This is a genomic window from Streptomyces sp. NPDC002838 (genome assembly GCF_040295365.1).
GTDB lineage: Bacteria > Actinomycetota > Actinomycetes > Streptomycetales > Streptomycetaceae > Streptomyces.
This window is the reverse complement of the sequence record NZ_JBEOVF010000013.1, coordinates 57,672-173,014: the sequence shown is the minus strand read 5'-3', so window position 1 is coordinate 173,014 and position 115,343 is coordinate 57,672. Positions and strand designations below refer to the sequence as shown.

Genomic DNA, 115,343 nt, shown 5'->3' with positions numbered 1-115,343 from the left:
CCGCGGCCTGGACCGCGACAAGCGGCTGCGCCGCCTCGCGGGGATGCTCGCTCGCAAGGGCTATCCCGAGGGCATGGCTCTGCGGGTGGTCCGGCAGGCGCTGGAGGAGGAGGGCGAGGACACGGAGTTCCTCGGGGACGAGGGGTTCTGACGGAGTACTTCGGGGGCGGAGGCGCTCTGCACAACGCTTCGGGGACGAGAGCTCGGCACGACGAGATGACCACGTGGCTCGGCGGCCCGGACACGGTGGACGCGCGGGGGCGCCCATCGCGTTCGGGAGCCGGGCCACGCTGCGGGGCACGTCCGCTCGTCCGCCCGTACCCCGCCGGTCGCCCAGCGCCATGGTGGGGCTAACCCCCTGCTGAAGATGCCGGGGCACCGCAATGCACGGAGACCTGTGCACAGACGACTGTGTACGCATGCCACAGGAACCCGGTGCACAGGCTCCCGCCGAGGCAGGGCGCTCCTCGGCCGCGCGCGCCGCCGCGACAGAGCACCCCGTCTCCACCCACACCTCCTCCCAACAACCGCCCACCTCCGCCCAGGAGCCGCACGCTCCTGTCGAGCTCTCCGACCTGGCCACGCTGAAGGCGCTCGCGCATCCGCGCAGGCAGCGCATGTTCCAGCACCTGACGCTGAACGGGCCCGCGACCTCCGCCACGCTCGCCCGTGCGCTGGGTCTGAACACCGGCTCCACCAGCTACCACCTGCGGGAACTCGCACGGCACGGCTTCGTGGAGGAGATCGGCGAAGTGTCCGGGCACGGCCGGGAGCGCTGGTGGCGGGCCATCCCCGGTGACCGGCGCTTTCCGCCGCGCAGCCGCCAGAGCGCCGAGCTGCGGCAGGTCATGGACGAGGTCAACCACCACGCGTACGCCGCCGACCTGGAGCTCTTCGAGCAGCTGCAACGCGCTACGACGGAGACCGGGCCCTGGGCGGACGCCTTCGCCTACTCGCGTGGCACTCTCCGGCTGACGCTGCCCGAACTCCGGGTGTTCTTCGAGGAGTACGTGGCGCTGCTCAACCGCTACAAGCGCCCCGAAGCCGAAACCCCGCCCGGCGCACGCACCGTACTCACCCGCCTGCTCGCCTTCCCGGCCCCCGCACACAACGGAAGAGAGACCGAGACCTCATGATGCTGCGCTATGCCTTCCGGGCGGTCCGGGCCCGCAAGGCCGGTTTTCTCGGCGCTTTTCTCGCTCTGATGTGCGCGGCTGCCCTCGTCACCGCCTGCGGCACCCTGCTCGAGACGGGTCTGCGCGGCACGATCAGTACCGAGCGCTATGCCGCCACGCCCGTCGTGGTCTCCGCCGACCAGAACGTTCACCAGACCACCGTCAAGCACAAGAAGGGCAAGACCAAGGTCAAGCACAAGGCCAAACCGATCGCCGAACGTGCCTGGCTTCCGCAGAGCCTGGGCCAGAGGATCGCCGACGTTCCCAGTGTCGCTCGCGTGATCCCCGAACTCACCTTTCCCCGTCCAGCCGTTGACGCCCGCGGGAACGGACGGCCGGACCGCGTACGGTCACGCCTTGCCGGCCGGCCTCGCCCGGACCTGGGACCCGGACGTGACCGCGGGCTCCCTCGACAGGCTCACCGAGCGCACCCTGGCCGTCAGCGAACTGGCCGCCGATCAGCACCACTTGAGACCCGGCAGCACCCTGAAGCTCACGCTCGGCGACGGCACGCCCGCCACGCTCACCGTCGCCGCCGTCTACGCCAAGGGCCTCGGCTTCGGAGACCTCACCTTCGCGCACGACCTCGTCGCACGCCACGTCGACAATCCGCTCGCCTCCTCCGTCCTCGTCAGCACGCACCGCACACAGACACAACTCGCGACTACGCTCCGTGAGTTCCCGGGCGTCCGGATTCTCGATCCGGCCGCGGCCGACTCACTCCAGGCCGACCGCCAGCAGGCGAATGCCGAGGTCAACTACCTGGCCATGGGACTCGTCCTGGCCTTCACCGCCATCGCCGTCGTCAACACCCTCGCCATGTCGGTCTCCGAGCGTGTCCGGGAGTTCGCGCTGCTCCGCCTCGCGGGGGCGACCCGCCGCCAGGTGCTGCGGATGCTGCGCACCGAGGCGTTGTCGGTGCTGCTCCTCGGCACAGCCCTCGGCAGCGCCATCGCCCTCGCCGTCCTCACCGCGTTCAGCGTCGGCATGACGGGCCGCGCCGCACCGGCGGTCACGCCCCTGGTGTACGTCGGTGTCGTCGCCGGCGCGGCTCTGCTCGCCCTCGCCGCCACCGCCGTACCCGGTCGCACCGCACTCAGGACCCGGCCGGTGACGGCGGCCACGGCCAAGGAGTAGGCCGGCCGGGGGAGGGCGGCAGGGGTGCCTACGACGTCACCGGAAGCCCTGCCGCCCTCCACGCCTGGAACCCGCCGACCAGATCGGTGGCCCGGCGCAGCCCCAACCGGTGCAGGGACTCGACCGCCAGGCTGGAGGCGTAGCCCTCGTTGCAGATCACCACGACCCGCAGGTCATGGCCGGTGGCCTCGGGGGCGCGGTGGCTGCCCTGCGGATCGAGGCGCCACTCCAGCTCATTGCGTTCCACGACGAGGGCGCCGGGGATCAGGCCGTCCCGCTCGCGCAGGGCCGCGTAGCGGATGTCCACCAGCAGGGCGTCCCCGGCCCGGGCGGCGTCGTACGCCTCCCGTGGCTCGATCCGCTCGTATCCCTCGCGAACCCGCTCCAGCAGCTCGTCGATACCGACCGGCCGTTCGTCCGAGCCGCTCATCGCCGTCCCTCCGTTTCTCCCGTCCCGCTCACTGCCAGTCCTCCGGACGCTCCACCTGCTCCAGGTGCAGGATCTGACCGGTGCGGCTGTAGCGGCGGATCCGTGGCAGCGGCGGGTGGTAGGCGTGGACGGAGACCGCGTGCCGCTCGGTGGACTCGTTGAGGACCTCGTGGACGTGGTGGCGGCCGAAGGCGCGGCCCTGTCCGGCCGGCAGTCGGCGCTCCCGGTCCACGCCGTCGGTCAGTTCCAGCGTCTTCCAGCCGTCGGTGGGCAGCCGGGCGGCGAGCGAGTTCTCCTTGAGCTCGCCGGAGGCGGTGAGGAAAGCGCCGACCGAGTCGGCGTGGTCGTGCCAGCCGGTGCCGCTGCCGGGCGGCCAGCCGATCAGCCAGGCCTCGCTGCCGCCGGGGCCCTCGAGCCGCACCCAGGTGCGGCCCTCCGGGTCGAGCGGGAGCGAGGCGATCAACTCGGCGTCCGCGGCCGTACGACGTACGAAGTCGAGCAGGTCCGCTTGCGTCGGGGCGGCAGCTTTAGGGGACGCGACAGGGGATACGGCGGGAGAGACAGACACGGGCACCGTCCTGATGAACGTTCGCGAGGAGCGCGCGACAACGCGGGAGCGGCGCGCGCTTGAGAGGAGACGAGGAATGCGAATTCAGCAGGACGGGCGACACACGCAGCCCGCATAGCGGACGAGGTCCATGTGGACCCTCCGCCACAGGCGCACACAGGTGTCGGTCACGATCCGGAGTACACCACGACGGTGCGGACCGGTCAACTCACCGTCACGATGTGGACGCACAGTGACAGTGAGCCGTAACACGGACGGCAGGCACGGAATGTCAGCGCGAACCGGCCCCCGCACCCGCACCCGCCTCCGCCTTGGCCGGCCCGCCCAGCGCCGCCTCGGCCGCCGTGTACAGGTCGGCCGGCCGCACTCCGGTCAGCGCCGTGACCAGGTGACCGTCGGGCCGTACGAGAAGGACGGTGTGGGGAGCGGCGCCCGGGTACTCCTCGGCGACCAGGAGCTCGGCGGGGTGCGGCAACGCGGTCACCGCCGCCGCCAGCCGGGGCATGATCCCGGCGGTCACCCAGTGCTTGCGCTCCCACACGCCCGTGCCCGGCGCGATCAGTACGACGAGCAGCGCGCCGCGACCGAGGCGGTCGCGCAGCCGTACGAAGGAGCCGTCCTCCGCGGTGACCCGAACATCCGTGACCTGCGCCCCGGGCGGAGTGCCGACGGGGGTCTCGCCTTCGAGGCCCGGGGGTGCGAGCGGCGAGTCGGCGTACGCCCCCGGCGCACCGAGGATGCCGCGCCCCAAGTGACCGTCCGTGAGCAGCGCGTCGTGGCCGCGGGCCGAGCCGGGGACGTAGGCACGCAGGCCTCCGCCACCGCGCAGCAGCGGCAGCGCCTGGTCGGCGGCGCGCAGCCGCGCGGCGACGATGGCGCGCCGCTCGGTCTGGTAACTGTCGAGCAGCGCCTCGTGCGGCCCGTGGTGCCAGGCCAGCGCCAGCTTCCAGGCGAGGTTGTCGGCGTCCCGGAGGCCCTCGTCGAGCCCTTGTGTGCCGAGCGCGCCGAGCAGATGCGCCGCGTCCCCGGCGAGGAAGACCCGGCCCACGCGCCAACGACGGGCCACCCGGTGGTGGACCGTGTGCACGCCGGTGTCGAGGAGTTCGTACGGCGGTGTCGAGCCACCGGTCCAGCCGGCCAGGGTCTCCCGGACGCGGGCCACCAGCAGCTCGGGCGTGACCAGGTCCTTGCCCGGCGGCAGCAACCAGTCCAGCCGCCACACCCCGTCCGGCAGGGGGCGTGCGGTGATCTCGCCGGCCGACGGGCCGGAGGTCCGCCATGGCGGCATCCGGTGCAGCAACGCTTCGCCGGGCCAGGGGAGTTCCACGCGCAGGGCGGCCACGGCGTGACGCTCCACCGCCGTACGGCCCGGGAAGCGGATGTCCTGGAGCTTGCGCACCGTCGAGCGGGTGCCGTCGCAGCCGACCAGGTAACTGCCGCGCCACCAGGTGCCCTTGGGTCCGCGGGTGTGGGCCGTGACGCCTGAAGGTTCCTGCTCGATGGAGTCGAGGCGGCTTTCCACGGCGATCTTGACGTGGGGCTGGCCGGCGAGGGCGGCGCGCAGGGCGTCGGTGAGCAGGTGCTGGGCGAGGTGGAGCGGGGCGGGGCCGGCACTGAGGACGTCGCCGTCGCCGTCGGCGCCAGTGTCGTCCGTGCTCCCGAACGTGACCTTGCGCATCACCTGCTTGCGCCGCATCGACCGCCATCCGGCCCAATGGACTCCGGCCTCGGCGAGCGGCACGCCGGTCAGCCGCTCCATCAGGGCGGTGGTGTCCTCGCGCAGCACCACCGTGCGCGCGAGACGCGGTTCGTCCTTGCCCGGCCCCTCGTCGAGGACGACGGACGGCACCTCCTGACGGGCCAGCGCCAGGGCGAGCGTGAGCCCGACGGGCCCCGCTCCGACGATGATCACCGGATCCACGGCGCGGCGCCCCCTGCCCGCAGCGGTGTCCCGAGGGACGTGAGTGAACAGGAAGGTGGAGCAGGGTGCACGATCACAGAACGTATGCAACAGACTGGGCGCCAGCCGGTCAAGCTGGACGCCCTTCCGGTGTCCTGTCACGTCGGGTGCCGCCGACGATGATGCCAAGCGTCGGAGGCAGTGGCGCTCTCACCACTGCCTCCGTGCCGTTCGGTTCATGCCACTTGACTGGCCGTCAAATGGTGCCTCCGGCGCCGGTCCCGTAGCTGCCGCGCACCTCGGCGGCATTGAGCTCCTCGACGTCCTCCTTGCCGAGGACCGTTCCGGTGCCCCTCTTGCTGCGCCGCAGCCTGCCCTCCAGCCAGCTCGCGAAGGTGGTGAGGATGAAGTTGAGCACGATGTAGATGACCGCCACCACGACGAAGCTCTGGACGACGTTGCCGTAGTTGGCCGCGAGTGTGCCGCGCGTGTTGAGCAGCTCGGTGAACCCGATCATCACGCCGCCCAGCGCGGTGTCCTTCACGATGACCACGAGCTGGCTGACGATGGCCGGCAGCATCGCGGTGACGGCCTGCGGCAGCAGGACGTTGGTCATCGTCTGGCCCTTGCGCAGGCCGACCGCCATCGCGGCCTCCGACTGGCCCTTGGGCAGGGAGAGGATGCCGGCCCGTACGATCTCGGCGAGGACGGACGCGTTGTAGAGCACCAGGCCGGTGACGACGGCGTAGAGCGGCCGCTGTTCGCTGGTGACGTTCGTGTAGCGGTCGTAGAACTCGTTGGCGAACAGCATCAGCAGCAGGACCGGGATCGCCCGGAAGAACTCGACCACCACGCCGGCCGGACCCCGCACCCACTTGTGGTCGGAGAGGCGCGAGATACCGAAGACCGCGCCCAGCGGAAGGGCGATCACCATGGCCAATGCCGCGGCCTTCAGTGTGTCGCCGAGGCCCGGCAGCAGATACGTCGTCCAGGCCTGGGACTCGGTGAACGGCTTCCACAGGGCCCACCTCAGCTGGCCCCTGTCGTCCATGGTCTGCCAGACCCACCACAGGAGCAGGGCGAGCAGGACGAAGAAGACCACCGAGAGGAGCACGTTGCGCCGCTTGGCGCGGGGCCCCGGAGTGTCGTAGAGAACGGAGCTCATCGCTTCACCGCCAGTCGCTTGCTCAGCCAGCCCAGGATGAGGCCGGTCGGGAGGGTCAGTACCACGAACCCGAATGCGAAGACGGCGCCGATGAGCAGCGTCTGGGCCTCGTTCTCGATCATTTCCTTCATCAGGAGGGCCGCCTCGGCCACGCCGATCGCGGCCGCCACGGTCGTGTTCTTGGTCAGGGCGATCAGCACGTTGGCCAGCGGGCCGATCACCGAACGGAAGGCCTGCGGCAGGACGATGAGCCGGAGGGTCTGACTGAAGTTCAGCCCGATGGCACGGGCCGCCTCGGCCTGTCCGAGCGGCACCGTGTTGATGCCGGAACGAATCGCCTCGCAGACGAAGGCCGCGGTGTAGGCGACGAGACCGAGGATCGCCAGGCGGAAGGCCCGGACCTCGAAGTCGGACGCCCCCATCGTCACTCGGAAGATGTCGGAAAGGCCGAGCGAGGTGAAGACGATGATGACGGTCAGGGGGATGTTCCGGACGATGTTGACGTAGGCGGTGCCGAACCCGCGCATGAGCGGTACCGGGCTGACCCGCATCGCGGCCAAGAGGGTGCCCCAGACCAGGGAGCCGACGCCGGAGAAGACGGTGAGCTGTACCGTCGTCCAGAAGGCGCCCAACAGGCTCGGGTCGTCATAGTCTGAAAGAAAGTCGAACACGATTTCCCGCGCTTCCGGGTGTGTGGCGTACGTGGACAGCGCGGCGTGCCGCCGCCTTGATCGCAGTCGGCGACGGCACGCCCGTGAACCTCCGCGCTACTTGACGATGTTGCCGATCTTCGGCGCGGGCTCGTTCTTGTAGTTGGCCGGACCGAAGTTGTCCTGGACCGCCTTATCCCAGGACTTGTCGCTGACCATCTTCTCCAGTGCGGCGTTGATCTTGTTGAGGGTCTCGGTGTCGCCCTTCTTCACGCCGATGCCGTAGTTCTCGTTGCTCAGCTTGAGTCCGGCGAGCTTGAACTGACCCTTGTACTGCTCCTGCGCGGCGAAGCCGGCGAGGATCGAGTCGTCCGTGGTCAACGCGTCCACGGCGCCGCTCTGCAGAGCTGCGATGCACTCCGAGTAGCCGCCCCTCTCGGTGAGGTTGGCCTTCGGTGCGAAGTCGTTCTTGACGTTCTGCGCCGAGGTGGAGCCCGTCACCGAGCACAGGTTCTTGTCGTTGAGGTCCGTGGCCTCGGTGATGTCCGAGTCGGCCTTGACCAGCAGGTCCTGGTGGGCCAGCAGGTACGGACCGGCGAAGTCGACCTTCTTCTGGCGCTCCTCGTTGATCGAGTAGGTGGCCGCGATGAACTTCACGTCGCCGCGGGCGAGCGCGTTCTCGCGGTCGGCGCTCTTGGTCTCGACCCACTCGATCTGGTTGGGCTCGTAGCCGAGCTCCTTGGCCACGTACGTCGCCACGTCCACGTCGAAGCCGGAGAAGGATCCGTCCGGCTCCTTCAGGCCGAGGCCCGGCTGGTCGTACTTGATGCCGATCTTGATCTTGTCGCCACCGCCGGAGGAGCCGGAGTCGCCGTCGTTGCCGTTGTCGCCACCGCATGCCGTGGCGCTGAGGGCGAGTGCGAGGACGGCGGCCGAGGCGGCGGTGACCTTGCGGAGCTTCATGGTGAACATCCTTTGAGTGGTGAAGATGCGTGCCGTCAGAGGCGGGCGACGCAGGCCGACAGGCGGGCGCGGGTGCGCTGTCAGTGGTGCAGGATCTTGGAAAGGAAGTCCTTGGCCCGATCGCTGCGCGGGTTGCTGAAGAACTGGTCCGGCACAGCCTCTTCGACGATCTTGCCGTCGGCCATGAAGACCACCCGGTTGGCGGCCGAACGGGCGAAGCCCATCTCGTGGGTGACGACGACCATGGTCATGCCGTCACGGGCGAGCTGCCGCATGACCTCAAGGACCTCATTGATCATCTCGGGGTCGAGCGCCGACGTGGGCTCGTCGAAGAGCATCACCTTGGGGTCCATGGCCAGGGCGCGCGCGATGGCGACACGCTGCTGCTGGCCGCCGGAGAGCTGTGCGGGATACTTGTCCGCCTGGTTGGCGACACCGACCCGGTCGAGCAGCTGGCGGGCCTTCTCCTCGGCCTTCTTCTTGTCGGCCTTGCGGACCTTGATCTGGCCCAGCATGACGTTCTCGAGCACGGTCTTGTGCGCGAACAGGTTGAAGGACTGGAAGACCATCCCCACGTCGGCGCGCAGTCGGGCCAGCTCCTTGCCCTCCTGGGGCAGTGGCTTGCCGTCGATGGCGATCGTGCCGGAGTCGATCGTCTCCAGGCGGTTGATGGCGCGGCACAGGGTGGACTTTCCGGACCCGGAGGGCCCGATGACCACGACAACCTCGCCGCGGCCAATCGTCAGGTCGATGTCCTGGAGCACGTGCAACGCGCCGAAGTGCTTGTTGACGCTCTTCAGGACGACCAGTTCTCCGGTCGCGGCCACATCTTCCTTGGCCACCGATACTTCGGTCATCGCTCTCTGGCTCCGTCCTCCTCGGTTTCGGAGGACCTTAGTAACCCACGCGACCAGCGTCATTACATCTGAGGGGAATCTGAGGATCACGATCCGATAGCAATCGGACACCTGTCGTAGCACTTGTGAGCTGGGCGCGTATCGGGCGGGTAACGGAAGCGGCGCGCAACCGGAACCCTCTTGACGCCGTCCTCATTCATCAGCGTCACTGCCATGTGCACGCGCGCGTGCACGCTTTTTTCTATCAGGTCCAGATCATACGTCCGATGAACCGAAGGGGGCACGGATGAGACTGCTCCTCGTCGAGGACGACAACCATGTCGCAGCCGCCCTGTCCGCGGTACTGGCGCGGCACGGTTTCGACGTCACGCACGCCCGCAGCGGCGAGGAGGCCCTTCAGGCCCTCGTCCCGGAAGGCGTCGGCTTCGGAGTCATCCTCCTCGACCTGGGCCTGCCCGATCAGGACGGTTACGAGGTGTGCGGCAAGATCCGCAAGCGCACCAGCACGCCGGTGATCATGGTCACCGCACGCTCCGACGTCCGCTCCCGCATCCACGGCCTCAACCTCGGTGCCGACGACTACGTGGTCAAGCCGTACGACACCGGAGAACTGCTCGCCCGGATCCACGCCGTCAGCCGGCGCACCGCCCACGAGGACGCCCCGGACGGCGCCGAGACCGCGCTGCGCCTCGGTCCGGTGCACATCGAGTTGCCCACCCGCCAGGTCAGCGTGGACGGTTCGATCGTCCAACTGACCCGCAAGGAGTTCGACCTCCTCGCCCTGCTGGCCCAGCGGCCCGGCGTGGTTTTCCGGCGGGAGCAGATCATCAGCGAGGTGTGGCGCACCAGCTGGGAGGGGACCGGACGCACCCTGGAGGTGCATGTCGCCTCCCTGCGCGCCAAGCTGCGCATGCCGGCCCTGATCGAGACCGTACGCGGCGTGGGCTACCGGCTCGTCGCCCCGGGCTCGTAGCGGGGCAGGGTGCGCACACGTCTCCTCCCGCTGCTCATCGTCCTGATGGCGGCCGTGCTGCTCGCCCTGGGCATCCCGCTGGCCGGCAGCGTGGCCGCGGCCCAGCAGCAGACGGTGGTCGTCGACCGGATCGACGACACGGCGCGTTTCGCGGCGCTCGCCCAGTTCGTCACCGACACGCCCGGCGAGGCGAACGGGCGCAAGGAGACGCTGGCCAGCGAACTCGCCAGCTACCACGATGTCTACGGCATCCGGGCCGGTGTCTTCTACCGCAACCGCATCTCCATGGCGAAGGCGCCGTCGAGCTTCGTCCTCCCCGAAGCGGGTGAGGTGCGCGACGCCTTCGACGAGGCGCTGCTCAGCCGGCGCAGCCACGACCCCAAGCAGGTGTGGCCCTGGCAGCGCAACCGCCTGGTCGTCGCCTCGCCGGTGATCCGGGACGGTGACGTCGTGGCGGTCGTCGTCACCGACTCGCCCACAGGGCAGATGCGGTCGCGCATCCTGCACGGCTGGCTCGTCATAGGCACCGGCGAGACCGCCGCGATGCTGCTTGCCGTCGGTGCCGCCCTGCGGCTGACGGGCTGGGTGCTCAGGCCCGTACGCGTCCTCGACGCCACCACCCACGACATCGCCACGGGCCGCCTGAAGTCCCGGGTGGCGGCCGCCGGCGGTCCGCCGGAGCTTCGCAGGCTGGCCCGGTCGTTCAATGAGATGGCGGACAATGTCGAGGACGTCCTGGAGCAGCAGCGCGCCTTCGTCGCCGACGCGTCGCACCAGCTGCGCAACCCGCTCGCGGCGCTGCTGCTGCGCATCGAACTGCTCGCTTTCGAACTCCCGGAGGGCAACCAGGAGATCGCCTCGGTCCAGGCCGAGGGCAAGCGCCTGGCCCAGGTCCTCGACGACCTGCTCGACCTGGCCCTGGCCGAGCACACCGATGCGGACCTGAGGGTCACCGACATCGGCGCGCTGACCGCCGAGCGCGTCGCGGCCTGGACGCCGACCGCGGAGGCCAAGGGCGTACGGCTGGTGGGCGACTGCCCGCCCACCACCGCCTGGGCCGACCCGGTCGCCCTCTCCAGCGCGCTGGACGCGGTGATCGACAACGCGGTGAAGTTCACGCCGAAGGACGAGATCGTCGAGGTCACGGTCGCCTCCGACGGCGACACCTCCACGGTGGTGGTCACCGACAACGGCCCGGGCCTGACCGACGAGGAGCTCGCCCGCATCGGCGACCGCTTCTGGCGCAGCGGTCGCCACCAGAACGTCAAGGGCTCCGGCCTCGGCCTGTCCATCTCCCGGGCCCTGCTCGCCGCGGGCGGCGGCTCGATCGCGTACGACCACCACGAACCGCACGGGCTGACGGTGACGGTGAAGGCACCCCGGTCGGGGCCGGTGGCGTGAGACCGGGCGCGCGGAACTCCGTACGGCGAACTGCGGCGCGCTCCTGAGGGTTCGCTACGTCGTGCGCGCATGGCTCGTACGGCGTGCGGCCGGGGTGGTGTACGACGGCTCTCCAGACGCCGTACGACGTTCGCGTGAGGCTTCCTACGGCTTGACGGAGCGGTAGTAGCGCCGGGCGCCGTCATGCAGGGCCAGCGGGTCGGTGTAGATCGCCGTGCGCACGTCGACCAGCTGGGCGGAGTGGACCGTCGCGCCGATGTTGTCCCGGCTGTTGATCACGGTCCGGGTGAGCCACTCGGTGAGCCGGGGGTCCATGTCCTTGCGCGTCACCAGCAGGTTGGACACCGCCAGCGTCGGCACGGGTTCACCGTTCTGGATGTTGGGGTACGCCGACACCGGCATGACGGTGGTGCGGTAGTAGCGCGCGGCACCGCCCTGTTTGTGCAGCCTGGCGACGAAGGCGGCATCGATGGGCACGAACCGGAAGGCTGAGCGTTCGGCGAGCCGTGCCAGCCCGCCCGTGGGCAGTCCGCCCGACCAGAAGAACGCGTCGAGGCCGTGCCCCAGCCGCTTGGGGCCGGTGTCGATGCCGTCGGACGAGGGCGTGATGTCCTCCTCCGGGTCGATGCCGGCCGCCCTGAGCACCGCGTTGGCGATCAGCCGTACACCCGAGTCGGGCAGCCCTATGGCCACCCGCTTGCCCCGCAGGTCCGCGACGGAACGAATGTCCGAGTCCGGCGGGACGACGAGCTGGATGTAGTCGTCGTAGAGGCGGGCGACACCGCGCAGCCGGTCGGCGCCGGTACCATCGCCGATCTTGTACGTCTCCACCGCGTCGGCCGCGGCGATCGCGAAGTCGGCCTGCCCGGTCGCCACGCGCGCGACGTTCTCCTGCGACCCGGGGCTGGTCTGCAACCGCACCTTCAGGTTCGGCATGTCCTTGTGGAGCGCGGTGCGCAGGAGGTCGCCGTACGCGTAGTAGACCCCCGCGCGGGTGCCGGTGCTGAACGTGACCGTCCCGCCCGGCGGCTCCTCACCCCAGGGCCGCAGCCACCACAGCAGCAGCCCGAGGACCACGAGACCGGCCGCCGAGCCCTGCAGGGCCCGACGCCTGCCGATACGGGGCAACACCTTGGACATGTGCGTGATCCTGCCAGCCCGTATGCCCCGCTGACCAGCACGGGGATCACAAGGCGGGCTGCCGGGGGCGGCGCGGCCACGGGGGAGGGGACTGTCAGAGGCGGCCGCTACAGTCGCCGCATGAGCTCTTCGCCCGCCGACCTCGTCCGTGAATTCCACCTCGCCTTCGGTCTGGACGCCCGCGACATACCGACCGAGATCTCGCCCGAACTCGCCGCCCACCGCGGTGAACTGCTCGCCGAGGAGGCGGCGGAGGTCGCCGAGGTGTCGGTGAAGGGCCCGCTCGACCTGCTCGCCCACGAACTGGCCGACGTCGTCTATGTCGCGTACGGCACGGCTCTCGTGCACGGCATCGACCTGGACGCGGTGATCGCCGAGATCCACCGCTCCAACATGACCAAGCTGGGCCCCGACGGCCAGGTCGCCCGCCGTGCCGACGGCAAGGTCCTCAAGGGCGACCACTACGAGGCGCCGGACGTGCCGGCGGTGCTGCGCCGCCAGGGATGGGAATCCGGCGGCGTGTGACGGTCCCCACCCGGGAGGTGTCAGTCGCGGCCCACCGACGCTGGCGCCTCCGCCGAGCGCGACGAGCCCTCACGGGCCTCCTGGCGTTCGCCGGCGCGGCGGGTCCACCAGGACGCCAGCGGTTCCGTGTAGCGGGCCGTGAGCGGGCCGAGCACGACCAGGATGAGGACGTACGCCGTGGCCAGCGGACCGAGGGACGGTTCGATGCCCGCGCTCACCGCCAGCCCGGCGATCACGATCGAGAACTCGCCGCGCGCCACGAGGGCGCCGCACGCGCGCCAGCGGCCCTTGACGGAGATGCCCGCCCGCCGTGCCGCCCAGTAGCCGGTGGCGATCTTCGTCGCGGCGGTGACGACCGCCAGCGCGAGGGCGGGCAGCAGCACGGGCGGGATGCTGGCCGGGTCGGTGTGCAGCCCGAAGAAGACGAAGAACACGGCGGCGAACAGGTCCCGCAAGGGGCTCAGCAGGGTGTGCGCGCCTTCGGCGACATCCCCGGACAACACGATGCTCGACCGGCTGGAGGCCGAACGCGCCGCCGGTGCGGCCCGCGCGCTCTCCGCCCAGGAGCGCGAACGCCACCGCGTCGCTCGCGAACTCCACGACGAGGTCGGCCAGCCCCTGACCGCCGTCCTCCTCCAGCTCAAGCGCGCCGCCGACCGGGCGCCCGAGGAACTGCGCGAGGAGGTGAGGCAGGCGCAGGAGGCCACCCGCGCGGGACTCGACGAGATCCGCCGTATCGCGCGCCGTCTGCGCCCCGGCGTACTGGAAGAACTCGGCCTGGCCAGCGCCCTGCGCTCCCTCGCCGCCGAGTTCACCACCGACGGACTGACCGTCCGCCATCACGTCTCCGGCGACCTGCCCCGCCTGACCGAGGAGTCCGAACTCGTGCTCTACCGAGTGGCCCAGGAGGGGCTCACCAACACCGCACGGCACGCCGCCGCCGACCGCGCGGAGGTCCGGCTCCGGCCGGTCGCCGAGGGCGTCGAACTCCTCGTACGCGACAACGGCAGGGGACTCGGCGGGGCACCGGAGGGCTCCGGCATCAGCGGCATGCGCGAACGCGTCCTGCTGATAGGCGCCGCGCTCTCCCTCGCACCCGCCCCCGACCGGGGCACGGACATACGCCTGCGCGTCCCCGCCGCGACCGGGGGCAGCCGCTGATGACGAGCCGGCAGCCGATCACGACACAGCCGGTGACGAATCAGCCGCTGACGACGCCCCCCATCCGCGTCCTGCTCGCCGACGATCACACCCTCGTACGCCGAGGAGTGCGGCTCATCCTGGAGGGCGAGCCGGACCTCACGGTCGTGGCCGAGGCCGGCGACGGGGCGGAAGCGGTCGACCTGGCACGCGCGCGTGCCGTCGATCTGGCGGTCCTGGACATCGCCATGCCCCGGATGACCGGCCTTCAGGCGGCCCGCGAACTCTCCCGCCGGCTGCCCGGCCTGCACCTGCTGATCCTCACGATGTACGACAACGAGCAGTACTTCTTCGAGGCCCTCAAGGCCGGCGCGAGCGGCTACGTCCTCAAGTCCGTCGCCGACCGCGACCTCGTCGAGGCGTGCCGGGCGGCCGTGCGCGACGAGCCGTTCATCTACCCGGGCGCGGAGCGCGCCCTCGTCCGCTCGTACCTGGACCGCCTTCACCGGGGCGACGGCCTGCCCGAGCGGGCCATCACCGAACGCGAGGAGGAGATCCTCAAGCTCGTCGCCGAAGGGCACACCTCCAAGGAGATCGGCGAGCTCCTCTTCATCAGCGCCAAGACGGTCGAGCGCCACCGCGCGAACCTCCTCCAGAAACTCGGCATGCGCGACCGCCTGGAACTCACCCGCTACGCGATCCGTGCGGGCCTCATCGATCCCTGAGGTCGCTGAAGTCCCTGAAGTCCCTGAAGTCGCTGAGCCGAGGGAGGTCTCTGGGGTCGGTGAGATCCGTGCGGCCGTGTCTCGCCGCCTCCGTGCCGTGGAACCGGCCCGCTCCGTAGTCGAGGCGTCGTGCGGTGTCCACGAGGGAGGCGAGCGGGTCCCTCTCGACCGGGTCCCTCTCGAAGAGGAGAAGCCGACGCAGCGAAGCGCGTGCCTCGCGCAGCTGCTCCGGCCACGTCCGTGGAGGCCGGAGACGGGTCCACGTATTCGCCACGGTTCGCCACCCCTTCCGGGAAATAGAAATATCTACCAGCATGAACGCGCCGGGTCCGGCCGTCTCGGCATTTCGGGAAGTGCGTCCCGCTTGCGCGGGCCTACACATCCGGGAGGCACACCTTGCGAACAGTCACGCGGCAGGCCGTGGAATGGCTCGCCGCCGCGGCGACCGATCCACGGGACTGCAAACGGCAGTGGAGCGGCGAGACCGGGGCGGCGGTACTGGCGTGCGGGCGGTTCTGGGACGTACTCAGCGTGCCGGAGGACCTGGGCCTGCCGGCCCTGGACGCTCTGCTGAGCATCCCTCAGGCGCCCGGTCCCACGCTCGCGGACACCGTGTCCCGCAGAGTCGCCTTCTTCCTGCCGCCGGACCCCGCGGGCCGCTGGATCGGCTCGGGCATCCGGTACGCGGGCAAGGGGGCCTGGATCGCGGTGCCCGCACCGCATCGCGCCGCGGGGCGACTGCGCTGGCTGGTCCCACCGGACGGCACCGGGGCGCTGTTCGTTCCCGCCGCCGTGGAACTGGCCCTGCAACTGGCGCTCGGCAGAAGCGCCGCGCAGGCCGCCCCGAGACCACGGTGCCCGATGTGCGGGGCGCCCGCCGCCGGGTCCCGAGTCCCGGGCGCCGGCCGGCCGGGCTGACACCGGCGTATCCGTGCACAACCGATTCACCGGCGCGATGCCTCAGCGCGTGGTGACCAGCTCGGCCCGGTGGCCCGGGGACAGCTTGACGGCCCGTTCCCATCGGCCGGGGCGCGGCACCCGCGCCGACTCCTGGTGCCGCCCGGTCATGGCGGGGCTGACGGAGGTGAGGATGGTCCACTGCGCGTCCCGCGCGCCGGGGAGCATCCGGTCGTAGGCCTGCCACTCCCTGACGAGGGCGGCGTAGATCGGCGGGTCCGGCTGGGAGGTCTTGGTGCGATTCATGCCTTTGCAACGCTCCCGCGCGCGTGGGTGGTACGCCTTCGCCCAGGCGTGGTCCCATCTGATGAGGCTGTGTCCCTCGTTCGGGGCCATGTGGTAGTCGGACAACAGCATGGGGGGGGAGCGGAAGCCGGTGCACCGCCCTCGCCGTCCGGCACGGACGTGCGGGTGAAGGGGTGGACCGCGGGCTCGGCAGCCCTACCGTGGATTCATGGCGGCACCTTTGGACGTGCTGGTGGTCGGTGCGGGGCCCACCGGGCTCGCACTCGCCGCGCAACTGCGCAGGTACGAGGTCGGTTTCCGGATTGTCGACCGCTCCCTCGACCGGGTCCACGAGTCACGCGCGTTGGCTGTCCAGCCGCGCACCCTGGAGGCGCTCGCCGGGTTCGGGGTGACGGACGAGCTGGTGGCACGCGGCAACCCTGCGATGCGGGTGAGGCTGCATCTGCCGGGGCGAGTGGTGCGGATGCCGTTGTTCGACATCGGGCTGGCCGACACCGCGTACCCCTTCCTGCTGTTCCTGTCGCAAGCGGAGACGGAGAGCGTCCTCGCGGCGCATCTGGCGGGGCAGGACGTGGCCGTGGAGCGCGGCACGGAGCTGGTCCGGCTGGAGCGGACGGGTTCATCCGTGTCCTGTCGGCTTCGGCGTGGCGACGGTACGAAGGAGACGGTGGAAGCGCGGTACGTGGTGGGCTGCGACGGCGCGCACAGCATGGTCCGGGCTCAGGCGGGCATCGGTTTCGAGGGTTACGCCTATCCGCAGACCTTCCTGCTCGCCGACCTGGACGTCGACGGACTCGAAGGCGGCGCCGTCCACACGTACATGACCGGTTCCGGGGTGCTGATCTTCTTCCCGCTCGGCTCGCCGGCCCCTTGGCGGATGCTCGCGATGCGACCCCCCGGCGCCCCGGAAGGCGAGGTGACGCTGGGGCTCCTGCGGGAGATCGCCGACGCGTACACCGCGGACCGGCTGGTGCTGCGGGACCCGGTGTGGATGACCGACTTCCGGCTCCACAACCGCGGTGCCGCGCACTACCGCTCGGGGCCTTTTTTCCTTGCCGGGGACGCGGCTCACATACACAGCCCGGCCGGCGCCCAGGGCATGAACACCGGCATCCAGGACGCCCTCAACCTCGGCTGGAAGCTCGCCCTCGTGTGCGACGGCAGGGCGCCGGAGGAACTGCTGGAGACATACGAGGCCGAGCGTGCCCCGGTCGGCCGCAGCGTGCTGCGCTTCACCGACCGCGCCTTCACCATCGCCACCAGCGGCAACCCGGTCATCCGCTTCGCCCGCACCCGACTGGCGCCGCGCCTGGCCCCGTTGGCGCTGCGTGCGAGCGCACCGCGCGGGCTCGTCTTCCGTACGGTGTCGGAGCTGGGCATCCACTATCGGCGCAGCCCCGCCACGACCGCAGGTCCACGGCCGCCGAGGCGTGGTCCGCGAGCGGGTGACCGACTGCCCGATCTGCCGCGCGGACTTCAGGCGAGGACCGCAGGACCGGGTTGGCACCTGCTCCTGTCCGGTTCGCCCGCGCTCTGGAGCGATGAACCACTCGCCTCAGTCATGCGCGGACGGGGCGATCTGGTCAGCACGCACCGGCTCGGCAGGGAGAGCCCGTGGCCGTCCGTGGCCCACGGCCTCGTCCGCCCTGACGGCTACCTCGGCTACGTCGCTCGCGGAGCAGACCTGGAAGGACTGCGCGAGTACCTCGACCATTGGCTACCCGCACAGCGGTGTTGATCCGTACGGCCGAGGGCGGGAAGCGCGCGCCGCACGCCCAGCCCTCGCCAGGCGCCTCATCTTTCACGCCTGTTCACGCATCAGCCCGCCCGCCCCGGAAACACGTGGGGGAAGAAGGAGAGGCGATATGCGCAGACAAGAGGCGAAAAGAGGGCTATGTCATGGCTGACGACCTCATCACCATGGTCACCACCGACCACCGCGAGCTGAAGCGCCTGTTCGACATGATGCAGAAGGACAGGAGCTCCCGGCCGCTGGCGCTCCCTCTGGCCGTGGCCATGCTGGAGGCGCACAGTGAGGCCGAGGAGGACCGGGTGTATCCCGCGGTCGCCCGCGAGGCCGGCGAGAAGGAAGAGGCCGAGCACGCCGCCGAGGAGCACCATCAGGCCGAGGACCTCGGCAAGCATCTGCTGGAGATGGACTGGGAGAGCAAGGCGTTCGACCGCGCTCTGGACGAGTGGGTCGGCGCTGTCCTGCACCACGTCGAGGAGGAGGAGAACGAGATCCTCCCCGCGCTGGGCCAAGCCGTCGGCTCCGACCGGCTGCGCGAACTGGGCCTGGAGTTCGCCACCCGCCGGTCCCGGAAACTCGCGGGTCAGCCCCTGAGCTACGTCGGCGCGGGCGCCGGCGCGAGGCGTCAGCAGGCCACCGCCGGCGCCAAGCGTCAGCAGGCCACCGCCGGCGGGACCAAGGCGGAACTGTATGAGAAGGCCCGGGAACTGGGCATCGAGGGCAGGTCCTCGATGAGCAAGGAGGAACTCGCCCAGCAGGTGAAAAAGGCCCAGGGGCGCAGGAAGCGCTGAATCCACCGAGGGCCGACCCCAGGGCGCGCGCCACGTGTGCCCGGCGGGCGAGCAGTGGCACTCCGCGACCATGGACATGTCTCGCCGCCCCCGTGATCGACCGGGTCCTGGGGCGGCCCAAGACGGCAGTACGCGGGCCGGACGCGCTGCGGTTCTTCGACGAGCGGCACATGCACGGCCCGGGGCCGTCGCCGCGCTCGAGAACTCGGTGCCCGATCAGGCGTCCCGGCACCGGCACGCGACCGCGGGCGAGGGAATCGTCACCGTGCTGCTGGAGATCCTCGTGACGCGCCTGGCCCGCAGGGAGTACGCGGTCCCGGAGCCGACCTGACGATCTCCCTGCGCCGTATCCCGGCCCGCGGCCGCGGTGGTTTCGCCCACGCTGACGTACGACGCACGCCCACGCACGAACGCCCACCGGACCACCACCGGGCGCGGCTCACGGCCCCCGGGCCGTTCTCATCCCTCCGGGAACCGGCCTCCCCGGCCGTGTCAGCTTTCCTGGAACGCGGCCCTGACCTGGCGACCACGCAACTCCTCGAGCCTGCTCAGTTGTCGCCGGGCCCGCTCGTGAAGGTCGTCGAGCAGTTGCGGGTCGAGGCGTTCCTCGGCTGCGGCGTTCGAGTGTTCATCGTGTATCCCTGCCCCCGTCCGCGCGCAGCCGGGGGAGCGTGACGCCCAGGGCGATCATGCCGATGCCCAGGGCGAAGTGGAGCCAGTTGTCGGCCGTGTTGACCGGTACGAAGTTGGCCGTGCTGTCCCGGTCGATGACCAGGCCGTAGATCCACAGCGCGAGGTAGACGAGGCCGCCGCCGACGAGGAACGTGCGTGCCGCGGAGGCGGAGCCGGCCATGGCTGCTCCGGCGATGCCGAACAGCAGGTGCACGATGTTGTGCAGGACCGACACCTGGAAGACGCCCAGCAATTCGGCGTTCGAGTCGTGCTCGGCGAACTTCAGCGTGTCGTAGTCGGTGGTGATCCCGGGGACGAAGCCCAGGACACCGACCAGCAGGAAGACCACCCCCACCAGGAGCGCGGCCTGCTGGACCGGGGTCCGGGCGCTCGGTGCCTTACGGTGTGTGCCGTTCATGAGCGGAGCCCTTCTGGTGGAGGCGGCCCCAGGCGTGCCTGCTTCGGTACGCCGCCTGCCGGGTACCCCGCGCACGCCTCCCCAGCAGTGTGCGTCCGGTCCGTCAATGGGCGCGGGCGCGTCGTGCGACGCCCGCCGCCGCGCCCGCGAGCAGCGTGGCGGCGCTCAGTCGGCGCATCGCGGTGCGCCGGCGTCCGCCCCATCCGCCGTGGGTCGCGCCCGGCCCGGGCGCCGGTACGTGAAGGTTTCCGTGGCCGGCCGGGGCGGGTTCCTTACGGGACAGGTGGGTCCGGTCCACCTGGCGGGCCGTCATCCGCTCGGTCAGTCCCGGCGTCACCCTGGACTGCAGCACCAGGGAACGGCCCACCGGCCCCACCACGACCTCGCGCCGGGGAACACGCACCAGGTCCACGACGGTCCGGGCGACACGTTCGGGGCTGTAGACCGGCGGCATCGGCACGGGCTTGCGTCCGGTGTAGTTCGCCGCGTGTTCGAACAGCGGGGTGTCGATGCTGGCCGGCAGCACCGTGCAGACGTGGATGTGCTTCACCTTCTCCAGCTCGAGCTCCTGGCGCAGACTCGCGCTCAGGGCTCGAATCGCGTGCTTGGACATGCCGTACGCATGGGTGTACGGCTGACTCACCACGCCGGCGACGGACGAGACGTTCACCAGCGTCCCCCGGCCCTGCTCACGCATGACCCGCAGGGCGGCGCGGCAACCGTGCACGTAGCCCATGACGTTGACGTCCATGACCCTGCGGAAGTCCTCCAGGGGGGTCTCCGCGAAGGGGCCGAACACGGTCACGGCCGCGGCGTTGACCCACACGTCGATGCGGCCGAAGTGCTGCACCGCGCGCCGGGCCAGGTCCTCGACCGCCTTGGGATCCGTGACGTCGGTCGGCACGACGAGGGCCTGAGCGCCACGGTGGCGTTCACACTCCTGGCTGACCGCCTCCAGCGCATCCTCCCGCCGTGCGGCCAGCACTACGGGGCATCCCCGGCGGGCGAACGCGACGGCGGTGGCTCGTCCGATGCCGCTGGACGCACCGGTGATCACGACGACGGAATCGCGCACTCGCATGGACGGCTCCTTGGTCTCGTCTGACTGTCCGATGAGTCACTCAACCACCGGAGGGTCTCCCTCGCCGCTCGGCGAGTGCTCCCGGGTGATTCCCTGCGCCCGCCAGGGGAGACACCGGGCGCCGGACAGTCGGTCGGCGCAGTTGCGGCTCAGCCTTCGACGCCGGTGGCGGAGTGGGGTGCGCCGACGGGTTTCGACTCCGGTGATCCGCGTCGCCTCAGGCAGATGGAGAGGACGGCCATGGAGGCGACGGCGAGGAGTTCGGACTGCCGGTTCCGCAGGGTGCGGTTCCGGAAGTTTGCGGAGGAAAGGTAGTCGGCCCAGCTGGTCGAGGGCCTGGAGCTGTCGCAGTTGCTGTTCGTTGTACGCGGCGACGCCGGTGACCGGCTGGGTCAGCCAGACAGCAGGAAGACGCCGCCCATGCCCAGGCCCAGGGAGCGGGAGTCGGCCGCGCCCCGGTCGCACCGGGGCCGGCGGCCGTCACCCTCCATCCGGCGGGGAAGCGTGCGAGGAACACGGTGTAGTGCTCCAGCACCACCCGGGCCTGGTCCCCGCACACGTCCACGGCCGCGCCCCCAGGGCCGTACCACCGTCGTCGCATCCTGCCTCCTGGCCTCCTGGCCTCCTGGCCTCCTGGCCTCCTGGCCTCCTGGCGGCCTGGCGGCCCGGCCTCCCGGCGGCCCGGCGCATCGGGCACATCCGGTCGCCCCTGCGCAATGCGGTTACCCGCCCATGGGACATCCGCTCCCATACGGGGTGCTACCGGGACGCGGCCGACGGTGCTCCGCCCGGTGCTTCCCCGGCCCGGGACCGTAGTCCAGGAGGGTCTCCCGAGAGCGCCTACTCTTGACGCATGACCAGCAGCAGCGACCGGAGCCCGGCAGTGGATGTTCGATCATCTAAGACCTACGAAATCCGCACATATGGGTGTCAGATGAATGTCCACGACTCCGAGCGATTGTCCGGGCTGCTCGAAGAGGCCGGTTACGTCCGTGCGCCCGAGGGCTCGAACGGCGACGCGGACGTCGTCGTCTTCAACACCTGCGCGGTCCGCGAGAACGCCGACAACAAGCTGTACGGCAACCTCGGCCACCTCGCCCCGCAGAAGGCGAAGCGCCCGGGCATGCAGATCGCGGTCGGCGGCTGCCTCGCGCAGAAGGACCGCGACACCATCGTGAAGAAGGCGCCCTGGGTGGACGTCGTCTTCGGGACGCACAACATCGGAAAGCTGCCGGTTCTGCTGGAGCGCGCCCGTGTGCAGGACGAGGCGCAGGTCGAGATCGCCGAGTCGCTGGAGGCGTTCCCGTCCACCCTGCCGACACGGCGCGAGAGCGCGTACGCGGCCTGGGTGTCGATCTCCGTCGGCTGCAACAACACCTGCACCTTCTGCATCGTCCCGGCGCTGCGCGGCAAGGAGAAGGACCGCCGACCCGGCGACATCCTCGCCGAGGTCGAGGCCCTGGTCGCCGAGGGAGTCAGTGAGATCACGCTGCTCGGCCAGAACGTCAACGCGTACGGCAGCGACATCGGCGACCGCGAGGCCTTCAGCAAGCTGCTGCGGGCCTGCGGCACGATCGACGGCCTGGAGCGCGTGCGCTTCACCTCCCCGCACCCGCGTGACTTCACCGACGACGTGATCGCGGCCATGGCCGAGACGCCGAACGTGATGCCGCAGCTGCACATGCCCCTGCAGTCCGGCTCGGACACCGTCCTGAAGGCGATGCGCCGCTCCTACCGTCAGGAGCGCTACCTGGGGATCATCGAGAAGGTGCGCGCCGCCATCCCGCACGCGGCGATCACCACCGACATCATCGTGGGCTTCCCCGGCGAGACCGAGGAGGACTTCGAGCAGACGCTGCACGTCGTGCGCGAGGCGCGCTTCGCGCAGGCCTTCACCTTCCAGTACTCCAAGCGGCCCGGCACCCCGGCCGCGACCATGGAGAACCAGATCCCCAAGGCGGTCGTCCAGGCGCGGTACGAGCGCCTCGTCGCCCTCCAGGAGGAGATCTCCTGGGAGGAGAACAAGAAGCAGGTCGGCCGCACCCTCGAACTGATGGTCGCCGAGGGCGAAGGCCGCAAGGACGGCGCCACGCATCGCCTCTCCGGCCGTGCCCCGGACAACCGCCTGGTCCACTTCACCAAGCCCGAGCAGGAGGTGCGCCCCGGCGATGTCGTGACGGTCGAGATCACCTACGCCGCCCCGCACCACCTCCTCGCCGAGGGCCCTGTCCTCGATGTGCGCCGCACGCGCGCGGGGGACGCCTGGGAGAAGCGCAACGCGGCCGAGGCGGCCAAGCCGGCCGGCGTGATGCTGGGCCTGCCGAAGATCGGCGTTCCGGCGCCCCTGCCGGTCGCCACGGGCAGCGGCTGCGGCTGCGACTGACAGCGGGCGCGGGGGCGGCACCGGTCCACCGGTCGCCGCTGGGGCGCTGACCTGCGCATCGAGGGGCGGGCGGCGTGAGGGCCGGTGCGCCGCCCGTCGGCTGACGTCTGATCGCCCCACGGGGTTAACCTGCCGATCATGCTTGCCGCCGCTGCAGTCTGTCCCTGCCCGCCCCTGCTCGTGCCCGAGGTCGCCGCCGGTGCCGCACCCGAGCTGGACGCCGCGCGCGCCGCGTGCACGGAAGCGCTCGGCGTCCTCGCCGCCGCCCGGCCCGAACGGCTCGTGGTCGTCGGGTCGGCCGAGGAGAGCGGGCGCGGGACGCACCCGGAGGGCGCGCGGGGCTCGTTCCGGGGATTCGGTGTGGACCTCGACGTACGCCTGGGCGTGGACCGGGGCACGGCATCCGAACGCCCGCTTCCGCCCTCGCTCGCCGTGGCCGCGTGGCTGCTGGAGGGGACCGGATGGACGGAAGCCCCGATCGAGGGGCTCGGCGTGGGGGAACCGCTCGATGCCGAGCGGTGTATTCACATCGGGAGGGACATCGCCGCCGGAGCCGAGCGGGTGGCGCTGCTGGTGATGGGCGACGCCAGCGCGTGCCGGACGCTCAAGGCGCCCGGCTATCTCGACGAGCGGGCGGCGCCGTTCGACGCGCAGGTCGCGCGTGCGCTCGGGGCGGCGGACGTGGCGGCGCTCAGCACGCTGGACGCCGACCTGGCGCACGAGCTGAAGGCGTCCGGCCGGGCTCCTTGGCAGGTCCTCGCGGGCGCGGCCGAGGGCGCGGGGCTCAGCGGCGCCCTGCTGTACGAGGACGCGCCGTACGGCGTGGGGTACGTGGTCGCGGCCTGGTCGTGAGGCCCCTGGCCTCGGGGTGCGCACACGGCGGACGGCCGGGAGCGTCGCGCTCCGCGGCCGTCCGTCGGTGTGCCGTGCCGGTGTTCAGGAGGTCGGCGGGGGTGAAGTCGGCGGCGGGGGCGGTGCGGTCGGCGGTGTGCCGTCAGTGCCGCCCGGTTCCGTGCCGTCCTTGTGCGCGAGGCGGTCCATGGCGTCCTTTGCCTTGCCCGTGCCCGACTGGATTTTGTCGCTGTACTTGCCCTTGGTCTTCTCGTCGACGATCTTCGCGGCCTTGTCAAGGCCATGATCGATCTTGTCCCCGTGCTCCTTGGCGAGGTCGGAGACCTTGCCCTTGGCCGGGGCGAGCTTGGCTTTCAAACTGTCCAGGAAACCCATGGTTCACCTTCCCACACGGCGGGCAGCTACGTGTGGGCGCTCTCGCCGGCCTCACTGTCGGCCGCCGCGTCGGCGGACTGCTGCTTGGGAATCTCGACGCCCTCGTCGGCGGTGTCCGTGTCGGCCTCGGCTGCCTTGGCCTCCACCGCGTCCTCGGCCGCGTCCTCGGTCGCCCCCTTCGCCTCTGCCGCCTCCTGAACCGCGGGCTCGGCCGTCGGCGTGTCAGCCTTTGCCTCCGCGGTTGACGCCTCCTCCGTGGCCTTCGACCTCCGGAGAAGTCGTGCGAAAACGCCCATATCCACTCCATACGTTACTTGTGCGGGCGAAATCCCGCGTCGTCCGGTGCGTCCGATTGCGCCGCCCGGGCCGCCGCCTCTCGCATGCGGGCGGCGGAAAACCTCGCAACTGGCAACGACCCCGGCCCCGGACCGTCACGTAACTCGTTCGAGACCATGGACCGAGGTTTGCGAGACTGGGTCGGTGAGTAGCGCACCCCCCGCCCCCCGCGTCATCGCCGTCGTCGGACCGACCGCGGCCGGAAAGTCCGATCTGGGCGTTTTCCTGGCCCAGCGTCTCGGCGGCGAGGTCGTCAACGCCGACTCCATGCAGCTCTACCGAGGGATGGACATCGGCACCGCCAAGCTGACGCCCGAGGAGCGCTCCGGCATCCCGCACCACCTGCTGGACATCTGGGACGTGACCGTCACGGCGTCCGTCGCCGAGTACCAGCGGCTCGCGCGGGAGCGGATCGACGCGCTGCTCGCCGAGGGGCGCTGGCCGATCCTGGTCGGCGGCTCCGGCCTGTACGTCCGCGGGGCCGTCGACAACCTGGAGTTCCCCGGCACCGACCCCGAGGTCAGGACCCGGCTGGAGGAGGAGCTGACCCTGCGCGGCTCCGGCGCGCTGCACGCCCGTCTGGCGGCCGCCGACCCCGAGGCCGCGCACGCCATCCTGCCGAGCAACGGCCGCCGTATCGTCCGGGCCCTCGAAGTGATCGAGATCACCGGCAAGCCCTTCACCGCCAACCTCCCGGGTCACGACTCCGTCTACGACACCGTCCAGATCGGCGTCGATGTGGTCCGCCCCGAGCTCGACGAGCGCATCGCGCGCCGGGTGGACCGGATGTGGGAGGCGGGTCTTGTGGACGAAGTGCGCGCACTGGAGGCGCAGGGGTTGCGCGAGGGGCGTACGGCGTCGCGCGCGCTCGGCTACCAGCAGGTGCTCGCGGCTCTCAGCAGGGAGTGCACCCTCGAGGAGGCGCGGGCCGAGACCGTACGTGCCACCAAGCGCTTCGCGCGCCGTCAGGATTCATGGTTCAGGCGCGATCCCCGGGTGCACTGGTTGAGTGGGGCTGCGGCGGATCTCACAGAACTTCCGCACCTCGCCCTGGCATTGCTCGAACGACCGGTTACAGCCTGATCACGTCATGGCATCGGGACGCTCCGGCCGCCATCCCGGCCTCCGGCGTCGTGCCATCATCGAGCTTCGATCGACCAAGTGGAGTCCGAGTTGGGAGGGCGCGTGGCGATGGAGGCCGGCCCTCGCGACACCGCACGAAGCACCGATCCCCTCACCGCCGAAAGTGGTGAAGCGGAGCAGGACGGCGACCGTCTGAGCCCTGACGGGCCCGACGAGACGCAGGGCGGTGTGACCGACGACGGCCCCGAGCCCGAGGAGATGTTCCCGGGCGGGCCGGAGGTCGAGGTCGAGCTGCGTCCGCAGCGCCGACTGCGCATTTGGCAGCTCGCGCCCATCGTGTCCCTGGCCGCGGTCGGCTCCCTGATGTTCGCGTTCCCGCTCGCCTTCGACTTCGGCGACAGCGGGGCCGTGATCGCCATGCTCGGGCTGCTGATCTGCTCCTGCGCGGCCGGCTGGGGCATGACGGCCGCCCGCCGGGTGGGTTACACGTGGCCCGGGCTGCCGCAGCGGGGCTCCGGTCGCCGGCCGGACTGGCGGGTCGCCCTCGCGTACGCGCTGGTCGTGGCCGTCGTGGTGGTGCTGGCCGTCTGGCGCGTGGCCCGGCTGCGCTGACGCCCCCTGTGGGCACCGCGGTGTCGTAGGGGCACCGTACGATCGAGGCATGAGCACGCGGATCGCCTTCCTCAAGGGCCACGGCACCGAGAACGACTTCGTGATCGTCCCGGACCCCGAGAACGCCGTCGACCTGCCCTCCGCCGCCGTCGCCGCCCTGTGCGACCGCCGCGCGGGCATCGGCGGTGACGGCCTGCTGCACGTGGTGCGGTCCGCCGCGCACCACGAGGCCGAGCACATGGCGGCCGAGGCGGAGTGGTTCATGGACTACCGCAACGGCGACGGCTCGATCGTGGAGATGTGCGGCAACGGCGTGCGGGTGTTCGCGCGCTACCTCCAGCGCGCCGGGTACGCCGGTGAGGGCGACCTCGCGGTCGCCACGCGCGCGGGCGTGAAGACCGTGCACATCGCGAAGGACGGTGACATCACCGTCGGCATGGGCAGGGCGCTGCTCCCCGACGGGGACGTCACCGTGAGTGTCGGCGAGCGCAGCTGGCCCGCGCGGAACGTGAACATGGGCAACCCGCACGCCGTGGCCTTCGTGGACGATCTCGCAGACGCGGGCAACCTGTTCTCCCCGCCGCCCTTCAGCCCTGCCTCCGCCTACCCGGAGGGGGTCAACGTCGAGTTCGTGGTCGACCGCGGCCCCCGGCACGTAGCCCTGCGCGTGCACGAGCGCGGCGTCGGCGAGACCCGCTCGTGCGGCACGGGCGCGTGCGCCGTCGCCGTGGCCGCCGCCCGCCGGGACGGCGCCGATCCGGCCGTCACCGGTGCCCGGGCGACGTACACCGTCGACGTGCCCGGCGGCACCCTGGTGATCACCGAGCGGCCCGACGGCGAGATCGAGATGACCGGCCCCGCGGTGATCGTCGCCGAGGGGGAGATCGATGCGGAGTGGCTGGAAAACGCTGTTCGATGACCGACCGCAGGTCACATGGCCCGAAAGCGTAAACCCACAAGCCCTCGCTCGAATGGGTGATCCGTTTCACGCTCGGCGAGAGGCGGTCAGGCACGCGTGATGGGCTCGGTAGCATCAAGCACCGGCCCGGACGGGGGACCGATGCCATCCCCTGAGCCGTGTCCGCCCTGGGGCACCCCGTCCGCCGGTCCACGCAGCCGGAGGTGCCCATGAGTGCGGAGGCCACAAATCCTGCGAGCCCAGGCCCGGTGGTGACATCGGGCCCGGCGACGTCAGGCCCTGTGACGCCGACAGCACCCCGCAGGAAGGCCCGTGCCCGGCTCGACCTGCGCCGCCTGGGCCGGGCCGCGCTGCTCGGCCCCGCCGCCCGCGACCGGCTGCCCGACGCCATCGGCCACGTGGTCGAGGCCCACCGCGCCCACCACCCCGACGCCGACCTGGAACCGCTGCGCCGCGCCTACGTCCTGGCCGAGTCCTCGCACCGCGGCCAAATGCGCAAGAGCGGTGAGCCGTACATCACACACCCCCTCGCGGTGACCCTGATCCTCGCCGAACTCGGCGCCGAGACAACGACCCTGACGGCTTCTTTGCTCCACGACACCGTCGAGGACACGGACGTGACACTCGATCAGGTGGGCGAGCAGTTCGGCGCGGAGGTCCGCTTCCTCGTCGACGGCGTCACGAAACTGGAGAAGGTCGACTACGGCGCCGCCGCAGAGCCCGAGACCTTCCGCAAGATGCTCGTCGCCACCGGCAACGACGTCCGCGTGATGTCGATCAAACTCGCCGACCGGCTGCACAACATGCGCACCCTCGGCGTGATGCGCCCCGAGAAGCAGGAGCGTATCGCCAAGGTGACCCGGGACGTCCTCATCCCGCTCGCCGAACGGCTCGGCGTCCAGGCCCTCAAGACCGAACTGGAAGACCTGGTCTTCGCGATCCTGCACCCCGAGGAGTACGAGTACACACGGGAGTTGATCGTCGACAACGCCTCCCGCGCGGACGACCCGCTCGCCGAGATGGCAGAGCGGATGCGTACCGTCCTCAGAGACGCCGACATCCCGGCCGAAGTCCTCATCCGGCCCCGGCACTTCGTCTCCGTGCACCGCGTGGCCCGAAAACGCGGCCGCCTACGGGGTTCCGACTTCGGCCGCCTGCTCGTGCTGGTCAACGAGGACGCCGACTGCTACGGCGTGCTGGGCGAACTGCACACCTGTATGACGCCCGTCGTCTCGGAGTTCAAGGACTTCATCGCCGTCCCCAAGTTCAACCTGTACCAGTCGCTGCACACCGCCGTGGCCCGCGAGGACGGTCAGGTCGCCGAGGTCCTCATCCGCACCCACCAGATGCACAAGGTCGCGGAGGCCGGTGTCGTCGCGCTCGGCAATCCCTACGCTCCTCCTTCGGAGGAGCGGACCGACGACGGCACCGCTGACGGCGAGCGTGCCGACCCCACCCGCCCCGGCTGGCTCTCCCGCCTGCTCGACTGGCAGGAGGCAGCGCCCGACCCCGACACCTTCTGGTCAACGCTCCGCGAGGACCTCGCCCAGGACCGCGAGATCACCGTCTTCCGGCCCGACGGCGGCACACTCGGCCTGCCGGACGGCGCGACCTGCGTGGACGCCGCGTACGCGCAGTACGGCGAGGACGCGCACGCCTGCATCGGCGCCCGCGTCAACGGCCGCCTGGCGACCCTGAGCACGGTCCTGGGGGACGGCGACACCGTCCAGCTCCTCATGGGCCAGGACCCCGCCTCCGAGCCCTCCAGGGAGTGGCTGGAGCACGCCCACACACCCGCCGCCCGGATCGCCATCCAGCGGTGGCTCGCCACGCATCCGTCGCACGACGACACCCGGCAGGAAGCGGAACGGGCCGAGGCCCCCCGGCCCTCCTCCGACGGGCCCGCCGCCGACGTCCCGGCCACCCGTCCGGCCGGCGCCAACGCCATCGTCGACCAGCCCGGCGCGACCGTACGGCTGGCCGGCTGCTGCACACCCGTACCGCCCGACGGGGTGATCGGCTTCGCCGTCCGCGGTGGAGCGGTGACCGTCCACCGCGTGGAGTGCGCGGCGGTGGCGCGTATGAGGAGCGCGGGGCGTGTGGAGGTCGGCGTGCGCTGGGGCGACACCACCGGGTGCCGGGTCACGCTGTTCGCCGAATCGTTCGGCCGTCCCCATCTGCTCGCGGACCTCACCGAGGCCATGGCCCTCGAGGGCGCCGAGATCGTCTCGGCCATCGTCGAACCTCCGAGCCAGCAGCGCGTCCGCCACACGTACACGCTCCAACTCCCCGACGCGGCCCTCCTGCCCGCTCTCATGCGGGCCATGCGCAACGTGCCGGGCGTGTACGACGTGAGCCGGGCGCAGCCGCAGACGCCCGGTACCTGAGGCGCTCGCTGGTCTGTTTGCCTGTTCGCCGACCCGTTCGAGTGGGCCGGGCGCGCGTCGTCGCCGTCCGGCACGCGCGCGCTGGTAGCCGTGGGTCCATGCTGCTCACCCCCCGCACCAGGACCCCCCGACGCTTGAAAGCGGCCTCGCTGCTAGCCTCGGCCGTCTCCGTCTGCCTCGTCGCCGCGAGCGCCCCAGCCGACCCGCTGGGCGTCGGCGACCGCCTCTTCCCGTACCTGGGCAACCCCGGGTACGACGTGGCGTCGTACGACCTCTCCTTCACCTATCCCGGCACCAACAGCAAGCCCCTCCAGGCGGTTACCACCATCAAGGCTTGGACGACGACTTCGCTGAACCGCGTCAACCTCGACTTCACGCACGGCAAGGTCCACTCGGTCAACGTCGACGGCAAGCCCGCGGCCTTCACGAGCGCCGGCGAGGACCTGGTCGTCACCCCCGGGAAGCCGCTGCCCAAGGGCAGCTGGATGCGGATCACCGTCCGGCACACCAGCGACCCCGTCTCCCCCAAGGGCCGGGAGGGCGGCTGGGTACGGACCGCGGACGGCCTCGCCATGGCCAACCAGGCCGACGCCGCCCACCTCGTGTTCCCGTGCAACGACCACCCCTCCGACAAGGCTCTGTACACCATCAGGGTCACCGCGCCCGACGGTTACACGGCCGTCGCCAACGGCCTGCCCACCAGCGTCGATCGGGCCGGCCGGGCGACCACCTGGACGTACCGGACCCGGCACCCCATGGCCACCGAGCTCGCTCAGGTGTCCGTCGGCCGCTCCACCGTGCTGCGCCGCACCGGCCCGCACGGCCTGCCCGTACGGGACGTCGTGCCCACCAAGGACCGCGCCGAGCTCGAACCGTGGCTGAAGAAGACCTCCGACCAGATCGCCTGGATGGAGCGCAAGGTCGGGCCGTACCCGTTCGAGACGTACGGCGTGCTCGTGGCCGCGGCGGACACGGGATTCGAACTGGAGACGCAGACCCTCTCCCTCTTCGAGAGAGACCTGTTCACCGACCCCGCCCACCCCGAGTGGTACGTCGAGTCGATCATGGTGCACGAGCTGGCCCACCAGTGGTTCGGCGACAGCGTCAGCCCTCGCACCTGGTCCGACCTGTGGCTGAACGAGGGGCACGCCTCCTGGTACGAGGGCCTGTACGCGGAAGAGAAGGCGGATCGGCCCCTGGAAGCGCGGATGAGGGCGGCGTACGCCGCCTCCGACGGCTGGCGCCAAGCCGGCGGGCCCCCTGCCGCCCCCAAGACGCCCCGGCCCGGCCAGAAGATCAGCATCTTCCGGCCGAACGTCTACGACGGCGCCGCGCTCGTCCTGTACGCGCTGCGCCAGGAGATCGGCCGACTGGCCTTCGACCGCCTGGAACGGTCCTGGGTGACCCGTCACCGGGACGGTGTCGCCACGACCGCGGACTTCGTCGCCCTCGCCAAGGAGATCTCCGGACGCGACCTGGACGCCTTCTTCAAGGCCTGGCTGTACGGCGAGAAGACCCCGCCGATGCCCGGGCACCCGCACTGGAGGTCGCTGGCACCGGGCAAGGCGGCCGAGGCAGCCCCCGGAGAGGGCCACGCCGCCCGGTGAGAGACCACGGAATAAGACGGTGACGAGACGGGCCGTGCCGTGCGACCATCTTCAGGTCGGCGCGGCACGGGACACGGGAATCCCCCGGGGGACTCGTGCGTTGTGAGCAGTGACGGACCAGTTCAGAAGCTCCGCTTCCGCTCTGTCGCCGCCATCGGAATCCCCAAACGACGTAAGGATCCAATGACCTCCTCTTCATCCCCTTCCCAGGACACTGAGCGCCTCGCGCATGCCTACCCCGAAAATCTTCGGGCCGATGCCCTGATGGAAGAGGACGTCGCCTGGAGCCACGAGATCGACGGAGAGCGGGACGGCGAGCAGTTCGACCGCTCCGAGCGCGCGGCTCTGCGCCGTGTCGCGGGCCTCTCCACCGAGCTCGAGGACGTCACCGAGGTCGAGTACCGCCAGCTCCGCCTGGAGCGGGTCGTGCTCGTCGGCGTCTGGACCTCGGGGACCGCGCAGGACGCGGACAACTCCCTCGCGGAGCTCGCCGCCCTCGCCGAGACCGCGGGCGCGCTCGTGCTCGACGGCGTGATCCAGCGCCGAGACAAGCCCGACGCGGCCACCTACATCGGCTCCGGCAAGGCCGACGAGCTGCGGGACATCGTCCTCGAATCGGGCGCGGACACCGTCATCTGCGACGGTGAGCTCAGCCCGGGCCAGCTCATCCACCTCGAAGACGTCGTCAAGGTCAAGGTCATCGACCGTACGGCCCTGATCCTCGACATCTTCGCCCAGCACGCCAAGTCCCGAGAGGGCAAAGCGCAGGTCGCGCTCGCGCAGATGCAGTACATGCTGCCGAGGCTGCGCGGCTGGGGTCAGTCGCTGTCCCGGCAGATGGGCGGCGGCAAGGGCGGCGGCCTCGCCACCCGTGGTCCCGGTGAGACCAAGATCGAGACGGACCGGCGTCGGATCCGCGAGAAGATGGCGAAGATGCGCCGGGAGATCGCGGACCTGAAGACGAGCCGCGAAATCAAGCGCCAGGAGCGCAAGCGCCACAAGGTGCCGTCCGTCGCCATCGCGGGTTACACCAACGCCGGCAAGTCATCCCTGCTCAACCGCCTCACGGGCGCGGGCGTGCTGGTGGAGAACGCCCTGTTCGCGACCCTCGACCCGACCGTGCGCCGGGCCGAGACCCCGAGCGGACGGCTGTACACGCTGGCCGACACGGTCGGCTTTGTACGACACCTGCCGCACCACCTGGTCGAGGCGTTCCGCTCCACCATGGAAGAGGTCGGCGAGTCCGACCTGATCCTGCACGTGGTGGACGGCTCGCACCCGAACCCGGAGGAGCAGCTGGCCGCCGTGCGCGAGGTGATCAGGGACGTCGGCGCCACCGCCGTGCCCGAGATCGTCGTGATCAACAAGGCGGACGCGGCCGACCCGCTGGTGCTCCAGCGTCTGCTGCGGATCGAGAAGCGCTCCATCGCGGTCTCGGCCCGCAGCGGCCAGGGCATCGCGGAGCTGCTCGCGCTCCTCGACAACGAGCTGCCCAGGCCGTCGGTCGAGATCGAGGCACTCGTGCCGTACACCCACGGCAAGCTGGTCGCCCGTGCCCACGACGAGGGCGAGGTGATCTCCGCGGAGCACACCCCGGAGGGCACCCTGCTCAAGGCGCGGGTGCACGAGGAACTGGCGGCGGACCTCGCGCCGTATGTTCCGGCGCCGGTCGCGTAGCTGTCGTAACCAAGGCTGAAGGCCCGCCCCTGTTCGTCGCAGGGGCGGGCCTTCAGCGTGTGCCTGTCACTGCCCGCCGTACGTCTTGCTCATGTTCTCGTAGAGCGCCTGGGCCTCCTGGCCCAGCTGCGGGCCCGCCAGCCAGGTGTTGTCGGTCGGACCGATCGACGTGTTGGAGACCAGCTTGGTCTCCCCGTCCACCACCCGGAACCAGCCGCCGCCCGACGAACCGCCGGTCATGGTGCAGCCGATGCGGTACATCGTCGGAAGGGCCGGGCTGAGCGAGAACCGGCCGGGCCGGTCGAGGCACTTGAACATCTTCAGGCCGTTGTAGGGCGGCGCGGCCGGGTAGCCCCAGGCGCCCATCGAGCCGACCTCGGTGGCGGACGGGGCGGAGAAGTCCACGTCCAGCGCCGCTCCGACCGTCTCTTCCAGCGACTTGGAGCCGGACTCGGGCTTCACATGCAGCACGGCGTAGTCGTACGCGGCACCCGCGCCGCCCGTCTCCGAGCCGCCCTGGATCCACTCGTTCGAGGTCGAGGCCCAGTCCGCCCACCAGCTGCCGTACGGGGCGATCTCCGACGGGTTCGCGTCGGTCAGCGCCGCCTCGGACTTGGCGAGGTCGTTGTAGGCCGGGACGAAGACGAGGTTGCGGTACCAGCCACCGCTGCCGCCGGCGTGCACACAGTGGCCGGCCGTCCACACCAGGTTGGACCTGCCCGGGTGGTTCACATCCTTGATGACCGTGCCGGAGCAGACGGCCGGGCCCTCGGGGGAGTCGAAGAAGACCTTGCCGACCGGGGCCGCGTTCTGGTGGTACGGCGTCTTCTCGGCCGTGGCCTCGACCGGCGCCGGATCCGGGTCGCTGACGCCCTGGTCGGCGGCGGCGTCCTTCGTCGAGACGGTCTTGTTGGCCTCCTTCGCCGACTTCATCCGCTCGGGCTTCCACAGGCCCTCGATCACCGGGTTGACGAAGTCCTTGGCCTCACTGAGCCACTTGTCCTTGTCCCAGTCCTTCCAGCCACCGGCCGCCCACTGATCGACATCGATGCCGTGCTCCTTGAGCTTGTCGGCGATGCCTGCCGGAATCCGGACCTTGCCCTGGTCGATCGCCTGGGAGGCAGCGGCGCCGGGCTCGCCGGCGGTGTCCCCGCCGGAGCCGCCGGAGCCGCCGCAGGCGGTCGCGGTCAGCGCCAGGGCCGCGAGCAGCCCGGTGGCGGCGAGGAGGGCGCGTCGCCCGTGCCGTGGCGCGGCGGGCGTACGTGTGGAACGCATGGTGCGGGAACCCCCGTTGTGCAAATGTCATGTACTTGTCATGCGGCTGTCCTGCGCAGAGACCCTTGTGATCTCCCCTGTGGACGACACCCCACTATGCCCGTGGAGTTGCGGGTGAACGGCGGCGAGGTGGTGAAGGTTTCTCCGAGACACCCCACCGCCGTCCCCCCTCAACGGCCGGTCACTGCCCCGCGAACTTCTCGCTCACCGAGTCGTACACGCCCTTGGCCGCATCACCCAGTCGCGGACCCGCCAGCCAGCCCGCGGTCACCGGGCCGATCGAGGTGTTGGAGACCAGCGCCGGCTTGCCGTCCGAGCCCGTCGCCACCCAGCCGCCGCCGGACGAACCGCCGGTCATGGTGCAGCCGATGCGGTACATCGTCGGGTCCGAGGCGCTGAGCGACAGCCGTCCCGGCTTGTCCTGGCACTGGTACATCGTCTGGCCGTCGAAAGGCGCCGCGGCCGGGTAGCCGGTCGCCGTGATGCCCTCCACCTTCGCCACGGACGGAGCCTTGAAGTCCACCGGCAGCGCCGAACCGACCGTCTCCTCCAGCGACTTGCCGCCGCTGCCCTCCTCCGGCGTCACGTGGATGACGGCGAAGTCGTACGACGCGCCGTCACCGCCCGTCGCACCGCCCTGCTCGATCCACTGGTCCGAGGTCTGCGCCCAGTCGCCCCACCAGACGCCGTACGGAGTGACCTTCTCCTTGGCGGCGCTCTCCAACTGTGCCGCCGTCATTCCCTCGTTGTTGTACGACGGCACGAACGCGATGTTGCGGTACCACCCGCCGTTCTTGCCGGCGTGTACGCAGTGGCCCGCCGTCCACACCAGGTTGGACTTGCCGGGATGGGCCGGGTCCTGCACGACTGTCGCCGAGCAGACCATCGTGCCCTCCGGGGAGTCGAAGAACACCTTGCCCGCTTCGGCGGCGTTGGCGTGGTACGTAGGCGCAACGGCGTTCGCGTCCACCGGGGCGGGCTCCGGGTCGGTCACGCCCTGGTCACCGGAGAGGTCGCTGTCGTCGACGGCGTTGTCCGGGTCCTCGGCGCCCCGCATCCGGTCCGGGTCCCACAGCCCCTCGATGATGGGGTTGATGTACTCGTCGGCCTCGCGCAGCCAGTCGTCCTTGTCCCAGTTCTTCCAGGCGCCGTTCTTCCACTTGTCGATGTCGATCCCGTGCTCTTTGAGCTTGTCCCTGATGTCGTCCGGGATCGTGATCTTGCCGTCGCCCCCGGACGAGGCGGAGGGGGTGACCTCGCCACCGGCCTCGGCATCGCCCGAGTCGCAGGCGGTGGCGGTGAGCGCGAGCGCCGAGGCGAGGGCGACGGCGGCCAGCACGGGGGAGGTTCCGCGGCGCGCGTTCCTCCCCCGACGAGCGGTGAACGACGGCCGTATGGATCGCATGGTCTGACTCCCCCTGGTGTGAACGAGCTGAGCGCTGTGCCGTGCTCCCACGCGTGGTCGGACTGAACTCGCGCCGACATCACGGCGCGTGGGAACGGCATCACACACTATGCGCTCGCTGTGGGGGACTACCGATGGAACGGCAACGGTTCCGTCACGGCAAGGATCTTGAGGCAACCCGTAACCCGGTGAGTGGTCCGGGGTTGGTAGCGGTGGGGGAGCGGTGCGGGCAACGGCGGGGGCTTGGCCTGCCGCCGGTGACGGTCGGTCGGGTCCCCGTGCCTAATTCCCCCGGGTTTTCGAGTGATCGCTCGCTGGGGTGCGTATGTCGGGGTGGGGGGCGCGTCGGGCGCGAGGGCGCGAGGGATTGCTTGCCCCTGGACAGGGAGAGGACGGCGAGACACGTGACCGAGACTGTGTCCGGGGGAAGTTCCGAGTCGGCGGGGGTGCGAGGGCCGGCGGAGGTGCGCGAGTCCCTGGGGGCATCCGAAGGCGCAGGGACGTGTCCGGCCGCGGGAGTGCATCTGGATGCCAGGACGCACCGGGCCGCGGAGCTGTCCGGTCACGCGGAGCTGTCCGCAGTACGTGATGCTGCGGGGGCGCGCTTCTCGCACGAGGGGATCCTGCGGCGCCAGTCGGCGCGCGAGTCGGCGGCACGCACCTACGCGCGCGCCCTGCCGATCGTGCCGGTGCGGGCGCGCGGACTGACCATCGAGGGCGCGGACGGCCGCCGTTACCTGGACTGCCTCTCGGGCGCGGGGACCTTGGCCCTCGGCCACAACCACCCCGTGGTCCTGGAGGCGATCCGCAAGGTCCTCGACTCGGGCGCACCGCTGAGCGTCCTCGACCTGGCGACCCCCGTCAAGGACGCCTTCATCACCGAACTGTTCCAGACCCTGCCGCCCGGACTCGCCGACCGCGCGCGGGTGCAGTTCTGCGGACCGGGCGGTACGGACGCGGTGGAGGCCGCGTTCAAGCTCGTGCGGGCCGCGACCGGGCACACGGGCATGCTCGCCTTCACCGGCGCCCACCACGGGATGACCGACATCGCACTCGAAGCATCGGGCCTCGCCTGCGACATGCGGGTCGCGCGCCTGCCCTATCCGCAGGACTACCGCTGCCCGTTCGGCGTCGGCGGCGCACGCGGCGCCGAACTCGCCGCCCGCTGGACCGAGTCCGTCCTCGACGACCGCGAGTCGGGGTTCCCCCTGCCCGCCGGGATGATCCTCGAACCCGTCCAGGGCGAGGGCGGGGTGATTCCCGCTCCTGACGCGTGGATGAGGCGCATGCGCGAGATCACGGCCGCCCGGTCCATTCCGCTGATCGCCGACGAGGCCCAGACGGGCGTCGGACGCACGGGCGCCTTCTGGGCGGCGGACCACAGCGGGATCGCCCCCGACGTGATGGTCCTCTCCAAGGCCATCGGGGGCAGCCTGCCTCTGGCCGTCGTGGTCTACCGCGACGACCTCGACATCGGGGAACCCGGCGCCCGCACAGGCACGTTCCGCGGCAACCAGCTCGCCATGGCCGCAGGCACGGCGACCCTGTCCTACGTCCGCGAAAACCGCCTCGCGGAGCGAGCGGCGACGCTCGGCTCCCGCATGCTCGTCCAACTGCGCGAACTTGCCCGGGAGTTCCCCGTCATCGGTGACGTACGGGGCAGGGGCCTGATGATCGGCGTGGAGTTCGTGGACCCTGAGGGGGGTTCTGAGCCTGTTGGGGGCGGGGCGGGAGCCTTTGGCCTTGGGCCTGTCGGCACCGACGCCGACACAGACCCCGGCCGCCGCGGAGCCGCCGGCGCCGGAGCTTCGGGAAGCCTCGGCCCAGTCGAAGACATCAGGGGGCAGGCGGCGGGGCTGGGCCTCGCTCCCGGGCCTCGGCCTCCTGCCCCCGAACTCGCGGCCGCCGTCCAGCGGGAATGCCTGCGACGCGGCCTCATCGTCGAACTCGGAGGCCGGCACGCGAGCGTCGTACGTCTGCTGCCGCCATTGACGATCACCGACGAACAAGCGGCCGCAGTGCTGGACCGACTGGCCGACGCGGTGAAGGCGGTGGCCCAGCGCCATGCACGCGGCGAGGAGACGCACCAGCAGTGCGACCGGACCAGCCGGCACGGTGTCCGCGCCGAGCGGGCGGGGTAGCCCAGCGGCCGCGCCCCCGCGCGTTCCTACGCCGGCCCCAGCACTGCCTTTCCGCCCTGTACCGACCGACCTGTCCTCGAACACGACTCACCTCCAGTCGAACCGCTCGACTTCCTGAACGCCCCAGCCCCCCCCACGACTCGCTGCACTACGACGCCGACCAGCTCCGGCCGCGCGAGCCAGAACCACTCCGAGGAACAGAGCCTTGAACACCACCCCCGCACCCGACGGCCGTGCCCACCCGGACGGCCGATCTCCCTCCGGAGAGCAGACCTCCCGGCAACCAACACCCGCGTCAGCCACGACACGCGCCGTCCGACCACGGGTGGCGGCCTCGGGGCCGGGCGGAGAGACCGCGGCGCGGCGAGCACCGCGGAGGTCCCCCGAAGCCGAGCGGCTGCACCGCACCACCGCCGATCTCCTGGAGCATCCCGACCCCCATACGGCGGCCGAGGCCGCGGCCGTGGAGAACCTGCTGCGCTGCTGGGCGCGCGAAGCCAACCTCCCCGCCCCCGACACCGGCATCCTCCGCATCCCCCTCACCGTCAGCGGCACGGCCCTGCTCGCCCCGGTCCACTACTGGTCCCCGACGGGCTGGCACCGATTCGGCCTCCCGTACCTCGCCGACACCCCCGAGCAGGCCCCGCCGGTCGACGCCGTCACCCTCGCCGCACTACTCGCCCGGGAGACACGCGGCACCGGCTCTCCCCCCTCATCGACCGTCGGCGCCACCCCCGGGATCGGCACTGCTGCTTCCTCGATCACTGCCTTCGCCATCGCGAGCGATGCCGCCCCGCCCGAGGCCGGGATTCGCGTCCTCCCAGCCGACACTCCCACCCGACAGCCTGGTGCTCCCGCCCTGGCCGGCGGCGCCGACCTCGTCGCATGCGTGGCCGACTCGGTCCGGCGAACCGTCACCTTCGTCAGCGACCGCCGGAAACATCCTGCAGACACGCCCGACCTCTTCCTCGCAGCCGAACAGGCCCTCGTCCTCGGGCACCCTCTGCACCCCACCCCGAAGAGCCGCGAGGGTCTCTCCGAGGCCGAAGCGCACTCGTACTCACCCGAGTTGTGCGGCTCCTTCCCTCTGCACTGGATCGCTGTCGCCCCCTCCGTACTCGCCACCGACTCGGCCTGGACCGAACGCGGTCGCCCCGTCTCTGCCGCCCAACTCACCGAACGCCTCGCCGGCACCGGACTGCCGCTGCCCGACGGCCACACAGCCCTGCCACTGCACCCGTGGCAACTGCGCGAGGTCCGCCACCGCCCCGAAACCGCGGCCCTGCTCGACGCAGGACTCCTCCAGGACCTCGGCTCGCACGGTTCGCCGTGGCAACCCACCTCCTCCGTCCGTACCGTCCACCAATCCGGCGCCCCCGCCATGCTCAAGCTGTCACTGGGCCTGCGCATCACCAACTCCCGTCGTGAGAACCTCCGCAAGGAACTCCACCGCGGCGTCGAGGTCCACCGGCTGCTGCGCAGTGGTCTGGCCAAGCACTGGCAGGCGGTCCATCCGGGGTTCGACATTGTCCGCGACCCTGCCTGGATCGCGGTCGACGAGCCGGACGGCAGCCCGGTGTCCGGACTCGACGTGATGATCCGGCACAACCCCTTCAGTCCTTCGGACGACGTCTCCTGCATCGCCGGACTTGTCGCGCCCCGGCCTGACGCCCGACCAGGCGACGCCGCAGGCCGTCGGGACGCAGACCGACCACTCATGCGGTCCCGGCTGGCTCAGCTCGTCACAAATCTCGTCGTCCGGACCGGCCGTCCTCAGGGAGCCGTGGCCGCAGAGTGGTTCCTGCGTTACCTCGAGCAGGTCGTCCGCCCGGTGCTGTGGCTGGACGCGGAGGCGGGAATCGCCCTGGAGGCCCACCAGCAGAACACCCTGCTCCTGCTGGACAGCGACGGCTGGCCCGCCGGCGGCCGCTATCGCGACAACCAGGGCTACTACTTCCGCGAGTCCCGGCGCGCGGAACTCGACGCCCGGCTCCCCGGCATCGGCGAGCACAGCGACACCTTCGTCTCCGACGAGGTCACCGACGAGCGGTTCGCGTACTACCTCGCCATCAACAATGTTCTCGGCCTCATCGGCGCCTTCGGCTCCCAGCGCCTGGCCGACGAACGGCTGTTGCTCGCCGCCTTCCGCCGCTTCCTCGACGACGTGGCCTCCGGCCCCACCAAGCTGCCCACCACGCTGCCCGCCCGTCTGCTCGACTCTCCCGTCCTGCGTTGCAAGGCCAACCTGCTGACCCGCCTGCACGGCCTCGACGAACTCGTCGGCCCGGTGGACACCCAGTCCGTCTACGTCACCATCGCCAACCCCCTTCATCTCTGAGGACCATGACCCACCCCACCTCCTGAGAGGAGCCTCGCCGTGCCTCCCGCCGACGCGAGTGCCGACGCAGGCACCGCCCCCGTCGCCGACATCGGTACCGACACGAGCCCCGGTGCCGGCGAGAACCGCACCGACACCCTCGTCGGCTTGGGCCAGGACAACGAGGACACCCTGGACCTCCGCCTCCCCGACGAACTCCTCGCGCTCATCGAGGACGAGCGGACTGGCTCCCTCGCAGCACGGGCCCGAGACGACGGCATGGCACCGCCCGCCTTCGGTGTCTCCCCAGCAGACGACTTGCTCGACCGCGTCGCCGACTGGGGGCCGACCACCACCCCCGCAGGCGTGTTCCACCTCGTTCCCGTGCGCGTCGAGCGGGACCTACCGCTGGTCAGCCGTTGGATGAACGACCCCGCCGTCGCAGCGTTCTGGAACCTGGCCGGGCCACCGTCCATCACGGAGGAGCACCTGCGGGCGCAATTCACCGCCGACGGACGCAGCGTCCCGTGCCTCGGGATGCTGGAGGGCACGCCCATGAGCTATTGGGAGATCTACCGGGCGGACCTGGATCCGCTGGCCCGCCACTACCCTGCTCGACCCCACGACACCGGTATCCACGTCCTCACCGGAGGTCTCGCTGACCGCGGGCGAGGGCTCGGCAGCGCTCTGCTGAGAGCCGTGGCCGATCTCGTGCTCGACAGGCGGTCTGCCTGTGCCCGCGTCGTCGCGGAACCCGACCTTCGCAACATTCCCTCCATCGCCGCCTTCCTGGGCGCCGGCTTCCGCTTCTCCGCCGAGGTCGACCTGCCCGCCAAGCGGGCCGCCCTCATGGTCCGAGACCGGTCCCTGCGCCATCTCCTGTGACGCCGCGTCGCAGCGTCATCACTTTTGGTACACCGCCCGCGCCGATCCGGTTCCCACTCGCGCCGAATGTCTTTCAAGCCGAGTCGGCCCCGCCGTGACCGAGCCCGACCGCTGCCGAAACCGAGTCCGAATTCAGACGCGACCGAGCCGGCATCGGCCGGAATCGAAGCGATTCCGGCCCGCAATCGAGCCACCTCGGACCCGAACGTGCCCATCCAGCCCTCGACCGAACCCATCCGACACTCACCCGAGGAGCACCCGGTCTTGATCCCGCCCCTCGTCCCCGCCTTGATCACCCGTTTGTCAGTGCCGGGCCGTAGGGTGGTCGCGCTATGACGAAGCCCTCACTCCCCGAACTCCTGCATGCTGCCGTCACTGCCGTCGGCGGCACGGAGCGCCCCGGCCAGGTGACCATGGCCCAAGCCGTCGCGGACGCGATCGACGACGGCTCCCATCTGCTGGTCCAGGCCGGCACCGGCACCGGAAAGTCGCTCGGCTATCTGGTGCCCGCGCTCGCGCACGGGGAGCGCGTCGTCGTAGCGACCGCCACGCTCGCCCTCCAGCGCCAGCTCGTGGAGCGTGACCTGCCGCGGACGGTCGATGCGCTGCACCCGCTGCTGCGCCGCCGCCCGGAGTTCGCGATGCTCAAGGGCAGGTCGAACTACCTGTGTCTGCACCGCCTCAACGAGGGCGTCCCGCAGGACGAGGAAGAGGGCCTCTTCGACCAGTTCGAGGCGGCCGCCCCCACCAGCAGACTGGGCCAGGACCTGCTGCGGCTGCGCGACTGGGCGGACGAGACCGAGACCGGCGACCGCGACGACCTCACGCCGGGTGTGTCCGACCGTGCCTGGGCCCAGGTGTCGGTCTCGTCGCGGGAGTGCCTGGGCGCCTCGAAGTGCGCTTACGGCGCCGAGTGCTTCGCCGAGATGTCCCGCGAGCGCGCCAAGCTCTCCGAGGTCGTCGTCACCAATCACGCACTGCTCGCCATCGACGCCATCGATGGCGCCCCCGTTCTCCCGCAGCACGAGGTCCTGATCGTCGACGAGGCGCACGAGCTGGTCTCCCGCGTGACCGGAGTCGCCACGGGCGAGCTCACCCCGGGCCAGGTCAATCGCGCGGTGCGTCGCGCGGCCAAGCTCGTCAACGAGAAGGCCGCCGACCAGCTCCAGACCGCAGCCGAGGGCTTCGAGCGGTTGATGGAGCTGGCGCTGCCCGGCCGTCTCGAGGAGATCCCGGAGGATCTCGGCTACGCGCTCATGTCACTGCGGGACGCATGCCGTACGGTCATCTCCGCGATCGGCGCGACCCGCGACAAATCCGTCCAGGACGAGGACGCGGTCCGCAAGCAGGCGCTGGCCTCCGTGGAAAGCGTGCACGACGTGGCGGAGCGGATCACGAACGGCTCCGAGTGGGACGTCGTCTGGTACGAGCGGCACGACCGCTTCGGCGCCTCCCTGCGTGTCGCTCCCATGTCCGTCTCGGGCCTGCTGAGGGAGAAGCTCTTCGCGGACCGCTCGGTGGTCCTGACGTCCGCGACGCTGAAACTCGGCGGTGACTTCAACGGCGTCGGTGCCTCACTGGGCCTCGCCCCCGAGGGCACGGAGGGCGACGACGTTCCGCAGTGGAAGGGCGTCGATGTCGGCTCGCCCTTCGACTACCGCAAGCAGGGCATCCTGTACGTCGCGAAGCACCTGTCGCGACCCGCGCGGGACGGCGACCGCGCCGACATGCTCGACGAGCTCACCGAGCTGATCCAGGCGGCCGGCGGCCGCACGCTGGGCCTGTTCTCCTCGATGCGCGCCGCTCAGCTGGCCGCGGAGGAGCTACGCTCCCGGATCCCCGAGTTCCCGATCCTCCTTCAGGGCGAGGAGACCCTCGGCGAACTGATCAAGAACTTCGCGGCCGATCCCGGGACGTGTCTCTTCGGCACGTTGTCGCTCTGGCAGGGCGTCGATGTCCCCGGTCCGAGCTGTCAGCTGGTCGTCATGGACAAGATCCCGTTCCCGCGGCCGGACGACCCGCTGATGAGCGCCCGCCAGAAGGCGGTGGAGGACGCCGGCGGCAACGGCTTCATGGCGGTGGCCGCCACACACGCGGCCCTGCTCATGGCTCAGGGCGCCGGCCGCCTGGTGCGGGCTTCAGGAGACCGCGGTGTGGTCGCCGTACTGGACCAGCGACTTGCCACGGCCAGGTACGGAAGCTATCTGAAGGCGTCACTGCCCGACTTCTGGTACACCACGGACCGTAACCAGGTCCGGAAGTCGCTGGCCGCGATCGATGCGGTGGCGAAGCAGGCAGAGGCGTGAAAAGCGCGTTGGCCTGACCGCCACCGGTCAGGCCAACGTACGCGTCAGGGACGCCTGATGGTGTCCCGTACAGCACAGGACCCCGGAACCGGCGCAGGGGTCCCGGGGCCCGGTCAGGGGACGGGGCCGTCCGGCCCGCCCGCCGCAGCCGTCACACGCGCCGCAGCACCGCCACCACCTTGCCGAGGATGGTCGCGTCGTCGCCGGGGATCGGCTCGTACGCCGCGTTGTGCGGGAGGAGCCAGACGTGGCCGTCCTCGCGCTTGAAGCGCTTGACGGTGGCCTCGCCGTCGAGCATCGCGGCGACGATGTCGCCGTTCTCGGCGACCGGCTGGCGGCGGACGGTGACCCAGTCGCCGTCGCAGATGGCGGCCTCGATCATCGAGTCACCGACGACCTTGAGGACGAACAGCTCACCGTCACCGACCAACTGGCGGGGGAGAGGGAAGACGTCCTCGACGGACTCCTCGGCGAGGATCGGGCCACCGGCGGCAATGCGGCCGACCAGTGGGACGTACGACGCGGCGGGCTTTCCGGCGGTGTCCGTGGGCTGTGCCGAGGCGGCCTGGTCGGAGCCGCGCACCTCGTACGCGCGCGGGCGGTGCGGGTCGCGGCGCAGGAAGCCCTTGCGCTCCAGTGCCATCAGCTGGTGTGCGACCGAGGACGTGCTGGAGAGGCCGACCGCCTGGCCGATTTCCCTCATCGACGGCGGGTAGCCACGCCGCTGCACTGAGTCCCTGATCACCTCGATCACCCGGCGCTGCCTGTCGGTGAGTCCGGAGCTGTCCGCGCGAATGCCTGGAGGTCGGCCCGGCAGGGAACGCTTGTGTCCCTCGGGATTGGTGGCTTCGTTCATCGCATGCACCGGCTCGAGTCGGCCCTGGGAGCGGTCCTGGGCAGTGATGGTGGCACTGTCTGCGGTGGTGGTCACGTCGGCCCCTCTCGATGGTCTCCCTGCTGGACAACGGTAGTTGCTTTCGAAAGGTTGCGCCAAACACACGTTCGAGTGAAAAAGCGCGAATCGCCTGACTTGATCATGTGTCTGGGTGTATGGCTGACGCGGCGCCTGGCGGACAAAGCGGTGCATCGTTGTACTCTTCGCCGCCGAGGTGGCGACCTCGTGGGTTGCCGCCCCAGTTTGCCATCCGCCATCCCGTCAACCGGGAACCGGCCCCCATCTGTGCGGGAACCCCACGCGCCCTCCCTGTGGCGCTCACGCTATCTCCGCATGTGTCGTGGCGGTATGTCTGTGCGCTTCCGAGTGTCGGTGAGGCGGTACGGCCGCGGCCACTGCCAATACGGGCGCGACGCTCGCGTAAGGCGTGTATGTATGAGCCAATCCCCACATCTAGTGGTTGGATTGCAGCAGTGGCCCAGAAGTTGTGGTCCCCCGGGTCTTCGGGCCCTCGGCGATCGCCTATGCTTGGGGCTGCTTCTGGGGCCCAAGAGGTCTTTGAGGCTACTGAGTCTGCTGTGAGGAGGGTTGGGAGTTCATGCACTGCCCCTTCTGCAGGCACCCCGACAGCCGCGTCGTCGACAGTCGTACGACCGACGACGGCACGTCGATCCGCAGGCGCCGCCAGTGCCCTGACTGCTCCCGTCGTTTCACGACCGTGGAGACGTGCTCGCTCATGGTGGTGAAGCGGTCCGGAGTCACCGAGCCTTTCAGCCGTACCAAGGTCATCAACGGCGTGCGCAAGGCATGCCAGGGGCGGCCTGTCACCGAGGACGCGCTTGCCCAGCTCGGCCAACGGGTCGAGGAGGCTGTGCGGGCCACTGGAAGCGCCGAGCTGACCACCCACGACGTAGGGCTGGCCATACTCGGCCCGTTGCAGGAGCTCGATCTCGTCGCCTATCTGCGATTCGCCTCTGTCTACCGGGCGTTCGACTCGCTCGAGGACTTCGAGGCCGCCATCGCGGAACTCAGGGAGACGGGGCCCCCCGCCGTGGACGACGAGGACCGCGACGGCGCTGTCGCGGGGAGCCAGGAAGACGACAGCGGGTCCGGAGGGACTGCTCAGGTCCCTGAGCCCGCACGCACCGCCGACTGACCTGTGGGCCGGACCGGGGCCTCGGGCTCCGGATCCGGCCGGGTGGCGGCGACGAGAAGACCTGTTGCGGGCAGTAGCGAGGGTGCCCGCAACGCCAGACAGAACACCGTGCCACGGGAACATCGGGGCACTTCAGGGCGTTTTAGCCCGTACAGGGAGGCGGCATGACAGAGACGGCGAGCGGTCCGGCACGGAGTTCCCGCGCCAAGGGCACCAAGGCGGCCAAGGGACTGCGCATCGAGCGCATCAACACCACCCCCGGCGTGCACCCGTACGACGAGGTGGCCTGGGAGCGCCGTGACGTCGTCATGACCAACTGGCGCGACGGCTCGGTCAATTTCGAGCAGCGTGGCGTCGAGTTCCCCGATTTCTGGTCGGTGAACGCGGTCAACATCGTCACCAGCAAGTACTTCCGGGGTGCCGTCGGCACCCCGCAGCGCGAGATCAGCCTCAAGCAGCTGATCGACCGCATCGTGAAGACGTACCGGAAGGCCGGCGAGGACTACAAGTACTTCGCCTCGCCCGCCGACGCCGAAATCTTCGAGCACGAGCTGGCGTACGCCCTCCTGCACCAGATCTTCAGCTTCAACAGCCCTGTCTGGTTCAACGTCGGCACGGCTCAGCCCCAGCAGGTCTCCGCCTGCTTCATCCTGTCCGTCGACGACTCCATGGAGTCGATCCTCGACTGGTACAAGGAAGAGGGCATGATCTTCAAGGGCGGCTCCGGCGCCGGCCTGAACCTCTCCCGCATCCGTTCCTCCAAGGAACTCCTCTCCTCCGGTGGCAACGCCTCCGGCCCGGTCTCCTTCATGCGCGGTGCCGACGCCTCCGCAGGAACGATCAAGTCCGGTGGCGCCACCCGCCGCGCCGCCAAGATGGTCATCCTCGACGTCGACCACCCCGACATCGAGAACTTCATCGAGACCAAGGTGAAGGAAGAGGAGAAGATCCGCGCCCTGCGCGACGCGGGCTTCGACATGGACCTGGGCGGCGACGACATCACGTCCGTCCAGTACCAGAACGCCAACAACTCGGTCCGTGTGAACGACGAGTTCATGAAGGCGGTCGAGCAGGGCGGCAAGTTCGGCCTCCGCGCGCGGATGACCGGCGAGGTCATCGAAGAGGTGGAAGCCAAGACCCTCTTCCGCAAGATGGCCGAGGCCGCCTGGGCCTGCGCCGACCCCGGCATCCAGTACGACGACACCATCAACCACTGGCACACCTGCCCGGAGTCCGGCCGTATCAACGGCTCGAACCCCTGCAGCGAGTACATGCACCTGGACAACACGTCCTGCAACCTCGCCTCGCTGAACCTGATGAAGTTCCTGAAGGACGACGGCAAGGGCAACCAGTCCTTCGAGATCGAGCGCTTCGCGAAGGTCGTCGAGCTCGTCATCACGGCGATGGACATCTCCATCTGCTTCGCGGACTTCCCGACCCAGAAGATCGGCGAGAACACGCGCGCGTTCCGCCAACTCGGCATCGGCTACGCCAACCTGGGCGCCCTGCTGATGGCGACCGGTCACGCGTACGACTCCGACGGCGGCCGCGCCCTCGCCGGCGCCATCACCTCCCTGATGACCGGCACGTCGTACAAGCGCTCCGCCGAACTCGCGGCGGTCGTCGGCCCGTACGACGGCTACGCCCGCAACGCCCAGCCGCACCTGCGCGTCATGAAGCAGCACTCCGACGAGAACGCCAAGGCCGTCCGCGTGGACGACCTGGACACGCCGATCTGGGCCGCCGCCACGGAGGCCTGGCAGGACGTGCTGCGTCTCGGCGAGAAGAACGGTTTCCGTAACTCCCAGGCGTCCGTCATCGCCCCGACCGGCACCATCGGTCTCGCGATGTCCTGCGACACCACCGGTCTCGAGCCCGACCTCGCCCTGGTCAAGTTCAAGAAGCTGGTCGGCGGCGGCTCGATGCAGATCGTCAACGGCACCGTCCCGCAGGCCCTGCGCCGCCTGGGCTACCAGGAGGAGCAGATCGAGGCGATCGTCGCCCACATCGCCGAGCACGGCAACGTGATCGACGCCCCCGGCCTCAGGCACGAGCACTACGAGGTGTTCGACTGCGCCATGGGCGAGCGCTCCATCTCCGCGATGGGCCACGTCCGCATGATGGCCGCGATCCAGCCGTGGATCTCCGGCGCGCTCTCCAAGACGGTCAATCTGCCGGAGTCGGCGACCGTCGAGGACGTCGAAGAGGTCTACTTCGAGGCGTGGAAGATGGGCGTCAAGGCGCTCGCCATCTACCGCGACAACTGCAAGGTCGGCCAGCCCCTCTCCGCCAAGACCAAGGAGAAGGCCGAGGAGCCCGTCGCGGAGACCAAGGTCGAGAAGGTCGTCGAGTACCGCCCGGTCCGCAAGCGCCTCCCCAAGGGCCGTCCCGGCATCACGACGTCCTTCACCGTGGGCGGCGCCGAGGGCTACATGACCGCCAACTCCTACCCGGACGACGGCCTGGGCGAGGTCTTCCTGAAGATGTCCAAGCAGGGGTCAACCCTCGCGGGCATGATGGACGCCTTCTCCATCGCTGTCTCCGTGGGCCTGCAGTACGGCGTGCCGTTGGAGACGTACGTCTCGAAGTTCACGAACATGCGCTTCGAGCCGGCCGGTATGACGGACGACCCGGACGTGCGGATGGCGCAGTCGATCGTCGACTACATCTTCCGCCGCCTGGCGCTCGACTTCCTTCCTTTCGAGACGCGTTCCGCACTCGGTATCCACTCCGCCGAGGAGCGCCAGCGCCACCTGGAGACGGGTTCGTACGAGACCTCCGAGGACGAGGTCGACGTCGAGGGCCTGGCGCAGTCGGCGCCGCGCGCACAGGAGCTGAAGGCCGTCGCCGCTCCGAAGGCCGAGGTCGAGGCGGCCAAGCCCGCTCCGCAGCAGGCCCACACCAGCGCCGAACTGGTGGAGATGCAAATGGGCATCCAGGCCGATGCCCCGCTCTGCTTCTCCTGCGGTACGAAGATGCAGCGGGCGGGCTCCTGCTACATCTGCGAAGGTTGCGGCTCGACCAGCGGCTGCAGCTGACACCGGGTCGGGGGCGTCCCCGCTCGACAGACAGTCCCTGAAGCAGTCCCCGAAGAGGAGGGGCGCCGGCCACGCGCCGACGCCCCTCCTCGCCGTATTGAACGCCTCAGGCCCGGCGCGTGCGGCCCATGATCGCCGTGAAGGACGTGGGGTCGTCCTCGAAACCGTGGATGCCGGGGTGGAAGTCCCAGACGCCGGACTCCTCCCGGAGGAACTCCGCGACCGTCGCCGCCGTCGCTCCGAGCACGCCGCCGAAATTGTCCTCGGCCAGGTCGGTGTAGCCCTCACGTATGCGCAGGGCCGGGTTGATCACACTGACGAAGGTGCGCCGGCCGGGGCGCTGCTGGATGACGACGCCGACCACCACGCGCGCGTAGCGGGCGTCGAGCCGGTCGAGTTCCACCGTCAGGACCTCGTCCCAGCCGAAGCCCTTGCCGTCCTTGCTGTCGCGGTTGAGGTAGATGGTGCCGTCGGGGGAGCGGCTGTCGAAGTGCACCACATAGGCGGGATCCCCATACGGATCGCTCGCCAGGTAGGTCGCGGCGACTATGTCCAGATCGCTGGGCGGCTGCCCCGCGGGACTCGGGTCCCACTTGAGGGCGATCTCGACCTTGCGGATCCCCTTGCTGAGGCCGTTCACCAGACTTCCCCTTCCCCCTGTGTCGCCGACCCGAACTTCCGGGCAGGCACGGCAGGTTGTCCATCCTGCCACGCGTCCGGGGGAGCTTGCGGACGAGCTCTCCGTCCGAGCGTGACCGGCGCCACGCTCCGTGGCCTTACGATGGCGCGGTGCTGGTCAAGTGGATTCGCTGCACCGTGGTGGACCGCCGGGGGTTCGAGCGGGGGCAGCGAAAGTGGGCGGGGCTTCTGGGGGAGCCGGGGTTTCGGGGACAGGGTGGGGGCTGGAGCAGGGGACGGCAGGGTGTGGCGCACATCTTCGCCTTCTGGGAGAGCCGTGCCTTCTACGACTCCTTCATGGCTCGCTCCCACGACCGGCTGGCGGCGGCCCAGTCCGGCACCTTCAAGGACATCCAGGCCAAGCTGTTCGATTACCGCTTCGATGTGAAGACCGGCTTCGAACCGCGGTTCACGGACGCCGACCTGGTGCGGGTCGCCCTCTGCCGTGTCCACGAGGAGCGTGCCGAGCACTTCACGCTGATGCAGGAGAAGGTCTGGAACCCGGCGATGGCCGGCTCACCCGGCATGATCCGCGGACTGTTCGGCGAGGCGCCGGGAAACGAGTTCCTGGTGCTGTCGATGTGGCGGTCGGCCGCCGAACACGGCAAGTACCGCACCGAGCGCGTGGAGCGGCTCGCCCTGCGTGCCCAGACGGAAGCGGACGTCGCGTCCCTCACGGGCGACATCGTGGAGCTGGAACCGACCTGGACAGTTTGATGTCCGGACCTCGACCCGTGCACGGCGGTTTGAAATCCGGACCCGTTCGATCGTGCGCCTTGGTGTGGTACGCCGTGCGGGAAGTGTGTGACCTACGCTGTATAGAGCCCGTACGAGTGCTCTATGGGACCTCACTCGATCTAGGGTTTTGGCATGGCACGACCACGGCGCATCGTCCTTGTCCGACACGGCGAGTCAACGGGCAATGTTGATGACACCGTGTACGAGCGCGAACCCGACCACGCACTGGCGCTGACCGAGCGGGGCTGGCGGCAGGCCGAGGAGACGGGCAAACGGCTGCGCGAGGTGTTCGGCCGCGAGCGGGTCAGCGTGTACGTCTCCCCGTACCGCCGCACGCACGAGACGCTCCGGGCCTTCCACCTGGACCCCGAGCTCATACGAGTGCGCGAGGAGCCCCGGCTGCGCGAGCAGGACTGGGGAAACTGGCAGGACTGTGACGACGTCCGGCTTCAGAAGTCCTACCGGGACGCGTACGGCCACTTCTTCTACCGCTTCGCCCAGGGCGAGTCCGGTGCCGACGTGTACGACAGGGTCGGCGGCTTCCTGGAGAGCCTGTACCGCAGCTTCGAGGCCCCCGACCACCCGCCGAACGTGCTGCTGGTGACCCATGGCCTGGCCATGCGCCTGTTCTGCATGCGCTGGTTCCACTGGACGGTCGCGGAGTTCGAGTCGCTGTCGAACCCGGGGAACGCGGAGATGCGGATGCTCGTTCTCGGGGACGACGGCAAGTATGTGATGGACCGGCCCTTCGAGCGCTGGCGGGATCCGGAACCGTACGGGATCACTGGATAGGGTGGCAGGGCGATGACTGCTGACTCCTCTCCCGGCCGGCGCCTGGAGCGTGCCCTGGCCAGCCTGCGTGGACTGGCGGTGGGGGACGCGCTGGGCTCGCAGTTCTTCGTGCCGGTGAACTACCCGCTGTTGAAGAGCCGCGAGCTGCCGCCTGGCCCCTGGCAGTGGACGGACGACACGGAGATGGCCTGCTCCGTGGTCGCCGTCCTGGTCGCCCACCAGCGCATCGACCAGGACGCACTGGCCCGCTCCTTCGCCGAGCACCACGACTTCGACCGGGGTTATGGCCCCGCTGTCAACCGTCTGCTGCGGTTGATCCGGGAAGGCGGTGACTGGCGCGAGCTCGCCGCCGCTCTCTTCAACGGCCAGGGGTCCTGGGGCAATGGCGCCGCGATGCGGATCGCACCACTGGGCGCCTGGTACGCGGACGACCCGGAGCAGGCGATCCACCAGGCGGAGATCTCGGCGTACCCGACGCACCAGCACCGTGAGGCGGTCGTCGGCGCCATGGCTGTCGCCGCGGCCGCCTCGCTGGCCGCGGCTCCCGGCGGACCGCCCGGTCCGCAGGCGCTCCTCGACGGCGTTATCGCACTCGTCCCGAAGAGTGCCGTCGGCGCGGGACTGCGGCGAGCCCGGGACATGCTCGACTACGCCGACGCCGGCACCGTCGCGGCCGTACTGGGCTGCGGTCGGCGTACGACGGCCCACGACACCGTGCCCTTCGCGCTCTGGTCGGCCGCCAGAGCCTTGGGAGACTACGAGCAGGCGTTCTGGACGACCGCACAGGTCGGCGGTGACGTGGACACGACCTGCGCCATCGTGGGCGGGGTGATCGCCTCCGGGAAGGCGGGGAACCCTCCCGCTGAGTGGGCGGAGCAGTCCGAGGCGTTGCCGGAGTGGGTTCCGGACTCCGTCTGACACCTGACTGACCGCCCTGCCGCCCGACTGATCGCGACTCTCCGTGTGCGCTGGGAACCCTGCGTGACTGCACGGCCGTTGTCATGGTGTCCGCTGTGTGATCCATGAGTTCGCACAGACCGGTGACACACAAGAGGGCGCGCAGGAGGTGGTCATGCAGTACGTGCTGTGTCTGGCGATGCTGGCAGCCGTGGTGGCCGTGGTCGCCGGAACACGAATGACCGGACCGGCGTCCTCGCCCTCTGTCCCCCGGACGCGGTCCGGCCATCCGCTGCTCATCGGGCGCCGGGCCGAATCAGCCCAGGCCCGGACCCGCCGTGCCGGCGAGGGCCTCCAGGTCGCTCTTGCGAACCTTGATCACCAACCAGGCGGTGACCAGGGCGAGTACGGCCATCGCCGCGGCCGCGATGAAGCCCGTCGAGATGCCCTGGGCGAGCACCTCGTGCCCCCAGGGGGCGGGCAGCTGATGCGTCTGGGCGAATTCCGCCTTCTGCTCCGGCGAACCGTCGGCGAGGAACTGCGGCATCTGCTTCTCCGCCTCGTCCCTGCTGGCCGAACCGAACACCGTCGTCAGGATGGACAGGCCGAGCGAACCGCCCACCTGCTGCGTGGTGTTGAGCAGACCGGACGCCGCGCCCGCCTCGTGCTGGGCGACACCGGAGACCGCCGTGAGCGTCAGCGTCACGAAATTCAGGCCCATGCCGAAACCGAACATCAGCATCGGCCCGAGGACCCCGCCTGCGTACGAGCTGTCGGAGCTGATCAGGGCCTGCCAGCCCAGACCGATCGCCACGAGCGTCGAGCCCACGAGCATGAACGGTTTCGGACCGAGGACCGGCAGGAACCGCTGCGACAGGCCCGCGCCCAGGGCGATCACGACCGTCACGGGCAGGAAGGCGAGACCCGCCTTGATCGGGCTGTACCCCAGCACGTTCTGCACGAAGAGCACGATGTAGAAGAACATGCCGAACATCGCCGCGGCGAGGCTCAGCATGATCACGTACGTACCCGAGCGGTTGCGGTCGGCGAACATCCTGAGCGGCGTGATCGGTTCCTTGGCGCGGGACTCGATGAACGCGAAGGCCAGGAGGAGGACCACGGCGGCGCCGAAGGATCCGATGGTCAGGCTGTCCCGCCACCCCTCGTCCGCCGCGCGGATGAAGCCGTATACGAGGGAGGCCATGCCCGCTGTCGAGGTCAGCGCGCCGGCGACGTCGAAGCGGCCGGAGTGTCGCTCGGAGTCGCTGATGTACAGCGGTGTGAGCACGGCTATCAGCACGCCGATCGGCACATTGACGAAGAGCACCCACCGCCAGTCGAGCCACTCGGTGAGCATGCCGCCCGCGAGCAGACCGATGGCACCGCCGCCCGCGGAGACGGCGGCGAAGACACCGAAGGCCCGGTTCCGTTCCGGTCCTTCGGGGAACGTGGTGGTGATGAGCGCCAGCGAGGTGGGCGACGCGATCGCGCCACCCACGCCCTGCAGGACGCGTGCGGCCAGCAACTGCCAGGGCTCCTGGGCGAGTCCGCCGAGCAGCGAGGCGAAGGTGAACAGCAGGATGCCGGCCATGAAGACCCGGCGGCGGCCGAGGATGTCACCGGCCCGGCCACCGAGGAGCAGCAGACCGCCGAAGGTGAGCGTGTAGGAGCTGACGACCCAGGTGAGGTCGGTGGTGCTGAACTTGAGCGCGTCTTGAATGTGCGGGAGGGCGATGTTCACAATCGTCGCGTCGAGTACCACCATGAGTTGGCAGGCCGCGATGACGGTGAGCGCGATGCCGGGATGTCCCTCCCGACGGGCCGCACCTGGTTTCTGGTCCTGAATCAACTGAGAGGTTGTCACTATGGGTCCCCCACAAATGCGTTAGTGAACGATTGCGTTCACTGTCGCGTCAACGGTAGTGAGTCCCTCGTAGTGAACGCAATCGTTCACTCAACTTGTCGCCGGTCGATACGTCCCCCGTTGTTGCCGCCCGGCGTGCGCTCTGTCCCCGGAATCCCCGCTTCCCCCTTTGCTGGAGACGCTCAGATGGTTACCTCGCACTGGACGGCCGCCCCCGCTCCGGCCTCCCTCCGTCGACGTGGCGCCGTACTCGAACGCGCGATCCTCGATGCCGCTCTGGATCAGCTGAGTACGGTCGGCTGGAACGGCCTCACGATGGAGGGTGTCGCGGCGGGCGCCCAGACGGGCAAGGCTGCGGTCTACCGTCGCTGGCCGTCCAAGGAGGACCTCGTCGCGGACGCGCTGCAGGCCGGGCTTCCGCCCATCGAGGAGGCGCCCGACCTCGGCAGCGTGCGCGAAGACCTGCTCGAGCTGTGTCGGCGGACGCGTGAGGGGATGTTTTCCCGCCCTGGTTTCGCGCTCCGCGCGGTGATTCACGAATGCGATCCAGCTCAGGCGGAACGCTTCCATGGCGTGATCTTCGAAGGAGTCGTCGAGCCGACCATCAAACTGCTCCGTGAGGTCGTCACCCGTGGAATCGAGAGGGGAGAGGTGCGACCCGATGCCGCCAACGGCTACGTCTTGGACGCCATTCCGGCGATGATGATGTACCGCTCCAAGCTGTGCGCGAGCGAATGGGATGATCGGGATCTCGAGGAGATGATCGACCAGTTGATGCTTCCGCTGCTGCGGTCTGCCAAGGGGTGATCGAGGTGGGCGGAGCCCGTGCAGCCGTTCGGGGAACCGGGGTGTCGGAGAGTGATCCGGTCGGCGTACGCTAAGGGCGCCATGCCGTACGAACCGCCTACTCACACCGTCGAGCGCTCCCTTCGCGCCACGACCGGAGCGAAGATCATTGCCGGTGTCGACGAGGTGGGGCGCGGCGCTTGGGCCGGCCCCGTCACCGTCTGCGCGGCGATCACCGGACTGCGCCGGCCCCCTGAGGGCCTGACCGACTCCAAGCTGCTAACCGTCAAGCGGCGCACCGCGCTCGCCGAAGCGCTGCGGACGTGGGTGACGTCCTACGCCCTGGGGCACGCCTCTGCGGAGGAGATCGACGAGATGGGGATGACGGCCGCCCTGCGGATCGCGGCGGTGCGTGCCCTGGAGGCCCTGCCCGTCTGTCCCGACGCGGTGATCCTCGACGGGAAGCACGACTATCTCGGGACGCCCTGGAAGGTCCGCACGGTGATCAAGGGCGACCAGTCGTGCGTGGCCGTCGCGGCGGCCTCCGTGATTGCCAAGGTTCAGCGCGACAAAATGATGGCCGAACTGGGTATCGACCATGCAGACTTCGATTTTGCGGCCAACGCCGGGTATCCGTCGCCCGTGCACAAGGCCGCACTGGCGGAGCGGGGACCCACCCCGTACCACCGGTTGTCGTGGGCGTATCTTGATGCGCTGCCCCAGTGGCGGCACCTCAAGAAGGCCCGCAGCTGGGCGGACGGAAGCGTTCCGGAGATCGAGGGTCAGCTCGGCTTCGATTTCTGACGATTCCGCTCGCACTCATGTGCCACCCGCCGACGCGAGCCGTACCAACGTTTGATAAATATCAGCTCATGCCTCTCATTCCCGAGGAGCCTCAGATTCACGAGAGTGCCCAGGGTCCCCGCGCCACTCCGGCCAGCGGCCGTACCGCGCCGACCCCCCGTCCCGTACCAGGCCCCCGCCCTGCGGCTCACCCGCGCCCCGGTCGCCCCGGCCCTCTGCGGCCCGCGCCGCCGGTGCAACGTACGCCGCGTGACGTGGCCGTGGCCAAGCCCGAACCGTCGGGCCCGGCCGCCCCTGTCGCCCCCGCTCCGGCTGCGGCGAGCCCGCAGATCCAGCTGATCCCGGCCTCCGCCGAGGGTGCGCTGGATGCTGCCGAAGAAGCCGTCGACCTGCTGTTGGACTCGGGCCGCGCCCCCGGGGACGTGCTGGTGATCACCACCGGCGAACAGCACCCGTGGGCCGCCCACGAACTGTCCTTCGGCGAAGCCTCCTACTGGGCGCAGCACGACGCGGGCGACGACGTCTTCTACGCGGACGCCGCCGTGGCGTCCCGTGCGGCGTCCCGTCCCGTGGTCGTGGTCGCCGTCAACGGCGGTCCCGACGCGGCTGCCGCCGACGCCCTGCCGTTGGCACATGCCCGGGCCGGTGCCCTGTTGATCGTCTGCGGTGACCCGCAGCAGATCAACTCGGTGCTCGGCGCCGGCGTCTGAGCCGCGTCCGGCACGTCCTGGGGACACCGGGGTGACGAGAGGTGCCGCCGTGGCGGCACCTGCACGGCGGACGTTCCGGCGTGCGCGCGTCCAGACGGCGGCGCTTCGGGCGCGGAGCCGGGGTGGCAGTGTGCGTGCGCATGGCTTGGCAGTTCCCAGGAGCGCGCTCGGCCGCCGTGTGGTCAGTCGTAGAACCTCGGACGTGCGTCACGCACCGCATGACGGTGTCGGGCGAACGGCGCGGCGCACGGCCGGCGCTCGAACACGCTCGGTGTCAGCGAGCCGCCGCGCGGCGCAGGACGTCTGAGACGGCTCCGCCCGTGCGCGGAGGCGGGGGCGGGGCCTCGGACAGGGCGAAAGGCTCCGGCGCGGAATCCGCGTTCGGACGGCGTCCGCCGCGACCCTCGCCCAGGACCTGCCAGCCGTCCCGCGTCAGTGTGATGTACGCCCCGCAGCGCAGCCCGTGCAGAGTGCAGGCATCACGCAGTCCCCACATCCATGCGCCGTCCTCCTCCGTCCAACGCGCGTCGCCCTCGCGGCAGTAGAGCAGCACGGCGGTGCGCACCGGTGTGCGGCGCCGCAGGTCGTGCGGGATCACTCGGCGCAGCTGCGCGAGCAGCACGTTGCGGAACATCCAGCCGTCCGCCGGCGCCGGGCGGCGTGTGAACGAGGCGCTCGCCCGCAGCCGCTCGTCGGGGTCGAGGACCGCCACGATCGCGGTCGCCGGCTGGGGACGGTGCCGTGAGTGCAGCCCGCTGACGACCTCGCGGGGATTGCGCAGCAGAGGGATTCCGGCGGCGGCCCACTCCGCGGGTTCGAGCATGCGGGACAGAGGATTGGCGGATGCGGCGGACAGATCGGCGGGCGACGACGTCGACGCCGCGGAGGACGGAGCGAATCCGAAGGTCACGGTCCTCCCTTCGGCTACGCGCCCACACTGCGGGCGGGGTCGGATTCGGGGGAGCGCACACCGCAGCGGAGCCCTACCGGACCACGGTGAGCCGTGCGGGGAGCGGACTTCAATTCTTCCTGTCGAACTTGGTTGCGGCAACGAGCAATTGGGCCTACCGACCCTTATCGGACGGTTGATGTCTTATATCCCTACCCGGTGGTCAGGAGGCGACGCATGGGACGTTCGAGCAGGACACGTGCGTACGCCGTCGCCGGTCTGTTCCGTGCGTGGGCGTCATGTCGTCGGCAAGCGGTGGACCATTTGTGAGCTGATTGTCACGCTGGGTGAAGTGGCCGATTGTCGGTGCCGTCGGGTTGCATGGGGGGCATGGACGATCTGGAGCTCCGCACCGAAGCCGATGTCATCCTCGCTGAGCTCGTCGGTGACCCGGGGGGTTCCGCCCGGCTGCGGGAGGATCAGTGGCAGGCGGTGGCGGCTCTGGTGGAGGAGCGTCGGCGGGCCTTGGTGGTGCAGCGCACCGGCTGGGGCAAGTCGGCGGTGTACTTCGTCGCCACCGCTCTGCTGCGCCGTCGTGGATCCGGCCCGACGGTGATCGTGTCGCCGTTGCTGGCGCTGATGCGCAACCAGGTCGAGTCGGCGGCGCGGGCCGGCATCCGGGCGCGCACCATCAACTCGGCCAATCCGGAGGAGTGGGACGCCATTTACGAGGAGGTCGAGCGCGGTGAGACCGACGTTCTCCTCGTAAGTCCGGAACGCCTTAATTCTGTGGATTTTCGCGAGCAGATGCTGCCCAAGCTCGCGGCCACGACCGGTCTGCTGGTGGTAGACGAGGCGCACTGCATCTCCGACTGGGGCCATGACTTCCGGCCGGACTACCGCCGGTTGCGGGCGATGCTCGCCGAGCTCGCCCCCGGCGTGCCGGTGCTCGCCACCACCGCGACCGCCAACGCGCGGGTCACTGCGGATGTGGCCGAGCAGTTGGGTACCGGTGCCGGTGAGGCTCTGGTGCTGCGCGGCCCGCTCGAGAGGGAGAGCCTGCGGCTGGGTGTCGTCCAGTTGCCGGACGCCGCGCACCGCATGGCCTGGCTCGCCGAGCACCTGGACGAGCTGCCGGGCTCCGGGATCATCTACACGCTGACGGTGGCCGCGGCCGAGGAGGCCACCGCCTTCCTGCGGCAGCGCGGCTTCCGGGTGGCCTCCTACACGGGGCGCACGGAGAACGCCGACCGGCTGCAGGCCGAGGTCGACCTGCTGGAGAACCGGGTCAAGGCGCTGGTCGCGACCTCGGCGCTCGGGATGGGCTTCGACAAGCCGGACCTGGGATTCGTGGTGCACCTGGGCTCGCCGTCCTCGCCGATCGCCTACTACCAGCAGGTGGGGCGTGCGGGTCGCGGTGTGGCCCACGCCGATGTGCTGCTGCTGCCGGGCAAGGAGGACGAGGCCATCTGGCGCTACTTCGCGGACACCGCCTTCCCGCCCGAGGCGCAGGTCCGCCAGACCCTCTCGGCCCTGGCCGGTGCGGGACGGCCGCTGTCGGTGCCGGCCCTGGAGGCGGCGGTGGATCTTCGCCGCAGCCGGCTGGAGACGATGCTGAAGGTGCTGGATGTCGACGGGGCGGTCAAGCGGGTGAAGGGCGGCTGGACGGCCACAGGCGCCGACTGGGTGTATGAGGCCGAGCGCTATGCATGGGTGGCGCGGCAGCGCGCGGCCGAGCAGCAGGCCATGCGCGATTACGTGAGCACCTCCCAGTGCCGGATGGAGTTCCTGCGCCGACAACTGGACGACGAGGGGGCGACCGAGTGCGGCCGTTGTGACAACTGCGCGGGCGCCTGGGCCGATTCCGCTGTTTCGGCGGAGACGTTGACCGGGGCGGCCAAGGAACTGGATCGCCCGGGGGTGGAGGTTGAACCGCGCCGGATGTGGCCGACGGGGATGCCCGCACTGGGCATCGAGCTCAAGGGCCGTATCCCGGCCAAGGAGCAGTGCTCCACCGGGCGTGCTCTGGGGCGGCTCTCGGACATCGGCTGGGGCAACCGGCTGCGCCCGCTGCTGGCCGAGAACGCGCCCGACGGTCCGGTCCCGGACGAGGTCCTGCGGGCCGCGGTGGCAGTCCTCGCCGACTGGGCGCGCTCTCCGGGCGGTTGGGCGGCGAATGTCCCGGATGCCTCTGCCCGGCCGGTGGGAGTCGTCGCCGTACCGTCCCTGACCCGCCCGCAGCTGGTCGGTTCCCTCGCCCACGGGATTGCGACCATCGGCCGCCTCCCTCTTCTGGGCACCCTGACGTACACCGGGCCGAGCGGTGCGCACGCGGCACGTCGCAGCAACTCCGCCCAACGCCTCAGGGCGCTGTCCGGCGCCTTCACCGTCTCTGAGGAGCTGGCCAGTGCCCTGGCGCGCTCTGCAGGCCCCGTCCTGCTCGTGGACGACTACACCGACTCCGGGTGGACCCTCGCCGTCGCCGCCCGCCTGCTTCGCCAGGCGGGCGGCGAACAGGTTCTCCCGTTGGTCCTCGCCGCGGCCGGCTGAGCTTCCCCGACCCGTGGGTGCGACCGCACTCGTTGCCTCTGTGGTGGTGGGGCGCGCGCCAGGAAGTCGATTCGACGATCACCGGCGTGACTCCTCCTGCCGCGACCACTCATCCAGACGATCGAGCACCGTGTCCCGGTAACGCCTCGCCGTCCACACCTGCAGGCCGAAGATCCGGATCTCCTTGCCGGTTTCCCGTCGCGTACCGAGAGTCCGCCAGTGCTGGACGCGGCGACCGAGCTCGGCGGAACGCGACCGCAGGCTGCCGGGACCGACACGAGCTCCCCCGCTACCTCGGCCTGGATGTCTCCCAGTCGACGGTCCGGCGTTGCGCATGAGCGAGAGCAGCGGGGAGACGATCATGGTCGGCCCCGCTCCACGCTTGCGGAGCAGAGCGGTCGGCACGAAGTACACCGCGGACTTGCCCAGTCCGTGCGCCGCACGAGGGCCGGGCATACTGACGTGTCCCTGATCGGACTTATCCACAGGCCGAAGCGGAACTTCGTGATCCGCGAGATCGTCGGCGCATGACGAATCACAGCGAAACGACTGGATCCTCCGAGAACGGCGACATCGGCGGACGAGACGGATACGAGGCGCACGATGGCTCCGGCTCTGGAAGCGGACGTCCCGGTGTCGCCGCCGAGCACGTCGAGCGCGTGACATACGACGCCCACGGAGGCGAGCACCAGGTCACCCTGCGCACGCCGGCCGAACTGGCCGACGCCCTGCCGTACCTGCTCGGGTATCGCCCCGAGGACAGCATCGTCCTGGTCGCTCTCCACGACCGGGGCGGGCGAGGCCGGTTCGGCGGCCGGGCCCGGCTCGGCATTCCGACGAACGAGGACGACTGGGCCTCCGCGGCCCGACAGTTGGCCCACGGCTTGATCACGGGCAGCGAGCGGAGGGGCGCCAAGCCCGAGCAGATCGTCGCCTACGTCTGCCAGGAGCCGGCCAAGGGCGAGACGGGGCAGCAGGTCATGCAACGGCTGGCCCAGCTTGCCGGGTTGCTGCGCACGGAGTGCGGTCGGCTCGACGTGCCCGTGATCGAGGCGCTCTGTATCTCCGACAGCCGCTTCTGGTCGTACTGTTGCCCGAGCGAGGGCTGTTGTCCCCCCGACGGACTGCCGATGGGTCTGCCCGGTACGTCCGTGTTGGCTGCCGCTGCGACCTACGCCGGGCTCCAGGTGCGTGGCACACTGCGCGAGTTGCGGGCCAGGCTGCTGCCCTGGGAGACCGCCGCCGCGCTGGAGCAGGAGATCGTCCTGGACACCACCAGCATGGCGCAGGTCCCCAGGATGCTCGACGCCTCGGGTCGGGTGGGCGTGGCCGAGGAGGCCATGGAGCTCGCCGGGCGGGTCATGACGCGGTTCGCCGAAGCACCGCCCGTCTCCGGCGCCCTCCAGGCGGATCTGAGTGACGACGAACTGCTCGAACACGAAGAGGCGGCCACGCTGATCCTCGCCCTGCAGGACCGCTCGACCCGTGACCGCGCGGCCGAATGGATGGAGGCCGACGAGGCCGGCCCGGCTCTGCGTCTGTGGCGGGCCTTGGCCCGCCGTTGCGTCGGGCCGTACAGCGAACACGCGGCGGCTCCCCTCACCCTCGTCGGCTGGGTCGCATGGTCGTCCGGTGACGAAATCGAGGCCCGAGAGGCTCTCGCCATGGCCCTGGGCGCGGATCCTGACTACCTCTTCGCCCGCCTCCTGCACCAGGCCTGCAACGAGGGCCTGGACCCGGAGTCGATCCGCCGCTGCCTGCGCGCGGAACGCGAGCAGCGGGCCGGTCGTTCGGGGACGGCGGGTGCCGGACCGGCGGGCGAGGGCCGGGAGGTCGACGAGCCAGAGGCCGCCGCATCGAGGCAGGCGGAAGCAGCGGCGTCGACGCGGCAGGAAGCCGGAGCGCGGACACAGCAGGATGAGGCCGGTGCCGGTGCCGGTGGAGACCATCCGGTATCCGCACCCGAAACGCCCCGGCGCCGCCGACGGACACGTTCAAGTGGCGGTCCGGACGGCCGCCCTCGCTCCGTGGAACCGGGAGGACGACCGTCGGGGGCAGACGAATCCCACGCGCGTACCCGTCCGGCGGCCGGGACGCGTCCTGGAGCTACGAGGGCCGGCGGCACGCGTCCTCGCCCCTCGGGGGCGGAAGGCGGGCGGCCACGTCCTTCGAGCAAGGCCGACGCACGTCGGCGCGGTTCCTGCCCGGGTGCGGCGCGGCCGGGAGGTGACGCCACCGAGGGAGAGGCATGAGTACCTGCCCGAGGACGGGCGGTCACGTGCCGTTGGGGGATGCGAAGGCGGGTGTGAAGCGTGGTCGGGTGCCGTAGGGATGCGCGAGGCGCGTGTGAGGCGTGGTCGGTTCCGTCGGGAAGCGGGCATGGCCGGGGGTGGTGGGGCGTGACCCGGCACGGTCGGGAGGTTGTTCGATGGGTGTCCGGCTTGATCGAGCGCGGTCGGGCGGCCCGTCGGCGGATGTGGCTGCCGCACTCTCTGCCCCGCCGCCCTGCGGTCGGCTTCCGCGGCCGTGGGCGTGACCCCGAAGAGGTCCGCCCCGTTCACCTGAGTGGCGGAACGTCTGGACGGGCCGTGCCGCCGTACCGCCCTTGTCCCTCAGGAGTCCCGCACCCGGCGCCGACCACGCCCGAGGCCCACAGAGCGCAGAGGAAGCCGCCCCTTGTACCAGCCGACTCCGCCCTCCGCCGCCGACGACGACAGCCCTGCGCTCGACAGACCCGCGCTGTCCTGGAGGAGAGGCACCAGCGCGCCGACACAGGTGCCGAGCACGAAGCCGACACCGATGTTGAGCACGAAGAAACCGTACGAGCCGAGGCTCACGAGCGGCGCCGACCGGACCGCGCGGACGATGGAGTACGACCCCCGCCGGGCTCCGGGGCGGAATCCGGACCGGCCCACTCCTCCCGGCCGGCATCCGTCCGCGCCCACGGGGCAGAGTCCGGCCCTGCCCACGGGCCAGCGGTCCAGCACCGCACCGCCGACAGCCCAGGACCGTCCCCCGTCCCTGGTCACCGAACTCTCCCGTCGGCCGCCATCCGCCTCGCCGGGCCACCTGCCGTCGATCCCGCCCCCGGCGTCCCGCAGCTCGGCCGACCTGCCGCCGGTCCACGCCGCACTCATCTGTGTCGCGCTGCCCGGCCTCGCCATCTCCTCGGAGCAGGGGCAGCTGACAGGTCACGGCTTGGAGGGGTTCTACCGCGCGGGTCGACGTGTGCTCTCCCGCTGCCAGGTCCGCGTCGCCGGACGCGAACCGGTCGCCGTGCAGGCCCGGACGACCGCGGCGGACCGAGCCCGCTTCGTGGGAACGCTGCGCGCCTCCCCAGGCTCGGGCCCGGACCCGGACGTCGTGGTCGAACGCACGCGTCACGCGGACGGCACGGAACGCATCACGCTGCACAGCGCGGCCCCCCGCCCGCTGCGCCTGCCGGTGGAGGTGGCACTCGCCACGGACCTGGCCGACCTGGGCGCGATCGCGTCGGGCCGCGCGGGACCCGAACTGTCCGCCAGCGTCCACGACTCCGGCCTGCGCTGGACTTGCGCCGGGGGAAGCGCGTCGGTCACGGCCGACCCGCCGCCCGCCGACGCACTGGCCTCCGCTGGACTGCTGCGCTGGGAGTTCGAACTGCTTCCAGGCGGCACGGCGAGCGTGGAGCTGCGGGTACGGTCGGACGGCGCGGGACCCGTCCGGGCCGTGGGGCGTGCGGCGACGAACCCCCTGGCGTCGGCACGGGCTACGGGCGACCATCCCGGAGTCGGGGCGCTGTTGCACACCGGCATCGAGGACCTCCAGGCCCTGTTGCTGCGTGACCCGGGGCACCCCGCCGACACCCACCTCGCGGCGGGAGCGCCCTGGCGCTGCGGCATGGCACCGGCCGAGGCGCTCGTCGCGGCCCGGATGACGCTGGTTCTCGGAACCAGGCTCGCGGTGGGCACACTGCGCACCCTCGCTCGTACGCAAGTCCAGGGCCCGGGCCCGCGGTCCGGCATGATCCCCGGTCCCCGACGGGACGCGGGGCCGCATCTGCCACCCGGTTGTACCGGCACGGAGGCAACCCTGCTCTTCCCCGTGCTCCTCGCGGAGGCCCGCCGATGGGGCCTCCCGGAGCACGAGACGGAGGAGTTGCTGCCGGCGGCCGAGCGGTGTCTGACCTGGTTGCGGACGACCGTGGGCGAGGGGCCGTACCTGTGCGACCCGCAGCCCGGCGGACCCGTCCGCTGCGAGACCCAGGCGTATGCCCACCGGGCCGCGCTGCTCGGCGCCGACCTGCTCGACGCGTTCGGGAGGCCGGGCGGCACCGGGCTGCGGCAGTGGGCCCGGGAGCTGCGGACGGCGTTCCGCGAGGACTTCTGGGTCGAGGACCGCTGCGGAGGCCGGCCGGCGGCCGCCCGGGCCCCGGACGGGCGCCTCTTGCCGCAGCTTGCCGCCACCGACGTCCATCTGCTCGACACCGGGCTGCTGGGCGCGGGCGAGCAGGCACCCGGGCTGCTCGACCGGGTGCAGACGGAACAACTCGCCAGGTTGCTCGGAAGCCCGGCCATGGACTCCGGGTGGGGCCTGCGCGGGCTGGGCGCCAAGGAGGCGGGATACAACCCGTTCGGCCACCGCGCCGGTGCCGTACGGGTCCAGGAGACGGCGGTCGCCGTCGCCGGCCTGTCCGCCGCGGGGTACGAGAAGGAGGCCAGCTCGCTGCTGCGGGGCGTACTGGCGGCGTCCGAGAGCTTCGGCCACCGGCTCCCCGAGATGTACGCGGGGGAGCAGCGCACCGACGGAAGCGCCCCGCTGCCCCATCCGGCGGCCTGTCGGCCCTCGGCCACGGCGGCGGCCGCCGGCGTCCTGCTGCTGACCACCCTCGCGGGAATCCGCCCCGACGCCCCGGCCGGGACGGTCACGCTGCGCCCGATGCGCAGCGCACCTCTGGGGGAGATCGGCCTGACCGGGCTGCGGGTCGCGGGCACCCCGTTCTCCGTGCGGGTCAGCCGACTCGGCCTCGCCATGGTCGAGGAGGCGGCCGACGGGCTCCAACTGGGAGTTTGACCTCGTATGACACGGCACCGAACGGAGGCGGGCCGCCGGCTGTGAACTCCGGCCGGAGCGAAGTGGATCAGCTGCCGACGCAGTCGACGAAGGGAGTGTTTATCGTCAAGCAGACGACTATGATCGCCGCATGCCCTACGACCCGTCAGCCTTTCCGCCCTTCGCCGTGACCGTGGACCTGGTCGTGCTGACCGTGCGCCGCCATGCCTTGTGTGCGCTGGCGGTGCGCAGGGGCGAGCCGCCGTTCCAGGGGCGCTGGGCGCTGCCCGGGGGCTTTGTACGGGCCGACGAGGATCTGGCGCAGGCCGCGGCACGTGAGCTGGCCGAGGAGACCGGACTGCGTGCCCACGACCCGGCCGTCCCCGCCCAGGACAACGGTGCCCACCTGGAACAGCTCGCGACCTATGGCGACCCCAAGCGTGATCCCCGGATGCGCGTGGTCAGCGTCGCCCACCTCGCTCTCGCCCCCGACCTGCCCGCTCCCCGGGCGGGTGGCGACGCCAGCAACGTACGCTGGGCACCCGTGGACGAGTTGTTGCAGCAGGGCGGTTACGGCCGCGACGGCGAACCGGTCGCGCCGCTCGCCTTCGACCACGCACAGATCCTGGCGGACGGCGTGGAACGCGCCCGCTCCAAGATCGAGTATTCGTCGCTGGCCACGGCGTTCTGCCCGCCCGAGTTCACCGTCGGCGAGCTGCGCCGCGTCTACGAGGCGGTGTGGGGCGTGGCGCTCGACCCGCGCAACTTCCACCGCAAGGTCACGGGCACCCCGGGCTTCCTGGTCCCCACCGGTGGTACGACCACCCGCCAGGGCGGCCGCCCGGCCCAACTCTTCAGGGCCGGCGGCGCCACCCTGCTCAACCCACCGATGCTGCGCCCCGAGGTGTGACACCGGAAGACGCGCGGGGACGCCCGAACGACTCGCGGCCGAACCGCGAACCGCCCCGCGCTCCGAACAACGAACAGGGATCCGACCGCAGCGCTCGACTGCTGCGATGCGAGCCTTGCGGTACCGGAAAAACCGGACATAGCACGCTATCTTGCTGTGGGTGATCCAGGCCTTCGGACTGACCAGCAACTCCCGCAAGGACCTTCCGCCCGCCGTCGACGACGTGTCCTTCGAAGCGCACGCAGGCCGTGTCACCGTGCTCCTCGGAGCACAGGGCGCGGGAAAGACGACGGCGCTGAGGCTGATGCTCGAACTTCAACAGGGCCGGGGCATCACCTACTTCAGAGGCCGCCCCTTGCACCGCATCGCGCAGCCCTCGCGAGAGGTCGGCGTGCTCCTGGGTGACGTGCCGGGGCATCCCGCCCGCACCGTCCGCGGCCATCTGCGCATGCTGTGCGCCGCGGCTGGTGTCCCGGTCCGGCGTGCCGACGAGGTACTGGAGGTGGTCGGCCTCGTCAGCCTGCGCGACGAACGCCTCGCCACTTTGTCGCGCGGCATGGACCGCCGCCTCGGTCTGGGCTGCGCCCTGCTGCCGGACCCGCACACGCTGCTGCTCGACGATCCCGCCGACGGGCTGTCCAGCCGCGAAAGCCAGTGGCTGTACGGCATGCTTCGTGCGCACGCGGACCAGGGCGGCACGGTCCTGTTCACCACGACCGATCCCAAGGAGGCCGCACGCGCCGCCGACCGGGTGGTCACGCTGGAGAAGGGCAGACTCGTCGCCGACCAGGAGGTCGCGGAGTTCGCCCGCACCCGGTTGCGCCCCCGCGTCGCCGTCCGCAGCCCGCACGCGGTACGCCTCGCGGCCCTGCTCACCAAGGAGGCTCGCACCACCCGGCGCTCCGTCGAAGTCGTACGGGAGGGCGGCAACCGTCTGTCCGTGTACGGCAGTACATGTGCCGACGTCGGCGAGACGGCCTTCCGGCACGGCATCCTCGTCCACCAACTCGCCGACGAGATCGGAGACATGGGGCCGGTTGCGGAGCCCCTCTCCTCGGACAGGGCAGACACGCCAGGCGCACGCCAAGGGACGCAGTCGGCGGGCGACACGGAGCGGGAAGCCGTCCCGTCGCAGGCGACCGGAGAAGCCGGCACGCCCACGTCCGCGCCCAAGGGCACGAGCGAGGGAGACGCTCATGCCCAGCGGCGCGCCCGCTCCGTCGAAGCTCTCGAGACCGCTGATCCGCTCGCCCCCCTCCCGCCCCCCATTTCCGTCCGCTCCGCGCCCAGCCCCTTGCGCCCGCTGCGCTACGAGCTGCGCCGCGCCGCCGGAGTCGGCACCGGGTTCGTCACCGGTGCCGCCGTCCTCGTCACCTCCGCCCTCACCGCCGTACTTCTGGCCGGTTTCGGCCACACCCCGCAGCCTCGTCTGCTGGCCGCGTGGCCGCGGGAGCTTCCGCTGCCGCCCGCGGCGCTCGGCGCGGGACTGCTCGGGGCGCTCGCCTTCGGAGACGAGTTCCGCCACCCCGCCCTGGCGGCGGACCGCGGCACGGTGCCCCGTCGGCTTGGGCTGCTTGCCGCGAAACTCGTCGTCGCCGCGGCCACCGCGCTGTTGCTGGCCGTCCTCACGGTGGGCTGCGACGCCGAAGTGCTCTATCTCGTCTACGGACGGGAGCTCGCGGAGGTTCCCGCCGACTGGTTGTCGCTGAGTGCCAGTTGGACCGGGCTCGTGATCGGGTGCGCCTGGGCGGGTGTGCTGGCCGCGGGCGTCTTCCGGTCCACCGCGGCCGGGCTCGCGGCGGTGGTCGCCGTACCGATCCTCGTCGTACCCCTCGTACAAAAGGTCTTGGAGGGTCCGTCCGTGCGGACGGCGGCCGGATTTCCCGCGCGGATGCGCGAGGTGCTCCTGCTGCAGTGGCCCTTCGGCGGAGAGCGCTATTTGTCCGCTGTGGCACGTGTGCTCGTCCAACCCGTGGGCGGCGCGCTGGCGTTGTCGCTCACCGCCTTGCTCAGCGCATACCTGCTCACGACCATGCGCAGCAGGGCCCGATGACCGCCGCACGCCCTTCCGTTCCCGCCCTGCGCGCAACTTCCCGGGGAAAGCCCATTTCTTTCCGATAAGGCGTCAATTGCCATGGGGTGAGCGATCACCCTTTCGTGTGCTTTTCACCAAAGACCTCAAGGGAGTTGGAGACCGCGCCGACAAAGGATCCGTGACTACCCTTGCGCACACCATGATGACCACCGCCCGTTCCGCAGACTCTGGCCTCGCCGGCCCGGGCGAACTCGACCGCTACCCCTACGCCGAGGCGCCGGCCGCCGACCGCGTCGGAGCCCCTGCCTGGGAGGGCGCGGACCCGGAGCTGGGCCGCGTGGGCCGACGCGCCGCCGGAAGTCGCGGACGCGGGCTGCACGGCCAACTCGTCCAGCAGCTTGGCCAGATGATCGTCTCCGGTGACCTGGGAGCCGACCGGCCGCTGGTGCCCGAGGAGATCGGCCAGCGCTTCGAGGTCTCCCGCACCGTCGTCCGTGAATCGCTCCGCGTCCTGGAGGCCAAGGGCCTGGTCAGCGCCCGCCCGAACGTCGGAACGCGCGTGCGCCCCGTCAGCGACTGGAACCTCCTCGACCCGGACATCATCGAGTGGCGGGCCTTCGGGCCGCAGCGCGACGACCAGCGACGGGAGCTGAGCGAGCTGCGCTGGACGATCGAGCCGCTCGCAGCCCGCCTCGCCGCCGGGCACGGGCGCGGGGACGTCCAGCAGCGGCTCGCCGACATGGTCGGCATCATGGGCCACGCCATGGGGCAGGGCGACGCGCTCACGTTCTCCCGCGCCGACGCCGAGTTCCACTCCCTGCTCATCCAGGTCGCGGGCAACCGCATGCTGGAGCACCTGTCCGGGATCGTCTCGGCCGCGCTCCACGTCTCCGGCGGCCCGGTCACGGGCTGTGACCGGCCGAACGAGACGTCGCTGGCCCACCACGGGCGGATCGTCGACGCCCTCGCCGCCGGCGACGGCGCGGCTGCCGAGGCGGCCATGCGCCAGCTGCTCACCGTCCATCCCGAGGTGGAGCGCGGGGTGCCCGCGCCGCGCGAGCACTGACCGCGTTCCGCCGGCGGCGCGGCCGGGGATGCCGTCCTCCTCCTGCGGCATCGCTCGGTCGGCGAACCGCCTCCCCGTCGGACCCCGCAGGATTCTCAGGAATCCTGCGGGGTCCGACGGCACAATGAGGTGGTTGGTCCGCCGGAGCGCCCAGGTCGGGACGGCAGCTGACCCCTCTTGCCCATGCCTGATCGCTTTTGATCCATTATGGGGTGTGACTCGGGCCACGCAGATTGGGCGTAACGCTTGCGGGAGCAGCGCGATGACCTAAGAGGTGACAGCCGCGGAGGGAATACGGACGCCACAAAAGGCGCTGTGCATCTTCCCGGCCCCCGCCCGCGCCGTCGGCCCACCCCCAGGCCGGTGGTCGGCTCCTGTCCGCCGTGGACGGGGCCGGAAGCCGTTTTCCAACGTTCCGAGAGGTTGTTCGTGTCGGCCAGCACATCCCGTACGCTCCCGCCGGAGATCGCCGAGTCCGTCTCTGTCATGGCGCTCATTGAGCGGGGAAAGGCTGAGGGGCAGATCGCCGGCGATGACGTGCGTCGGGCCTTCGAAGCTGACCAGATTCCGGCCACTCAGTGGAAGAACGTACTGCGCAGCCTCAACCAGATCCTCGAGGAAGAGGGTGTGACGCTGATGGTCAGTGCCGCGGAGCCCAAGCGCACCCGAAAGAGCGTCGCAGCGAAGAGTCCGGCCAAGCGCACCGCCACCAAGACGGTCGCGGCGAAGACGGTGACCACCAAGAACGCCACCGCCACCGCCACTCCGGCGGCACCCGCCGCCGAGCCCGCCGTCGAGGACGAGGCGCCTGCCAAGAAGGCCGCCGCCAAGAAGACGACCGCCAAGAAGGCGGCCGCGAAGAAGACCGTCGCCGCCAAGAAGACGGCGGCCAAGAAGACGACCGCGAAGAAGGACGACGCCGAGCTGGTCGAGGAAGAGGTCCTCGAGGAGGCCAAGCCCGGCGAGGAGCCCGAGGGCACGGAGAGCGCCGGTTTCGTGCTCTCCGACGACGACGAGGACGACGCGCCCGCCCAGCAGGTCGCCGCCGCCGGCGCCACCGCCGACCCGGTCAAGGACTACCTCAAGCAGATCGGCAAGGTCCCCCTGCTCAACGCCGAGCAGGAGGTCGAGCTCGCCAAGCGCATCGAGGCCGGTCTGTTCGCCGAGGACAAGCTGGCCAACGCCGACAAGCTGGCGCCGAAGCTCAAGCGCGAGCTGGAGATCATCGCCGAGGACGGCCGCCGCGCCAAGAACCACCTGCTGGAGGCCAACCTCCGCCTGGTGGTCTCCCTGGCCAAGCGCTACACCGGCCGCGGCATGCTGTTCCTGGACCTCATCCAGGAGGGTAACCTCGGTCTGATCCGCGCGGTCGAGAAGTTCGACTACACCAAGGGCTACAAGTTCTCCACGTACGCCACCTGGTGGATCCGTCAGGCGATCACCCGCGCGATGGCCGACCAGGCCCGCACCATCCGTATCCCGGTGCACATGGTCGAGGTCATCAACAAGCTTGCGCGCGTGCAGCGCCAGATGCTCCAGGACCTGGGCCGCGAGCCCACGCCGGAGGAGCTGGCCAAGGAACTCGACATGACCCCTGAGAAGGTCATCGAGGTCCAGAAGTACGGTCGTGAGCCGATCTCGCTGCACACCCCGCTCGGCGAGGACGGCGACAGCGAGTTCGGTGACCTCATCGAGGACTCCGAGGCCGTCGTCCCGGCCGACGCGGTCAGCTTCACGCTTCTCCAGGAGCAGCTGCACTCCGTGCTCGACACCCTGTCCGAGCGTGAGGCGGGCGTCGTCTCCATGCGCTTCGGTCTCACCGACGGTCAGCCGAAGACCCTCGACGAGATCGGCAAGGTGTACGGCGTCACGCGTGAGCGCATCCGCCAGATCGAGTCCAAGACCATGTCGAAGCTTCGCCACCCGTCGCGTTCGCAGGTGCTGCGCGACTACCTCGACTAGGTCGCAGTCGTACGACATCGAAGGCCCGGGTCCCCGAGAGGGGCCCGGGCCTTCGTGCTGCGGGCCACGGTGCTCTGCATGACTCTGGGTGTCCGATCATCACCCCGGAGTGAGGAGCACGCATGCGTTGTCGCATTGCCCGGGTGCTGGCCCGGCCGCTGGTCCTGGCGGCCGCGGCGGCGGCCATACCCTTGGCGTCCGCTGCCCCCGTGTCCGCCGACGGCATCGTCGTGGGGGGCTTCCCGGTCGACGTGTCCGAGAGCCCGTGGACGGTGGCGCTGTCCAGCCGTGACCGGTTCGGGGGTACGCGCGCGGGGCAGTTCTGCGGCGGTGTCGCGGTCGGCCGGACCACCGTGCTCACCGCGGCGCACTGCCTGGAGGAGGACGTTCTGGGCGTGCCGCCGGACAGCGTCCGCGACCTCAAGGTGATCGCGGGACGCACGGACCTCCTGTCGGATCGGGGGCAGGAGATCCCCGTACGGGACATCTGGGTGAACCCGACCTACGACGGTGTGACCAGCTCAGGGGATTTCGCCGTGCTCAGCCTCGCCGAGCCCGTGCCGCAGAACTCGGTCATCGCGATGGCCACGGCCGGCGATCCGGCCTACACGCCGGGGACGGCTGCCGTGGTGTACGGCTGGGGTGATGTCACAGGAGCCGGTGACTATGCGCGCGGTCTGCGCGGGGCGCAGGTGCACGTGCTGTCCGATGCCCCCTGCGAGGAGGCGTATCCGGGCAGCAGCGACGGCACGTACATGTCCGACACCATGCTGTGTGCCGGAGAGCAGGAGGGCGGCCGTGACGCCTGCCAGGGGGACAGCGGAGGGCCGCTGGTCGCTCGAGGGAAGCTGATCGGACTCGTGTCCTGGGGGAGTGGCTGCGGTCGTGCGGGCAGCCCTGGTGTCTATACGCGCGTGTCCGACGTCCTGCGGAGGCTTGGTTGGGACAGCGCGGCCTGAGGACCGCACGAGGGTCTCTCACGGAGGCTGAGGGGTTTCGCGGCCACGAGCAAGGGCGGCTTCCCCTGAGAACAGGGGAAGCCGCCCTTGGCCGGCCTGTGCCGGAGCCTGGCTCGTCGGACGCGAGTGTCAGCGCTCTTCTTCGGGCGTGCTCGCCGGAGCGGACGTCAGTCGCTCCGTCTCGTCCTGTATCTCAGCGGCGATCTTCTTGAGTTCCGGCTCGAACTTGCGGCCGTGGTGGGCGCAGAAGAGCAGTTCTCCGCCGCTCAGCAGGACGACGCGCAGGTATGCCTGGGCGCCGCAGCGGTCGCATCGATCAGCGGCCGTCAGCGGGCTCGCGGGGGTCAGAACAGTAGTCACGTCGCCTCTTCTCTAGCTCGACGAGCTGTCGTACCAGGGTCAACATCCAACCAGCCCGAAAACGTTCCCGCTCGTGGCTTTTCCTGGAAAAAAATCTCTCCGAGGCGGCTGTCTGCTGCCGGTTGGCGGCGAATGTGCCGTATTGCGTGTCTGTGTGTCTTACGGGTTCGCGCTGTCGGTCATTGTCATGCCCTCCCCGGCTGGCTTGCCGGTTGTTCATGAGGACGTGCCCGGAGCCTAAATGGTTCATGCCTGGAAGGGAACGTGATGTGTACTTCACTCCATCGAGGGATCGAACGTGTATGCGACCCTGGACTAGTCTGAGCTCAGACGGAGGGTGGCGTTACAACGGCTCTACCAGGCCTCGGTACCCTCAGAGCGGCTACCCAAGCCGCGCCCTTACCCAGAAGGGCCCCACCTGAAATTCAGCGAGGAGCGAACCGCGTGACCGCCGAGACGTCCGTGCCGTCCACAGCGCTGCTGGCAGGAGCAGACCGGGACGGTTCCAACTACACCGCGCGGCACCTGCTCGTCCTCGAGGGGCTCGAGGCCGTGCGCAAGCGCCCGGGTATGTATATCGGCTCGACCGACAGCCGAGGTCTGATGCACTGCCTGTGGGAGATCATCGACAACTCCGTCGATGAGGCCCTCGGCGGGTACTGCGACCACATCGAGGTGATCCTCCACGACGACGGCTCGGTGGAGGTCCGGGACAACGGCCGGGGCATCCCGGTCGACGTCGAGCCCAAGACCGGCCTGTCCGGCGTCGAGGTCGTCATGACCAAGCTGCACGCCGGCGGCAAGTTCGGCGGCGGCTCGTACGCGGCCTCCGGCGGCCTGCACGGCGTCGGAGCCTCGGTGGTGAACGCCCTGTCCGCCCGCCTCGACATCGAGGTGGACCGCAGCGGGCACACTCACGCCATCAGCTTCCGGCGAGGCGTTCCCGGCGCTTTCGCCGCCGTGGGCCCGGACACCAAGTTCGAGGCCAAGGGCGGCCTGCGCAAGGCCAAGAAGATCCCCAAGACCCGCACCGGCACGCGCGTGCGGTACTGGGCCGACCGGCAGATCTTCCTCAAGGACGCCAAGCTCTCCCTGGGGGACCTGCACCAGCGCGCTCGCCAGACCGCGTTCCTGGTCCCGGGGCTGACCATCGTCGTCCGTGACGAGTACGGCCTCGGCGAGGGCGGCAGCAAGGGGGAGGAGTCCTTCCGCTTCGACGGCGGCATCAGCGAGTTCTGCGAGTACCTGGCGAGCGACAAGCCGGTCTGCGACGTCCTCCGCTTCTCCGGCCAGGGCACCTTCAAGGAGACTGTCCCGGTCCTGGACGACCACGGCCAGATGACGCCCACCGAGGTCACCCGTGAGCTCGGCGTGGACGTCGCACTGCGCTGGGGGACCGGCTACGACACGACACTCAAGTCGTTCGTCAACATCATCGCCACCCCCAAGGGCGGCACCCACGTGGCCGGCTTCGAGCAGGCCGTCGCCAGGACGATGAACGAAGTGCTGCGCGCCAAGAAGCTGCTGCGCGTCGCCGAGGACGACATCGTCAAGGACGACGCCCTGGAGGGCCTCACCGCGGTCGTCACCGTCCGCCTCGCCGAGCCGCAGTTCGAGGGACAGACCAAGGAGGTCCTCGGTACCTCGGCGGCCCGCCGCATCGTGAACACCGTGATCTCCAAGGAGCTCAAGGCGTTCCTTACCTCCACGAAGCGGGACGCCGCGGCCCAGGCCCGCGTCGTCATGGAGAAGGCCGTCGCGGCGGCTCGCACCCGTATCGCCGCCCGCCAGCACAAGGACGCCCAGCGCCGGAAGACGGCCCTGGAATCCTCCTCGCTGCCCGCCAAGCTCGCCGACTGCCGCAGCGACGACGTCGACCGCAGCGAGCTGTTCATCGTCGAGGGAGACTCCGCTCTCGGCACCGCCAAGCTCGCCCGGAACTCCGAGTTCCAGGCGCTGCTGCCGATCCGGGGCAAGATCCTCAACGTCCAGAAGTCGTCCGTGACGGACATGCTCAAGAACGCCGAGTGCGGCGCGATCATCCAGGTCATAGGAGCGGGCTCGGGCCGTACCTTCGACATCGACGCGGCCCGCTACGGCAAGATCATCATGATGACCGACGCCGACGTGGACGGCTCCCACATCCGGACCCTGCTCCTGACGCTGTTCCACCGGTACATGCGGCCCATGGTCGAGGCCGGCCGGGTGTTCGCCGCGGTGCCGCCGCTGCACCGCGTCGAGATCGTGCAGCCGAAGAAGGGCCAGGACAAGTACGTCTACACGTACTCGGACCGCGAGCTGCGCGACAAGCTCCTGGAGTTCCAGAGCAAGGGGATCAGGTACAAGGACTCCATCCAGCGGTACAAGGGTCTCGGTGAGATGGACGCCGACCAGCTGGCCGAGACGACCATGGATCCGCGCCACCGCACCCTGCGCCGGATCAACCTCTCCGACCTGGACGCCGCCGAGCAGGTCTTCGATCTGCTGATGGGCAATGACGTGGCGCCGCGCAAGGAGTTCATCTCCAGTTCGGCGGCGACGCTGGACCGGTCGCGCATCGACACGTAGCGCTGAGCTGGGCCCGGGCCGGGGGACGGGGGGCCACCGGCCTGGGCTTCGCCTTCGGCCACGGCTGCCCAGTCCCGTACGGCGTACGGTGCTCCCATGTCCCGGCCCGCGTGGAAGGAACAAGCGTGACGGAGCACGCCTGGACACGCTGGCCCTCGCGGGAGGCACTCGGGCGCGCGGAGCCATCGGGCCCTCGGCGCCTGCTCGGGTGGATCGTGCGGGCGCTGGTGCTCGGCATGCTTGTCTGGGGCGTCTTCACCAGCAGTCCGGCGCACGGCTGGGGAGCACTCGGGGCCGCGGCGGGCGTGCTTCCGGCCGCGTTCGTCGCCTGGGCCCTCCACCGGACCACCCTCGCGCACCGGCTCTGGCCTTCCGTGCATCGCCATCGGAGCCCAGGCGGCCGACTTCAGGCGCGTCGCCCTCGTCATCTGGTGCGGATGTGCCGTCACCGCCTTGGAGCGGCTGCCCATCGCGGCCGCGCTGCCGATGGCCCTGGTGGCCCTCGCCTCGTACGCCGCGGTCGACAACGACGCGTGGCTGACCACCGCGGCCACCATGGCCGGGTTCGCCCTCGCCGGTTACGTGCTGCGACTGGACGCCGAGGCCCGTGGCAACGCCCAGCGGCTGCTCGCCCAGGAGCGGGCCGCGCGGGCGGCCGAGGCGGAGTCGGCGGCGCTCGCGGAGCGGGCCGCATCGCACGAGAGATCCATGACGTACTGGCCCACAGCCTCTCGGCACAACTCGTGCGCCTGGGGGCGGCCCGGTTGCTGATCGAGAAGGGAGCCGACCAGGAACAGGTCCTCGAGCGGGTGGTGGCGGCACGGGGGATGGCCCGCGACGGACTCGCCGGGACCCGGCAGGCGCTGTCGGCGCTGCGCGGCGAGCTCACCCCGCTGGAGGCTTCCTGACCCAGCTCGTGGCTACGGCCGAGGGCGGCGAGGCCACCGCTTCGGGTGAGCGCAGACCGCTGCCGGCCGAGGCGTCACAGGCCGTACGAAGGGTCGCTCAAGGGGCTTTGACCAAACGTCCGCAAGCATGCTCCGGGGGCGAAAGCGCAGGTGCGGCTCCAGTACGGCGAGCACGAAGTGACGCTGGTCGTACGGGACTCGGGCGGTTCGCCGGGCGAACTCGGCGTGACCGGTGCCGGGTACGGTCTTCTGGGCATGCGGGAGTGTGCCGAGCTGCTGGGCGGTTCGCTGGACGCCGGGCCGGACGAGGGGGCATGGTGACGTTGAAGGTGCCCGTATGACGGAGGAGGCGGAGCGGGAGCCCGCGCGGGTGGTGGTGGCGGACGACCAGACCGTGGTTCGTGAAGGCATCGTGATGCTGCTGGGGCTGCTGCCCGGGATCGAGGTCGTCGGGGCCGCGGGGGACGGGCACGAAGCCCTGAAGCTCGTCGCCGAACTCGCCCCGGACGTGGTGCTGATGGAACTGCGCATGCCCCGCTGCGACGGGGTCGAGGCGACCCGCCGTATCAGGGCGGAGCACCCCGGGACGCAGGTCGTGGTGCTCACGACCTACATGGATGACGAGTCACTCTTCCCGGCGCTCGGAGCGGGGGCGCGTGGCTACCTCACCAAGGACGCGGGGGGTGAGGAGATCGTGCGGGCCGTGCGGAGCGTGCTGACCGGGGACGCGGGGCTGTCGCCGAGCATTCAACGGCGGCTGCTGGAGCGGCTGTCGGAGCCCGAGCCGCAGCAGGGTGCTCCCGCCGAGGTTCCGGACGGGCTCACCGCACGCGAGACCGAAGTGCTGGTGCTGATCGCCGACGGCCTGAGCAATCAGGAGATCGCCCACAAGCTGCACGTTTCCACGGCGACGGTGAAGACCCACATCAACAACCTGTTCGCCAAGACGGGGCTCAAGGATCGTGCGCAGGCGGTGCGTTATGCCTACGCGAAGGGGCTCGTGCGGCCTCCGGCGGGTTGAGTCACCTGATGGGGTGAAGCGCGCGGAGAAGAAGAGTCAGGGATCTTCCCGTTCTGTCCATCCTTGGGCATGCAGCCACACAACGGTCGCCGCCGCGCAGGCGCGGGTGGTGCCGAGAGTTCGGTCGACCACCTCGACGGTCATGATTCGCTTCCCGCCGAGGCGTCCGGAAGCGTGCGGTACGACGACCCCTGGTACGACGCACTCGCCTCCGGGTGGGGCGAGTCGGGTGGCGCGGGCGGGTCTGTGCCGACGGCCGCGTCGGCCCGCCCGGAAGGCGGGTCCCCGGCTGTCGACGCGGCCGACGTGTACCTGGAAGTGCAGCGCAGTGCTGCCTTCCAGGAGGTGCGCAGGCGGTACCGGAGGTTCGTGGTGCCGGCAGTCGTCGTGTTCTTGGTCTGGTACGTGGCCTATGTCGTCACCGCCACGACAGTGCCCGGACTGATGGCGCGTCCCGTGGCGGGCGCCGTGAACGTGGCGATGCTGGCGGGGCTCGGGCAGTTCCTCACGACCTTCCTGTTCACCTGGGCGTACGCGCGGCACGCCCGGCTGCGCCGGGACCGGGCCGCGCTCGACCTGCGGTGGGCCACTCAGGAACTGACGCGCGGCATTCGGGGCGGCGCGTCGTGACGGGGGACCACCAGGCGCTGGCGTTGCTGCTGTTCAGCGCCTTCGTCGCGGTTACGCTGGGGATCACGACATGGGTGAGCCGCCACCGGCACGGTTCGGCGGAGGAGTTCTACGCGGGCGGTCGGCTCTTCTCGCCGATGGAGAATGGTTTTGCCATCGCGGGTGACTACATGTCGGCCGCATCCTTCCTCGGCATCTCCGGGCTCATCGCCCTCTACGGCTACGACGGACTGCTGTACTCGGTGGGCTTCCTGGTGGCCTGGCTGGTGGTGCTCTTCCTGGTCGCCGAACTGGTCCGCAACTGCGGGCGGTTCACACTCGCGGACGTGGTCGCGGCGCGGATGAACGAACGGCCGGTACGGATCGCGGCGGGAACCTCCTCGGTCACCGTGTCCGTTCTCTATCTGGTGGCGCAGATGGTGGGTGCGGGAAGCCTGGTCGCGCTGCTGATCGGGCGTACCAGCGAGGCGGCGCAGGCCTGGACGGTCATCGGGGTCGGCGCGCTCATGGTGATCTATGTGTCGTTGGGAGGGATGCGGGCCACCACCTGGATTCAGATCGTCAAGGCGGTCCTGCTGCTCGGCGGCACCATCGCGCTGACCGTGCTCGTCCTGGTGCGGTTCCACGGCGACTTCGACCGGCTGCTGCTCACGGCGGCGGAGCGCAGTGGTCACGGCGCGTCCTTCCTGGCGCCCGGTCTGAAGTACGGCGGGGACTGGACCGCGCGCTTCGACTTCATCAGCCTGGGACTCGCGCTGGTGCTGGGCACGGCCGGACTGCCGCACATCCTGTCCCGCTTCTGCACCGTGCCCACCGCGCGGGCCGCACGGCGTTCGGTCGTCTGGGCGATCGGACTCATCGGCGGCTTCTATCTGATGACGATCGTCCTCGGGTTCGGCGCGGCGGCGATCGTGGGGCCGGATGCGGTACGTGGGTCGAACGCGGCCGGGAACACGGCCGTACCGCTGCTGGCGCTCGACCTGGGCGGTGGTGCGGATTCCACGGGAGGAACGGTTCTCTTCGCGGTCGTCGCCGCCGTCGCCTTCGCCACGATCCTCGCGGTGGTCGCCGGCGTCACGCTCGCCTCCTCGGCGTCCGTCGCCCATGACCTGTACGCGTCCCTGCGGCGTCGGCGTGCCAAGCCGCGCAGTGAGGTGGCCGTGGCGCGTGCGGCCGCCGTCGGCATCGGTGTGGTGGCGATCGCCCTCGGCCTGCTCGCGCGCGACCTCAATGTCGCCTTCCTGGTGGGCCTTGCCTTCGCCGCGTCCGCCAATCTGCCGGTGCTGCTCTACTCGCTGTTCTGGCGCGGGTTCACCACCCGCGGCGCCGTATGGGCCGTCTACGGCGGGCTGATCCCGGCCGTGGTGCTCGTGCTGCTGTCACCGGTGGGGTCGGGCAGCCCCGAATCACTGTTCCCGGGCGTCGACTTCCAGTACTTCCCGCTGCAGAACCCCGGTCTCGTCTCCATCCCGCTCGGCTTCGTCGCGGGCTGGCTCGGCACGGTCACCTCGGCGGAACCGCCCGACGAGGCCAAGCACGCGGAGACCGAGGTGCGGTCGCTGACGGGAGCGGGGGCCGTGTAGGGGGCGCCTTCACCGTCGTACGAGAACCGCGTGGTGGCTTCGGCATTCACGGCCGTACGACATCGTCTTCGTGCCGTAGGACGACGCTCCGTCGCGTACGGCTACGGGGCCACCCACGCGTACCGGTGTTCCGGGCGTCCTGTGTCGCCGTACTTGAGGGAGAGGCGGAGGCGGCCGGCCTGTTCCAGGTGGCGGAGGTAGCGCTGGGCGGTGGAGCGGCTGAGGCCCGTTTCGGCGGCGACCTCGTGGGCCGAGAGCGGGTGGTCGGCGCGGTGCAGAACGCGACAGATCAGGTCCGTCGTCGGTTCCGAGTGACCGCTCGGCAGGCCCGGTGACGTGGGCGCCGGTGTGGTGCGCAGGGCGCCGAACATCCGGTCCACCTGTTCTTGGCCGGCGATGCCGCTGCCGCCCACCCGGTCGACGGTCCGGCGCAGGGTTGCGTAGGAGTCGAGGCGGGCGTGCAGGGCCGCGAAGGTGAACGGTTTGACCAGGTAGTGCAGGGCGCCCAGACGCATCGCGGTCTGGGCGGTCGTCACGTCGCCGGCTGCCGTGATCATGATGACGTCGGTGCCGTGGCCCTGCTCCCGCATCCGGTGGACGAGTTCCAGGCCCGTCCGGTCGGGCAGAAAGTGGTCGAGCAGCACCAGGTCGATGGTCCCGCGCTGTACGGCGGCCAGGGCCTGGGCGGCGCTGTGCGCGCGGGCGGTCACCCGGAAGCCGGGGACTCTTCCCACGTACTTGGCGTTGATCTCGGCGACACGGAAGTCGTCGTCCACGACCAGGACGTCAATCATCGGGCGGGCCTCTTTCCCTCAAGGCCAGACGGGCGTTGAGCCAGTGTTTCGGCTTCGCTGTTGTAGCGCGAGCAGAACGAGCACAACAGGCCGTTGCGGGCAAAAGGGAGTTCGTGGCGGTCGTCGGAGAGCCGGTGCGCGGGGTCGGCGACAAGGTCGGCTTCGGCTCGCCGGCGGCCGGCGCAAGCGCGTCGCGCCGGCCGCGACCTTCGTCGGCGACCCCGAGATCCTGCTGATGGACCAGCCCTTCTCGGCACTGGATGTGCAGACCGGGTCCCTGATGTCGGACGAACTGCTGACGTCCTCTCAGGCGCGAGTCGCCCACACGTAACGGTGTTCCGGGCGGCCCGCGTCGCCGTACTTGAGGGTGAGCCTGGCCCGGCCCGTGCGTTCCAGGAGCTTCAGATAGCGCTGGGCGGTCTGGCGGCTGACCCCGGTCCGTTCGGCGATCTCCTGGGCCGACAGGGGGCCTTCGGCGTTCATCAGGGACCGGCGCACGAGCTCAGCCGTGGTGGGGGAGTGCCCTTTGGGCAGGTCGGACTCCGACGGCGTGGACAGGGCGCCGAAGATGCGGTCCACCTCGGCCTGTTCCGCCTCGCCGCCGCCGTCGAGGGTGCGGCGCAGCTGCGCGTACGCCTCCAGCTTGGCGCGCAGGCCCGCGAAGGCGAACGGCTTGACCAGGTACTGCAACGCGCCCTGCCGCATCGCCGCCTGTACGGTCGAGACGTCCCGCGCCGCCGTCACCATGATCACGTCGGTCTCGTGGCCGCGCCGGCGCATCTCCTGGACGACCGCGAGGCCCGTCTCGTCGGGCAGATAGTGGTCCATGAGGACCAGGTCCACGTGCGGCAGCGCCTCCAGCTGTCCCAGCGCCTCCGCCGCGCTGTGCGCCTCGCCGGCCACGTGGAAGCCCGGCACCTTCTCCACGTAGGCGGCGTTGACCCGCGCCACCCGGGTGTCGTCGTCCACGACCAGGACCTCGATCATCACGACTCCTCCTCGGTGGCGGGCTGCGGGGCTTGCGGCGCGGTGAGGGCGGGTACCGGTTCCGGCTCGGCCAGCGCGTCGGGCAGGACGACGGTGAACTCCGCGCCCCCGCCGCCCGCCTCGCCGACCGTCGCGCTGCCGCCCTGCCGCTCGGCGAGCCTGCGCACGAGGGACAGCCCGATGCCGCGCTCCCGGTGCGCCGGCGGTTTCTTCGTGGACCATCCCTCGGTGAAGATCGACTCACGGTGCTCCACCGGGATACCGGGGCCCGTGTCCCGCACCCTGAGGACGGCGGTACGGCCCTCCGTGCGCAGTTCGACCTCCACGCGCGCGTGCGGTGTGCCCGCGACCGCGTCCAGGGCGTTGTCCACCAGGTTGCCGAGGATCGTGACGAGCCCGCCGGGATCGACCAGCCGGTCCGGCAGCCGGGTGCGGTCCGAGACCCACAACGCGACCCCGCGCTCGGCCGCGACGGTCGCCTTGCCGACCAGCAGCGCGGCGAGCAGGGGGTCCTGGATCTTCTCGGTGACCTGTTCCGCGGTGGCACGGTGGTCGCCGACGACCTCCCCGACGAACTCCACGGCGTCGTCGTACATCTCCAGTTCGAGCAGCCCGAGGAGCGTGTGCATGCGGTTTGCGTGCTCGTGGTCCTGGGCGCGCAGGGCGTCGATCAGACCGCGTGTGGAGTCGAGTTCCCGGCCGAGCTGCTCCAGCTCGGTGCGGTCACGCAGGGTGGCGACGGCGCCGCCGTCGTCCGTGGGCATGCGGTTGGTGACCAGGACTCGCTGGCCGCGGACGGTGAGCAGGTCGGTGCCCGTCACCCGGCCGGCCAGGACGTCGGCCGTACGGCCCTCGCCGAGCGCCTCCTCGGGGGAGCGGCCGACGGCCTCGTCCCCGATGCCCAGCAGGCGCTGCGCCTCGTCGTTGAGCAGGCGGACGCGGCCGACGCGGTCCAGGGCGACCACGCCTTCCCTGATGCCGTGCAGCATGGCCTCGCGCTCCGCGAGCAGCCCCGAGATGTCCGAGAAGGCCAGGTCCCGGGTCTGCCGCTGGACCCGGCGGGAGATGAGCCAGGCGGCCAGCGCGCCGACGGCGAGGGCACCGCCGGCGTACGCGAACAGCCCCGGGATCGCGTGGATCAGCCGCGCCCGCACGCTGTCGTACGCGATGCCGACCGAGACCGCGCCGACGATGTCGCCGTCGCTGTCCCGCAGCGGCACCTTGCCGCGGGCGGAGCGGCCCAGGGTGCCGCTGTCGATCTCCATGACCTCCTTGCCGGCGAGGGCCTGGCCGGGGTCGGTCGAGACGGTCCTGCCGATCTGGTCGGGGTTGGTGTGCGACCAGCGCACACCGCGCCAGTCCATCACCACGATGTACTCGGCCTTGGTCGTCGTGCGGATCCGCTCCGCCGTCCGCTGGACGGGCCCGTCGGCCGTCGGCGGCGTGTTCTTGACCTCGTCTGCGATCTGCGGCTGGGCGGCGGTGGTCTGCGCGATCGCGAGCGCGCGGCGCATCGCCTGGTCGTCCAGCTGGTCGCTGAGGGGTGCGAGGAACAGCCCGGTCGCGAGGACCGCGACTCCCGCGGCGATCGCCAGCTGCATCAGCAGCACCTGCGAGAACATGCGCCTCGGCAGTCCGAGGCGCAGGCGGCGTGCGGGGGGAGTGGGGCTCATAGCCAAGACGGTACGTGGGCGCGCCGGAGCTGCCGCAGGGGGTGTGGCGTGGATCTCTTGATCAATGTGTGGGAGGCAGACCGACAAGCAGTCCAGGGGGGTCGGCGCCGCCCGGCGAAGCCGGTTCCGTCAGCTCGCGAGTGCCGTGGTGGCCGACAGCTCGCGCACCGCCACCACGTCCATCCGCGCCGGCGAGCCGAGCACCGACGCCCCGCAGCTCTCCGGACGGGGCGGCACGGACGCGCCCTGGGCCACGACGACGCGCCACCGGCGTCCGTCGGCGTGGGCGACGGTCACCTCCCAGCCCGAAGGAGAGCCCTCTGTGCGGACGACGGCCAGCGCGTCCGCCGCGTACTCGCCCACGGCCGTGCGCACGGCCAGTTCGGCGGCCTGACCGGGCCGCTCCCAGGCCGAGTTCCCGCGGCACCCCTCCACGACGACCCGCCCCTCCTGGACCCCGTGCAGGATCTCCTTCACGGAATGGGCCTCGGCCCGGCCGTAGGCGTATCCGTACGGCAGGACGAGCAGCGTCGGCGAGAAGCGGTGTCCACCCAAATGGGTGACCTCCCAGGTGCCTTCGACTCCGGAGGCGGCCAGCTCGGTCGCGAGGGGGCGGCCGAGCAGGGCACAGCAGCGGTCGCGCTTGCCGTTGGTACACACGAGCGCCAGCGGGTGGCCGGTGCGCGGCCGCCCGGCGAGCGCCGAGCCGAAGGTGCCGTGGTCCCCTCTGCCGAGCGCCGCGAAGTCGAGGTCGAGCAGCCGGTGCGGATCGCGGGTCGTGGCGGCGTGCAGCCACGCGTTCCCCGGCGTGGTGTGGGCGGCGTACACGTGGCGCAGAGCGGGCGTTCCGCTGTCGGCGTGGCGCCCGGGGCGGCGGATGAGCGCGATGCGTACGCCCGTCCCCTTCGTGGCCGCCTCCAGGGCGCGGCCCAGCGCGGGGTCCAGGTGGCTCGAAGTGAGCGCCTTGGCACCCCAGGGACCTGGCTGCTCCAGCAGCAGCCAGGTCCTCGCCGTGGCCGCGGTCCCGGAAACGGGCTCGTCGAGATCCCGGGAGACGGTTGAGCACGTACTCACAGAGGTGAGCCTAACCTGACTTGGGTCAGGCGACTTCCGGAGGGGCTCCGTGTCCTACTCCGGCAGGGGCTGCGGCGGCCTGGGCCCCACGTAGTGACCGCTGGGGCGCATACGCAGCGGACGCTCCCCGTACTCCTCCAGGGCGTGGGCGATCCAGTCGGCCGTACAGGCCACCGCGAAGATCGTCTCGCCCGCCGTGGAGGGCCTGCCGCAGGAGGCGGTGAGCACGGCGAGGGCCAGGTCGACATTGGCGTGCAACGGGGTGTGGCGGGCGGTCGTGTCCACGATGTCGCGGGCCGCGGCGAGGGCCGGCTGCGCCATCAGGCCGGTGGCGCGGTATGTGGGGCCGGGGGCACCGGTGGCGGTGCCGAAGGTCGTCTGACACGCGTGTGGCCTGGTGCCGTTCTGACGCCAGGCCTCATCGGTGGTGATCGAGCAGTGGCGGGGTGACGGACTGCTCGGTGGGGGGATGCCCGGGTCACTCAGCGGTTCTGCGCGGCCGGGGAGCTGTACGGGACGAGTCTGGGTGGACGCGTGCTCGCTCGGGGATCAGGAGTCGGGGATGTCTGCCTTGGCGCGAATCAGTGTCTCTCTGCTGACGATGACGATGCGCTCGTAGTCGGCCCGGGAGGCGTCGGCAGGCAGTTCTCGCTCAAGCGCCTCGGTGGCCTCGGTGCCGATGACGGCGAAGTTGCCGTCGCTCAGCTCGAACACGTCCGGGCAGTTCGCTCCTGAGGCACTGCCACGGGCACTTGGAGGCACACCAATGCGGCGCACGATTTTCAAGGGTGCTGGTCCTTAGTGAATGGGTGTGGGCACAGTTTTGGGCAGCAGGTTACTGGGGTTGGTGGTGCGAAGTCGCCATATGGCGAAAGACCACCTGGCCGTGTCGTCACGGGCAGGTGGTTGACCGTCGGAGCGGGTGTTCACGCTGTCGGGGGCGTGCCCACCACCCACCACTCGTCCGTCTCGGCCTCGTCCAGGTCCTTGATGAGGCCGTCGACCATGCGCCCGATCCTGGCCTCGTCCGACGAGTGCTTCAAAGTGGCGCGCTGCCCCTTCGAAGCCTCCCAGTACTCCCGCAGCAGGGGGCTCTGGAAGAGCTCACGCAGATGCCCGTACAGCTCCTCCTGGTCCAGGATTCCTGAGCGGTAGAGGTGGTACAGGTTGACGTACCAGGCGTTGGCGTAGAAGTACTGGCGTCGCTTCGCGGCCGGGATGCTCTTGTCGTAGGTGTCGATCACCTCGGCGAGGGAGGGATCGTCGATGGCCTTGGCCAGCAACTCCCAGTGCATGCGCTGTTGGTGTGCCAGCGCCTTGCGTCGGGACGCCATTTCCTCGAGCTCCATACGCCTCACCTGCAGGCGTGCCTCTTCGAGCCGCCGTTGACGCGAAGCCATAGTCAACGTGGCGGTGGCGAGCATCAGGCCCGCCGCCGCGACGGAGCCCAACCTCTGTACTCCAAAATTCCGTGTGGCCATGTCAACCCCCGAATCAGGCGGCCGTCCGCCGGTCGTCGGGGTGCGGGTCGACTGAAGGGGACCGGCGAGCGGTGGGCGGCGCTTGCCGTCTCCCAGAGTGCCGAGCGGCTCTGATCGGCGGGGGAGGCGGAGAGGGGCGCACGGAGGGAAGCGAGGGTCGCACACCCCGGCGCCTTGCCCAACGTCTGCCCCGCAAGTACTGCTAACAATCGTTCACTTCGCGGTGATTCTTCCGGCTCGTATCCTGGGTCGGCATTCAACCCTCGTACGTGTGCACGGTGGCAATCCGGCGCACACTTCGGCGTGAGAGAGGTAGCGCATTGAGCCGGAGTCCGCGGCAGATCCCCGTCGTCGTGCTCGCCGGATTCCTGGGGTCCGGCAAGACCACGCTCCTCAACCATCTCCTGCACAGCAGCGGCGGCAGCCGTATCGGCGCCATCGTCAACGACTTCGGCGCCATCGAGATCGACGCGATGGCCGTCGCCGGTGCCCTCGGCGACTCCACCGTCTCCCTCGGAAACGGGTGTCTGTGCTGTGCGGTGGACGCCAGTGAACTCGATGTCTATCTGGAGCGGCTCGCCCGCCCCGACACCGGCATCGACGTCATCGTCATCGAGGCCAGCGGGCTCGCCGAACCCCAGGAACTCGTGCGCATGGTGCTCGCCAGTGAACATGCGGGGATCGTGTACGGCGGTCTGGTCGAGGTCGTCGACGCCGCCGAGTTCGACGACACCCGCGCGAAGCATCCCGAGATCGACCGGCACCTAGCCCTCGCCGACCTGGTCGTCGTCAACAAGCTCGACCGCGCAGCCGACGGTGAGCGGGTGCTGGACCTGGTCCGGTCCCTCGTCGACCGCGCCGCCGTCGTGCCCGCGCGCTACGGCAGGATCGACCCCGAGTTCCTCTTCGACTGCCGGCCGAGCGAGGAGCGCGTCGGGCAGCTGTCCTTCGACGACCTGCACGAGCACGGCGCGGACGACGGTCACGGGCATCATCTGCACGCCGGCTACGACAGCCTGTCCTTCGTCTCCGAAGCGCCCCTCGACCCGCGCCGGCTCATGCGGTTCCTCGACAGCAGGCCCGACGGGCTCTACCGGATCAAGGGGTACGTCGACTTCGGGCCGTACGACGTCACGAACCGTTACGCCGTCCATGCCGTCGGGCGGTTCCTGCGCTTCTACCCGGAGGCGTGGGCCGACGCCGACGCACGCCTCACCCAGCTGGTGCTCATCGGCTCCGGCATCGACGCGCCCGCCCTCGGCAAGGAGCTTCGGGCGTGCGAGAGCGACGCCCCACACGCCGACGAGCACGGCATGTGGGGCGTCCTGCGCTACGTACAGGCCCCGGAGGAAGAGGCCTTCCAGGAGGCCTAGACCGGCCCCGCCACCACCGCCACCGGCTTCCCCAGCGACACGCCCGAGCCGTCGCGGCGCGGGTCCATCTCGGGAAGATCGGCCGGTGTGCCGTTCTTCTGTGCCGCCTTGGCCGGGGTCGGGCCCGCCCAGGCCAGCGCCAGGCAGTCCTCGCCCTTGAGGAACCGCTGGCAACGGACGCCGCCGGTGGCACGGCCCTTGCGCGGGTACTGGTCGAACGGGGTCAGCTTGGCCGTCGTCTGGACGGAGTCGTCCAGCGTGCCGCGCGAGCCCGCGACCGTGAACACCACCGCGTCCGCCGCCGGATCCACGGCCGTGAAGGAGATGACCTTCGCGCCCTCCAAGAGCTTGATGCCCGCCACGCCGCCCGCCGGGCGGCCCTGCGGACGGACCTGGGAAGCCTGGAAGCGCAGCAGCTGGGCGTCGTCCGTGATGAAGACAAGATCCTCCTCGCCGGTGCGCAGCTCGACCGCGCCGACGATCCGGTCGCCCTCCTTGAGCGTGATGACCTCCAGCTCCTCCTTGTTGGCCGGGTAGTCGGGGACCACACGCTTGACGATGCCCTGCTCCGTGCCGAGCGCCAGGCCGGGCGAGGACTCGTCGAGCGTGGTCAGGCAGACCACCGTCTCGTCCCCCTCCAGGGAGACGAACTCCGCCAGCGGGGCGCCGCCGGAGAGGGTCGGCGTCGCCGCCGTGTCCGGGAGCTGGGGCAGGTCGACGACGTTCACACGGAGCAGGCGGCCGGCCGACGTCACCACGCCCACCTCGCCGCGCGCCGTGGCCGGCACCGCCGAGACGATCACGTCGTGCTTGGCGCGCCGCGCGTCGGCGTCCTCCGGGAACGGCTCGCCGTTCGCCGTACGGGCCATCAGACCCGTCGAGGACAGCAGCACCCGGCACGGGTCGTCCGCCACCTGGAGCGGCACGGTGGCCGCCGGGGCGCCCGCCGACTCCAGCAGGACCGTACGCCGCTCGGTGCCGAACTTCTTCGCCACCGCGGCCAGTTCCGCGGAGACCAGCTTGCGCAGCTCGTTGTCCGAGTCGAGGATCCGGGTCAGCTCCGCGATCTCGGCGTTGAGCCGCTCCTTCTCCGCCTCCAGCTCGATGCGGTCGAACTTGGTGAGGCGGCGCAGCGGCGTGTCCAGGATGTACTGCGTCTGGATCTCGCTCAGCGAGAAGCGCTCCATCAGGCGCTCCTTGGCCTGCGCGGAGTTGTCGCTGGAGCGGATGAGGCGGATGACCTCGTCGATGTCCACCAGCGCGGTGAGCAGGCCCTCGACCAGGTGCAGACGGTCGCGCTTCTTGCCGCGGCGGAACTCGCTGCGACGGCGTACTACCTCGAAGCGGTGGTCGAGGTAGACCTCCAGGAGCTCCTTCAGGCCCAGGGTGAGGGGCTGGCCGTCCACCAGCGCCACGTTGTTCACGCCGAAGGACTCCTCCATCGGCGTCAGCTTGTAGAGCTGCTCCAGGACCGCCTCCGGCACGAAGCCGTTCTTGATCTCGATGACCAGGCGCAGGCCGTGCGCCCGGTCGGTGAGGTCCTTGACGTCGGCGATGCCCTGGAGCTTCTTCGAGCCCACCAGGTCCTTGATCTTGGCGATCACCTTCTCCGGGCCGACCGTGAAGGGCAGCTCGGTGACGACGAGGCCCTTGCGGCGCGCCGTCACGTTGTCCACGGACACCGTCGCGCGGATCTTGAAGGTGCCGCGGCCCGTCTCGTACGCGTCCCGGATGCCGGTCAGGCCGACGATACGGCCGCCGGTGGGCAGGTCGGGGCCCGGGACGTGCCTCATCAGGGCGTCCAGATCCGCGTTCGGGTAGCGGATCAGGTGGCGGGCGGCCGCGATGACCTCGGCCAGGTTGTGCGGCGGCATGTTGGTGGCCATGCCGACGGCGATCCCCGACGCGCCGTTGACCAGGAGGTTCGGGAAGGCGGCGGGCAGCGCCACCGGCTCCTGCTCCTGGCCGTCGTAGTTGGGGGTGAAGTCGACCGTGTCCTCGTCGATCGACTCGGTCATCAGGCTCGTCGCCGGGGCCTGCCGGCACTCGGTGTACCGCATGGCGGCCGGCGGGTCGTCGTTGCCCAGCGAGCCGAAGTTGCCGTGGCCGTCGACCAGCGGGACGCGCATCGAGAAGGGCTGGGCCATACGCACCATGGCGTCGTAGATCGACGCGTCGCCGTGCGGGTGCAACTTACCCATGACCTCGCCGACCACGCGGGCGCACTTCACATAGCCGCGGTCGGGGCGCAGGCCCATCTCGTTCATCTGGTAGACGATGCGGCGGTGCACCGGCTTGAGGCCGTCGCGGGCGTCCGGCAGGGCGCGGGAGTAGATGACCGAGTACGCGTACTCGAGGAAGGAGCCCTGCATCTCGTCGACGACGTCGATGTCGAGGATCTTCTCCTCGTACGAATCGTCGGGCGGCGGGGTCTTCGTGCTGCGGCGGGCCATCGCTGCCGGCTCCTCCTGTTTCTGGTCGCTCGCCTACGGAGCGCTGAAGTCGGTGCCGAGAGGGCGGCTGTGCTCAGCCCCTCGGGCCTGAAGCGCCCTCGCCCTCTCGGCACCGACGCGCCCCTTCGGCTCACTCTTGCTGAAGCGTGAACGGGATCTGACTCGGACCATTGTGGACCGCGGGACTGACAGTGCGGCCCGGGGCCCGGGGCCGGCCGACCCGCCCGGCCTCGGGCAGGCGCCCGACCGCGGCTGCCCGCAGGCTACGCGATCTCGCTCTGGGCGTACCTCGCCCGGGAACTTCGCCGCCCCTCCGCACGCTTGCATACAGTGGCAGGACCGGCAGGAAAACCGCGGTTTCGAGGACCGCGACCGCGATCGAAGGGACGTACATGCCCATGGGTCACACGGCCACAGCCCAGGCAGGCTCCGGGGGCCTGACAGCGACCGAGCACCGCCTGGCCAACGGCCTGCGCGTGGTGCTCTCCGAAGATCACCTGACCCCGGTCGCGGCGGTGTGCCTCTGGTACGACGTCGGCTCGCGCCACGAAGTCAAGGGGCGTACCGGCCTTGCTCACCTTTTCGAGCACCTGATGTTCCAGGGATCGGGCCAGGTCAAGGGCAATGGTCACTTCGAGCTGATCCAGGGCGCGGGCGGCTCGCTGAACGGCACCACCAGCTTCGAGCGCACCAACTACTTCGAGACCATGCCCACCCACCAGCTGGAGCTCGCCCTCTGGCTGGAGGCCGACCGCATGGGCTCCCTGCTCGCCGCCCTCGACGACGAGTCGATGGAGAACCAGCGGGACGTCGTGAAGAACGAGCGCCGGCAGCGCTACGACAACGTCCCCTACGGCACGGCGTTCGAGAAGCTGACCGCCCTCGCCTACCCGGAGGGCCACCCCTACCACCACACTCCGATCGGCTCGATGGCCGACCTGGACGCGGCGACCCTTGAGGACGCGCGCGCTTTCTTCCGCACCTACTACGCGCCCAACAACGCCGTACTCTCCGTGGTCGGCGACATCGACCCGGAGCAGACGCTCGCCTGGATCGAGAAGTATTTCGGGTCCATCCCCGGGCACGACGGCAAGCCCGCCCCGCGCGACGGCTCGCTGCCCGAGGTCCTCGGCGAGCAGCTGCGCGAGGTCGTCGAGGAGGAGGTCCCGGCCCGCGCCCTGATGGCGGCCTACCGGCTGCCCCACGACGGCACGCGCGCGTGCGACGCGGCCGACCTGGCCCTCACCGTCCTCGGCGGCGGCGAGTCCTCCCGCCTGTACAACCGGCTCGTACGACGCGACCGTACGGCCGTCGCGGCCGGCTTCGGCCTGCTGCGGCTGGCCGGAGCGCCCTCCCTGGGCTGGCTGGACGTGAAGACCTCCGGCGACGTCGAGGTGCCGGTCATCGAGACCGCCATCGACGAGGAGCTCGCCCGGTTCGCCGAGGAGGGCCCCACGGCCGAGGAGATGGAGCGCGCCCAGGCCCAGTTGGAGCGCGAGTGGCTGGACCGGCTCGGCACGGTCGCGGGCCGCGCCGACGAACTGTGCCGGTACGCCGTCCTGTTCGGCGACCCGCAGCTCGCTCTCACCGCCGTACAGCGCGTGCTGGAGGTGACGGCCGAGGAGGTCCAGGAGGTCGCCAAGGCCCGCCTGCGCCCCGACAACCGCGCGGTGCTCGTCTACGAGCCGATCTCCGCCGAGATCGCGGAGCACACCCAGGACGCGGATCCCCCCGAAGACCCGGAGGCCGAGGCCACCGTGGAAGCCACCGACGACAACGAGGAGGCGGCCAAGTGACCGAGCTCGCCACGATGGAGTTCCACCCCCAGCCCCGGGCGGGCGAGGCCAGGCCCTGGGCGTTCCCGGCCCCCGCGCGCGGGGCGCTCGACAACGGCCTGACGGTCCTGCGCTGCCACCGCCCCGGCCAGCAGGTCGTCGCCGTCGAGGTGCTCCTGGACGCGCCCCTGGAGGCAGAGCCGGCCGGACTGGACGGCGTCGCCACGATCATGTCGCGGGCCTTCTCCGAAGGCACCGACAAGCACTCCGCGGAGGACTTCGCCGCCGAGCTGGAGCGCTGCGGCGCCACGCTCGACTCGCACGCCGACCACCCCGGCGTACGTCTGTCCCTGGAGGTCCCGGCCTCGCGCCTGGCCAAGGCACTGGGCCTGCTCGCCGACGCCCTCAGGGCGCCCGCGTTCGCCGACAGCGAGGTCGAGAGGCTGGTGCGCAACCGCCTCGACGAGATTCCGCACGAGCTGGCCAACCCCTCCCGCCGCGCCGCCAAGGAGCTCTCCAAGGAGCTGTTCCCGGCGACCTCGCGCATGTCGCGTCCCCGCCAGGGCACCGAGGAGACGGTCGCCGCCATCGACTCCGCGGCCGTACGCGCCTTCTACGAGAAGCACGTCCGCCCCGCCACCGCCACCGTCGTGGTCGTCGGCGACCTCACCGGGATCGAGCTCGACGGCCTGCTCGGTGACACGCTCGGCTCCTGGACCGGGTCCTCGGCCCAGCCGCGGCCGGTGCCGCCGGTGACCGCCGACGACACCGGCCGGGTCGTCATCGTGGACCGTCCGGGCGCCGTCCAGACGCAGCTGCTCATCGGCCGCCTCGGCCCGGACCGGCACGACCGGGTGTGGCCCGCGCAGGTGCTCGGCACGTACTGCCTCGGCGGCACCCTCACCTCCCGCCTGGACCGCGTCCTGCGCGAGGAGAAGGGCTACACCTACGGCGTGCGGGCGTTCGGTCAGGTCCTGCGGTCCGCCCCCGACGGCACCGGCGCCGCGATGCTCGCCATCAGCGGCTCCGTCGACACCCCGAACACCGGTCCGGCCCTGCAGGACCTGTGGACGGTGCTGCGCACGCTCGCGGCGGAGGGCCTGACCGACGCCGAGCGCGACGTGGCCGTGCAGAACCTCGTCGGGGTGGCGCCGCTGAAGTACGAGACGGCCGCGGCCGTGGCGAGCACGCTGGCCGACCAGGTCGAGCAGCACCTGCCGGACGACTTCCAGGCGACGCTGTACCAGCAGCTCGCCGCGACCGGCACCGTCGAGGCCACGGCGGCGGCCGTGAGCGCCTTCCCGGTGGACCGTCTGGTGACGATCCTCGTCGGCGACGCGGCGCAGATCAAGGAGCCCGTGGAGGCCCTCGGCATCGGCCAAGTCACCGTCGTTTCCGCGGAGTAGGCGGCAGTAGGTGCAGGAGTAGGCGCGGACTTGGCCGTACCGCGCGCAGGGGCCCTGGTGACGCAAGAGTCACCAGGGCCCCCTAATGTCCGAATTGAGGGAGAGGTTGCCTGTCTGCCCTGTGGCATGCGCTACAAAAACCCTGATCTGTTTGAGGATTGACACAGGCCCCGTTTAGCTTCATGCGGGCTGTCCGTCAGGCACTTCGCCGCACCCGCGGCACCGGACAGTCATCGCCGAGTCCCCGTACGGCGCGAGCCAGGGGAGCCGGGGACCCACCGCAGTCCCTGGGGTGAATCGGACGCCCGCGCGCAGCGAGGGGGTCCGTAGGAGACCTTCCTGCTCCGAACCCGTCAGCTAACCCGGTAGGCGAGAGGGAAGGAAAGGACCAGCCACTACATGGCGTTCATGTGCGCCACCGGGAAGCACCGTCGTCCCAGCCGGATGAAGCGTGGCACCGTCCAGGCGGCAGGCGTCGCGGCGATCACCACCACCGGCGTCATCGGCACCCTGGCCGCTCCGGCGCTCGCCGCCGAACCCGCCGCCGAGCAGACCGGTCTCACCCCCGTCATCACCATCGGCGACTCGATCGCCGACCAGATCGACGCCCAGGCCGCCGCCCAACAGCAGGCCGCAGAGGAGGCCGAGGCGAAGAAGCAGGCCGCCGAGGCGCGCAAGAAGGCCGAGGAGGCCGCGCGCAAGAGGGCCGCCGAGGCCGCCAAGGAGGCGCGCGAGGCCAAGGAGCGCGCCACCCGCGAGGCCGAGCGCAAGCGCCTCAACACCTTCGTCTCCCCGATATCCGGCTCGTACGTCTCGACCGGCTACAAGACCGGCGGCGCCGTCTGGTCCTCCGGCAGCCACACCGGCGTCGACTTCCACGCCTCGAGTGGCACGTCCGTCCAGGCGGTCGGCTCCGGCACCGTCGTCGAGGCCGGCTGGGGCGGGTCGTACGGCAACCAGATCGTGATCAAGATGAACGACGGCACGTACACCCAGTACGGCCATCTGTCGTCCATCGGCGTCTCGGTGGGCCAGACGGTCACCCCCGGCCAGCAGATAGGCCTCTCCGGCGCGACCGGCAACGTCACCGGAGCGCACCTGCACTTCGAGGCCCGTACGACGGCCGAGTACGGCTCGGACATCGACCCCGTCGCCTACCTCCGCTCGCACGGCGTGAACGTCTGACGACAGACGGCGAGACACCCCGAAGCCCCGGCTCCCCGAGCCGGGGCTTTCGGTCTTTTCGACGATCGGCTGTCCAAAAAATATCCATGGATTCCGGCCCGCCATCGGAAATTCCGGCTCATTGCAATAGAGTCACGGAACACACGTCAATCGTCGACGTTTCACGGGGATTAAGGCGGAGGTCGGTCATGCGTATTCCGGCGCACTCGGTATGCACGGCGATCCGGGACGACATCGTCGCGGGTGTCTACGAGCGCGGCAGCCGGCTCACCGAGGAACTGCTGGCGCGCCGCTACGGCGTCTCGCGCGTCCCCGTCCGGGAGGCCCTGCGCACGCTGGAGGCGGAGGGCTTCGTGGTGACCAGGCGGCACGCGGGCGCGTGCGTCGCGGAACCCACCGAGCAGGAGGGCGCCGACCTGCTGGAGATGCGCATGCTCCTGGAGCCGCTCGGCGCCTACCGGGCCGCCCAGCGGCGCACCGAGGCCCACCTGAAGGTGCTGCGCGGACTGGTCCGGCTGGGCCAGGAGCGGGCCAGGCGGGGCAACAGCGAGGACCTGCGCTCCCTGGGGGGCTGGTTCCACGAGACGCTCGCACAGGCCTCCGGCAGCCCCGCGCTCACCTCGATGCTGACCCAGCTGCGCCACAAGATCGCCTGGATGTACGCCGTGGAGGCGCCGGCCAACCCCGTGGAGTCCTGGACGGAGCACGGCGCGATCGTCGACGCCGTGGCGCGCGGGGACAGCGAGCGCGCTCGGGGGCTCACGGCACTGCACACGGAACGGGCGACGGCCGCGCACCGACTGCGCTTCGCCTCCGGCCCGGAGCGCGTGGAGCGTGTGAGGAACTCGCAACATCCCGTAAACATGACGAGCCTGCGGCATTAACACGGGCGCCGTATACAAAGAGAGTGTAATTCGCGGGGGATTATTTTCGCTGCCCGTAAACGGGAAATACGAAGGGCTCGCCCGATAATTCGGACGAGCCCTTCGGTGCTGCGGGGGTGCGTCTTTCAGGCGACGACCGCCGCGAGCGTCAATTGGGTGCTCAGCTTGCTCAGACGGTCTCGGGGAGTTCCTCGAGACCCTCGGAGACCAGCTTCGCGAGACGGTCGAGGGCCGCGTCCGCACCCTCGGCGTCGGAGGCGAGAACGATCTCCTCGCCGCCCTGGGCGCCCAGGCCGAGGACGGCCAGCATGGAGGCCGCGTTGACGGGGCTGCCGTCGGCCTTGGCGATCGTCACCGGGATGCCTGCGGCCGTGGCGGCCCGGACGAAGATGGAAGCGGGGCGGGCGTGAAGACCCTCGGCCCAGCCGACGTTGACGCGGCGCTCAGCCATGTGATGCTGCCCTTCGGTGTATCAGGGTTGTCTAGACCAGTTTCCCATATCGTGAAGCATGCCCGGAGCGGTCCTTCGTCCCGCCCCGGAGGTGTCGTCGGACCGCGGCCTCGGCCCGACTTCCGTCCTCCACAGACTGCCCCGCGCCGTTGTCGTACGCGAGACCGCCCCGCGCCGTTGTCGTACGCGAGCCGTACTCTGGGGCCCATGCAGACCTCGCCGGACCGGCATGAGTATCCCGCCCACTGGGAGGCCGACGTGGTGCTGCGCGACGGCGGTACCGCGCGCATCCGGCCCATCACCGTTGATGACGCCGATCGCCTCGTCAGCTTCTATGAGCAGGTCTCGGACGAGTCGAAGTACTACCGCTTCTTCGCGCCCTACCCTCGCCTGTCCGCCAAGGACGTCCACCGCTTCACGCACCACGACTTTGTGGACCGGGTGGGACTCGCGGCCACCATCGGCGGCGAGTTCATCGCCACCGTACGCTACGACCGCATCGGCGCCGACGGCATGCCCGCCTCCGCCCCGGCCGACGAGGCCGAGGTCGCCTTCCTCGTGCAGGACGCCCACCAGGGGCGCGGGGTCGCCTCCGCCCTCCTCGAACACATCGCGGCCGTCGCGCGCGAGCACGGGATCCGCCGGTTCGCCGCCGAGGTGCTGCCCGCCAACAGCAAGATGATCAAGGTGTTCACGGACGCCGGGTACACCCAGAAGCGCAGCTTCGAGGACGGTGTCGTACGCCTTGAGTTCGATCTGGAGCCGACGGACCGCTCGCTCGCCGTGCAGTACGCGCGCGAACAGCGGGCCGAGGCGCGGTCCGTGCAGCGGCTGCTCATGCCCGGCTCCGTCGCCGTCGTCGGGACCGGCCGCGCGTCCGGAGGCGTCGGCCGCAGCGTCCTCGGCAACATCAGGGACGCCGGGTTCACGGGTCTGCTGTACGCCGTGAACAGGGCCTTCCCCGAACAGCAGAAGGAACTCGACGGGGTGCCCGCCCACCGCTCGGTGCGGGACATCGAGGGACCGGTCGACCTCGCCGTCGTCGCCGTGCCCGCGGAGCATGTCCCCGAGGTCGTCGAGGAGTGCGGCAACCATGGCGTGCAGGGGCTGGTCGTGCTCTCCGCCGGGTACGCCGACAGCGGGCCCGAGGGGCGCGAGCGGCAGCGCGAACTCGTCCGGCACGCGCGCGCGTACGGCATGCGGATCATCGGGCCGAACGCGTTCGGGATCATCAACACCTCCCCGGACGTCCGGCTGAACGCCTCCCTCGCGCCCGAGATGCCCCGGCCCGGGCGGATCGGGCTGTTCGCCCAGTCCGGCGCCATCGGTATCGCCCTGCTGTCCCGGCTGCACCGGCGCGGCGGCGGGGTCACCGGGGTGACCGGCGTGTCGACCTTCGTCTCGTCCGGCAACCGGGCGGACGTGTCCGGCAACGACGTCCTTCAGTACTGGTACGACGACACCGACACCGATGTCGTCCTCATGTACCTGGAGTCCATCGGCAACCCGCGCAAGTTCACGCGGCTCGCGCGGCGGACGGCGGCGGCGAAGCCGCTGGTCGTGGTGCAGGGGGCCGGTTCCGCTCCGCAGGGGCATGCCGTACGGGCGACTCGGTTGCCGCATGCCACGGTGTCCGCGTTGCTCCGGCAGGCCGGGGTGATCCGGGTGGACACGATCACGGAGTTGGTGGACACGGGGCTGCTGCTCGCGCGGCAGCCGCTGCCCGCGGGGTCGCGGGTGGCGATTCTGGGGAACTCCGAGTCGTTGGGGGTGCTGACGTACGACGCGTGTCTCTCCGAGGGTTTGCGGCCGTTGCCTCCGTTGGATCTGACGACGGGGGCGTCGCCGGGGGACTTCCATGCGGCCTTGTCCCGGGCGTTGGCGGACGACGCGAGTGATGCGGTGGTGGTGACGGCGATACCGGTTGTGGGAGAGGGGCTGGCCGGGGACGCGGCGTTGGCGGAGGCGCTTCGGTCGGCTGCTGAGCGGGTGCCGGGGAAGCCTGTGCTGGTGGTGCATGTGGAGCTCGGGGGGCTTGCTGAGGCGTTGTCGGCTGCGGCCAGTACTGCACCACAGGCGGGTTCAAACGCCCCCGGCGTTGCCGGCGGTGGCCATTCGATCCGCCCTGCGGAACGACTGCCCACCGCGGGAGCGGCAGCGGAACGGGCGCCCGGCGCCGCACAGCCGCCGCCCGCCGCAGGAGCGGGAGGCGCGGCCCCTGCCGCGTCCTCCGCCCGCTCCCGCCTCATCCCCGCCTACCCCGCCGCCGAGCGTGCCGTCCGGGCCCTCTCCGAAGTCGTCCGGTACGCGCAGTGGCGGCGGGACGTCGCCGAGCCCGGGAAGGTGCCCGAGTACGAGGACATCGACGAGAAGGGGGCCGCCGAGCTGATCGGCGGGCTGCTGGCGCGCGGGCAGGGGCTCACCCTCGGCACCGAGGAGACCTGCGAGCTGCTCGGCAAGTACGGCATCCATGCGCACCGCGCCCTGCCCGCCCCCACCCCCGACGACGCAGCCCGAGCCGCCCGCACCCTCGGCTACCCGGTCGCCCTCAAGGCCACCGCTCCGCACCTGCGACACCGCGCCGACCTGGGCGGCGTACGCCTGGATCTCGCGGACGAGGAGCAACTGCGGCGGGCGTACGCCGAGTTGACCGAGCTGTTCGGGACGCCTCAGGAGCTGCGGCCGGTGGTGCAGGGGATGGCACCGCGGGGAGTCGACACCGTTGTGCGGGCCGTCATCGACCCGGCGGCCGGGGCCGTACTGTCGTTCGGGCTGGCCGGGGCCGCCACCCAGCTGCTCGGGGACATGGCACACCGGCTGATCCCCGTCACCGACCGCGAGGCGACCTCGCTCATCCGTTCGATCCGTACGGCGCCCCTCCTCTTCGGCTGGCGCGGCTCGGCCCCGGTCGACGCATCCGCCCTCGAAGAGCTGTTGCTGCGGGTCTCCCGGCTGGTCGACGACCACCCGGAGGTCGTCGCGGTCACCCTGGAGCCGGTCGTCGTCGCCCCGCGCGGACTGAGCGTCCTCGGCGCCTCCGTCCGCCTGGCGCCCCCGCCGGCCCGCGACGACCTCGGCCCGAGGACGCTCCCGGCGTACTGAGGAGTACGGACGCCCATCGGGGTGCCCGGGACCGGCCGAGCCCGACGGAGACCGCCGCGAGCGTCCCTCGCAGTCAGTGGGTCGCCGTAGGATGGGCGTCATGGCCAAGACCAGTACGACGACCCAGGGGCTGCGCACGGCGATCGAACGCAGCGGCTACTACCCGGCCCTCGTGGCCGAGGCGGTGGAGGCCGCTGTGGGCGGCGAGCCCATTCAGTCGTACCTGGTCCATCAGGAGACGACGTTCGACCAGAACGAGGTGCGACGGCATGTGACCGTCCTGGTCCTCACCGGCAACCGCTTCATCGTCAGCCACACCGACGAGCAGGCCGCCGACGGCACGTCCCCGACGCCGTACGCCACGACCTCCACGGAGTCGGTCAAGCTCGGCCGGATCTCGTCGGTCGTGATCAGCCGCGTGGTCGCCAACCCGGAGCAGTACTCGCCGGGCACCCTGCCCCGCGAGGTCGTGCTGACCATCGGCTGGGGTGCCGTCTCCCGGATCGACCTGGAGCCCGCCGCCTGCGGCGACCCCAACTGCGAGGCCGATCACGGCTATACGGGCAACTCGACGGCGGACGACCTGAGTCTGCGCGTGAGCGAGGCCGGGGACGGACCGGAGACGGTGCGCCAGGCGCTCGCCTTCGCGCAGGCCATCTCCGAGGCGACCGCGGACGTCACTCGCTGATGGCGCAGCCCGCCCCCGCCTGGGACTCCCACCCGGAACCGCTCGCCCTCGACTCCGCGCCCGTCCCCGCGTACGGCACCGGTTCCCTCGCCGACCTGCTGCCCACGCTGGCCGCCGGTCTGGCCGTACCGGGCATGACCGCGGCGATTGAGGAGCTCACCCCCGCCGACCGGAACTGCGTGTTCCTGATCGACGGCCTCGGCTGGGAGCAGCTGCGGGCACACCCGGACGAAGCCCCCTTCATGAGCTCGCTCCTCGGCACCTCGCGCGGCGGCACCGGGCGACCGATCACCGCCGGTTTCCCGGCGACCACCGCGACCTCCCTCGCCTCCGTCGGCACCGGTCTGCCACCCGGCGCCCACGGCCTGCCCGGCTACACCGTGCGCAATCCGGACACCGGCGAGCTGATGAACCAGCTGCGCTGGCAGCCGTGGACCGCGCCGCACGTCTGGCAGCCGTACCCCACCGTCTTCCAACTGGCCGACCGGGCCGGTGTGCACGCCGCCCAGGTGTCGTCGCCCACCTTCGAGACCACCCCGCTGACCAAGGTCGCGCTCAGCGGCGGCACGTTCCACGGGCGGATGTCCGGTGAGGAGCGCATGGACCTCGCCGCCCAGCAACTGGCCGTCGGCGACCGCTCCCTGGTCTACACGTACTACGCCGAGGTCGACGGCGCCGGCCACCGCTTCGGCGTCGACTCCGACACCTGGCGCGGGCGCCTGATGCACGTCGACCGGCTGGTCCAGCGCCTGGCCGAGCAACTGCCCCCGAGCACCGCGCTCTACGTCACCGCCGACCACGGCATGATCGACGTGCCCTTCGACGAGGAGCACCGCATCGACTTCGACGCGGACTGGGAACTGCGCGCCGGGGTCGCCCTGCTGGGCGGCGAGGGCCGCGCCCGGCACGTCTACGCGGTGCCGGGCGCCGAGAACGACGTCCTGACCTGCTGGCGCGAGGTCATCGGCGAGCAGTTCTGGGTGGCCTCGCGGGACGAGGCGGTCGCGGCGGGCTGGTTCGGGCGGCCCGACCAGGTCGAGCGGCGGGTGTACGACCGGATCGGCGACGTGGTCGCCGCCGCGCGCGACGACGTGCTCCTCATCGCCTCGGAGCGGGAGCCGAAGGAGTCGTCGATGGTCGGCAACCACGGTTCGATGACCCCCGCCGAGCAGTTGGTCCCGCTGCTCGAAGTACGCTCCTGACACCCACCCGGCCACCATCCGTCGCCGAAAACCGAAAGGTGCTCGACCCGCCATGCCCGAGCTGGTGTTCTTCTCCGGAACGATGGACTGCGGGAAGAGCACTTTGGCGCTCCAGATCGGGCACAACCGCTCGGCTCGCGGGCTTCAGGGTGTGATCTTCACGCGGGACGACCGGGCGGGGGAGGGAAAGTTGTCCTCGCGGCTGGGCCTGGTCACGGAGGCGGTCGAGGCCGCGGACGGGATGGACCTGTACGGGTATCTGGTCGATCAGTTGTCCCAGGGTGGCAAGGTCGACTACGCGATCGTCGACGAGGCGCAGTTCCTGGCGCCGGAGCAGATCGACCAGCTGGCTCGGGTCGTTGACGACCTCGGGCTCGACGTCTTCGCCTTCGGCATCACCACCGACTTCCGTACCAGGCTCTTCCCCGGTTCTCAGCGGCTGATCGAGCTGGCCGACCGGGTCGAGACCCTCCAGGTGGAGGCCCTGTGCTGGTGCGGTGCCCGGGCGACGCACAACGCCCGTACGGTGGGCGGCGAGATGGTGGTCGAGGGCGCCCAGGTGGTCGTCGGCGACGTCAACCGCCCGGCGGAGGAGATCGGTTACGAGGTGCTGTGCCGCCGCCATCACCTCCGCCGGATGACTGCCGCCGCAGCCCGCGCGGGCGCGCTGTCCCCCGACGTCCTGCCGGTCACCTCCGCCTGACGGCGAGATTCCTCTTTTCGGCTCCCGGGCTCAAGGGGCCCACCGTGCCCTACGCTCGATCCATGACCTGTGCGTTGGACGGTGGAGGGCGTTGTGGTCCCGATTGCACCTGAACTGCTCATGGCCCTCGCCGGAGGCACCGCGGGTGCGGCGGGGGAGCAGATCTGGATGTCCCTGCGAAACCTGGTCAGGCGACGGCCCGCGGACGGAGAGCCGCACGGAGAGAGCGAGTTGACGTCCCTCGGCCAGGCGGCTGACAGCGCGGAGCGTGCCACGGAGCTGGCCGAGGCACTGGCTCTCCGCGCGCGGCAGGACCCAGCCTTCGCCGAGGCGCTCGCGGCCTGGCGGCGGGAGGCCGAGGCACTGGAGGGCACGCGGACCGGCGCGGGCGACGTGCGCAACGTGATCTCCGGGGGCACTCAGACCACTGTCGTCCAGGCGCGGGACGTTCACGGTTCCATCAATCTCGGTGGCTGACGAGGTCGCGTACGGCTGGACGGTCGTAGCTGATCGCGACACGCTCCGCTGACGCGCCGTACCCCTTTGGTCTACTGTGAGCGCCGTGTCGGAACGTGTCGAACCCTGTGGGCTCGCAAGCGAGTTCACCGCCGCACTCGCTCGTCAGCAGCAGCTCGCCGAGCGCCGTGAGGAGATCGTCACCAGGCTGCACGACGAGGTCGAGCGGCTGCGCCGAGGCGAGATGGAAATGGCGCTCGATCTCGTGCGCCACTCCCTGATCCGGCTCCACGACCAGATCCTGCGCCAGGCCGAACACGTCACCGACCCGCTCGGCGTCGACGAACTACGGGCCCTGCTGACCGCGCTGGCCGACGAGACGGCGGACACCGTGGCCAGGACCGGCGTACAGCGGTACGTCCCCCGGCCCGGCGAGGCGTTCGACATGGCATTGCAGCGACCGGTGGGCCGCGCCGCCGCCGAAGGGCCCGAGGCGGACCGGACGGTGGCGCGCGTCGTGGCGGCCGGATTCGTCCAGGGGGAGCGGGTCGTGCGCAAGGCCGACGTAGTGGTTTCCCGGTGGGAACCGGATGCACCATGAACGGTTCCCTCTCCGTGGGCCCAAGGGGCATGGCTTACAAGGACAACTGGCGAGACAACAGACGGGACGGGCGCCAGGCGCGGCCGTCCCGGCGGGAGACCGTATGGCCGTCTACGGCATCGACCTGGGGACCACCTACTCCTGCGTCGCACGGATCGACGACGTCGGCAGACCGACCGTGCTGCGCAACCTCGAAGGGGCGGACACCACGCCGTCCGTCGTCTACTTCGAGAGCGCCGACAGCGTCGTCGTGGGACAGAGCGCCAAGGACGCCACCGTCCTCGATCCCGAGCACGTCGTGCAGCTCATCAAGCGGGACATGGGCGATGTGGTGCCGCGCGAGTTCCACGGCCGCACCTACACACCCGAGGAGATCTCCGCTCGCATCCTGCGCAAACTCGTCGAGGACGCGAAGGCCGCCGGCGGCGACGAGGCGCGCGACGTGGTGATCAGCGTGCCCGCCTACTTCGGGCTCGCCGAACGGGACGCCACCCGCAAGGCCGGTGAGATCGCCGGGCTGCGCGTCCTCGACGTGGTCGCCGAGCCCATCGCGGCCGCGCTCGACTACGGGGCTCTGGAAGGAGACGAGGAGCGCGGGGACCGGGCCATCCTCGTGTACGACCTGGGCGGCGGCACCTTCGACACCACCGTGCTCACCCTGAGCGGGCGCGAGCTGACCGTGCTGTGCACGGACGGTGCGAAGGAGCTGGGCGGCAGCGACTTCGACGACCGTGTCGTCATGCACTTGGCGGAGCGGTTCCGCGAGCGCTTCCCGGACGTCGACGACCCGCTGTCCGACCCCCAGTCCGAGACGCAGCTGCGCAAGGACGCCGAGGAGGCGAAGAAGGCGCTGTCCTTCCGCGAGCGCTACACCGTCCGCGTCATGCACCAGGGCAGGGTCGAACCGGTGGAGCTGACCCGGGGGCTGATCGAGGAGCTGACCCGCGACCTACTCGAACGCACCATCGACATCACCCGCCGCACCGTCGAACTGGCCGCGGAGCGGGGCGTGTCGTCCTTCGACGACGTGCTGCTCGTCGGCGGCGCCACCAAGATGCCCGCCGTCGCCGCCACCCTGCGCACCCAGTTCGGCTTCGAGCCCAGGCTGCACAACCCCGACCTCGCGGTGGCCCGCGGTGCCGCGCTGTACGCCCTCGACCGGGCCGCGTACATCCTCTCCAGCGGTGAACTCCCCGCCGGACAAGCACCGGACGTGCCGGAGACCGGCCTCACCCACCGCCCGTACGAAATCTCCACCGTCGCCTCGCGCGGTTACGGCATCCAGGTCACGGACATCGACACCGGCCGGGAGTACGTCACCCATCTCGTGCACGCCAACGACACGCTGCCGGCCTCGGTGACCGACGACTTCTCCACCCTCCGCGACGGCCAGCGGAAGGTCCGCATCCAGGTGATGGAACAGGCGGGCGCGGTGGAGTCGGAGGAGCCGGAACACAACACCGAGGTCGCGCAAGGCACGTTGAAGATCCCGCCCGGCAAACCCGCGCGCTGGCCCTTCCAGTGCGTGTTCACGCTCGACACCTCGGGGCTCCTCACCGTCGTGGCCACCGAGCGGGAGAGCGGTGAGCAGATCGAGATCTCCCTTCAGATCGGGGGTCTGTCCCAGGAGGCGGTGGACGAGGCGCGGGTCGCGATGAGCCGCCAGCGGATCGGCTGATCGCGGAACGGGACGGGGCACAAGCGGGCGGGACGGGGGAAACAAGGCCGTGGCCTTCGACGAGGCGCGCTACCGGCGCGAGGTGCTCGACGCCGGGCTGCCCGTGACCGAGGACCTGCGCACGCGCTACCAACTGCCCCAGCGCCTCGACGCGCCCGCGGTCGCCGAGGCGGTCGCCGCGGTCCGCGCCTGCTGGCGCCGCAGCCGGTCTCGGCTCAAGTACCGTCCCGTCATCGAGCAGTTGGAGGCCGGGTACCTCATCCACCGGCCGCTGCTGGACGCGGCCGCCGCCGGGGACCCGGGACGACTGCGGGCAGCCCTCGAAGCGCACGGCCGGCGCGCCGAATCCGAGCGGGCCCGGCTGCGCGCGGCCCTGGAGGAGGCCACGGGCGGGCTCGGCATGCTCGCCCAGAGCACGGTCTCGGAGCTCGCCGCCGCCCACCGGGTCCACGAGGACCGGGTACGGGACCTGCTGCCCGCCCTCGGGCTGCGTATCGCCGAGCCCGATCCACTGCCCCGGTCGGTGCCGCACCCCGCGTATGCGCGCTGCGCCGGCCACCTGGAGGTGCTGGGGCTGCGGCACCTCGGCGACTTCCTCGCGACGGGCACGCTCGGCGGGCGGACCGAGCGGCCCGTACACGTCTTCGACGCGCTCCCGGCCGACCCGCCGAGCGTCGAGGCGGCGGCGCGCCGCTGGGGACGGCTGCCGCACGGCGCCGCGCACACGGCGGCCCAGGCTGTGATCGCCGCCGTCCGTGGCGTGCTGACCGAGCAGGGCCCGGAAGGACTCGCCCGGATCCTGCTCCATGAACTGGCGACGCCTCTGCGGGCGCGGTATGCCGCCCGCGCGACTCCGGCCACGCTCCTCGCGCATGCGGTGGAAGAGCTGTCGGTCGCCGAGGACGACGCGCGGCGACTGGTGTTCGCGGTGCTGCACGAGGCGGCCGGGGACCCGGTGTCGCAGCGGCTGCGCCGCCTGGCCGCGGACGGGCGGCTCGCCGAGGCGGCGGCCGTGGCGGACCGGTTGCCGCCGGGCTCGCTCGCCGAGGACGTGCGCGCACTGGCCGAGCACGTGCGCGGGAAACTCGTCGAGGCGCGCGGCCTGGTGGACCATGCGCGCCGACTGCCGCCGACCGAGGCGGACCGGGCCTGGGACCTGCTGGAACAGGCGGAGGCGGCAGTCCGCGATCTGCCGGGAATCGACGCCGTGCGCCGCGGCCTCGCGGTCCGCCCGGTGTCCGGCCTCACCACCACCCCGGACGGCGCGGGCGTCACCGTCCATTGGCGGCCCTCGCCCTCCACGAGGGGCGAGCCCGAGTACGTGCTGCTGCGCACCGAGCAGCGCCCGCCCCGCGACGCCACCGACGGCGCGGTGCTGCCGCTGGCGTCGCCGCGTGCCACCTCGTACACGGACGGCTCGCCCCCGTCCTGCGTCCCGCTGTACTACGCGGTCGCCGTGCGCCGGGCCGCCGAACCCGGCAGCGCGACCTCGCCGCTCGCCGTGGGCGGGCCCGTCGTGCACTGGCCCGAGGTCACCGACGCCCACCTGCGCCCCGGGAACCGTCGGATCACCGCCGACTGGACCTGCCCGGACCGTGCCCGGTCCGTCGAGGTCGTCCGCACCGCTCCGGACGGCGAGGAGGTGCGGATCGCCGCCCGCCGCGACGGCTTCACGGACGACGGGCTCGCCAACGGCACGACGTACGGCTACCGCGTCCGCGTCGTCTACCGCACCGACGACGGACTGTCCGTGCGCACGGAGGGCGTCCGGCGCACCGCCACGCCGCTCGCGCCGCCCGAGCCGGTGACCGACCTGGACATCCGCTTCGTGGACGACCACCTCCTGGCCCGCCTCGACCCGCTGCCCGACGGAGAGGTGCGCCTGTACGGCTTCGACGACGTGCCCCCGTGGCCGGCCGGCACCCGGCTGCGCACGGCGGAGCTCCCCGGGCGTTTGATCGTGGCGCAACCCGACCCGGAAGGGCTGCGGTTCGCGCCGCCGGGCCGGCCCACCATGGTGCTCGCGGTCACGGTCGCCGGGGAACGTGCCGTCACAGGAGCACACGCCGTGGCCGCCGCGCCGGCGCTCGGCACCCCCACGCTCACCCGGCACGGCGGCACGGGCGTGGCCGTCGTCTTCGACTGGCCGCCGGACAGCGGCGACGAGGTCGAGGTCACCTGGCGGACCCCCGGCGAGGGGGGCGAGCAGCGGCGCGCCGTCACCCGCGCCACCTACCGGCACGAGGCGGGCGTACGGCTGCCGGTCGCGGACGGCGCCGGGGTGGAAGTCGAGGTGCGGCCGGTCGCCCTGCTCGGCGGGCTGCCCGCATACGGCCCGCCGAGCACGGCGGTACTGCCACCGCGCGCCGAGGTCGACTACCGGCTGGAGCGGCACGGCCTGCCCGGACGTCGCACGGTCACCGCCGTCTTCACGGCGCGCACCACCGTACGAGCCGAGCGGCTGCTGCTGGTGCGCTCGCGCGGCCCGGTCTGGCCGCTGGAGCCCGCCGACGGGGACGTCCTCGCGGAAGCCGCCGACGTGACGCTCGGCCCGGGGCAGGACGTGAAGCTGTCGGCGCGCCTGACCCGCGGCCCGGGCGGCCGGCTGCGCTGCTTCGCCGCCGGCGAGGCACTCGTGCTGCGCGACCCGCCGCAGCACACGCTCAAGGTCACCTAGGGGAGTGGACGTGAGACTGCCGTGGCGCCGCACCTGGGTGTGCCCGCACTGCTTCCGGCGCATCTCCCGAGCGCAGATCGAATACGTCTGCGCGAGCGGCGCCGCCTGCGCCGAGGACCGGCGCCTCGCCTCCGCCAACCCGCGGGCCGGTTCGGCGGTGTGCGGCACCTGCGGCCGCACCACCACTCGGCTGCGCTGCACCGCCTGTGCGGGCCGGCTGCCGGAGGGCTATCTGCGCACTCCCGGAAAGCTGGTGGCGCTCGCCGGACCGGTCAGCTCCGGCAAGAGCACCTACATCGGCGTCCTCGTGCACGAACTGCTGCACCGCCTCGGCGCCGAACTCGACGCCGCGCTGCTCCCCTGCGACGACGACACGATGGCCGACTACCACGAACGGTACGAGCGCCACCTGTACGACGAGCAGCAGACCGTCCCCAAGACCGCCGAGCACGACGCCGGCCGCCCCCTCGTGCACCGCCTCAGCCGCACCCGGCGGGGCCGTTTCGGACGCGCCCGCAAGCGGGTGCTGACCCTGGTCTTCCTCGACACCGCGGGCGAGCACTTCGCCTCGCGCGACCGGATGGAGACCGAGTTGCGCTACTTTCTCGCGGCCGACGCCGTCGTCGTCCTCGTCGACCCGCAGGACCTGCCCGGCGCACCGGTGAAGGACGGCGACGGGGTGCCGGGCCGGTCGGGCGACGTACTCGCCCGGGTGCTGGGCCACCTGGGCGGTGGCGGGAAGGTGACCGTGCCGGTCGCGGTCGCCCTCACCAAGGCCGACCTCCTGTGGCCGCACCTGCCGGACAACTCCCCGCTGCACCGCACCCGCCGCCCCGGCCCCGTCTTCGACGCCGACGACCGAGCCGCCGTCCACGCCGAGCTGCAGGCCCTGCTGCGGCGCTGGCAGGAACACCAACTCGACGCGCGGCTCGACCAGTTCTGCACCGACTACCAGCTGTTCGCGCTGTCCACGCTCGGTACCGCGCCCCGGCGGGGCGGCGGCCTCGGGCTCGGCGGCGTCGTACGCCCGCACCGGGTGGAGGACCCCCTGATGTGGCTGCTGCACCGCTTCGGCGCCCTCGACCGGGAAGGGCGGGGGTGACGCGTATGGCAGGACAGGCGCACTACACGTCCGCCCCGCCCTCGGCCGACGCACCCCACGGCGGCTTCCGCTTCACCGCCGTCTCCCCGACGGCCCGCCCCGCACTCGAGGTCCTGCGCCCGCTGACGGGGTACCCGCGGCCTCCGGGCATGGACCGCCATCGCGACTTCCCCGTGGCCTTCGCCTACGACCGGCCGGACGACGACGCGGCCGTGCTGACCCGCACCCGCTTCACCGGCCAGGACTACACCGGCCGCTGGGGCAACCACTTCTGCCACGCCCTGTACGCCACCCCCGACGAACTGGCCGGTCTGCGCCCCGTCGAGCTGTGGGACACCCCTCACTGGTCCCCGACGCCGGCCCACGACGACGGCCATGACCTGCCCGACCTCACCCCACTCGTCCCCGGCAGCGCCGTCGGACCCGACCGTGTGGCCCGCTTGCTGGACGGCCTCGGCGACCCCGGCGTGCGCCTCCTGGAGCGGCTGCTCACCGCGGCCCTGCGGGCGCTGGCCGACGAGGGCCCCGGTGCCACCCTGGTCTCGGCGGATGCGGACCGCGTCGTCGACTGGATCGCCGCCGTCTCCTACACCCTGCCCGCCGGCCTGGCCGCCCGGCTGACGTTCACGACGTACACCGCGCGTCCGGAGGACGACCATCGCCATCTGACCGGGACCCGGCCGGAGACCGGGGAGCGGGCACCGGGCCCGGTGTTCCACCTCGACCGACTGGCCGAGGACGGCTGTCCGGAGCCGAGCGCGACGGCACGGTTCCTCGCGACCGCGTTGGGGAGCGGGCGCCTCGACGTCCTGGACGCCGTCGCGGAACTGTGGGACGCGGGCCCCGCGGACGGCGTCGAGGCGGGCGTACGGCGGCTGCGGGCCGGGTGCGCGCTGCTCGCGCCGGACGGTGATGCGGGAGCCTTCGGCGCGGAGGGCGCCCGGCTCGTGGGCTTCGTACGTGCCGTTGCCGAGCTGCGGCCGGAGAAGGCCGGACTGGCGCCCGAGCGCCTGAGGGACGCCGCCGCACGCCATCTCGCCGACGGGACGGCACCCCTCGGTGATGTACGGGCCGCGCTCGCTCCGCTGCCCGAGCCGTACCGGGCGGCCGTCCTCGCCGGGCTGCTCGCCGCCCTCGAAGCCTCCGCCGAACTGCGGACCGCCGCCCTGGACGCGCAGGCGTGCGCCTCCCTCGCCTCCCTCGCGGACGAAGCGCCGGATGTGCTCGCGGCCACCCCCGGCACCGCACTGCACGTGCTGCGCCGGGCACCCGGGGAGCCGCGGCCGGCCGCGCTGCGGATCCTGCGGCTGTTCCGGCAGGGGCTGTGGGAGGAGACGGAGACCTACGAGGCCCTGCGCGATCTGGTGCGGGCGAAGGAGCCGGAGCGGACGCCACGGCTGCTGTGGCGACGCGGGTCGGCCCGGGAGAAGGAGTGAGCCGTGGCGAACCCCGTATTGCTGCTCCTCGCGATCATCCTGTTCGTCGTCCTGGTCGTCGGCTACGGCGTCTTCATCACCCTGCCCAAGCTGGTGTGGACCCAACTGCACACCGTCTGGCGGACCTTCGGCCGGGCGGCTCACACGCCACCCGACCCGCACGGTGAGCCGGCCACCCCCGCCTACCTCCGCGTCACCGGCCCGCGCGACCTGCGCGCGACCTGGTGGGACGGGCTCGAGCGGCACGAACGGCTGATGGGAGACGCCGAGCGGTTCCTGGTCGACCGGGTGAGCGACGTGTTCCGCCGGTCGCAACAGCGTGGGACCGGCGGGCAGGGCTGCCTGATGCTCTTCCTGCGCCCGGCCTTCCTGCTGACGGCCGTCGCCGTCGTGCTGACCGCGACCGCGCTCAGCATCCTTCCGTTTCTGTTCGCGCTGCTGGCGTGGGCGCTGGGCTGTGCCCTGTGGGCCCTGTGGTGGGCGGTGTGGGCGGTGTGGGCGGCCGTCGCGCGGACGGGGCGCGCGCTGCGCGGCGAGCCGGCGCCGTGCCCGTACACCCGCTGCGGGCGCACCATCCACCGCCCGGTCAGGCTGTGCCCGACGTGCCGGGCCGGACACCGGCAGCTGGTGCCCAACCGGTACGGCGCCTTCGCCCACCGCTGCCGTTGCGGCACCCGCCTGCCAGCCGTCCTCGGCGTGCGCCGCCTGGACGCGTGCTGTCCGCACTGCGGGAAGGCGCTGCCCGCCGGATACGAACGGGCGCGCGTCGTCGTGCTCGTCGGGAGCTCGGGCGCGCAGCGTGCCGGAGTGCACGCGCAGGTGCTGGCCGAGGTGGGCGCCACGTCCGGGGCGGAGCCGCCGCTCGTGCGCACCGACGGCACGCCCGTCCTGTGGTACGACCCGCCTGGATACGCGTACGGCAGTCAGGAGTCGGTGGCCGCGCTGGACGTGCTGCGCCGGGCCCACGGACTGCTGCTGGCGGTGGACGACCCCGCCGCGCACAGCGACGCCGTGCACGCCGTGACCCGGGTCCTGCACGTCCTCGCCGCCCTGCCCACGCGCCGCCGTCCGCACCGTTTCGCCCTGCTGTACACCCGGGCCGTACCGGGCGACGACACCGCCGTGCGCGCGCAGCTGGAGGCGGCCGGCGGCGGCCATCTGCTGCGCGCGCTCGACGCCACAGGCATCCCGGTGCGCTGCGTTCCGGCCTCGGCGCTCGCGGGGACGCTGCGGTGGCTTGCCGGTGTGCCCGGTACCGCGGGCTCCGGGCAGAGCATGGTGCCTCCGCCCGTGCGCCGACCCGAGAACGCCACGCTCCGCTTCCCCCGGCACCGCGTCGCCCGACACTCCCTCCTGCTCACCCACCTCGCCGGGTACCTGGTCGTGCCGCTCGTCCTGGCTCTCCTGGAGGCGGGCGTGCTGCCGCCGGCCGCCTTCTTCGGCCTGCCCGGGACCTACGACAAGTGGCGGTATCCGCTGACCGGTTCGGTCCACCAGGTCGACCTCACCGCTGCCGCCACCCGGGACTGGCCGAAGCTCAGCACCAGTTACTCGGCGCCGGGACATCCGCCGACCGCCGCTCTGCCGGGCCGCGCGGGCTACTGGTCGGTCAAGGGATCCCCGCAGAAGGACAACTGGCTGAGGCTGGACTTCGGGATGCCCCTGCCGCTGAGCGAGGTGTCGGTGGACTTCGACCCGGACAGCGTCAAGTCGATGTTCGCGCCGGCCGTCCACGTGGACGGCCAGGTCGGCGCCCGCAACGTCCTGCTCATGGACAGGCGCCCTCGCCAGCGGAAGCAAGGTGCCTTTCTCAAGAAGACGTACGGCTACGACATCCCCGTCCCGGACCCCGTCGATTCCCTCCGCATCGGCCTGGGCTCCTCACTTGACGAGGACGACGACGAACAGCAGCTTCGTCTGCGCGAGTTCAACATCCACTGGACCAGTTCCGACGCCGTGCGTCTACACCCGGCGGACGGCGGCCGGCTCGCCGTGGAGAACGCCACCGCACGCGACCTCGCCATCACCGTACGGCCGCCCCTGCTGCCCGCGGGCTGGCGGGCCACCCTCGTCGGACGGCCGCCACGGACACTCGGGGCGCACGACACGTACGAGGCGCGCTGGCGGATCACGGCTCCCCAGGGGACTACGGGCCGCGCCCCCATCGCCTACGCCGTCGACATCAGCGAGGACGACCGGACCGTGACGGCACGCTGTCTGGCCCTCCTCACGGTCTCCGCGGACGCCGAGCCGCTGTGCTGAGGGCTCAACGGCCACCTGAGGACGCTGTCCAGCGCGGTCCCGCGAAGTCGGCCAGGGCCGCGCCGAGTTGGGGATCGACACGCGAGGAGAAGCCGAGCGGCAGGACGAAGAACCAGCCCTCGCCCATACGGGAGCGGCGCGGCGGACGCGGGGCGTCGGCGAGCAGCCGGACCTGGAGCGCGTAGAAGCGCCCGTCCCGGCCCCGGAGGATCGCGCGGCGCACGGTGATCTCCTCGACGTGCCGCCACTCGTAGGAGAGTTGTCCGCGCCCGATCACGGAGGTGACGCCGTCCCGGGTCAGCTCCAGTTCCAGCGGCCGCGGCGGCATGAGGAACCCGGCCACGGTGATCAGGGCGCCGATGAAAGGCCAGACGAGCAGCACCGGCCAGACGGCCGGGTCCTGCCACTGTCCGGACACGCTGAACCGCACGACGAGGACGCCCATGAGCGTGCCGAACACGGTCCAGTGGGCCAAGGGCAGCCTCCGCGATCGGCCGCGGAGGTGGTAGTGGTCCGCGGTGCGTTCCACCGTGAAGTGACGGGAGTCCGTGAGCGTGGGGACGGCAGCCGCCTCGGGGCCGGGCGAAGCGCTTCCCTGTTCCTGAGCGCGCCGCCCTGCGAGATGCTCCTGGAGCCTGCGGTTGCGGAAGCGGTAGGTGCCGCCCGACAGTTGCAGCAGGCCCGCCGTGCGTGCGTCCTTGAGGAACGTCATCAGAGACCAGGGCACCCGGCCCGTCGCCGCGAGGGAGCACTTGGCGAGGATCCAGCGGCTCCACGGACTGAGCAGCACCAGCATCGCGGAGGCGCCGGCCCAGGCGCCGACCGCCGCGCCCCAGCCGCCGCTCCCGCCGCGGAGCCAGAAGAACGCACCCGCACCGGCTCCGATGAGCGGGGCCACCAGCGTCAGCGTCGTGACGAGCGCACTCTGCTCCCCGCGCAGGAGTTCGTCGGGGGTGGCGGCGTCCACGGTGTCGGCGGGAGCCGCGTACACGATCATCAGCAGGACGGGCAGCACGCCGCCGACCGAGAACCAGACCAGGACGGCGTCCGGTGTCACGAAGACGTACAGGAAGAGGAGGAGAACGACCAGGGCGGGACCGCCCGCGAGAGCCGCGAGACGGACCAGAGGACCCACCCGGGTGTGCCGGTCGAGGGAGCGCAGGGCGTGGATGAACAGCAGCGGGTTGGCGCTGCGGCGCGGCTCGGCGAGCCGCTGGCCGAACCAGGACGCGGTCACCGACCGCGCGAGGGCGGCGAAGACGACCCCACCGGTCACATGCCCCGTCACGCTCAGGTCGCCCAGCACGGAGTCCTCCGCATAGCCGGACATGCCCGCCTTGATGACGAGGGAGAGCAGGATGCCGGTCGTGAGCAGCGCGGGTCCGGCGAGCAGTCGGGGCAGCGGCGCCGTGTACAGCCGCCACCAGGCCAGTTCGGACTCCTCGCGACGGCTCAGCAGCAGCGCCAGGTACGACAGCCAGGAACCGGCCCGTTCGGCGTCCCAGGCGCGGGGCGGGTGCAGCCGACCGGGGTCCGGGGGCCGGGGCGGAAACGCGGCGGACACGATCCGGTCGAGCAGGTGCGCCTCGACGGCATCACGGGTCGGGAACAGCTCCTGGTCCACCAACTCCCCAGGATCCGCGGGATGTCGCTCATAGGTCCGGCGTACCAGCCACACCATCAGCGGACTGGTCAGGGCCCAGGCGACCGGCGCGGAGGGTTCCTTCCGGAGGGTCTCCAGCAGGCGGGCCCAGACGGCGGCGCGGGCCGGAGGCCGGGCCCTGCGGAGGTAGTCCGCCACCTCGTCGGGGCGCAGCGGCAGCGACTCGATCACCGTCGCGTGCCGCAGACCCCTGCCCTCCTGGTCGAGGCGCTCGTACTCGGCCGTACGGGACACCAGTACGGCGTCCCCCGCGCCGCCGAGGCCGGCATTGAGCGCGTCGAGGACCTCGGCGCGGCGGGGTCCGGGCAGTTCGTCGAGGCCGTCGAGGACAGGCAGCACCCGCCGCTCCAGGACGAGCCGGCGGGCCGGGTGGACGCCGTCCACGGGCGGCAGACCGGGGTGGTCCTGGCGCAGCCGGTCCACCAGCCACTCGGTGAGCGACTGCCGCCGGGTGTCCCAGGACTCCAGCGACAGCACGAGCGGGATCGGCACGTCGTCCTCGCCCTGGGTGAGCCGCCGGGCGAGGAGTTCGAGGGTGAGCAGGACGGAGAGCACGGTCTTGCCGGACCCGGCGTTGCCCAGCACGACCAGCCGCCGTCGGGGCCGGAGTCTGAGGAAGGTCCCGGCGATGGTGTCGGCCCCGGAGCCCACGGGCACGTACTCCCCCGCGGACGCAACGCGTCGGCTGGGCGTCCAGCGCACGGGCAGCGGCTCGGGATCGGTCATGTCCCAGGCGTCGGCCTCGGCCCGCCACCGGAACAGGAGACTCCGTGCGAGCCTCCGCTCGGCTGCGGCCAGCGGGGCGTCGTCATCGGGCGGCGGGGACTCCACGCGCAGCGTCAGATTGAGATCGCCTTCGAGGATCCCGATCTGGATCAGATAATCGGCTGTGCAGTCGACCGCGGTGTTGGTGATGTGCGGCCCACCGCCGGAGTCCCTCGTCATCTGTGTCCGCCCCCGTTGTCGCCCTGCCCACTGTACTCAAGGGACTTCAGCCGCCCGGCTCAGGATTCGGTCGGGTCCCCGTGGAGGCGTACCGTGCTGAGGATCTTCATGATCGTCGAGTCCGGCAGCTCGTCCTTCACGCCCGTGGCGCCGTAGAGACACCAGGCGACGAAGTCGCCCGCGGAGTTCTTGAAGCCGAACATGATGGCCTTGCCGTCGCTCGCGCACTCGCCCTTGTGAGGGGTGTTCCTGGAACGGGCCCAGGCGATGCTGCCCTTGACGCCGGACTTCGTCGTGTACGGCTTCGCCGTCCTGTCGCGGACGATGCTCTTCGTGTCCGGCTGCGTGTAACCGCCGTACACCCACCGGTCCACCTGGCTCAGGGCGGCTTCGCCGGTGCTCTTGGCACCCTTGGCGCCCTTGGTGCCCGCTGCCGCCAGCGCGGTGTTGTCCACACGCCCGTCCTTGTCGTCGTCGGACAGGCACCAGTTGTCCTTGAGGACGGCCGGTGCGCCCATGACGATGACGGTCTTGCCCCAGTTCTTGGGGTCGCTGTAGTCGACCTCGGAGTCCTCGAAGCCGATCAGCAGGCCCGGCGACTTGACCTGCCAGTCCGACGGCACGTCGAAGGCCGTTCCCCGCTTGGGGTTGACGACGACCTTCCAGCCCTGGACGGTCGGCCGCTCGGTCTTGCTGCCGGGCGGCTTGTCGGACGCCGGCGCCGAGGCCGTCGCGCGCTTCGACACGCTCGCCGACGCCTTCGCGTTCCCGCTGCCGCCGCCGGCGTTGTCGTCCTTGCCGCCGCCCAGGAGCAGGACGCCGGTGACGCCGACGGCTGCGACCACGGCCGTGGCCGCAGCGACGGCGACGACCTTCGCCCGGTTCCCGCCGCTCCCGCCGCCGGGCGGCTGTCCTGACCACATGGTCAGTCACCATAGTCCCGGGTTTTCCCGAGGGGAGCCGTCCGGCAGCTGATTGAGAAACCTGGCCGGGATCGCCCACAGGAAGCGGTCGGCTGACGGTTGGTCAGGGTCGGCGCGGCCGCTGCAGCAGGGAGAACCGCGCGCCTTCCGGGTCCGCCACCATCGCCACCCGGCCGTGGGCGCTGTCCCGGGGCGGTTTGAGGACGTGGCCGCCCAGGTCCGCCACGTGGGCCGTCGCCTCGTCCGTGTCGGCCACTTCGAAGTACGTCACCCAGTGCGGCCCCCGGTCCCGGGGCAGGGCGCCTCCCACGCCGTGGATGCCGGCGACGGGGCGGCCGCCGACGTGCAGGGTCACGTAGTCCAAGTCGGTGGACACCACCGGCTCCTCCTCGTGACCGAACACCGTCTCGTAGAACTTGGCGACGCTCACGGACTCGAAGGTCAGCAACTCGTGCCAGGCCGGCGTACCGGACACCCCGCCGATGGAGGTGCCGAGGTGCGCCGCCGCCTGCCACACGCCGAAGACGGCGCCCGACGGATCGGAGCCGATCATCAGGCGTCCGGCGTCCCCCGCGTCGAGCGGGCCCACCCCGACCGTGCCGCCGCACAGCCGTACCGTTTCGGCCGTCAAATCCACGTCGTCCGAGGCGAGGTAGGGCGTCCAGGCGAGGGGAAGGTGGCGGTCGGGCGGCAGTTGGCCGATACCGGCCACCTCGTGTCCTGCGAGCAGGGCCCGGACATAGGGGCCGAGCTGCTGGGGGCCCGGCCGGAACTCCCAGCCGAACAGCGATCCGTAGAACTCCTGGGTGGCGGCCATTGAGTGCACCATCAGACTCACCCAGCAGGGCGTGCCGGGCACGTGCCGAGCGTGCGTCTCGCCGTTCGGGCCGGCCGACCCCCTTGCCTCGGTCATCGTCACTCTCTCCTCGGCCCCTCAAGGTGGCCATGTCGCTTCCGCTCCGACGGGCCCCGTGCCGATGCTCGCACCCCCGCGCTCTCCGGGCGCGCCGCCGGGCCGTGGCCCGTGCCCGGAGAATGCCCGTTGCCCGCGTTCCCGACCGTGTCCGGGCGATGGCCGACAGGTGTCGATCGGCTGTACAGCATGTGCCCGATCCAGTACGTCTCGTGATCGGGCCTGCCCGGCGGGCAGAGTAGCCGGACATGGACGAAGCGGCCACCCCGTGCGCGAGGATGGTGGCCATGAACGCCATCATCTCCGCATCCGAACTCGCGAGCCACCTGGCGGAACAGAACCCGCCGGTCCTGCTCGACGTCCGCTGGCAGCTGAGCATGGCCAAGGCGGCCGGGGAGCCGCCGTTCGACGGCCGTGCCGAGTACGCGGCCGGGCACATCCCCGGCGCCGTCTTCGTCGACCTGGACAGGGAGCTCGCCGCAACGCCCGGCACCGGCGGCCGGCATCCGCTGCCCGACCTCGCGCAGTTCGGCGCCGCCATGCGCCGCGCGGGCGTCTCGTCCGGGACGCCGGTGGTCGTGTACGACGGCGGCCAGGGCTGGGCGGCGGCCCGCGCCTGGTGGCTGTTGCGCTGGACGGGTCACCCGGACGTGCGGGTCCTCGACGGCGGGTTGCCGGCGTGGCAGGGGGAGCTGTCGACGGAGGTGCCCGAGCCGGCCGAGGGCGACTTCGAGCCGGTGCCGGGCGCGACCGGACTGCTGGACGCGGACGGGGCCGCGGCCCTGGCGCGTTCCGGGGTGCTGTTGGACGCGCGGGCGGGGGAGCGGTACCGGGGCGAGGTGGAGCCGATCGATCCGGTCGGCGGACACATCCCCGGAGCCGTGTCCGCGCCCACGAACGAGAACGTGGGGGCGGACGGACGCTTCCTGCCCGCGGCGGAGTTGGGCGCCCGGTTCAAGGCGCTGGGCGTGTCCGACGGCTCTGAGGTCGGGGTGTACTGCGGATCGGGCGTCTCGGCCGCCCACGAGGTGCTGGCGCTGGCGGTCGCGGGAATCCCGGCGGCGCTGTACGTCGGTTCCTGGTCGGATTGGTCGTCGGATCCGTCACGGCCGGTCGCCGTGGGGCCCGACCCCCAGTAGGCGCGGGCCGTGGCGTCCGACGCCCCCTGGGGCCCTTCTGATGGATCTCCGCGGCGTCGCGAGGCCCGGCACGCTCCCTCACTGCCTTAAGGGCGTGGGCGGTGCCCCCACTCGCCGCACCGCGCGAAAGCCCAAGTAGCGCCTCCCCCCACGCTCGGCTTCGCTCGCGTGGGGGGACCCCCATCGAGGGCTTCCGCGCGGCACGCCGAGAGCACGCACCGGACGCCGCTCCTTCTCCCGCGGAGATCCATCAGAAGGGCCCT

Annotated in this window: 93 protein-coding genes, 7 pseudogenes and 1 riboswitch (1 of these 101 only partly in view); of the genes and pseudogenes, 63 read left to right on the top strand and 37 right to left on the bottom strand. The window is 71.1% G+C overall.

The window, feature by feature from the left end:
- The 3 genes and pseudogenes from recX to ABT063_RS19360 form a co-directional block, all read left to right on the top strand.
- On the top strand, positions 1-151 hold the 3' portion of the coding sequence (recX, locus tag ABT063_RS19370; RefSeq protein ID WP_351058570.1) for a recombination regulator RecX. Its footprint begins 746 nt before the window's first position; the window shows 151 of its 897 coding nt (coding positions 747-897); its start codon lies off the left edge, out of view; the stop codon is at positions 149-151.
- Between the two features lie 268 nt (positions 152-419).
- Entirely contained in the window at positions 420-1,136 is a 717-nt protein-coding gene (locus ABT063_RS19365; protein WP_351058569.1) for a helix-turn-helix domain-containing protein, read from the top strand.
- Positions 1,137-1,529: 393 nt separating this feature from the next.
- Positions 1,530-2,312, top strand: a pseudogene (locus tag ABT063_RS19360) (ABC transporter permease); the annotation flags it as partial.
- Between the two features lie 28 nt (positions 2,313-2,340).
- Here ABT063_RS19360 and ABT063_RS19355 read toward each other — a convergent pair.
- The 8 genes from ABT063_RS19355 to ABT063_RS19320 form a co-directional block, all read right to left on the bottom strand.
- Complete coding sequence (locus ABT063_RS19355; RefSeq protein ID WP_351058567.1) at positions 2,341-2,742, bottom strand: rhodanese-like domain-containing protein; 402 nt, start codon at positions 2,740-2,742, stop codon at positions 2,341-2,343.
- A 28-nt stretch (positions 2,743-2,770) separates the two neighbouring features.
- On the bottom strand, positions 2,771-3,310 hold the full coding sequence (locus tag ABT063_RS19350) for a cupin domain-containing protein (RefSeq protein WP_502990843.1): 540 nt from the start codon (positions 3,308-3,310) through the stop codon (positions 2,771-2,773).
- Between the two features lie 84 nt (positions 3,311-3,394).
- The gene (locus ABT063_RS19345) at positions 3,395-3,466 is read right to left on the bottom strand and encodes a putative leader peptide (protein ID WP_309544753.1); all 72 of its coding nucleotides are present in this window, start codon (positions 3,464-3,466) and stop codon (positions 3,395-3,397) included.
- 115 nt (positions 3,467-3,581) lie between these two features.
- On the bottom strand, positions 3,582-5,231 hold the full coding sequence (locus ABT063_RS19340) for an FAD-dependent monooxygenase (protein WP_351058564.1): 1,650 nt from the start codon (positions 5,229-5,231) through the stop codon (positions 3,582-3,584).
- Positions 5,232-5,466: 235 nt separating this feature from the next.
- Entirely contained in the window at positions 5,467-6,375 is a 909-nt protein-coding gene (locus tag ABT063_RS19335; protein ID WP_351058563.1) for an amino acid ABC transporter permease, read from the bottom strand.
- The gene (locus tag ABT063_RS19330; RefSeq protein WP_351058562.1) at positions 6,372-7,046 is read right to left on the bottom strand and encodes an amino acid ABC transporter permease; all 675 of its coding nucleotides are present in this window, start codon (positions 7,044-7,046) and stop codon (positions 6,372-6,374) included. Before ABT063_RS19330 ends, ABT063_RS19335 begins: the two co-directional genes overlap by 4 nt.
- Positions 7,047-7,142: 96 nt before the next feature.
- Positions 7,143-7,988, bottom strand: coding sequence for a glutamate ABC transporter substrate-binding protein (locus ABT063_RS19325; RefSeq protein ID WP_351058561.1), 846 nt, complete (start codon positions 7,986-7,988; stop codon positions 7,143-7,145).
- 80 nt (positions 7,989-8,068) lie between these two features.
- Positions 8,069-8,845 (bottom strand): amino acid ABC transporter ATP-binding protein, encoded by a 777-nt coding sequence (locus ABT063_RS19320; RefSeq protein WP_095750726.1) that lies wholly within the window; start codon positions 8,843-8,845, stop codon positions 8,069-8,071.
- Between the two features lie 286 nt (positions 8,846-9,131).
- Here ABT063_RS19320 and ABT063_RS19315 point away from each other — a divergent pair, with 286 nt between their 5' ends.
- Positions 9,132-9,818, top strand: coding sequence for a response regulator transcription factor (locus ABT063_RS19315; protein WP_351058560.1), 687 nt, complete (start codon positions 9,132-9,134; stop codon positions 9,816-9,818).
- 9 nt (positions 9,819-9,827) lie between these two features.
- Positions 9,828-11,219, top strand: coding sequence for a sensor histidine kinase (locus ABT063_RS19310; RefSeq protein ID WP_351058559.1), 1,392 nt, complete (start codon positions 9,828-9,830; stop codon positions 11,217-11,219).
- 144 nt (positions 11,220-11,363) lie between these two features.
- Here ABT063_RS19310 and ABT063_RS19305 read toward each other — a convergent pair whose 3' ends face one another.
- Positions 11,364-12,359, bottom strand: coding sequence for a TAXI family TRAP transporter solute-binding subunit (locus ABT063_RS19305; protein WP_351058558.1), 996 nt, complete (start codon positions 12,357-12,359; stop codon positions 11,364-11,366).
- A gap of 120 nt (positions 12,360-12,479) precedes the next feature.
- Between ABT063_RS19305 and ABT063_RS19300 the strand changes: the two genes are divergently transcribed.
- A complete protein-coding gene (locus tag ABT063_RS19300) occupies positions 12,480-12,884 on the top strand; it encodes a pyrophosphohydrolase domain-containing protein (protein WP_351058557.1) in 405 nt (134 codons plus the stop codon).
- Positions 12,885-12,904: 20 nt separating this feature from the next.
- Here the strand turns inward: ABT063_RS19300 and ABT063_RS19295 are convergent.
- Positions 12,905-13,390 (bottom strand): annotated as a pseudogene (locus tag ABT063_RS19295) (cation:proton antiporter domain-containing protein); the annotation flags it as partial.
- Between ABT063_RS19295 and ABT063_RS19290 the strand changes: the two are divergent.
- Positions 13,383-14,045 (top strand): annotated as a pseudogene (locus tag ABT063_RS19290) (sensor histidine kinase); the annotation flags it as partial. The pseudogenes ABT063_RS19295 and ABT063_RS19290 sit on opposite strands and share 8 nt — an antisense overlap.
- Positions 14,045-14,749: a response regulator transcription factor gene (locus ABT063_RS19285; RefSeq protein ID WP_351058556.1), complete on the top strand. Its 705-nt coding sequence runs from the start codon at positions 14,045-14,047 to the stop codon at positions 14,747-14,749. The pseudogene ABT063_RS19290 and the gene ABT063_RS19285, both read left to right, overlap by 1 nt.
- Here ABT063_RS19285 and ABT063_RS19280 read toward each other — a convergent pair.
- Entirely contained in the window at positions 14,736-15,023 is a 288-nt protein-coding gene (locus ABT063_RS19280) for a hypothetical protein (RefSeq protein ID WP_351058555.1), read from the bottom strand. The genes ABT063_RS19285 and ABT063_RS19280 overlap by 14 nt on opposite strands.
- A gap of 122 nt (positions 15,024-15,145) precedes the next feature.
- Here ABT063_RS19280 and ABT063_RS19275 point away from each other — a divergent pair, with 122 nt between their 5' ends.
- Positions 15,146-15,667: a bifunctional DNA primase/polymerase gene (locus tag ABT063_RS19275; protein ID WP_351058554.1), complete on the top strand. Its 522-nt coding sequence runs from the start codon at positions 15,146-15,148 to the stop codon at positions 15,665-15,667.
- 42 nt (positions 15,668-15,709) lie between these two features.
- Here ABT063_RS19275 and ABT063_RS19270 read toward each other — a convergent pair whose 3' ends face one another.
- Positions 15,710-15,952: a hypothetical protein gene (locus tag ABT063_RS19270; RefSeq protein ID WP_351058553.1), complete on the bottom strand. Its 243-nt coding sequence runs from the start codon at positions 15,950-15,952 to the stop codon at positions 15,710-15,712.
- Positions 15,953-16,160: 208 nt separating this feature from the next.
- Here ABT063_RS19270 and ABT063_RS19265 point away from each other — a divergent pair, with 208 nt between their 5' ends.
- From ABT063_RS19265 to ABT063_RS19255, 3 genes are all read left to right on the top strand, one after another.
- Entirely contained in the window at positions 16,161-17,690 is a 1,530-nt protein-coding gene (locus ABT063_RS19265) for an FAD-dependent monooxygenase (RefSeq protein ID WP_351058552.1), read from the top strand.
- Positions 17,691-17,851: 161 nt separating this feature from the next.
- Positions 17,852-18,493: a hemerythrin domain-containing protein gene (locus tag ABT063_RS19260; protein ID WP_351058551.1), complete on the top strand. Its 642-nt coding sequence runs from the start codon at positions 17,852-17,854 to the stop codon at positions 18,491-18,493.
- A gap of 208 nt (positions 18,494-18,701) precedes the next feature.
- Positions 18,702-18,824, top strand: a complete 123-nt coding sequence (locus ABT063_RS19255) for a hypothetical protein (RefSeq protein WP_351058550.1) — start codon at positions 18,702-18,704, stop codon at positions 18,822-18,824.
- Positions 18,825-19,121: 297 nt separating this feature from the next.
- On the opposite strand, the gene ABT063_RS19250 is transcribed toward ABT063_RS19255, so the two are convergent.
- The 3 genes and pseudogenes from ABT063_RS19250 to ABT063_RS19240 form a co-directional block, all read right to left on the bottom strand.
- Positions 19,122-19,583 carry a DUF4383 domain-containing protein gene (locus tag ABT063_RS19250; RefSeq protein WP_351058549.1) on the bottom strand — a complete coding sequence of 154 codons (462 nt, stop codon included), beginning with the start codon at positions 19,581-19,583 and terminating at the stop codon, positions 19,122-19,124.
- Positions 19,584-19,686: 103 nt separating this feature from the next.
- Entirely contained in the window at positions 19,687-20,664 is a 978-nt protein-coding gene (locus ABT063_RS19245; RefSeq protein ID WP_351058548.1) for an SDR family oxidoreductase, read from the bottom strand.
- A 149-nt stretch (positions 20,665-20,813) separates the two neighbouring features.
- A pseudogene (locus tag ABT063_RS19240) lies at positions 20,814-21,011 on the bottom strand (DUF6766 family protein); the annotation flags it as partial.
- Between the two features lie 506 nt (positions 21,012-21,517).
- Between ABT063_RS19240 and miaB the strand changes: the two are divergent.
- Complete coding sequence (gene miaB, locus ABT063_RS19235) at positions 21,518-23,047, top strand: tRNA (N6-isopentenyl adenosine(37)-C2)-methylthiotransferase MiaB (protein WP_351058547.1); 1,530 nt, start codon at positions 21,518-21,520, stop codon at positions 23,045-23,047.
- A 138-nt stretch (positions 23,048-23,185) separates the two neighbouring features.
- Entirely contained in the window at positions 23,186-23,899 is a 714-nt protein-coding gene (locus ABT063_RS19230) for a class III extradiol dioxygenase subunit B-like domain-containing protein (RefSeq protein ID WP_351058546.1), read from the top strand.
- 84 nt (positions 23,900-23,983) lie between these two features.
- Here ABT063_RS19230 and ABT063_RS19225 read toward each other — a convergent pair whose 3' ends face one another.
- Both ABT063_RS19225 and ABT063_RS19220 read right to left on the bottom strand, forming a co-directional pair.
- The gene (locus tag ABT063_RS19225) at positions 23,984-24,274 is read right to left on the bottom strand and encodes an antitoxin (protein WP_351058545.1); all 291 of its coding nucleotides are present in this window, start codon (positions 24,272-24,274) and stop codon (positions 23,984-23,986) included.
- A 26-nt stretch (positions 24,275-24,300) separates the two neighbouring features.
- Positions 24,301-24,570, bottom strand: a complete 270-nt coding sequence (locus tag ABT063_RS19220) for a hypothetical protein (protein ID WP_351058544.1) — start codon at positions 24,568-24,570, stop codon at positions 24,301-24,303.
- Between the two features lie 184 nt (positions 24,571-24,754).
- On the opposite strand from ABT063_RS19220, the gene miaA reads away from it, so the two are divergent.
- The 6 genes from miaA (at position 24,755) to hflX (ending at position 32,895) form a co-directional block, all read left to right on the top strand.
- A complete protein-coding gene (gene miaA / locus ABT063_RS19215; RefSeq protein ID WP_351058543.1) occupies positions 24,755-25,693 on the top strand; it encodes a tRNA (adenosine(37)-N6)-dimethylallyltransferase MiaA in 939 nt (312 codons plus the stop codon).
- Between the two features lie 108 nt (positions 25,694-25,801).
- A complete protein-coding gene (locus tag ABT063_RS19210) occupies positions 25,802-26,305 on the top strand; it encodes a hypothetical protein (RefSeq protein WP_351058594.1) in 504 nt (167 codons plus the stop codon).
- 49 nt (positions 26,306-26,354) lie between these two features.
- A complete protein-coding gene (gene dapF, locus ABT063_RS19205; RefSeq protein ID WP_351058542.1) occupies positions 26,355-27,224 on the top strand; it encodes a diaminopimelate epimerase in 870 nt (289 codons plus the stop codon).
- Positions 27,225-27,433: 209 nt separating this feature from the next.
- Positions 27,434-29,611, top strand: a complete 2,178-nt coding sequence (locus ABT063_RS19200) for a RelA/SpoT family protein (RefSeq protein WP_351058540.1) — start codon at positions 27,434-27,436, stop codon at positions 29,609-29,611.
- Between the two features lie 98 nt (positions 29,612-29,709).
- Positions 29,710-31,218: a M1 family metallopeptidase gene (locus ABT063_RS19195; RefSeq protein WP_351058539.1), complete on the top strand. Its 1,509-nt coding sequence runs from the start codon at positions 29,710-29,712 to the stop codon at positions 31,216-31,218.
- 183 nt (positions 31,219-31,401) lie between these two features.
- Positions 31,402-32,895, top strand: coding sequence for a GTPase HflX (hflX, locus tag ABT063_RS19190; protein ID WP_351058538.1), 1,494 nt, complete (start codon positions 31,402-31,404; stop codon positions 32,893-32,895).
- 66 nt (positions 32,896-32,961) lie between these two features.
- On the opposite strand, the gene ABT063_RS19185 is transcribed toward hflX, so the two are convergent.
- Together ABT063_RS19185 and ABT063_RS19180 are read right to left on the bottom strand one after the other, a co-directional pair.
- On the bottom strand, positions 32,962-34,170 hold the full coding sequence (locus ABT063_RS19185) for a trypsin-like serine peptidase (protein WP_351058537.1): 1,209 nt from the start codon (positions 34,168-34,170) through the stop codon (positions 32,962-32,964).
- 181 nt (positions 34,171-34,351) lie between these two features.
- Entirely contained in the window at positions 34,352-35,575 is a 1,224-nt protein-coding gene (locus ABT063_RS19180; RefSeq protein WP_351058536.1) for a trypsin-like serine peptidase, read from the bottom strand.
- Positions 35,576-36,129: 554 nt separating this feature from the next.
- On the opposite strand from ABT063_RS19180, the gene ABT063_RS19175 reads away from it, so the two are divergent.
- The 4 genes from ABT063_RS19175 (at position 36,130) to ABT063_RS19160 (ending at position 43,224) form a co-directional block, all read left to right on the top strand.
- Positions 36,130-37,716 carry a diaminobutyrate--2-oxoglutarate transaminase family protein gene (locus ABT063_RS19175; RefSeq protein ID WP_351058593.1) on the top strand — a complete coding sequence of 529 codons (1,587 nt, stop codon included), beginning with the start codon at positions 36,130-36,132 and terminating at the stop codon, positions 37,714-37,716.
- Between the two features lie 205 nt (positions 37,717-37,921).
- The gene (locus tag ABT063_RS19170; RefSeq protein WP_502990842.1) at positions 37,922-40,054 is read left to right on the top strand and encodes an IucA/IucC family protein; all 2,133 of its coding nucleotides are present in this window, start codon (positions 37,922-37,924) and stop codon (positions 40,052-40,054) included.
- A gap of 39 nt (positions 40,055-40,093) precedes the next feature.
- On the top strand, positions 40,094-40,918 hold the full coding sequence (locus ABT063_RS19165) for a GNAT family N-acetyltransferase (protein WP_351058535.1): 825 nt from the start codon (positions 40,094-40,096) through the stop codon (positions 40,916-40,918).
- Between the two features lie 332 nt (positions 40,919-41,250).
- On the top strand, positions 41,251-43,224 hold the full coding sequence (locus ABT063_RS19160) for an ATP-dependent DNA helicase (protein WP_351058534.1): 1,974 nt from the start codon (positions 41,251-41,253) through the stop codon (positions 43,222-43,224).
- 151 nt (positions 43,225-43,375) lie between these two features.
- Here ABT063_RS19160 and lexA read toward each other — a convergent pair whose 3' ends face one another.
- The gene (gene lexA, locus ABT063_RS19155) at positions 43,376-44,155 is read right to left on the bottom strand and encodes a transcriptional repressor LexA (protein WP_046257039.1); all 780 of its coding nucleotides are present in this window, start codon (positions 44,153-44,155) and stop codon (positions 43,376-43,378) included.
- 562 nt (positions 44,156-44,717) lie between these two features.
- Here lexA and nrdR point away from each other — a divergent pair.
- Entirely contained in the window at positions 44,718-45,275 is a 558-nt protein-coding gene (gene nrdR, locus ABT063_RS19150) for a transcriptional regulator NrdR (RefSeq protein ID WP_351058533.1), read from the top strand.
- Between the two features lie 164 nt (positions 45,276-45,439).
- Positions 45,440-48,313 (top strand): vitamin B12-dependent ribonucleotide reductase, encoded by a 2,874-nt coding sequence (locus tag ABT063_RS19145; RefSeq protein ID WP_351058532.1) that lies wholly within the window; start codon positions 45,440-45,442, stop codon positions 48,311-48,313.
- Positions 48,314-48,419: 106 nt separating this feature from the next.
- On the opposite strand, the gene ABT063_RS19140 is transcribed toward ABT063_RS19145, so the two are convergent.
- Positions 48,420-48,953: a TerD family protein gene (locus ABT063_RS19140; protein ID WP_351058531.1), complete on the bottom strand. Its 534-nt coding sequence runs from the start codon at positions 48,951-48,953 to the stop codon at positions 48,420-48,422.
- 149 nt (positions 48,954-49,102) lie between these two features.
- Between ABT063_RS19140 and ABT063_RS19135 the strand changes: the two genes are divergently transcribed.
- The 3 genes from ABT063_RS19135 to ABT063_RS19125 all read left to right on the top strand — a co-directional run bounded on the left by ABT063_RS19135 (position 49,103) and on the right by ABT063_RS19125 (position 51,439).
- Positions 49,103-49,708: a YdbC family protein gene (locus tag ABT063_RS19135; RefSeq protein ID WP_351058530.1), complete on the top strand. Its 606-nt coding sequence runs from the start codon at positions 49,103-49,105 to the stop codon at positions 49,706-49,708.
- 153 nt (positions 49,709-49,861) lie between these two features.
- The gene (locus ABT063_RS19130) at positions 49,862-50,521 is read left to right on the top strand and encodes a histidine phosphatase family protein (protein WP_351058529.1); all 660 of its coding nucleotides are present in this window, start codon (positions 49,862-49,864) and stop codon (positions 50,519-50,521) included.
- A 12-nt stretch (positions 50,522-50,533) separates the two neighbouring features.
- On the top strand, positions 50,534-51,439 hold the full coding sequence (locus tag ABT063_RS19125; RefSeq protein ID WP_351058528.1) for an ADP-ribosylglycohydrolase family protein: 906 nt from the start codon (positions 50,534-50,536) through the stop codon (positions 51,437-51,439).
- Positions 51,440-51,734: 295 nt separating this feature from the next.
- Here the strand turns inward: ABT063_RS19125 and ABT063_RS19120 are convergent, their stop codons facing one another.
- Complete coding sequence (locus ABT063_RS19120) at positions 51,735-53,282, bottom strand: MFS transporter (protein ID WP_351058527.1); 1,548 nt, start codon at positions 53,280-53,282, stop codon at positions 51,735-51,737.
- A 186-nt stretch (positions 53,283-53,468) separates the two neighbouring features.
- On the opposite strand from ABT063_RS19120, the gene ABT063_RS19115 reads away from it, so the two are divergent.
- The 3 genes from ABT063_RS19115 to ABT063_RS19105 all read left to right on the top strand — a co-directional run bounded on the left by ABT063_RS19115 (position 53,469) and on the right by ABT063_RS19105 (position 55,582).
- Positions 53,469-54,089, top strand: coding sequence for a TetR/AcrR family transcriptional regulator (locus ABT063_RS19115; RefSeq protein ID WP_351058526.1), 621 nt, complete (start codon positions 53,469-53,471; stop codon positions 54,087-54,089).
- 81 nt (positions 54,090-54,170) lie between these two features.
- On the top strand, positions 54,171-54,872 hold the full coding sequence (gene rnhB, locus ABT063_RS19110; RefSeq protein WP_351058525.1) for a ribonuclease HII: 702 nt from the start codon (positions 54,171-54,173) through the stop codon (positions 54,870-54,872).
- Positions 54,873-54,940: 68 nt separating this feature from the next.
- The gene (locus ABT063_RS19105; RefSeq protein WP_351058524.1) at positions 54,941-55,582 is read left to right on the top strand and encodes a hypothetical protein; all 642 of its coding nucleotides are present in this window, start codon (positions 54,941-54,943) and stop codon (positions 55,580-55,582) included.
- A 274-nt stretch (positions 55,583-55,856) separates the two neighbouring features.
- On the opposite strand, the gene ABT063_RS19100 is transcribed toward ABT063_RS19105, so the two are convergent.
- Entirely contained in the window at positions 55,857-56,492 is a 636-nt protein-coding gene (locus tag ABT063_RS19100) for a hypothetical protein (protein WP_351058523.1), read from the bottom strand.
- Positions 56,493-56,861: 369 nt separating this feature from the next.
- Here ABT063_RS19100 and ABT063_RS19095 point away from each other — a divergent pair, with 369 nt between their 5' ends.
- Both ABT063_RS19095 and ABT063_RS19090 read left to right on the top strand, forming a co-directional pair.
- A complete protein-coding gene (locus ABT063_RS19095) occupies positions 56,862-59,021 on the top strand; it encodes a RecQ family ATP-dependent DNA helicase (protein WP_351058522.1) in 2,160 nt (719 codons plus the stop codon).
- A 527-nt stretch (positions 59,022-59,548) separates the two neighbouring features.
- The gene (locus tag ABT063_RS19090) at positions 59,549-61,273 is read left to right on the top strand and encodes a DUF4192 domain-containing protein (RefSeq protein ID WP_351058521.1); all 1,725 of its coding nucleotides are present in this window, start codon (positions 59,549-59,551) and stop codon (positions 61,271-61,273) included.
- A 360-nt stretch (positions 61,274-61,633) separates the two neighbouring features.
- Here the strand turns inward: ABT063_RS19090 and ABT063_RS19085 are convergent, their stop codons facing one another.
- Positions 61,634-61,831, bottom strand: coding sequence for a hypothetical protein (locus ABT063_RS19085; RefSeq protein ID WP_351058520.1), 198 nt, complete (start codon positions 61,829-61,831; stop codon positions 61,634-61,636).
- Positions 61,832-61,886: 55 nt separating this feature from the next.
- Between ABT063_RS19085 and ABT063_RS19080 the strand changes: the two genes are divergently transcribed.
- From ABT063_RS19080 to ABT063_RS19055, 6 genes are all read left to right on the top strand, one after another.
- Positions 61,887-64,073, top strand: a complete 2,187-nt coding sequence (locus tag ABT063_RS19080; RefSeq protein ID WP_502990844.1) for a glycogen debranching N-terminal domain-containing protein — start codon at positions 61,887-61,889, stop codon at positions 64,071-64,073.
- Positions 64,074-64,203: 130 nt separating this feature from the next.
- On the top strand, positions 64,204-64,962 hold the full coding sequence (locus ABT063_RS19075; protein WP_351058518.1) for an NUDIX hydrolase: 759 nt from the start codon (positions 64,204-64,206) through the stop codon (positions 64,960-64,962).
- A gap of 160 nt (positions 64,963-65,122) precedes the next feature.
- Positions 65,123-67,015 carry an ATP-binding cassette domain-containing protein gene (locus tag ABT063_RS19070; RefSeq protein ID WP_351058517.1) on the top strand — a complete coding sequence of 631 codons (1,893 nt, stop codon included), beginning with the start codon at positions 65,123-65,125 and terminating at the stop codon, positions 67,013-67,015.
- 160 nt (positions 67,016-67,175) lie between these two features.
- Positions 67,176-68,063 carry a FadR/GntR family transcriptional regulator gene (locus ABT063_RS19065; RefSeq protein WP_351058516.1) on the top strand — a complete coding sequence of 296 codons (888 nt, stop codon included), beginning with the start codon at positions 67,176-67,178 and terminating at the stop codon, positions 68,061-68,063.
- A 429-nt stretch (positions 68,064-68,492) separates the two neighbouring features.
- Positions 68,493-70,025: an RNA polymerase sigma factor gene (locus ABT063_RS19060; protein ID WP_351058515.1), complete on the top strand. Its 1,533-nt coding sequence runs from the start codon at positions 68,493-68,495 to the stop codon at positions 70,023-70,025.
- A gap of 122 nt (positions 70,026-70,147) precedes the next feature.
- Positions 70,148-70,984, top strand: a complete 837-nt coding sequence (locus ABT063_RS19055; RefSeq protein ID WP_351058514.1) for a S1 family peptidase — start codon at positions 70,148-70,150, stop codon at positions 70,982-70,984.
- A 129-nt stretch (positions 70,985-71,113) separates the two neighbouring features.
- On the opposite strand, the gene ABT063_RS19050 is transcribed toward ABT063_RS19055, so the two are convergent.
- Positions 71,114-71,344, bottom strand: coding sequence for a DUF7455 domain-containing protein (locus ABT063_RS19050; protein ID WP_351058513.1), 231 nt, complete (start codon positions 71,342-71,344; stop codon positions 71,114-71,116).
- 444 nt (positions 71,345-71,788) lie between these two features.
- Here ABT063_RS19050 and ABT063_RS19045 point away from each other — a divergent pair, with 444 nt between their 5' ends.
- The 5 genes and pseudogenes from ABT063_RS19045 (at position 71,789) to ABT063_RS19025 (ending at position 78,054) form a co-directional block, all read left to right on the top strand.
- Positions 71,789-73,912: a DNA gyrase/topoisomerase IV subunit B gene (locus ABT063_RS19045; RefSeq protein ID WP_351058512.1), complete on the top strand. Its 2,124-nt coding sequence runs from the start codon at positions 71,789-71,791 to the stop codon at positions 73,910-73,912.
- A 125-nt stretch (positions 73,913-74,037) separates the two neighbouring features.
- Positions 74,038-75,161: pseudogene (locus ABT063_RS19040) on the top strand (sensor histidine kinase).
- Entirely contained in the window at positions 75,158-75,841 is a 684-nt protein-coding gene (locus ABT063_RS19035; RefSeq protein ID WP_351058511.1) for a response regulator transcription factor, read from the top strand. Before ABT063_RS19040 ends, ABT063_RS19035 begins: the two are co-directional and overlap by 4 nt.
- A 69-nt stretch (positions 75,842-75,910) precedes the next feature.
- A complete protein-coding gene (locus ABT063_RS19030; RefSeq protein ID WP_351058510.1) occupies positions 75,911-76,471 on the top strand; it encodes a DUF485 domain-containing protein in 561 nt (186 codons plus the stop codon).
- Positions 76,468-78,054: a monocarboxylic acid transporter gene (locus tag ABT063_RS19025; protein WP_351058509.1), complete on the top strand. Its 1,587-nt coding sequence runs from the start codon at positions 76,468-76,470 to the stop codon at positions 78,052-78,054. Before ABT063_RS19030 ends, ABT063_RS19025 begins: the two co-directional genes overlap by 4 nt.
- A gap of 101 nt (positions 78,055-78,155) precedes the next feature.
- Here the strand turns inward: ABT063_RS19025 and ABT063_RS19020 are convergent, their stop codons facing one another.
- Positions 78,156-78,848 carry a response regulator gene (locus ABT063_RS19020; RefSeq protein ID WP_351058508.1) on the bottom strand — a complete coding sequence of 231 codons (693 nt, stop codon included), beginning with the start codon at positions 78,846-78,848 and terminating at the stop codon, positions 78,156-78,158.
- Positions 78,849-79,011: 163 nt separating this feature from the next.
- On the opposite strand from ABT063_RS19020, the pseudogene ABT063_RS19015 reads away from it, so the two are divergent.
- A pseudogene (locus ABT063_RS19015) lies at positions 79,012-79,146 on the top strand (ABC transporter ATP-binding protein); the annotation flags it as partial.
- An 8-nt stretch (positions 79,147-79,154) separates the two neighbouring features.
- On the opposite strand, the gene ABT063_RS19010 reads toward ABT063_RS19015, so the two are convergent.
- The 6 genes and pseudogenes from ABT063_RS19010 to ABT063_RS18985 form a co-directional block, all read right to left on the bottom strand.
- On the bottom strand, positions 79,155-79,835 hold the full coding sequence (locus tag ABT063_RS19010) for a response regulator (RefSeq protein WP_351058507.1): 681 nt from the start codon (positions 79,833-79,835) through the stop codon (positions 79,155-79,157).
- Positions 79,835-81,508, bottom strand: a complete 1,674-nt coding sequence (locus ABT063_RS19005) for an ATP-binding protein (RefSeq protein ID WP_351058506.1) — start codon at positions 81,506-81,508, stop codon at positions 79,835-79,837. The genes ABT063_RS19010 and ABT063_RS19005 overlap by 1 nt, the downstream gene beginning before the upstream one ends.
- 129 nt (positions 81,509-81,637) lie before the next feature.
- Positions 81,638-82,582: a ferredoxin family protein gene (locus ABT063_RS19000; RefSeq protein ID WP_351058505.1), complete on the bottom strand. Its 945-nt coding sequence runs from the start codon at positions 82,580-82,582 to the stop codon at positions 81,638-81,640.
- Between the two features lie 54 nt (positions 82,583-82,636).
- Positions 82,637-82,933: pseudogene (locus tag ABT063_RS18995) on the bottom strand (citrate/2-methylcitrate synthase); the annotation flags it as partial.
- Positions 82,934-83,131: 198 nt separating this feature from the next.
- A complete protein-coding gene (locus tag ABT063_RS18990; protein ID WP_095750808.1) occupies positions 83,132-83,368 on the bottom strand; it encodes a hypothetical protein in 237 nt (78 codons plus the stop codon).
- Positions 83,369-83,508: 140 nt separating this feature from the next.
- Entirely contained in the window at positions 83,509-84,006 is a 498-nt protein-coding gene (locus ABT063_RS18985) for a DUF6082 family protein (RefSeq protein ID WP_351058591.1), read from the bottom strand.
- Positions 84,007-84,383: 377 nt separating this feature from the next.
- On the opposite strand from ABT063_RS18985, the gene ABT063_RS18980 reads away from it, so the two are divergent.
- Positions 84,384-85,436 carry a CobW family GTP-binding protein gene (locus ABT063_RS18980; RefSeq protein ID WP_351058504.1) on the top strand — a complete coding sequence of 351 codons (1,053 nt, stop codon included), beginning with the start codon at positions 84,384-84,386 and terminating at the stop codon, positions 85,434-85,436.
- Here ABT063_RS18980 and ABT063_RS18975 read toward each other — a convergent pair.
- A complete protein-coding gene (locus ABT063_RS18975; protein WP_351058503.1) occupies positions 85,433-87,889 on the bottom strand; it encodes a DNA gyrase/topoisomerase IV subunit A in 2,457 nt (818 codons plus the stop codon). The two genes, ABT063_RS18980 and ABT063_RS18975, sit on opposite strands and share 4 nt — an antisense overlap.
- Before the next feature lie 398 nt (positions 87,890-88,287).
- Here ABT063_RS18975 and ABT063_RS18970 point away from each other — a divergent pair, with 398 nt between their 5' ends.
- The 4 genes from ABT063_RS18970 to ABT063_RS18955 all read left to right on the top strand — a co-directional run bounded on the left by ABT063_RS18970 (position 88,288) and on the right by ABT063_RS18955 (position 93,139).
- Positions 88,288-89,685 (top strand): M16 family metallopeptidase, encoded by a 1,398-nt coding sequence (locus tag ABT063_RS18970; RefSeq protein WP_351058590.1) that lies wholly within the window; start codon positions 88,288-88,290, stop codon positions 89,683-89,685.
- Positions 89,682-91,070: a M16 family metallopeptidase gene (locus ABT063_RS18965; protein ID WP_351058502.1), complete on the top strand. Its 1,389-nt coding sequence runs from the start codon at positions 89,682-89,684 to the stop codon at positions 91,068-91,070. The genes ABT063_RS18970 and ABT063_RS18965 overlap by 4 nt, the downstream gene beginning before the upstream one ends.
- 224 nt (positions 91,071-91,294) lie before the next feature.
- A riboswitch (cyclic di-AMP (ydaO/yuaA leader) is annotated at positions 91,295-91,457 on the top strand.
- 12 nt (positions 91,458-91,469) lie between these two features.
- The gene (locus ABT063_RS18960) at positions 91,470-92,255 is read left to right on the top strand and encodes a M23 family metallopeptidase (protein ID WP_351058501.1); all 786 of its coding nucleotides are present in this window, start codon (positions 91,470-91,472) and stop codon (positions 92,253-92,255) included.
- Positions 92,256-92,443: 188 nt separating this feature from the next.
- Entirely contained in the window at positions 92,444-93,139 is a 696-nt protein-coding gene (locus ABT063_RS18955; RefSeq protein WP_351058500.1) for a GntR family transcriptional regulator, read from the top strand.
- A gap of 169 nt (positions 93,140-93,308) precedes the next feature.
- Here ABT063_RS18955 and ABT063_RS18950 read toward each other — a convergent pair whose 3' ends face one another.
- Positions 93,309-93,590, bottom strand: a complete 282-nt coding sequence (locus tag ABT063_RS18950) for an HPr family phosphocarrier protein (protein WP_351058499.1) — start codon at positions 93,588-93,590, stop codon at positions 93,309-93,311.
- Between the two features lie 207 nt (positions 93,591-93,797).
- Between ABT063_RS18950 and ABT063_RS18945 the strand changes: the two genes are divergently transcribed.
- The 11 genes from ABT063_RS18945 to ABT063_RS18895 all read left to right on the top strand — a co-directional run bounded on the left by ABT063_RS18945 (position 93,798) and on the right by ABT063_RS18895 (position 109,497).
- Positions 93,798-96,692 (top strand): bifunctional acetate--CoA ligase family protein/GNAT family N-acetyltransferase, encoded by a 2,895-nt coding sequence (locus ABT063_RS18945; RefSeq protein WP_351058497.1) that lies wholly within the window; start codon positions 93,798-93,800, stop codon positions 96,690-96,692.
- A 91-nt stretch (positions 96,693-96,783) separates the two neighbouring features.
- Positions 96,784-97,380, top strand: coding sequence for a DUF5998 family protein (locus ABT063_RS18940; RefSeq protein ID WP_351058496.1), 597 nt, complete (start codon positions 96,784-96,786; stop codon positions 97,378-97,380).
- The gene (locus ABT063_RS18935) at positions 97,380-98,582 is read left to right on the top strand and encodes an alkaline phosphatase family protein (protein ID WP_351058495.1); all 1,203 of its coding nucleotides are present in this window, start codon (positions 97,380-97,382) and stop codon (positions 98,580-98,582) included. The genes ABT063_RS18940 and ABT063_RS18935 overlap by 1 nt, the downstream gene beginning before the upstream one ends.
- A 52-nt stretch (positions 98,583-98,634) precedes the next feature.
- Positions 98,635-99,285 carry a thymidine kinase gene (locus ABT063_RS18930; RefSeq protein ID WP_351058494.1) on the top strand — a complete coding sequence of 217 codons (651 nt, stop codon included), beginning with the start codon at positions 98,635-98,637 and terminating at the stop codon, positions 99,283-99,285.
- A gap of 93 nt (positions 99,286-99,378) precedes the next feature.
- The gene (locus ABT063_RS18925; RefSeq protein WP_351058493.1) at positions 99,379-99,762 is read left to right on the top strand and encodes a hypothetical protein; all 384 of its coding nucleotides are present in this window, start codon (positions 99,379-99,381) and stop codon (positions 99,760-99,762) included.
- Positions 99,763-99,847: 85 nt separating this feature from the next.
- Positions 99,848-100,342 (top strand): nucleotide exchange factor GrpE, encoded by a 495-nt coding sequence (locus ABT063_RS18920; RefSeq protein ID WP_351058492.1) that lies wholly within the window; start codon positions 99,848-99,850, stop codon positions 100,340-100,342.
- Positions 100,343-100,445: 103 nt separating this feature from the next.
- Positions 100,446-102,020 carry an Hsp70 family protein gene (locus ABT063_RS18915; RefSeq protein WP_351058491.1) on the top strand — a complete coding sequence of 525 codons (1,575 nt, stop codon included), beginning with the start codon at positions 100,446-100,448 and terminating at the stop codon, positions 102,018-102,020.
- A gap of 49 nt (positions 102,021-102,069) precedes the next feature.
- Positions 102,070-104,697: a SaeA-related protein gene (locus ABT063_RS18910; RefSeq protein WP_351058490.1), complete on the top strand. Its 2,628-nt coding sequence runs from the start codon at positions 102,070-102,072 to the stop codon at positions 104,695-104,697.
- Positions 104,698-104,707: 10 nt separating this feature from the next.
- Entirely contained in the window at positions 104,708-105,799 is a 1,092-nt protein-coding gene (locus tag ABT063_RS18905) for a TRAFAC clade GTPase domain-containing protein (RefSeq protein WP_351058489.1), read from the top strand.
- Between the two features lie 5 nt (positions 105,800-105,804).
- Positions 105,805-107,235: a GAP1-N2 domain-containing protein gene (locus tag ABT063_RS18900; protein ID WP_351058488.1), complete on the top strand. Its 1,431-nt coding sequence runs from the start codon at positions 105,805-105,807 to the stop codon at positions 107,233-107,235.
- Between the two features lie 3 nt (positions 107,236-107,238).
- Positions 107,239-109,497 carry a hypothetical protein gene (locus tag ABT063_RS18895; protein WP_351058487.1) on the top strand — a complete coding sequence of 753 codons (2,259 nt, stop codon included), beginning with the start codon at positions 107,239-107,241 and terminating at the stop codon, positions 109,495-109,497.
- Between the two features lie 4 nt (positions 109,498-109,501).
- On the opposite strand, the gene ABT063_RS18890 is transcribed toward ABT063_RS18895, so the two are convergent.
- From ABT063_RS18890 to ABT063_RS18880, 3 genes are all read right to left on the bottom strand, one after another.
- Positions 109,502-112,105, bottom strand: a complete 2,604-nt coding sequence (locus tag ABT063_RS18890; protein WP_351058486.1) for an NACHT domain-containing protein — start codon at positions 112,103-112,105, stop codon at positions 109,502-109,504.
- 59 nt (positions 112,106-112,164) lie between these two features.
- Positions 112,165-113,028 carry a DUF8017 domain-containing protein gene (locus ABT063_RS18885; protein WP_351058485.1) on the bottom strand — a complete coding sequence of 288 codons (864 nt, stop codon included), beginning with the start codon at positions 113,026-113,028 and terminating at the stop codon, positions 112,165-112,167.
- Positions 113,029-113,131: 103 nt separating this feature from the next.
- Positions 113,132-113,941: a VOC family protein gene (locus ABT063_RS18880; RefSeq protein WP_351058484.1), complete on the bottom strand. Its 810-nt coding sequence runs from the start codon at positions 113,939-113,941 to the stop codon at positions 113,132-113,134.
- Between the two features lie 287 nt (positions 113,942-114,228).
- Between ABT063_RS18880 and ABT063_RS18875 the strand changes: the two genes are divergently transcribed.
- Positions 114,229-115,080 carry a sulfurtransferase gene (locus ABT063_RS18875; protein ID WP_351058483.1) on the top strand — a complete coding sequence of 284 codons (852 nt, stop codon included), beginning with the start codon at positions 114,229-114,231 and terminating at the stop codon, positions 115,078-115,080.
- Positions 115,081-115,343 lie beyond the last annotated feature (263 nt).

Bases quoted from the DNA above. Each gene is read 5' to 3' on its own strand.
- ABT063_RS19075 (WP_351058518.1), top strand. From the start codon at position 64,204: ATGCCCTACGACCCGTCAGCCTTTCCGCCCTTCGCCGTGACCGTGGAC.
- ABT063_RS19160 (WP_351058534.1), top strand. From the start codon at position 41,251: ATGACGAAGCCCTCACTCCCCGAACTCCTGCATGCTGCCGTCACTGCC.
- ABT063_RS18930 (WP_351058494.1), top strand. From the start codon at position 98,635: ATGCCCGAGCTGGTGTTCTTCTCCGGAACGATGGACTGCGGGAAGAGC.
- hflX (WP_351058538.1), top strand. From the start codon at position 31,402: ATGACCTCCTCTTCATCCCCTTCCCAGGACACTGAGCGCCTCGCGCAT.
- ABT063_RS19055 (WP_351058514.1), top strand. From the start codon at position 70,148: ATGCGTTGTCGCATTGCCCGGGTGCTGGCCCGGCCGCTGGTCCTGGCG.
- ABT063_RS19270 (WP_351058553.1), bottom strand. From the start codon at position 15,952: ATGAATCGCACCAAGACCTCCCAGCCGGACCCGCCGATCTACGCCGCC.
- ABT063_RS18880 (WP_351058484.1), bottom strand. From the start codon at position 113,941: ATGACCGAGGCAAGGGGGTCGGCCGGCCCGAACGGCGAGACGCACGCT.
- ABT063_RS19130 (WP_351058529.1), top strand. From the start codon at position 49,862: ATGGCACGACCACGGCGCATCGTCCTTGTCCGACACGGCGAGTCAACG.
- ABT063_RS19335 (WP_351058563.1), bottom strand. From the start codon at position 6,375: ATGAGCTCCGTTCTCTACGACACTCCGGGGCCCCGCGCCAAGCGGCGC.
- ABT063_RS18950 (WP_351058499.1), bottom strand. From the start codon at position 93,590: ATGGCTGAGCGCCGCGTCAACGTCGGCTGGGCCGAGGGTCTTCACGCC.
- ABT063_RS19230 (WP_351058546.1), top strand. From the start codon at position 23,186: ATGCTTGCCGCCGCTGCAGTCTGTCCCTGCCCGCCCCTGCTCGTGCCC.
- miaB (WP_351058547.1), top strand. From the start codon at position 21,518: ATGACCAGCAGCAGCGACCGGAGCCCGGCAGTGGATGTTCGATCATCT.
- ABT063_RS19320 (WP_095750726.1), bottom strand. From the start codon at position 8,845: ATGACCGAAGTATCGGTGGCCAAGGAAGATGTGGCCGCGACCGGAGAA.
- ABT063_RS18945 (WP_351058497.1), top strand. From the start codon at position 93,798: ATGCAGACCTCGCCGGACCGGCATGAGTATCCCGCCCACTGGGAGGCC.
- ABT063_RS19030 (WP_351058510.1), top strand. From the start codon at position 75,911: ATGCAGCCACACAACGGTCGCCGCCGCGCAGGCGCGGGTGGTGCCGAG.
- ABT063_RS18900 (WP_351058488.1), top strand. From the start codon at position 105,805: ATGGCAGGACAGGCGCACTACACGTCCGCCCCGCCCTCGGCCGACGCA.
- ABT063_RS19115 (WP_351058526.1), top strand. From the start codon at position 53,469: ATGGTTACCTCGCACTGGACGGCCGCCCCCGCTCCGGCCTCCCTCCGT.
- ABT063_RS19225 (WP_351058545.1), bottom strand. From the start codon at position 24,274: ATGGGTTTCCTGGACAGTTTGAAAGCCAAGCTCGCCCCGGCCAAGGGC.
- ABT063_RS19365 (WP_351058569.1), top strand. From the start codon at position 420: ATGCCACAGGAACCCGGTGCACAGGCTCCCGCCGAGGCAGGGCGCTCC.
- ABT063_RS19355 (WP_351058567.1), bottom strand. From the start codon at position 2,742: ATGAGCGGCTCGGACGAACGGCCGGTCGGTATCGACGAGCTGCTGGAG.
- ABT063_RS19020 (WP_351058508.1), bottom strand. From the start codon at position 78,848: ATGATTGACGTCCTGGTCGTGGACGACGACTTCCGTGTCGCCGAGATC.
- ABT063_RS19245 (WP_351058548.1), bottom strand. From the start codon at position 20,664: ATGCGAGTGCGCGATTCCGTCGTCGTGATCACCGGTGCGTCCAGCGGC.
- rnhB (WP_351058525.1), top strand. From the start codon at position 54,171: ATGCCGTACGAACCGCCTACTCACACCGTCGAGCGCTCCCTTCGCGCC.
- ABT063_RS19265 (WP_351058552.1), top strand. From the start codon at position 16,161: ATGGCGGCACCTTTGGACGTGCTGGTGGTCGGTGCGGGGCCCACCGGG.
- ABT063_RS18875 (WP_351058483.1), top strand. From the start codon at position 114,229: ATGAACGCCATCATCTCCGCATCCGAACTCGCGAGCCACCTGGCGGAA.
- ABT063_RS18915 (WP_351058491.1), top strand. From the start codon at position 100,446: ATGGCCGTCTACGGCATCGACCTGGGGACCACCTACTCCTGCGTCGCA.
- ABT063_RS18885 (WP_351058485.1), bottom strand. From the start codon at position 113,028: ATGTGGTCAGGACAGCCGCCCGGCGGCGGGAGCGGCGGGAACCGGGCG.
- ABT063_RS19285 (WP_351058556.1), top strand. From the start codon at position 14,045: ATGACGAGCCGGCAGCCGATCACGACACAGCCGGTGACGAATCAGCCG.
- ABT063_RS19090 (WP_351058521.1), top strand. From the start codon at position 59,549: ATGACGAATCACAGCGAAACGACTGGATCCTCCGAGAACGGCGACATC.
- ABT063_RS18935 (WP_351058495.1), top strand. From the start codon at position 97,380: ATGGCGCAGCCCGCCCCCGCCTGGGACTCCCACCCGGAACCGCTCGCC.
- ABT063_RS19180 (WP_351058536.1), bottom strand. From the start codon at position 35,575: ATGCGATCCATACGGCCGTCGTTCACCGCTCGTCGGGGGAGGAACGCG.
- ABT063_RS19185 (WP_351058537.1), bottom strand. From the start codon at position 34,170: ATGCGTTCCACACGTACGCCCGCCGCGCCACGGCACGGGCGACGCGCC.
- ABT063_RS19035 (WP_351058511.1), top strand. From the start codon at position 75,158: ATGACGGAGGAGGCGGAGCGGGAGCCCGCGCGGGTGGTGGTGGCGGAC.
- ABT063_RS19010 (WP_351058507.1), bottom strand. From the start codon at position 79,835: ATGATCGAGGTCCTGGTCGTGGACGACGACACCCGGGTGGCGCGGGTC.
- nrdR (WP_351058533.1), top strand. From the start codon at position 44,718: ATGCACTGCCCCTTCTGCAGGCACCCCGACAGCCGCGTCGTCGACAGT.
- dapF (WP_351058542.1), top strand. From the start codon at position 26,355: ATGAGCACGCGGATCGCCTTCCTCAAGGGCCACGGCACCGAGAACGAC.
- ABT063_RS19250 (WP_351058549.1), bottom strand. From the start codon at position 19,583: ATGAACGGCACACACCGTAAGGCACCGAGCGCCCGGACCCCGGTCCAG.
- ABT063_RS19080 (WP_502990844.1), top strand. From the start codon at position 61,887: ATGGAGTACGACCCCCGCCGGGCTCCGGGGCGGAATCCGGACCGGCCC.
- ABT063_RS19195 (WP_351058539.1), top strand. From the start codon at position 29,710: ATGCTGCTCACCCCCCGCACCAGGACCCCCCGACGCTTGAAAGCGGCC.
- ABT063_RS19315 (WP_351058560.1), top strand. From the start codon at position 9,132: ATGAGACTGCTCCTCGTCGAGGACGACAACCATGTCGCAGCCGCCCTG.
- ABT063_RS19200 (WP_351058540.1), top strand. From the start codon at position 27,434: ATGAGTGCGGAGGCCACAAATCCTGCGAGCCCAGGCCCGGTGGTGACA.
- ABT063_RS18970 (WP_351058590.1), top strand. From the start codon at position 88,288: ATGGGTCACACGGCCACAGCCCAGGCAGGCTCCGGGGGCCTGACAGCG.
- ABT063_RS18890 (WP_351058486.1), bottom strand. From the start codon at position 112,105: ATGACGAGGGACTCCGGCGGTGGGCCGCACATCACCAACACCGCGGTC.
- ABT063_RS18955 (WP_351058500.1), top strand. From the start codon at position 92,444: ATGCGTATTCCGGCGCACTCGGTATGCACGGCGATCCGGGACGACATC.
- ABT063_RS19005 (WP_351058506.1), bottom strand. From the start codon at position 81,508: ATGAGCCCCACTCCCCCCGCACGCCGCCTGCGCCTCGGACTGCCGAGG.
- ABT063_RS19105 (WP_351058524.1), top strand. From the start codon at position 54,941: ATGCCTCTCATTCCCGAGGAGCCTCAGATTCACGAGAGTGCCCAGGGT.
- ABT063_RS18975 (WP_351058503.1), bottom strand. From the start codon at position 87,889: ATGGCCCGCCGCAGCACGAAGACCCCGCCGCCCGACGATTCGTACGAG.
- ABT063_RS18940 (WP_351058496.1), top strand. From the start codon at position 96,784: ATGGGCGTCATGGCCAAGACCAGTACGACGACCCAGGGGCTGCGCACG.
- ABT063_RS18985 (WP_351058591.1), bottom strand. From the start codon at position 84,006: ATGCTCGCCACCGCCACGTTGACTATGGCTTCGCGTCAACGGCGGCTC.
- ABT063_RS19300 (WP_351058557.1), top strand. From the start codon at position 12,480: ATGAGCTCTTCGCCCGCCGACCTCGTCCGTGAATTCCACCTCGCCTTC.
- ABT063_RS19260 (WP_351058551.1), top strand. From the start codon at position 17,852: ATGGCTGACGACCTCATCACCATGGTCACCACCGACCACCGCGAGCTG.
- ABT063_RS19220 (WP_351058544.1), bottom strand. From the start codon at position 24,570: ATGGGCGTTTTCGCACGACTTCTCCGGAGGTCGAAGGCCACGGAGGAG.
- ABT063_RS19125 (WP_351058528.1), top strand. From the start codon at position 50,534: ATGACTGCTGACTCCTCTCCCGGCCGGCGCCTGGAGCGTGCCCTGGCC.
- ABT063_RS19145 (WP_351058532.1), top strand. From the start codon at position 45,440: ATGACAGAGACGGCGAGCGGTCCGGCACGGAGTTCCCGCGCCAAGGGC.
- ABT063_RS19325 (WP_351058561.1), bottom strand. From the start codon at position 7,988: ATGAAGCTCCGCAAGGTCACCGCCGCCTCGGCCGCCGTCCTCGCACTC.
- ABT063_RS19095 (WP_351058522.1), top strand. From the start codon at position 56,862: ATGGACGATCTGGAGCTCCGCACCGAAGCCGATGTCATCCTCGCTGAG.
- ABT063_RS18960 (WP_351058501.1), top strand. From the start codon at position 91,470: ATGGCGTTCATGTGCGCCACCGGGAAGCACCGTCGTCCCAGCCGGATG.
- ABT063_RS19305 (WP_351058558.1), bottom strand. From the start codon at position 12,359: ATGTCCAAGGTGTTGCCCCGTATCGGCAGGCGTCGGGCCCTGCAGGGC.
- ABT063_RS19210 (WP_351058594.1), top strand. From the start codon at position 25,802: ATGGAGGCCGGCCCTCGCGACACCGCACGAAGCACCGATCCCCTCACC.